Raw genomic sequence first — 111,549 nt, 5'->3', positions numbered from 1 at the left:
AAACCGACGGCATGGCCGGTGGTGCGCATCGCCACCCGCGCGCCATAGCGGGCGCCGGGGCCATGGGCCACTCCATAGACGCCGGCCGGGGCGGTGGAGGCGGCGCGCAGGGCGGCGCCGATGGCGTTCTGGCGGGCACGGTGAACCCTGATCTGCGCCTCCATCTCCCGCATGCGGGCGGCCAGCGTCGGCAGCACCTGGTCGGCGGCGGCCTTGGCGGCGCCGCGCACGGCGGGGGCGACGCGCTTGCTGCGCGTCTGCGCCAGCGCATCGGCAAGCCGGTCCCTCCAGGTCCGCAGCAGCGTCTGCATGTCGCCCGCCGCCAGCAGCGCATCGCGCGGCCGCCCTTCGCGCACTGCCGCCTCGGCGCGGGCGGCGGCTCGGTCCAGTTCGGCGACGAAGGCCTCCAGCACGTCCACTGCATCGACGCGGAGGAAGATGGTGGCGGAGGCCGGCTGTGCCGTCTGGGCGGCGGGCTCCGCCTTGGTCAGAACGGGCTTCGGCGGGGCCGGCTTGAGCAGGGTCTGCTTGAGCGCCATGGAGTTGGCTCCGGGGGTTGGATATCTGGTTCCACGGCGGTTCGCGGGAAAGCTGGCGGGATTTTTGCGGCGCCGCCGGCTTTGTTCGCCGCCGTCCGTCCACCCGACAAATCACCGCCGCGTCGCCATTGCACGCCCATAGGCGCTGACCGCGACGTTGGCGGCTCGCCCGCGGTGGATCCTCGCCCCCAGCGCGCGCTTCTCCACGCCCAGCCCGTCGATCAGCGAGATCAGCTCGTCGACCATCGCCAGCCGTTCCGTCTGGGTGGTGCTCCTCGCCAGCAGGGCCCGCGCCTGCACCATCAGCCGCCGGTGTTCCAGCAGCAGGGCTTCGGCGCGCGCGAACCCTTCGTTCGGCGCGGCGGTCATGGCGTCACCGCTTCATCGAGATCAGGGTGTCCAGCATGTCCTGCGCCGTCGTCATCACCTTGGATGCGGCGGAATAGGCCTGCTGGGCGACGATCATGCGGCTGAACTCGTCGGTCAGCTCGACGGTCGAGCTTTCCAGCGAGCTGGCTTCGATCTCGCCGGCCTTGCCGTCGCCGGCGGTGCGCAGCTGGTAGCTGCCGGACTCGTAGGTCTGGGTGAAGGTGGTGCCGCTTTCGCTCTCCAGCCCGTCGGCATTGGCGAAGGTCGCGATCGGGATCTGGTAGATCGCCCGCGTCTCGCCGTTGTCGAACTTGGCGCGCACGACACCGCTGCTGTCGATGGTGGTGCCGGTCAGGGTGCCGGGTTCATAGCCGTTGCCGGTCGCCGTCCAGTCGCCGATCGCGGCGGTGCTCTCGCCGGATGCATATTGCGTCAGCCCGGTGGTGCTGTCGGCACTGCCGAGATTCAGCGAGATCGTGCTGTCGGAGGCGCCGGTGGTCCAGCCGGCGACGGAGATGCTGATGGCGGACGGGTCGACGCTGGTGGTGGTGCCGCTGCTGTCGGTCTGGGTGGCGCTGGCCAACGATCCGTCGCTGTTGAAGGTGATGGAGATCGGAAAACCGGAGATCGTGCCGGTGGTCGTCGTGCTGTCGGCCGAACTCGTCGGGTTCGATGCGTTGAGCGACCAGGTGTTGTCGGCGGTCTTGCTCCAGGTCATTGTCACCGAATGGCTGTTGCCCAACGCGTCGAACAGTTCGATGTCGGTGGTGAAGCTGTCGCCCGTCGCGGCGTCTGAGGGCAGGTTCGCCTCGATGTCCTCGGTCGATGTCGCCTTCGGCGTGCCCTTGATGCTGGTCAGATTGATCGCCTCCAGGCTGTCGGTGGAGGTCTTGTTGCTGGCCGTGATGGTCCCATCGCTGCCCACCGCCCAGCCATAGAGGTAATAGCCCTCGGAATTGGTCAGGTAGCCGTTGGAATCGGCGGAGAAGGAACCGTTGCGGGTGTAGTAGGTGCTGCCGTCCGCCGTCTTGTTCGACACGACGAAGAAGCCTTCACCGTTCACTGCCATGTTGGTGGTGGTCGCCGACGACTGGATTTCGCCTTGGCGGCTGACGTTGCGGGTGTTCGACGCGATGACGCCGCCGACCTGCTCGTCCACTGTGGTGGTCTTGTTGATGTAGGAGGTGAAGTCGGTCTGCGTGCCCTTGAAGCCGGTGGTGCTGGAATTCGCGATGTTGCTGGATATGCTGGCGAGCGCCTTGCTCTGGGCGGTCAGCCCGGACGTGGCGCTGTACATTGCGCTGGTGAGGCTCATGGCGGCACCTGTCTTTCAAAATGTCCGGGGAGGGGTCAGGAAACAGTCAGCACCTTGTCGGCCGACAGGCTGACGCCGCCGACATTCAGCACCGACGTACCGGACGAGCTGTCGACCGAAGTCACGGTGCCCTTGAAGCGGGTGGTGGTGTCGATGGCCTTGCCGCTGGAGTCGAGCGCGGTCACCGACAGGGTGTAGGTGCCGCTGCTGTAGCTCTTGCCGTTGGTGCCGACGCCGTCCCAGGTCACTTCGTGCGTACCGGCGGCGGTGGAGGAGCTGACGTCGCTGTAGACGGTGTTCCCGCTGGAATCCGTGATGGTCAGCTTGACCGAGGACGCAGCGGAATCTAGGTCGTATTCCCAGGTCGCCTCGCCGTCCTGCAAAGGGGTGGTGGAGCCTTCGGCCTCGACCGTCTTGCCATAGTAGCTCACGGCGCCGCTGGTGGTGCCGAGCGACGAACTGACCGTACTGGACAGTTCCGTCACCGAGCTGTTCAGCGTGTCGAGCTTGTCGTTGGTCGACATCTGCTGTTCCAGCGCCGACATCTGGACGAGCTGGGTGGTGAAGCTGGTGGTATCCACCGGATCGGTCGGATCCTGGTTCTCCAGCTGCTTCGTCAGCAAGGTCAGGAAGGTTTGGTAAGTGTCGCTCGTGGACGTGGTTGACGATGTGCTCGACGAGGATGTGGATTTCGTCGAGGTCGTTGACGCCGTTGAGCTGACAGAATCGACCAGCATCGCCTTCTCCACCCAATCGCGGCCCGTTCGCGAAATCCGGGCGGGATTTCGCGGCGGTTCGGGCCGATGGCTTTTCGGGAGGAGCGGCGGGCTGGCGCCGCCCCGTTCGTTCTGTGGTTACTCACGGAACGGCCGGCGAAAGCTGGCGCAGATTTTTCGGAAAAATTCGGGTGGACATAAAAAGCCCCGGCGGGACTGGGTCCGGCCGGGGCGAATAGGCAGTTGAGACGACGACGACTGCGGAAAGAAAGCGGTTACGGCACGACGATCAAGACATGGTGGTCATGAGGCGTGGCGCAGGTCGGCGGAACCGGGGGAGGTCGGCCGCCTCTGCGCCAAGCTTGCGGGGAAGACCACAACCGACGGGCGGCGGTCGGACACCAGAAGGGCGTCCGCAGGCTCCCGCCCGTTCAGCAGCCACTGGTAGGCGGCGGCGATGGCGACCCGGTCGCGTCCGTCCGCGGACAGAACGCGCAGGCCGGCCGCCGTTTCCCCGTTCACACCGTCGCGGCGAACCGCTTCGCACAGCGCATGGCCGAGCCGGAGGTCCGACACCAGAACCGCACTGAAGCCGGCCTTGGCGACGACCGAGGCCAGGGCTCCCAGATGGGACGGCGGCAGGGGGGAATTGCCGACCTCCCGCAGATCCAGGAACAGGCTGCGGCCACTGCCGGCACCGGTCAGCGCGTTGCGCAACGTCCCGAGCCAGGCGGAAGGAGGAGCGTCACGAAGGCCGCTGCAGGCGACGGCGTGGAGACCCCAGTCGGTGACTGCGACGGTGATGTCCTTCATGCTCTTCCCCTTTCATGAAGCCCGGGTTCCTCGGTCAGGTCGACTCCGTCGGTCCTGTCGGCTGGGGGGCCGGTCGGGTGCGGTGGAGCGTCCCTGTGGGAAGAGTATATGGTAGATTCCTAACAATCAGTAACGGAAACAAGTTTCCGCTTTGTAATTCGCATTCCGGATTCAGCATCCGATCGGCCGGCCCTCCGCCGCGCATTTCAGAAGCAAAGCGGAGGGGCGCCATTGCGGGCCGCCGATGTCGCGGTCGTAACGTTGAACGGTCTCGGCGATTCTGCCCAGCCCCTCCTGGTTGGCCCAGAACAGCAGGCCGCCGCGCCAGGACGGGAAGCCGTAACCGTGCAGCCAGATGGCGTCGATGTCCACCGGCCGGGCCGCGATGCCCTCCTCCAGGATCTTGGCCGCCTCGTTCACCATAACATAGAGGCAGCGCTCGCGGACCTCCTCGTCGCTGACCGGACGCGGGGTGATGCCACGGCGCCGACGGTCCTCCTCAATCACTGCGGCCACCTCCGGATCAGGGATTGGAGTGCGGCTGCCGGGTTCGTAGCGGTAGACGCCGGCTGACGTCTTCTGGCCGTAGCGGCCGCGCTCCGCCAGGGTGTCGAGCCAGCTGGGAGCCTGCGCCTCCGGATCGCCCGCCTTGCGCCGCTCCTCGCGGATGCGCCAGCCGACATCGATGCCGGCAAGGTCAGTCATCGAGAAATGGCCGAGCGGGAAGCCGAATTCGGTCAGCACGCGGTCGACCTGTTCGGGGCTGGCGCCCTCCTCGACCAGGGCCATCGACTCCCGGCCGCGCTGGTGCAGGATGCGGTTGCCGACGAAGCCGTAGCAGACGCCGACCGCCACCCCGACCTTGCCGATCCGGCGCGCCAGTGCCATCACCGTCGCCAGCACGGTGTCTGAGGTCTTGGCGCCGCGCACCACCTCCAGCAGGCGCATGACATTGGCCGGGCTGAAGAAATGCATGCCCAGCACATCCTGCGGCCGGCCGGTCGCCGCGGCGATGGCGTCGACATCCAGCGTCGAGGTATTGGTGGCGAGGATTGCCCCCGGCTTGCAGGTCTCGCCCAGCCTCCGGAAGATGGTCTGCTTGACCTCCATGCTCTCGAACGCCGCCTCCACCACCAGATCGGCATCGCCAAGCTCGGTATAGGACAGGGTGGGGTGGATCAGCGCCATCCGCTCATCCACCTGGGCCGCGGTCAGCCGGCCCTTGCGGGCGGTGGCTTCGTAGTTGCGGCGGATGGCGGCGGTGCCGCGCTCCAGCCCCTCCTGCGCGCTGTCGACCAGCACCACCGGAATGCCGGCATTGGCGAAGCACATGGCGATGCCGCCGCCCATGGTGCCGGCACCGATCACCCCGACCTTGCGGATGTCGCGCGTCGGTGTGCCGGCCGGCAGGCCGGGGACCTTCGCGACCTCACGCTCCGCGAAGAAAGCATGGATCAGGCCGGCGCGCTGGGGCGAGTCCATGCAGGCCAGGAACAGTTCCCGCTCGCGCGCCGTCCCTTCGGCGAAGGGCAGGGTGACGGCGGCCTCGACCGCGTCGACGATGCGGTGGGGAGAGAACAGGTGCGGCTGACGTTTGGCAAGATCGGCTCGCTTCGCCGTGAACAGGCCGGGATCGGTGCAGGCGATCCGGCCGGTGCGGGTGCTGACCGGCTGCGGGCTGCTTCCGTTTGCCAGCAGCCGTTCGGCGGCGCGCAGACCGGCCTCCAGAGCGGAGCCGCCATCCTCCACCGCATCGACGAGGCCGAGCGCCAGCGCCTCCTCCGCACCGACCGGATCGCCGGACAGGATCATGTCCAGCGCCTCGGTGGCGCCGATTAGACGCGGCAGCCGTTGCGTGCCGCCGGCACCGGGCAGCAGGCCCAGCTTCACCTCCGGCAGGCCGAGCTTGGCCGTTTTCACCGCGACGCGGACATGGCAGGCCAGCGCCACCTCCAGCCCGCCGCCCAGCGCCGTGCCGTGGATGGAGGCGATCACCGGCTTGGTCGCGGAGTCGAGGTGCGCCACCACCTCCGGCAGGGTCGGCGGGGCGGAGGGCTTGCCGAACTCCCGGATATCAGCGCCGGCCATGAAGGTGCGGCCGGCGCAGACGATCAGCAGCGCGTCCGCCCCGTCGTCGGCCAACCCGGCATCCAGCGCCGCGACCAGCCCGCTGCGCACGCCATGGCCGACGGCATTCACCGGCGGGTAATCGACGGTGATGACGCCGACTTGGCCCCGGCGCGCATACTGGACAGGATTGAACGGAACCGCTTCAGTCTGGGCCGGTGATGGCATCGGCACTCTCCGGAAAGCCATGGGTCCGGGCTCAACCGATAACAAATGATGTCGGAGATGGAAGGCCCGTGGACGGTCAGTCTAGCAGACGATCCAACAGAATCAAGTTTTCGGAATAAAATTCCATTATACGAAATTATTCGGCAACCACTTCCCGTTCAGGGAACCGATCCGTGCGGGCGAAGGTTGGCACTCGCGTCGAAGGTCACTGGTTCGGAGTTGGGTTATGGATTTGACGGGGAAGGTCGCGCTGGTCACCGGTGCGGGATCGGGCATCGGCAAGGCGTCGGCGGTGCGATTTGCCCAGGCCGGCGCAAGCGTCGGCGTGCTGAGCCACACTGCGGACGAGATCGCGAAGACCGCCGGCGAGATCAAGGCCGCCGGCGGCAAGGCCCTGGCACTGACCGCCGATGTCGGCGACGACGCGGCGATGCGCGACGCCATCGAGCGGCTGGCCGGGGAGTGCGGGCGGCTCGACATCGTCTTCGCCAATGCCGGCATCAACGGCGTCTGGGCGCCGATCGACGATCTGACGCCGGAGGAATGGGACCGCACCATCAACACCAACCTGCGCGGCACCTACCTGACGCTGCACCATTCGGTGCCTCACCTGAAGAAGGCGGGCGGCGGCTCGGTGATCGTCACCGCCTCGATCAACGGCACGCGGGTGTTCAGCAACACCGGCGCCACCGCCTATTCCTGCACCAAGGCGGCCCAGCTCGCCATGGTGAAGATGCTGGCGCTGGAACTGGCACCGAGCCGCATCCGCGTCAATGCCATCTGCCCCGGCATCATCGAGACGGATATTCCCGACAACACCAGGATGCGGAATATTGAATCGGTGAAAGTCCCGATCGAGTATCCGCAGGGTAAGGTGCCCCTGACCGGCGGCAAGTCCGGTGACAGCTTCGACGTGGCGGAGCTTGCGCTGTTCCTGGTGTCCGACCGGGCGAAGCACATCACCGGCACGCCGGTCTGGATCGACGGGGCGGAGTCCCTGATGGTCGGCTGACGATCCCAACTACCGAAGGCGAAAGACACCATGAGCTTGCATGAAAAGGTGCGGAACAATGAAGAAGTCGGCCGCTACGAGCTGACCGTGGCCGGTTCCACCGCGCTGGTGACCTACGACATGCGCGGCGGCAAGATCGCCCTGACCCACACCGAGGTGCCGGGCGCCCTGACCGGTCAGGGCGTGGGATCGGAACTGGCGAAGGGCACGCTGGACGACATCCGGGCCAGGGGGCTGAAGGTTCTGCCGCTGTGCAGCTTCATCGAGGCCTACATCAAGCGCCACCCGGAATATCAGGACCTCGTCGGCTGAAGCGGCTTTCCGTCCTCGTCGAGGAAGATCAACTCACCGTCCAGCAGGAAGAGGCAGATGCAGTCTTCCTCGCTGGCGCCGAAGGCGTGATGGTCAGTGTCGGCGACATACTGGGCGACGTCGCCCAGGGCGTAGCTGCCATATTCGTCGCGGAAGGCGCCGCGTAAAACCAGCAGCAGTTCGTCGGCGGTGTGGCGGTGGGCCGGGACCGGGGCGCCAGAGGCCATGCGAAGCAGGCAGATCGTCGTGCCGGACAGGGTGCGGTCCCAGCCCGACAGCCACACTCCTTTGGAAATCTCCCGCCAGGTCCCGTCATCGGTCGGCGTGTCGATCGCCTTCGGCAGCCAGCTGCGCAGCGGTTCCGGCACCGGCCATGCACGGATAGAGCCGGCATCGAGTGGCTTGAGGGAGGCGGTCTCCGCCGTCGGCAGGGCCGCAGCCAGCAGACCGTCCATGTGGTCCAGCAGGGCGTCCAAAGCGCCATGATCGGGGCAGGGCAGATCCTCGAACCATTCCCCGCACAACGCCTCGTAGGAGGCGACACGCTGGCGGCAGTCCGGACAATAGGCGAGGTGGGTCGCCACCAGCAGAGACTTGCCGGCCCGCTCCTGCCCGCTGGCATAGCCGATCAGAAGCTGGTCGTCCGGATGGTGGAGCGGCAACGTCACGCCTCGTCCCTCAAGCTGCTTTTCAAATGCTGAAGCGCCAGCCGCAGCCGGGTCTTCACCGTTCCCAAGGGCACCGCGGTGTCCTTGGCGATCTCCTCGTGCGTCTGTTCAAGGAAATACGAACGACGCAGCACCTCGGATTGGTTTGCCGCCAGCGATCCGATCGCGTCATGAAGTTGGCGGCTGCTCTGGACCAGTTGGGCGGACTCCTCCGGGGTGGCGTGGGAGGCAGGGGTCATCGCCGGATCGTCGGGATCGGGGGCCGGTCGCATCTCCTTGCGCAGATGGTCAATGCGCCGGTTGCGGGCGATGGTGAATACCCAGGTGCCGACGGTCGCCTGGGCCGGATCGAAGCTGCCGGCCTTCAGCCAGACCGTCAGCATCACGTCTTGGACCAGTTCCTCCGCCGTGCCACGGTCGGCTCCGAGCTTCAGGCAGTATTGCAGGATCTTCGGGGCGAAATGACGGAACAGCGCGGCAAAAGCCATGCGGTCGCGGTCCCGCGCCACGGCATGGACCAGCGTTCCAAACCGATCGGTGTCAGGCCGGTCGAAGTCCGGGCTATGCGACCCGTCCTTGGCCGACGGCCCCGGCACAAGGGGCTCCCGCGAAAACGGCATGCAACCACCAGACAGCCTTCCATTGCGCGGCAGCTTACCCCGAACTCCTTAACGGAGCATTCCCGAAAAACGTCAGTGTGCGATCGGTGTCTTCAGCGCACTCATGGGATCCAAGGGAGAGACAGTGGGTGTGGTCTGGGGCAGGGGGCGGAAGGCGGCCTGTGCCTCGGCGGGCAGCGGGGGGCGCACACGGGTCCGCCACAGGCCATAGAGGGTGGCGCACGCCGCACCGCCGGTAACGAAGCTGAACAGCCCGGCCGGTCCGGTCGTGGTCATCAGTGCCGACGCCACCGGCGGGCCGATGATGGCGCCGACGGAATTGGCCAGGATCAGGCCACCGCTGGCCGACACCATGTCCTCCCGCCGGACGTAATCGTTGGTGTGGGCAAGGCACACCGGATAGAGGGTGAAGGCCAAGCCGCCGAACAGCGGCGCCACCAGCATCAGCGCCAGCGATTGATCCAGCCCGGCGGCGGCGATCATGCCCAGGCTGGTCAGCGACAGAGCGGCCGACAGGGCGATGATGACGCTGCGCCGGTCGAACCGGTCCGACAGGCGGCCGAGCGGCCATTGCAGTGCCATGCCGCCGAGGATCAGCACCGACATGAACAGTGCCGTCCCCGACACCCCGAAGCTGGAGGAGGCACCGAACACCGGGGCAAGGCCGTAGATCGAGCCGGTGATCGACCCGCTGATGAAGACCCCCGCCACCCCCAGCGGCGAACTCTGATAGAGCCGCCAGATGCCGAAGGAGGAGACGTTCGGCAGCTGCGGCGGCGTGGTCCGCGTCAACGCCACCGGCACCAGGGCCAGCGTCAGCAGGATCGACACGATCATGAACAACCGCACGCCCGCTTCGTCGTCCAGGCGCAGCAATTGCTGGCCGACGCCCGACGCGCCGTACAGCGTCACCATGTATGCCGACAGAAGCTGCCCGCGGCTCTCGTTGGTGGCGGTGCCGTTCAGCCAGCTCTCGATGCACATGTAAAGCCCGGCCATGCAGAAACCCTGGGTCAGCCTCAGCACGGCCCAGAGCGGCGCGTCGACGAACAGCGCGTGCGACAGCGCCGCGACCGAGACGACCGAGGCAAAGGCGGCGAAGGCCCGGATATGGCCGACGCGGGTGATGATCCGATGCGCATAGAGCGAACCCAGGGTCAGCCCGGCATAGTACGCCGCGGTAATCATCCCGACCGCGGTGGCGGCGGATTCCGTCGCGGACAACCGAAGCCCGATCAGCGTCGACAGGGCACCGTTCGCCAGCATCAGAAAGGCGACACCCAGCAGAAGCGAGGCGACCGAACGCACAACTGGTGGCATGCCGTCCTCCGCCTTCCGTCAGCGTGTCACGGTTTGTAAGCCGGTCAGGGGCCGATGATGCATGGGGGAACTCCGGGGGGGTGTGGGCGGGGGCGTGTCCTGTCCCACGTCCAACAGCCAAGCCATGGATTTGGTCCGTCGCCGGGGACGGCATGGGGACGTGCTTGACCATTGGGTCAACCTAACCGTTGACAGTTCGTACCGATCGGTAACATACCTCCCATCAGGTAAAGCTTCGGGAGACGCCACGATGTCCGACACCGCCTCACCGGTCCTGCTCGTCCGCGAGGGGGCTGTGTCCTGGATCCGGCTGAACCGCCCCGGCGTGCTGAACGCGCTGGACGAACCGACCGCCGCCTTTTTCCTTGAAGCCTGCCGCAGCGTGGCGGACGAAGGCGGGGCGGGGCCGACGCGGGTGCTGGTGATCGCCGGCAACGGCCGCGGCTTCATGGCCGGCGGCGATGTCGGCCGTTTCAACGATGAACCCGCCGCCGCTCCTGCCGTAGCCGGCGCCATCATCGCCCATCTACACGAGGCGCTGCGCGTTCTCGACCAGTTGGATGTGCCGGTTCTGGCCTCCGTCCATGGACCTGTAGCGGGGGCGGGAATGAGCCTCGCCAGTGCCGCCGATCTCTGCATTGCCGCCGATGACGCCAAATTCACCATGGCCTATGCCCGCATCGGCGCCACACCGGACGGGTCCGGCAGTTTCCACCTGCCGCGTCTGGTCGGGCTGCGCCGCGCCATGGAACTGGCGATGCTGTCGGACGTGATCGACGCGGCGGAGGCCCTGCGGATCGGGCTGATCAACCGGGTGGTGCCGGCGGCATCCCTGACGGACGAGACGGCGAATCTGGCAGAGCGGCTCGCCGCCGGGCCGACCGTCGCCTATGCCGGCATCCGCCACCTGATGCGCCAGTCCTTCGACCGGACGCTGGACCAGCAGCTGGATTCCGAGCGTGACCGCTTCCTCGCCACCGCCGCCACCAGCGATTTTGTCGAGGGCGTCGGCGCCTTCATCGCCAAGCGCAGGCCGGACTTCACCGGCCGCTGACCGTCTCCGGGAAATGGATTCAATCATGCAGAACGACATCGTCATCGTCGGCGTCGCCCGCACCGCCATCGGCGGCTTCGGTGGCAGCCTGAAGGATGTGCCGCTGACAAAGCTTGCCACTGTGGCGGTCAAGGCGGCGCTGGAGCGCTCCGGCGCCGCCGCCGACAGCATCGGCCACGTGGTGATGGGCAACGTCATCCCGACCGAGACCAACGATGCTTATCTCAGCCGCGTCGCCGCCATCGATGCCGGGATTCCGATTGGTGTGCCGGCTTTCAACGTCAACCGGCTCTGCGGCTCCGGCCTTCAGGCCATCGTCTCGGCGGCACAGTCCATCGCGCTTGGCGATTGCGACATCGCCATCGGCGCCGGTGCGGAGGCGATGAGCCGCGGACCCTATTTCGTACCGGGCGCCCGCTGGGGCACCCGGCTGGGCGACGGGGCGCTGGTCGACTACATGAACGGCATCCTGCACGACCCCTGGCAGAAGATTCACATGGGCGTGACGGCGGAGAATGTCGCTGCGCGCTATGGCATCGACCGCGAGGCGCAGGACGCCTTGGCGCTGGAAAGCCAGCGCCGCGCCGCCCGCGCCATCGCCGAGGGCCGCTTCAAGGACCAGATCGTGCCGGTGGAGATCGCGTCGCGCAAGGGTACGATCGTCTTCGACACCGACGAGCATGTGCGCGGCGATGTCACCCCGGAAGGGCTGGCGAAGATGAAACCGGTCTTCAAGAAGGACGGGTCGGTGACCGCCGGCAACGCCTCCGGCCTTAACGATGGCGCCGCCGCGGTGGTGCTGGCCGACGCCCGTCGGGCCGCGGCGCTGGGGCTGAAGCCGCTGGCCCGCCTCGTCGGCTACGCCCATGCCGGAGTCGAGCCCGACTACATGGGCATCGGCCCGATCCCGGCGACCCGCAAGGTGCTGGAGCGGACCGGCCTGTCGGTGGCTGATCTGGACGTGATCGAATCCAACGAGGCTTTCGCCGCCCAGGCCTGCGCGGTCATCCGCGAACTGGACTTCGATCCGGCCAGGGTGAACCCCAACGGCTCCGGCATCTCGCTCGGCCATCCGGTTGGAGCGACCGGCGCCATCATCACGGTGAAGGCGATTCACGAACTGCACCGCACCGGCGGCCGCTATGCCCTGGTGACGATGTGCATCGGCGGCGGCCAGGGCATCGCCGCCATCTTCGAGCGGGTATGAAATTTCAAACCGGTACAGGCGGGTGATCCCGCCCGTACCGAAAATCGTTCTGCGGTTTTTCATTGAACGATCAATCAAAATAAATCCTACTTCCAGGTGCGGCCAATCGCGCGGCAGCACCGGCAAAATGCAGGTTTCGTGAACGCAGCTATCGACCGCGCCCCTCATCTCGGGGCAATCTACGGCCCGATTGCCTTCACCCTGGTCTGTTGTGTTCCGGAAGCCTTGCCCATGACGACGATTCTGCCCACGCCCACCGGTTGGTCTTCGACGGAGATTGGACAGGTCCGTCTGGCGGTGCGTGGCCTGCGCAAGGTCTTCGCCGACGATCCGCGCCCTGCGCTGGAAATGCTGCGCCGCGGGGCAAGCAAGGCGGAGGTTCTGCAACGGCTGAACGTCAATGTCGGCGTGGCCGAGGCCAGTTTCGACATCCGGGCCGGCGAGATCTTCGTCATCATGGGCCTGTCGGGCTCGGGCAAATCGACCATCATCCGGCTGCTGAACCGCCTGATCGAACCGTCGGAGGGGGAAATCCGGCTGGACGGCCACGACCTGACCGCCCTTCCATACGGCGACCTCGTCGAGGTGCTGCGGCGGGACATGAGCATGGTCTTCCAGTCCTTCGCCCTGCTGCCCAACCGCACCGCGCTGGAGAACGCCGCCTTCGGGCTGGAGGTCGCCGGGGTGAAGCGGGCGGAGCGCCGCAGGGCGGCGCTGGCAGCGCTGGAGCGGGTGGGGCTGGCGACCTATGCCGACCGCTATCCGGACGAACTGTCGGGCGGCATGCAGCAGCGGGTCGGGCTCGCCCGCGCGCTGGCCAAGAATCCGACGATCATGCTGATGGACGAGGCCTTCTCGGCGCTCGACCCGCTGATCCGTAGCGACATGCAGGACGAGCTTCTGCGGCTCCAGCGCGAGGATGCCCGCACCATCGTCTTCATCTCCCACGATGCCGAGGAGGCGATGCGGATCGCCGACCGCATCGCGGTGATGGAAGATGGCCGCATCGCCCAGATCGGCACCCCGGCGGACATCCTGCGTGCGCCGGCCGACGACTATGTCCGCGCCTTCTTCCGCGGCGTCGATGCCTCGCGTGTGCTGCGCGCCCGCGACCTTGCCCGGCCGCCTGATGACGGAAATCCGGGCGAGCCTGGACGCTTCCGCTATCGCACCGACGCGGCCGGCTGTTTCCGCGGTGTGCTGGCCGGCGACGGCGCATCGGCCCTGTTCGGGCTGGAGCCGGTGGCGGCGGACACGCCGATCCACGCTCTGCTCGGCCGGGTCGCCGCGGCTCCCTGTCCGCTGCCGGTGGTGGAGGCGGAAGGCCGTTTTCTCGGCGTGATTTCCCGTGCGGTGCTGCTGGCGGCGCTCGACCGCGGCGAGAGCGCCGGACGCGAGGTGCGGCATGGCTGACATCGCGTTGCCAGATATCGAGTGGCTGAACGAGACCATCGGCGGCGGCATCGCCCGCGGGGCCGAATGGCTGGTGACGACGATCCTCGACCATGGGCAGCCGGCGCTGACGCTGATCGCCGCGACGGTCGACGGGCTGGGCGAAGCGCTGGACGGGCTATTGCTTGGGGTGCCGCCCTGGCTGCTGGCGCTGCTGCTGTCGGCGGTCGCGCTGTGGCGGGTCGGGCGCGCCTTCGCACTGTTCACCCTGCTGTCGCTGGGCGGCATCTATGTGATGGGGCTGTGGGAGCCGACCGTGTCCACCCTCGGCCTCGTGCTTGCCTCCACCGTGCTCAGCCTGATCGGCGGGGTGCCGCTCGGCATCTGGATGGCGCGCAGCAAGATCGCCGACGGGGTGGGCAAGACCCTGCTCGACCTGATGCAGACGATGCCGGCCTTCGTCTATCTGATCCCGGCGGTGCTGTTCTTCGGGCTGGGCCGGGTGCCGGGCATCATCGCCACCGTGATCTTCGCAATGCCGCCGGCGGTGCGCCTGACGGCGCTGGGCATCCGGCAGGTGCCTACGGAGCTGGTGGAGGCCGGCCGCGCCTTCGGCTGCCGCGACCACCAGCTTCTGTTCAAGATTCAGCTTCCCAACGCCCTGCCGTCGATCATGGCCGGGGTGAACCAGACCATGATGATGGCGCTGTCGATGATCGTCGTCGCTTCGATGATCGGTGCCGGTGGCCTGGGCAATGTGGTGCTGCAAGGCATCCAGCGCCTGGACATCGGGCTTGGCGTGCAGAGCGGCCTGTCCGTCGTGCTGCTGGCCGTCGTTCTCGACCGTATCACCCAGAGTTTCGGCCGTGGCATACGCCGCCGGGCCGCCGCCGGAACGGCAAAGCGGCGCGGGTGGTGGCGGTGAGGTCAGGCGTTCAGTTCGGAATCGAGATAGCCCAGCGCCACCGCCCGCGCGGCGCTGCCGTCGATCGCGCCGGTCAGGGCGAAGCGCAGCCACAGCCCGTCGATCATCGCCGCCAGCCCGACGGCCACCCGCTCCGCCCGTTCCGGCGGCAGCAGCGGGCGCAGGGCGTGCAGAAGGTTGGAGTGCAGCCGGCGGGCGTTGATCCGTTGCAGCCGCGACAGCGCCGGGTTGTGCGGCGCCTGCGCCCAGAAGCCCAGCCATGCGGCGACCACCCGCGGCTCGAACTGGCCGGGGGCGAAGTTGCAATCGACGATCGCCTCCAGACGGGCACGCGGCGAATCGGCGGTCGCCAGCCGCTGGGTCGCGTCGTCGCGCAATTGTTGCAGCATGCTGCGCATGGTGGCGGCCAGCAGCTCGTCCTTGCCGCCGAAATAGTGATGGATGATGCCCGGCGATACGCCGGCCCCGCGGCTGATCGTCTGGACCGTGGTGTCGGCCAACCCATGCTGGCCCATCGAGGTGATGGTGGCGTCGATCAACTGGCGGCGGCGGATCGGTTCCATTCCGACTTTGGGCATGGGGCGGGCGGTCTCCTGTCCTTTTCCGCCAAGGCGGTTCCAACCGGGACCTTGGCCTGCGTCGCAACAAATGCGCCATTTTCGCCGCCCCGTCGATGGTGAAAACGGCAGTCCATGCATACCGGAACAACAAGAATGAGGAGTTGAGGATATGAACGGATGGAAGGCTCTGGCCAACGGGATCGCGGGTGCCGGCATCGCCGTGGTCATGGCACTGGGAGCCGGCGGGGCGCTGGCCGCCGAGCCTGCCGCCTGCAAGACGGTGCGCTTCGGTGATGTCGGCTGGACCGACATCGCGGCGACGACGGCACTCGCCTCCGTCACGCTGGATGCACTGGGCTACAAGCCGACCACCACCATGTCGTCGGTGCCGCTGGTCTACACGGGGCTGAAGACCAAGTCGCTGGACGTCTTCCTCGGCAACTGGATGCCGACAATGGAACCCTTCATCAAGCCGGTGCTGGAAGACGGTTCGGTCGAGGTGACGCGGGTCAATCTGGAAGGCGCCAAATACACTTTGGCCGTGCCGAAATACGCCGCCGACGCCGGGCTGAAGACCTTCGCCGACATCGCCAAGTTCAAGGACAAGCTGAGCGGCAAGATCTACGGCATCGAGGCCGGCAACGACGGCAACCTGATCATCGACAAGATGCTGAAAGCCGACGCCTTCGGTCTGAAGGACTTCAAGCTGGTGGAATCCAGCGAGGCCGGCATGCTGGCAGAGGTCAAGCGGGCAACCCGCAACAAGGGCTGGGTGGTCTTCCTGGGCTGGGAACCGCACCCGATGAACAAGAGCTTCGAGCTGACCTACCTTGAAGGCGGCGACGACTGGTTCGGCCCCAACCTGGGTGGCGCCACCGTCGCCACCAACGTGCGCAAGGGCTACGCCGCGGAATGCCCGAACGTGGGCAAGCTGCTGTCCAACCTGTCCTTCACGCTGGCGATGGAAAACGCCGTGATGGACGACATCATGAACGGCAACAAGAAGCCCGATGCCGCCGCCAAGGCCTGGTTGAAGAAGAACCCGGACGTGCTGAAGAGCTGGCTGTCGGGCGTCACTACCATTGATGGCAAGGACGGTTTGGCAGCGGTGCAGGCCAAGCTCGGTGTCGCGGCAAAGTCGTGATCGGCCGACGGGATAGGCTGTATGGGGCGGCCTTGCGCCCCATACAGCCTATCCCTTATTTGCCGGAAGTTTTATCCCTTTGCCGTAGTCCATTGCTCTGCTAAGGCCAATAAGGTCCAGAGTGCGGAGCGTTCGTGGCGGATCGCCCTTCATCCTTTTCCCAATGCCTGTCCGTCTCCCGGCAATCTTTCCGGGCAGCCGGCGCATGTGACGACGCGGCGAAACGCGCATGAGGATTCGTTCGCGCATCGCCGTCGTCGGGGGCGTGCCCGTCGTAGTCGCGGCGGTTATCGCGGTGGCGGGCGGGCTGCTGCTGGCCCGCAGCGAGCGGGTGTACGAATCGGCGGTGCTCGCCGGTTCGGTCTATCGCGATGTGCTGGCCGCGACCGCCGCCCGCATCGACTATCTTCAGGTGGCGCCAGCCGACCGCGCCAGCCGTGCCAACCGCTTCGAGACGATGTCGGACTCGGCGGCGGCCGAGTTGCGTCAGCTGGGCAAGACCGGATCGGCCGACCCTCACCGGGCGGAGGTGGAGCGGGCGACCGCGGTGCTGGCACGCTATGTCGACCAGATGCGCAGCTTCATCCAGGTGACGGCCGCGAACGACTCCGCCGTAGCCGACATGGGGCGCCACGCCGCCACCCTGATGACGCTGACCGACCGGGCCCGTGAACGGCAGCATGCCGCCAACGTCGACTCCCTGGGATCGCTGACCGAAGCCGACCGGCGCTTGCGCGACAGCCGCGACGTGGTCGATGGTGCCCATGAACTCCGCGAGGCGATGCTGGATTTGCAGCGTGCGGAGGCCCAGCACGTCGCCGCCCTCGGGTTCGGGATGGGCCTGTTCGGCAACGGACGTCCGCTGACCCGGGCGGATTTCCGCATTGCCATCGACAGGTTGACGGCAACCGCCGACCGGCTGCAGGCGGCGTTGGGGCGGACCGACCCGCTGGTCGACCGCTATCCGGCGAAGCAGGCCGCCGCCCGCTATGCCGCCACGGTCGCCGATTTGCAGGCTGCCGTCGCCGAACTGCGCGGGGCCCAGGCGGAACGTGACGTGGCATTGAGTCGCTTCGAGGCGACGGCACAGGCAGTGGCGGGACTGGGGTCCAGCAATGCCGAAGGCCGGACGACTTCCGTTCCCTTGGGCGAGCAGATGCTTGCGGAGCAGGTCGTCCGCACGCTGCCGGTGGTGCGGGCGCTGGTGCTGACCGGAACGCTGAATCACCAGCCCGATGTGACCTTCCTGTCTTCCCTGCTGCCGTCCCTGCGGTTGCCGCTGGAAGGGCTTTACAGCGTCCAGGCCCGCGCCGCCGCGGCTCAGCAGGCGCTCGAAGCGGCGCAGCGCGCCGGGGCGGAGGCGGCGTCGGCCATCGAGGCGTTGACCGCCCGCATCCTGATGGTGAAGGCCACCGGATACACCGCGATCCAGGACGAGGTGGTGCAGCTGATCGCCTACGCCATCCAGGCCAACGACACCGAACAGGAGACGCAGAACGTCGCCGTCGTCGCGTTGCGCCTGGGCCGGCGGGCGGGTGACGCGGTGGCGGTGCGCGACGCTGAGGAGGCCGACCGCATCGTGGCCGATGCCAGCACCCTGCTGGAGACGGTGCGCGGCCTGCCCATGTCGCCGCTGTTGCAGGACGATGTGCTGTCGGCCATCCGCAACTGGCGTGAAAGCCTGCGCCGCACGGCTGAAGGGCTGCGCCGGCTGAACGAACTGCTGATTGCCATGGACCGGGACGCCGGCGCCCTGGTCGAGACCGCCCGGCAGCTGGACGAGACCTTCCGTAACGAGGCCGCGCGCATCGGCGAGCTGCTGACCCGCATCCTGATCATCGGCGCGACCATCGGCCTGCTGTTGGCCGGTGGTGCCGCGGTGGTGGTGGCGCGGTCGATCAGCAGGCCGGTGTTGCGCTTGCAACGGCAGATGACCAGTCTGGCTGAGGACCCGCTGGCCGGGCCTATCGACGGCACGCGCCGCCAGGATGAGTTCGGCGCGATGGCGCGTGCCGCTGCCTTCTTCATCCGCGAGATCGGCCTGCGTGAACAGGCGGCCCGCCAGGCGAAGGACCGTGCCGACCGTGCCCTGGAAGACCTGCGGCGCACCCAGGCCGACCTGATCCAGGCGGAGAAGATGGCCTCGCTGGGTGGTCTGGTCGCCGGCGTTGCGCACGAGATCAACACACCGTTGGGTAACGCCCTGATGGGAGCCACCCATTTGCAGGACCGGCTGACGGTCCTGGCACGGCAGGCGGGCGGGGGCAACCTGCGCCGCAGCGATTTCGCCGAGTTCCAGGAGACGGCGGATGAAATCGCCCGGCTGCTGGTGCTGAACCTGCAGCAGGCCTGCGAGCTGGTACAGAGCTTCAAGCAGGTCGCCGCCGACCAGACCAGCGGCGAGGAGCGGCTCTTCCTGCTGAAGCCCTATCTGGAGGATCTGGCGACCAGTCTCAGCCCATCCTGGCGACGGGCAGGCCATAGCCTGCGGGTGGAGTGCCCCGAAACCATCGAGATCGATGGCTATCCCGGTGTTCTGGCGCAGATCCTGACCAATCTGGTGATGAACTCCATCACCCATGCCTACCGCGAGGGACAGCAGGGCCGTCTGCTGATCACCGCCACCGCGCAAGGCCCGGACATGGTGACGCTGGTCTATTCCGACGACGGCCGCGGGATCGCTCCCGCCGATCTGGGGCGGGTGTTCGATCCTTTTTTCACCACCCGGCGTGGTGCTGGAAGCACCGGGCTCGGCCTGCACATTGTTTATAATCTCGTGGTGAACCGGCTGGGTGGAAAGGTTGCGGTGGACAGCTTCCCCGACAGCGGTGTTCGGTTCACCATTCGCTTTCCACGACGATTTGCCACTGATAACATGGCATCGGTTGCCGCAGTGCCATCCCCGCAGGAGCCGTGAATGCCGTTGCCGCTGAAGACGTTGCCGCGGAGTCTTGTGACGGGGGCAGCTGTTCTTGCCGGGCTTGCCGGAATGTCCGGTACGGCCTTTGCCGACAAGTCTCTCGTTTACTGCACCGAGGGAAATCCGCAGAGTTTCAATGCACAGGTCTCCACGTCCGGCACCACTGTGAATGCGGTGACTCCGCTGTTCAGCAAACTGGTCGAGATGGAACCGGATGGGCAGATCATGAACAGCGGTCTGGCTGAATCCTACACGATCTCGGCTGATGGACTGGTCTATGATTTCTATCTGCGCCGGAATGTGAATTTCCATTCCAACGATCTGTTCACCCCGAGCCGGCCGCTGAATGCCGATGACGTTCTGTTTACCTTCGAGCGTCAATGGAAGACTGATCATCCCTATCACAAGATAGGGCCTGCAACCTACGATTACTTCAAGGATATGGGGCTGCCCACCCTGCTGAAATCGGTGGAGAAGCTGGGCGATCACACCATCCGTATCACCTTGGACCACCCGGAAGCTCCCTTCCTGGCCGATCTGGCGATGCCGTTCCTTTCGATCCAGTCAGCCGAATATGCCGACACCCTGATGAAAGCCGGCCGTCCCGACCTGTTCGACGAAAAGCCGATCGGGACGGGACCATTTCATTTGGTGTCCTACCAGAAGGATGTGGCCATCCGCTACAAGGCCTTCGACGGCTATTGGCGCGGGCGCCAGCCGCTGGACAATCTGATCTACTCGATCACGCCGAACATCGCGGTGCGCCTGAACAAGCTGCGGTCAGGTGAATGCCACGTGATGATCTTCCCCAACCCGGCCGAACTGGGGAACATCGAGAAAGATCCCAATCTGGTGCTGGAGCAGCAGGATGGGCGGAACGTCGCCTACATGGCGTTCAACACCCAGAAGCCGCCGTTGGACGATGTGCGGGTAAGGCGGGCGATCACGCTGGCGATCGACAAGCGCACCCTGGTCGACGCGGTCTATCAGAATGGCGGGTTGCCGGCCAAGAACCCGATTCCGCCCGGCATGTGGTCCTATAATGACGGTATCGAGGATTATCCGTTCGATCCGGTCGAGGCCCGCCGCCTGCTGGTCGAGGCGGGCTATCCCGAAGGCTTCGCCCTCGACCTGTGGTACACGCCGGTGACGCGCCCGTACCTGCCCAGCGGCAAGCGCGCCGCCGAGATAATTCGGGAGAATCTGGAACGTGTCGGGATCAAGCTCACCCTGAAGACCGAAAGCTGGGGCAACTATCGCCGCAATGTGACGAAGGGCGATCAGGACATGGTGCTCTATGGCTGGACCGGCGACAATGGCGACCCTGACAATTTTCTGTATTTCCTGCTGAGCTGTGGCGCGGTGCGTCCTGGCGGCGCCAACATCGCCAGATGGTGCAATTCCGATTTCGAAGAGCAGATCACCAGAGCCAAGGTCACCAGCGATGTCGCCCGGCGGACCGCCCATTACCGGGAAGCCCAGCAGATCTTCCATCGGGAAACCCCGTGGTTTCCCATTGCGAACTCCATCATCGTCGTCGCCCACCGCCAGGAGGTGAAAAACTACACGAACAACATTTTCAATCAGGATTTTTCAGGTGTCGACATCGAAGTCCAGTGAGTACAGTCTTATGCAACCCTCAACTGGGCAAAGCTCGGCAGGAACCATGGCGCCAGACGACCTGATGTTCCAGGATGACGATGCTGGAACGGCGCCGACCCGGCTTTCGTCGGCTGCCATTCCTTGGCCGGTTCTGGTGGTTGACGACGACGAGCAGGTGCACGCGATGACGCGGGTGCTGCTGAACGATTTCGAATTCGAAGGCCGCCGCTTCGCTGTCGTCAGCGCCTTTTCCGCTGCGGAGGCGCGGGTGATTCTGGCCGAGCGGACGGACCTGCCCGTTGTCCTCCTCGACGTGGTGATGGAGACCCAGGATGCGGGCCTGCGTCTGGTTCATCACATCCGGCGCGATCTGGGCAACCGGCATATCCGCATCATCCTGCGCACCGGCCAGCCCGGACAGGCACCGGAGCGCGACGCCATCGTCGCCTACGACATCAACGACTACAAAAGCAAGGCGGAACTGACCGCCCAGAAGCTGTTCACCAGTCTGGTGAGCGCCGTGCGCGGTTGGTGCGATCTGGTCACCATCGAAACGCTGAACCAATCGCTGGAACGGCGCGTTGCCGAACGCACGGCGGAGCTGGAACGGCAGACCGCGCTGGCCGACGAGCAGCGTCGCTTCATCGAGAATCTGGTGGAACTGATGCCGAGTCCTGTCTGGTACAGGGACGCTGCCGGCCGCTACGCCCTGTGCAACCGCGCTTTCCGCGAACTGTTTCCGAACGCCGCCGAGGGGATCGAATGGTCCGTCGGGACCCAGGATGTTTCGGAGCAGGCGCCGGCCGGGACGGACTCCTTCTCCTTCGAGACCAGCGTGTCGGGAGCGGATGGGGACTCGCGTGAATTGCTGGTGGTGAAGCGTCCGCTGTCCTCGCCCGATGGTGCGGCGGCTGGGGTGATCGGCATCGCCACCGACATCACCGAGCGCCGACGGATGGAACGCGAACTGCAGCGTCTCGCCACCACCGATCCGTTGAGCGGCGCTCACAACCGCCGGCATATCCTGGACCTGCTGGAACGGCTGCTGACCGGGCAGGAGGCCGTTGCGGACAGTCGCCAGACCGGCGGCGCGGCCTGCCTCGTCATGCTCGACATCGACCATTTCAAGCGTATCAACGACGAGATGGGCCACGGCGCCGGTGACATCGCGATTCGCAGGGTGGTCGAGGAAATCCGCAGTCAGATGCGCGCCACCGACCAGATCGGCCGTATCGGCGGAGAGGAATTCGCCATCCTGCTGCCGGACAGCTCGCGCGCCGACGGTGTGGCGATCGCGGAGCGGCTGCGCAACGGCTTGGCCGCGCTGGCGATCGAGTTGCCCGATGGCCGGTGCTTCCAACTGACCGGAAGCTTCGGCCTGACCGAGGTGCGGCCGCTGGGCGATACGGTGGAAAGCGTGCTGGGCCGGGCCGATCAGGCGCTCTACCGGGCCAAGGCGCTTGGGCGGAACCGGGTCGAGGTGACGTGAAGCGCGGTGTTGGCGTTACGACATTTTGAACGATGACGGCTTGACCGCCGCCGCGGCAACGGGTATGCAGATCCCATGAAGACCAGCGACACCATGCGAATGCGAATTACCGGCCCGGCGCTCTGAAGCGTCGGAGAGTTGCCGTTTTCGTGTTCAATGGTCGTGTGGAGTGTGTGGCGTGTCGCTGCACCTTGTGGTTTCCGGGACCCTCAATCCGGTTCATGGCAAGTCGAATGTTCTGACCGCTGCTGCGGCGTCGGTTCTCGATGTCCGTTTCGGCGAGCGAATGTGTGGCTCGGCGCGAATTAATCACCCGGTCCGCTGAGGCGGTCCGGGCACGCCCGTCCTACCCCAAAAATTCGTTCGCCGAGGAGCTTCGCGATGTTCACCGCGCATACCGATGCCGCGTGCACCCTTTCCGTCTGCGCTTCCGTCCACAGCCCCGATTTCGAAGACCGTCTGCCGGCGTGGTTGCCGCTGTCCGCGGTGACCGATGCCGCCCGGCGGCTGTCCGGCCAGATCGTCCGCACGCCGCTGCTGCATGCGCCGACGCTGGAACGGGACCTGTGGTTGAAGGCGGAGGTGTTCCAGGCCACCGGCGCCTTCAAGGAGCGTGGTGCGCTGAACCGCCTGCTGCGGCTGACGGCGCCGGAACGGGCCGGCGGCGTGGTAGCGATGTCGGCCGGCAACCATGCGCAGGGGGTGGCGCTGCACGCCGCCCGGCTGGGGGTGAAGGCCACCATCGTGATGCCGGAGACGGCCCCCCGCTGCAAGGTGGAGCGCACCACAGAACTGGGTGCCGAGGTGGTCCTGCACGGCGCCACGGTGGGCGAGGCGAAGGGGAAGGCGCTGGAGCTGGCGGCGGAGCGGCGGTTGACATTCCTCCACCCCTATGACGATCCCGACGTGATCGCCGGCCAGGGGACCGTCGGGCTGGAGATCCTGGCCGACCGTCCCGATGTCGACACGGTGGTGGTGCCGGTCGGCGGCGGCGGCCTGCTGGCCGGGGTGGCCGCCGCGGTGAAGGCGCAGAACCCGTGGGTGCGGGTGATCGGCGTGCGGCTGGCCCGGCGCGGCGGTCCGACGCTGGCCGACGGGATCAACGTCCATGCGCTCGGCAAATTGCCCCAGGCCATCGTCGACACTCTGGTCGACCGGGTGGTCGAGGTGGAGGAGGGGGAAATCGCTGCGGCGATGCGCGCCCTGCACCGCTCCTTCGGCGTGGTGGTGGAAGGGGCCGGGGCAGCGGGAGTCGCGGCAGTGCTTGGTGGTCGGCTGGGACGGACGGGGCGGACGGTGGCGGTGCTGTCCGGCCGCAATGTAGACGGCGACACGCTGGCGCGGACGTTGGCGGCGTGAGTTTCCATCCGTCCATTGTTCTGTAGGCTCCTTTGCCACCTCCCCGTCCTGTGGAAAAAGGGGTGGGGAGGGGAATGGCAGCTGGCACCAAAGGACCGCCTCCTCGTCCATGCCCCGCAAAACGCATAGCTCACCACTTCGCCAAAGCGAAGTATGGATAGGTCAGTAGAAATGACCTATATTGGTCGTCGCACGTAAACACACAGGCGATACCAAGGGGTGGCTGGCATGGCAAACAATTCTGCCTCGACTATTTCGTCGTCCCCTGCATCGGTCACTTACGAGCGCCCGCTCGCAGCGCACAGTTTCTTTGACAATTTGCAAGGTCAACTGTTCGGCATCGTCATGACATCGTTCGGAATTGCCATTCTTCATGCCGCAGGGCTGGTCACCGGGCAGGCGGCGGGGCTGACCTTTGTAATTTCTTACGCGACGGGCATCGATTTCGGAATTCTGTTCTTCCTGGTCAATCTGCCTTTCTATTTTCTTGCGCTGGCCCGCATCGGCGTCGGCTTTACGGTCAAATCGCTGATTGCGGTGACCGGCATCGCCGTGCTGTCCAGCCTGCTGCCGTCGATGATGAGCTTCAGCGCCATCAACCCCTATGTCGCGGCGGTGCTGGCCGGCTTCTGCGTCGGGATCGGGGTGATCGGGCTGTTCCGTCACGGCGCCAGCGGTGGCGGTGTCGGCATCCTTGCCTATTACCTGCAAGAGAAGACCGGGTTCCGGGCGGGCTGGTTGCAGTCGCTGTTCGATCTGGCCGTGTTCTCAGCTGCCGCCTTCGTGCTGGACTGGCCGGCGCTGCTGGCGTCGATCCTGGGCGCAGCAGTGCTGAACGCTTTCGTCGCCTTCAACCACCGCGCCGACTGGTACGTCGCCCGCTGACGAAAGCGGGTCGCGCCATCATTCGCGGCCCAACACCCGGTCGACCACCGCGTCCGCCCATTCCCGCGACCGGAAACTCGCCTTGGCTTCCACAGGGTCATAGACGCGCTCCACCCAATCCCAGAAGGCGGTCGGGCGCTTCTGGTTGTAGGCGGCGTACAACTCGAAGAAATAATCGAGGATACCGGTCTTCGCCTGCTTGAAGTGGCCGTATTTCCAGGACAGCTGCTTCATCGCCTGGTCGAGCGGCTGGCCTTCATGGGCGAACAGGTACAGCGTCGCCATGAAGCCGGCGCGGTCCGCCCCCGACTTGCAGTGCATCAGGGCCGGATAGGTCATGGTCTTGAACAGCTCCCGCGCCTTCAGAAGGGTGTCCTTCTTCGGCATGTCGCGGGAGTTCACCGGGAAATCGACCAGCTCCAACCCGTGCGCGCGGCAGGCCTCCGCCTCCAGGATGTAGGAGGCGCAGTCGCGCGAGCCGCGCAGATTCAGGACCGTCTTCACCCCGTTGCGCGCCGCCGCCGCGATGTGCGAGGGCGAAGGCTGGCTCGCCCGGTACATGTAGGGGGAGATGCGGTAGGTGTTGGAATAGATCAGCCGGAAACAGGCATGGTCGATGAACACGCTTTCCAGATGGCCGAGTGCCCGCTGCCACGGGGTCGCCATGCGGCTGCGGTTGCGCTTGATCGCATCGGCCAGCGCGGTGGTTGTGACCGCCCGCAGGGTGCTTTTCTTCGCCAACTCAAACCTTCCGATTCTGACGGAACGCCAACATAGGCATGGTCGGCGTTCCGTCAAGAACCCCGATCAGGCCACCCTGTCCTGCAGCCGCACATACATGCCGTACTGGGCCGCCAGCGTCAGCACGATTTCCATGTACAGGTTGATCAATCCGTTGGCGTAGAAGGCCGGGCAACCGGTGTAGTGACGTTCCCCCGCCATTGCGGTCGGTTCGATCAGGTCGGTGTTCAGGACGATGAGGTCCTTGTCCGGATCGTAGAGGAAGGCCGACTGGTCGGTGCGCAACGGGTGGATGGCCTGATGGTCGTCGGCCTCGATCTTTCCCGCCGCCATGAACTGGCACAGCATGCCCAGGCTGCCCATCGCCAGCGGCAGAACCTGCTTCAGGCTGCGGCGGGCGAGGTCGTCATAGGCAGCGGCCTCCAGTCCCGGACGCAGAAGCGGCGCCGCCTCCACCAGATTCCAGCAGACATGCAGGGCGGTATGGCTGCCGGTCTTGGTGATCGACAGCATGTCGTAGCCGGACGGGCCGTGAAGCACCGACTTCTGCAACTCGCGGCCCAGCACATAGCCGGCGGCGGCTATGTCGGTGATCGTCCCCTCAGTCCGGCAGCGGTCTTCCTCCACCATCACCTTGATCGCCCAATCCTTGATGATGGCGTCCAGCAGGTGGCAGACTGAATCGCGCAGGAAGCCGACCATGCGGTCGGGATCGGCAGCGGCCAGCCCGTCCGGGTCGGCGAAGTCCAGCCCGTGCGGCGACTCCGGCGGGGTCGGCAGCAGCAGATGCCCGGACTCGTCCAGCGGCATGCGGGCGATGATGTGCTCCCGCAGGTCGACATAGAGGAAGCCGAGCAGGGTGTTGATCGCGACCTTCTCGAAATCCTCCTTGCGGGTGTCGGCATGGGCCGGGCAGTGGCCGGCCAGCGTCAGCAATTCCTCGCTGAGGAGATAGTTTGGGTCCTCGGCGATGCGGTGCAGGATGGGCGCGAGGTTGATCCGGGTCATCCCGGCTTCCTCATGCGCGCCGGCATAGGTCAGCGCGAAGTCGTTGGTGCGGGCCATCGGGCTCAGCCCTCCTGCAGGCGGTCGTAAACGGAATAGTCGAGCGCCAGCCCGGCGACGATGTCGAGATACAGCTTGATCAAATTGGTGGTGTAGAAGGCCGGGCAGCCGGTGTAGTAGCGCTCGCCCGGCTTGGCGAAGGTGACGATGGGATCGGCGTTCAGCCGGATCAGCCCGTTGGGGTCCAGGACGAAAGCCGTCTGGTTCTTTGGCAGCCGGTGCACGGCCAGCCCGTCGGGCGGCTCTATCCCGCTTTCCTCCATGTAATGGACCAGCATGCCCAGGCTGGCCATCGACAGCGGCACGATCTGCTTCAGGCTGCGGTGGACGAGGTCGTCATAGAAGGCGGCATCGCGTCCCGGCACCAGAAGCGGGGCCGCTTCCACCATCGCCCAGCAGATGTGGATGGCGGTGTGGCTTCCGGTCTTGGTGATCGACAGCATGTCGTAGCCGGCGCGCTGGTAGAGCGGCGAGTGTTCCAGAACCGTGCGCAGGACGAAGGTCGCCGCCGCATCGAGCGAGATGGCACCGGAACCCTGGGAGCGGAAATGCTCCTCCTCACGCACCAGATCGACGGCCCAGCCGGTGATGAGGCCGTCCAGCAGGTGGCAGGTGGCGTCACGCAGGACAGAGCAGAAGACGTCCGGCGCCACCGCAGCCATGGCGGCGCGATCGGCCGGGTCCAGCCCGTGCGGCGATCGTGGCGGGATTGGCAGCATCGGCCGGCCGTCCGCATCGAAGGGCAGCTTGCCCGCGATGTGGTCGCGCAGACGGTTGAACAACAGGGCCAGCAGGCTGTTGACCGCCACCTTGTCGGCATCATCCTGCGGAATCGGGGCCATCCCCTCTGCCGCGCCCTCAGCCTTGTTGGCATGGAACGGGCATTGCCCGGCACCCTGGCGGAAGTCCTCGCTGAACAGGAAGTTCGGATCGGACTGGATACGTTGCAGGATGTGGGCGATCGACACCCGGCCCAGACCCGCCTCGCCATGGGCGGTGTTGAAGGTCTGGGCGAAGTCGTTGGAACGGGCGGTCAGGGTGTCGGACATGCGGCGGCCTTCGACGCGGATGTATAGCGGACAGGTTACCCTAAAGGGAAAAGCCGGCCCCGCGCAACGGAGTGTCGCCTCCGGGCTCTATAATGTCCCGGCCGCTGCGTTATTTTGCCACGATCCGCCCTTCCACCGCGGGCGCCACGGTTTTCTTGGCTTCGACGTAGTTCATCACGATGGTCGCCAGCAACACCGCACCCGACGCATCGACGATGACTTTGGACCGCGGGAAGGCGGCGTAGCCGTCGCCGCCCTTCAGCATGTAATCGTTGGTGGCGATGCGATAGGTCGCCTGCGGGTCGACCGGCTTGCCGCCGACCATGATCGAGGTCACCCGGCGACCGGCGGGCGCCTTCGGGTCGTAGGTCATCGTCAGGCCGGAGACCTGCGGGAAGCGGCCGGCCTTCTCCTCCACCTTGCTGACGCCATGTTCGAGGGTGGAGATCAGATCCTGCCCCGACATTTCCACCAGCACGCCGACATTGCCGAAGGGCAGTTCGGCGAAGATGTCCTTGCGGGTCAGCGTGGACCCGGCGGGATGCAGCGCATCGGCACGGATGCCGCCGCCATTGGTGATGGCGACATCAGCTTTCAGCGTGTCGCGCAGGGCGTCGGCGATCAGGTTGCCCATGCTGGCTTCGCGGCTGCGCACCACGTCCTTGCGGCTGTCGAGGTCGGTCGTCGTGGTGCCGATCACCGCGGCCAGATCGCTGTCCAAGCGTTTGGTGTAGCCCTCCACCACTGTCTCGACCTCCGGATCGGGAGCCACACCGGCGGTGGTGACGAAACGCCATTCGGTCGGCACGGTGGCGGTCACCGGCCCCTTGCCGGCGTCCTTGGTTTCCACGGCGAGCTTCACGACGCCGAGATACTGCGCGTCATGCCCGGCCTTCAGGATCAGGGTGGAGCCTTCATAGAAGCTGATCGGATCATGGTCGTGGCCGCCCAGGATCAGGTCGATGCTCTTGACCTTGGACGCCAGTTCGCGATCCTCCTCGATGGTCAGGTGGGTCAGCGCCACCACGACCGACGCTCCCTTCGCCCGCAACTCCTTCACCGCCGCCGCCGCCGTCTCCAGCACGGGTGGGAAGCTGAGGCTCGGCCCTGCGCTCGAAAGGCGGGCGGTATCGGGAGTGATCAGGCCGATGAAGCCGACGGTGATGCCGTCGATCGTCCTGGTCCAGCTCGGCACCGTATTAGCGAAGGCGGAGCCGTCGGCGGACCACACATTGGTGCCGATCCACGGAAACTTCGATTCGGCCATGCGCTGCTTCAGCAGGTCGGGACCGAAGTCGAATTCATGGTTGCCGAAGGTCACCGCGTCGACGCCGATGGCGTTGAACAGCGTGATCATCTGCTCGCCCCGCGTCGTCCCCGACAGCAGCGACGGCGACAGGAAATCGCCGCCGACCGTGGTGATCGCATCGGGCGCCGCGGCGCGCTCCCGCTTCAGCAGGGTCATCAGCGGCCCGAACCCGCCCTGCCCCTTCACCGGAGCGATCTCGTACACGTCGTTGACGTGCAGGAAGGTCAGCGTGCCGTTCTGTGCCCAGGCTGGCAGGGCCATGCCGACGATGGCGGCGAGCAGCGGAGCGGCGAGGAGACTGCGGCGGGACAGCATGCGAAACGGACCTCCGGCAGGAAACTTCGTACACTCTAGACCAGCTTTCCGCCGCCGCGCATAGCGGCTTTGCACATCGGCGCATGCGGTTGGGAAAGGCTGTGGCTTGAACTCCGCCCGCGACGGTCTCACAACTTGATGACAGCCTTACCAACGACGCGAGCCGAGCAGACCCATGCGCATCCTGGTCGTTCAGAACAGCCGTACCGCCCCCATCGGTTTGGTGGGCGATGCACTGACCGACAACGGCGCCACCCTCGTCACCATCGCCGCAAACGAGGGGGAGGCAATCCCCGATAAGGACGGTTATGCCGGTCTGGTGGTGCTGGGTGGCCCGCAGGACGCCTGGGACGACAAGAAGGGACCGCATTTCGGCCGGGTGATGGAGACGATCCGCGACTTCACCGACGCAGACCGGCCAGTGATGGGAATCTGCCTCGGAGCGCAGCTGGCGGCCCGCGCCTATGGCGCCAAGGTCTATCGCCACACCACGCCGGAACTGGGCATCCATCGTGTCAGCCTGACCGACGGCGCGCAGGACGACCCGCTGCTGGGCGGCTTCGGGCCGGACCTGAACCTCGCCCAGTGGCACTACGACACCTTCGAGTTTCCCGACGACGCCGTGCCGCTGGCCTACAGCGAAGCCTGCGACCGTCAGGCCTTCCGCCTTGGCCGTGCCACCTACGCCTTCCAGTTCCACCCGGAGGCCACCGGCGACATCCTGCGCGGCTGGGCGTCGCGCATTCGGGAAGAGGCGCGGGAGAGCAATGCGGAGATGCTGCACGGTCTGGAGGATTCGATTGCTACCCACCTGCCGGTGGCGGAGCGATTCACCCGGGCGATGACCCGGCGCTGGCTGGATCTGGCGCGCTGACGGTTTCGGTGAAGCGGGCCAGCAGGTCGGGGGTGTCGACGTCATAGAGGATGCCGGCGTCGTCGACCGGCACCTCGCACAGCCGGTCGGCATGCTGACCGATCAGGCGCTTCGCCCCGGCATCGCCGGTCAGCGCCGCCATTTCCGTGAAGAAGGCGCGGTCCCACAGCACCGGGTTGCCCTGCTTGCCATGGGTGGTGGGGATGCAGATGGCGCGGCCTTCCAGCGGACTGTAGGCGGCGATCAGCCGGTCGATCACAGCGGACGCCACCCGCGGCATGTCGCCCAGGCACACCACCACCGCATCCGATTCGCTCGGCACCGCCGCCAGACCGGCACGAAGCGAGCTGCTGAGCCCATCGGCGAAGGCGGGATTGTGGACGAAGGTGACGGGGCGGTCGGCCAGCGCCCGCGCCACGCTTTCCCCCTGATGGCCGGTGACGACGATGACGTTGGCGGCTTGCGAGGCCAGCGCCGCGTCGACGGCGCGGGCGACCAGCGGCGCACCGTTCACCTCCGCCAGCAGCTTGTTGGTCGGCCCCATGCGGCTGGAGCGGCCAGCGGCCAGCACCAGGGCGGTGACGCGCGGCGCACGGGGAGATTCTATTGCAACGCCGGCGCGCGGCAGCGGACGGGTCGGGATTTCGGCCAGCAGCCCGCCGACCCCCATCCGCATCACCTCGGCCCGGCTGGGAGGAACGCCGGCGGCAATGCGTTGCAAGACCCAGTCGAAGCCGTTCAGCTTGGGCGAGCGCGCACAGCCGGGGAGGCCCAGCACAGGTTGGCCGTCGCGCCGGGCCAGCAGCAGCAGGTTGCCGGGATCGACCGGCATGCCGAAATGCTCCACCACGCCGCCAGCCCGCTCGATGGCGGCGGGCAGCACGTCACGCCGATCGGTGATGGCCGAAGCACCGGCGATCAGCAGAAGGTCGGCCGCCGGTGCCTCCGCAATCTGAGCGGCGAGCGCCGCCTCGTCATGGGTGCAGCGCGAGTCGTGGATCAAGGTGCCGCCGAGTGCCTCCACCCGCTCCCGTGTCACGGCGACGGTCTTGTCGAGCACGCTGTCCTTGACCCCCGGGAGGCGCGTCTGGATCAGCGCCACCGACAGCGGACGATAAGGGAGGACGGCCAACGGCGGCGGTCCGTCGATGGCGATCCGCTCCGCCTGCTCCACCGCGGCGGCGGGGGCGGCAAAGGGGATGATCTTGACGGTGGCCAGCATCTGACCGGGCTCGACCGATGCGAAGTCAGGCAGGGTGGCGATGGTGACGCTCTCGTCGATGGCATTGATCGCGTCGACGCGGGCAGGGTCGAGGCGCAGCAGGCCATGAGATTCGGCGAACAGGTTGACCCGGCCGGTGAAGGCGGCGGCGACCTGGACGGCACCACCCGCCACGGCGGTGGCGATACGGGTGGCAGCGGCATCCTCGCCGATGTCGCTGTTGGATAGCTTGGCGGCGATCACCTCGGAGATGCCCGCCTTGCGCAGGGCATCCACGTCATCGGCTGACAGACGGCGGCCCTTCTTGAAGGCGATGCCGTCCAGGCGCAGGGAGTGGGCGAGGATTGCGCCCTCGGCTTCAGAGAGGGAAAGCGGACCGAAGAACATGGGGGCTCCGGGTGGGCACGGACGACGCATCCCCCCGGATATGGCTGCCGGGCCGGAGCCGGGCAATGGGCGAAAGGTATGGGGTGGGGGAGGCCAACTATGGCCTCCCGCTCTGGTCCTCGACCCTCAGCAGGGATGGTTTTCGCCCCGCCGCACGCAGGTGATCTGCCCCATGATCGAAATCGCGATCTCCGCCGGGGTGACGGCGCCGATCGACAGGCCGACGGGGCCGCGGATGCGCTTCACCTCAGCTTCGCTCAGCCCTTCGTCGCGCAGGCGGTCCAGGCGCAGGGCGTGGGTGCGCTTGCTGCCAAGCGCGCCGACATAGAAGGCGGGGGAGCGCAGGGCGGCGATCAACGCCGGGTCGTCCAGCTTCGGGTCGTGCGTCAGCGTGACCACGGCGGTGCGGACGTCGGGCTTCAGTTCGGCCAGCGCCTCGTCCGGCCACAGGTGGTTCAGCTTCACGCCGGGGAAGCGGGCCTCCGTGGCGAAGGCGCCGCGCGGGTCGATCACCGTCACGTCATAGCCGGTCAGCGCCGCCACTGGGGCCAGCGCCTGGGCGATGTGCACGGCGCCGACGATCAGCAGACGCATGGCCGGGTTGTGGACATGCACGAACAGGCGGAAGCCGTCCTCGTCCTGCGGATCGACCAGCAGGCCGGAACGGTCCTGGCGGATGCGCCGGCGCACCTCGTCCAACAGGTCGGGCTCCAGCCCGAAGCCGCCATGGACGGCGTCTTCATAGACGAGGGTCTGGAGACCACTGTTCAGATCGGTCACCAAGGCGGCTGGGATCGCGGCAGCCTTCGCGGCGAGCAGACGGTCCAGAATATCGCGTTTCATTCCACGGCCTCGACATAGACCTGTACCTGCCCGCCGCAGGCCAGCCCGACTTCCCAGGCCATTTCGTTGGTGATACCGAAGGACAGCAGGCGCGATTCGCCGTCCTCCATCGTCTTGGTGGCTTCGTGCGCCACGGCGCCTTCGATGCAGCCGCCGGAAACGGAGCCTGCCATCGACCCACGGTCGTCGACCGCCATCTGGCTGCCGACCGGCCGCGGCGAGGAGCCCCAGGTCGCCACGACGGTCGCCAGGGCCACCCTGCGGCCGGCGGCCCGCCATGCGGCCGCCTGCTCCACGATGTTGTCCGCCATCAGGGTGTCGTTCATCCCGCCGCCTCCTTCAACCAGCGGCGCAAGCCCGGATTACGACGCGGACCGTCGGCCGACAGGGCACCGGCCAAATCCGCGAGGCTGTTCAGGCTGTGGGCCGCAAGAAAATCGTCCACATGCGGCAGCAACGCCCGGATGCCCGAGGATTTCGGCGCGAAGCCTTCCCAGCGCAGCAATGGATTCAGCCAGACGAGCCGCCGACAGCTTTTGTGCAACCGTTCGGCCTCTGCCGCAAGCCCTTCCCCTGCATCCCTGTCAAGCCCGTCGGTAATGAGAAGAACCACCGCGCCCTGGCCCAGCACCCGGCGCGCCCAGGTCCGGTTGAAGGCATGCAGCGCGGTGCCGATCCGCGTGCCGCCCGACCAGTCGGCGACGGCCCCCGACACGGCATCCAGCGCCACATCGACATCCTTGTGGCGCAGGTGACGGGTGATGTTGGTCAGGCGCGTGCCGAAGACGAAGCTGTAGACCCGGTCGCGGTCGTTGGTGACCGCATGCATGAAGTGCAGCAGCATCCGCGAATAGCGGGTCATCGATCCGGAGATGTCGCACAGCACCACCAGCGGCGGCGGGCGGGTGCGGCGGCGCTTGCGGGCGAGGTCCGACAGGTCGCCGCCGCTGCACAGCATCCGCCGCAGCGTGGCGCGCGGATCGACGCGCGGCCCCGCCGGATCGGGGCGGTAGCGGCGTGTGGTGACCTCCGCCAGGGGCAGGGCGAGACGGGTCAGCAGGCGTTTGGCCTGCGCCATCTCCTCCCCGGTCATCTTCTCGAAATCCTTGTCCTGAAGCCGTTCGGCGGCGGACACGGTGAAGGAGGCGTCGAGTTCGATTTCGGTCTTTTCCGGTTCCTCCTGTTCGGTGCCGCTGCCGTGCAGTGCCTCGGCGAGGCGCTGAGCCATCTCCGGCTGGTCGGGCGGGGCCTCCGTCCGCACCTTCGGCAGCATCAGCGACATCATCTTTTTCAGGATGTCCGGATTGCGCCAGAAGACGTGGAAGGCTTGGTCGAACAGCTCGCTCTGGTCGTGGCGGTTCACGAAGATGGCGTGCAGCGCCCAGTAGAAATCGGTGCGGTTGGACAAGCCGACCGCCTCCACCGCTTCCACGGCCTGCAAGACCTTGCCCGGTCCGACCGGCAGGCCGGCGGCACGCAGCGCTCGGGCGAAATGCATCAGGTTGAGGGTGAGGCGGCCGGCCGGAACGGTGTCCGTCATGATGCACTCACCTTGCGGTGGTGGCGGCCAGCTCGGTCTTGACCTGGGTCAGGATGCGCGCCGCCTCGCTGCCCTGGATGCGGGCAATGTCGTCCTGGTACTTCAGCAGCGTGCCCAGCGTGTCGTTGATGACGGAGGGCTCCAGTTCCAACTGGTTCAACTCCACCAGCGCTTGCGCCCAGTCCAATGTCTCCGCCACTCCCGGAGCCTTGTAGAGGTCCAGGCCGCGCAGGGTCTGGACGAAGCCCACCACCTGGGCTGCCAGCCGCGCATCGGCCTGCGGCGCCTTGACCGCGACGATCTCCCGTTCCCGCGTGGCGTTGGGGTAATCGACCCAATGGTAGAAGCAGCGCCGCTTCAGCGCGTCATGGATCTCGCGCGTGCGGTTGGAGGTCAGGATGACGATGGGTGGCTCCGGCGCATGGACGGTGCCGAACTCCGGGATCGAGACCTGATAGTCGGACAGGATCTCCAGCAGATAGGCCTCGAACGGCTCGTCGGTACGGTCTAACTCGTCGATCAGCAGCACTGGCGGCCCGGCGAGGTCGGGCTCCAGTGCCTGGAGCAGCGGACGTTTGACCAGGAAGCGCTCGGAGAACAGATCGGAGGCCAGCGATTCACGGTCCTGCCCGCCAGACGCCTCGGCCAGCCTGATTTCCATCATCTGGCGGGCATAGTTCCACTCATAGACGGCCGACGAGGCGTCCAGCCCCTCGTAGCATTGCAGCCGCAGCAGCTTGCGGCCCAGCGTCGCCGACAGAACCTTGGCGATCTCCGTCTTGCCGACGCCGGCCTCGCCCTCCAGGAACAGCGGGCGCTTCAGCTTCAACGCCAGGAACAGCGCGGTCGCCAGCGAGCGGTCCGCGACGTAGGAGCCGCGGGTGAGAAGCGCCAGCGTATCATCGACGGAGGCGGGAAGGGTTGTGGTCATCGAGGGCCTTGGAAATGGACGATAAAATCCCTCTCCCGTCCCGGGAGAGGGAGGGGACCCACCGAAGGTGGGGAGGGTGAGGGGTAAGGCAAGGAACTGGAAGCGCATGGTTCCTTGCACTGCCCCTCACCCTTCCCACCGCTTCGCGGCGGATCCCTTCCCTCTCCCGGGGCGGGAGAGGGAGTTAAATCACCCCGCCGCTTCCACCGCGCGCTTCGCCATCACGGTGACGAGGTGGGCGCGGTAGTCGGCGCTGGCGTGGATGTCGGCGTTCAGGCCGTCGGCCTCCACCGACAGGCCGTTCAGGGCGTCGGCGCGGAAGTCGGCGGCGAGCGCCGTCTCGAACGCCTCGGCGCGGAAGACGGAACCGGCGGCGCCGGTCACCGCGACCCGGACTTCCCCGCCGAACCTGGCGACGAAGACACCGACGATGGCGTAGCGGCTGGCCGGGTTGCGGAACTTGGCGTAGGCCGCCTTGTCCGGTCGGGAGAAACGTACCGATTTGACGATTTCGCCCGGCTCCAGCGCGGTTTCGAACATGCCGGTGAAGAAATCGTCGCCGGCGATGGTTCGGCGGTCGGTGGTCACCGTGGCCTTCAGCGCCACCACGGCCGACGGGTAGTCGGCCGACGGATCGGCGTTGGCGATGGAGCCGCCCATTGTGCCCATGTTGCGGACCTGCCGGTCGCCGATGCCCTCGGCAAGGCTGGCCAGCGCCGGGATCACCCGCTTGACGAGGTCGGAATGGGCGACCTCGGCATGGCGGGTGAAGGCGCCGATCTCCAGCCCGCCATCAGCTTCACGGATGCCCTTCAACTCCGCAATGGCGCCGAGGTCGATCAGGTCGGTCGGGCGGGCGAGGCGCTGTTTCAGCGTCGGCAGCAGGGTCTGCCCGCCGCCCAGCAGCTTGGCCTCTTCCGCCTGAATGGCAGTCGCCGCGTCGGCAAGCGATGTCGGCCGTTGGTACGTGAACGCGTACATTCTCTAGCCTCCTTCTTCTTCGGCCGTCTTATTCCGCCGCCATGGCAGGAGCAGCGTCGCGGATGGTCCGCCAGACCTTCTCCGGCGTCGCCGGCATGTCCATGTGGGTGACGCCATAGTCCGACAGCGCATCCACCACCGCGTTCATCACGGCGGCGGCGGCGCCGATGGTCCCGGCCTCGCCGCAGCCCTTCACGCCCAGCGGATTGTGGGTGCAGGGCTGGTCCTCGTGATAGCGCACGGTGAAGGATGGGACATCGTCGGCCCGCGGCATGCAATAGTCCATGTAGGAGCCGGTCACGAGCTGGCCCGACTCCTCGTCATAGACGCAGTTCTCGTACAGCGCCTGCCCGATGCCCTGGACCAGGCCGCCATGCACCTGCCCCTCGACGATCAGCGGGTTGATGACGTTGCCGAAATCGTCCACCGCGGCGAAGCTGACGATGGTGGTTACGCCGGTGTCCGGATCGATCTCCACCTCGCAGACATGGCAGCCGTTGGGGTAGGTGAAGTTCTTCGGGTCGTAGAAGGCCTGCTCGTCCAGACCTGGCTCCAGCTCGTCGAGCGGGAAGTTGTGCGGGACATAGGCTTGCAGGGCGATGTCGCCGATGCCCAGGCTCTTGTCGGTGCCGGCGACGGTGAAACGGCCGTCCTTCACCTCGATGTCGGTCTCGGCAGCCTCCAGCATGTGGGCGGCGATCTTCTTCGCCTTGCGCTCCACCTTGTCCATCGCCTTCACCAGGGCCGACCCGCCGACCGCGAGCGAGCGCGAGCCGTAGGTGCCCATGCCGAAGGGGATCTTGTTGGTGTCGCCGTGGACGATCTCGACATTCTCGATCGGGATGCCGAAGCGGTCGGCCACGATCTGGGCGAAGGTGGTCTCATGGCCCTGGCCATGGCTGTGAGCACCGGTGAAGACCGTCACCGAACCCGTTGGATGGAAACGGACTTCTGCGCATTCATAAAGTCCTGCGCGAGCGCCGAGCGCACCGGCGACATTGCTTGGCGCGATGCCGCAGGCTTCGATGTAGGTCGCGAAGCCGATGCCGCGCAGCTTGCCGCGAGCCTTCGATTCGGCCCGGCGCTGCTGGAAGCCGGGGTAGTCGACCAGCGGCAGGGCGATGTCGAGATTCTTGGCGAAGTCGCCGGTGTCGTATTGCAGGGCCACCGGCGTCTGGTAGGGCATCGCCTCTTTGGGCACGAAATTGCGGCGGCGCATCTCCGTCTTGTCCATGCCCATCACGCCCGCTGCGACATCGACCAGCCGTTCGATCAGGTAGCAGGCCTCCGGCCGGCCGGCGCCGCGATAGGCGTCGACGGGGGCGGTGTTGGTGAAGACCGCTTTCACCTCGGCATAGATCGCCGGGGTCTTGTATTGTCCGGCCAGCAGGGTGGCGTAGAGGTAGGTCGGGATCGACGGCGCGAAGGTCGACAGATAGGCGCCGAGATTGGCCAGCGTCGAGACGCGCAGAGCCAGGAAATTGCCGTCGGCGTCCATCGCCAGCTCGGCATGGCTGACATGGTCGCGGCCATGGGCGTCGGTCAGGAAGCTCTCCGAGCGATCGGCGGTCCACTTCACCGGCCGGCCGACCTTGCGTGCCGCCCAGGTGACGACGGCCTCCTCGCCGTAATGGAAGATCTTCGATCCGAAGCCGCCGCCGACGTCGGGCGCCACCACCCGCAGCTTGTGCTCCGGGATGCCCAGCACGAAGGCGCCCATCAGCAGACGGGTGACGTGCGGGTTCTGGCTGGTGGTGGTCAGCGTGTATTCGCCGCTGGACTGGTCGTATTCGCCCATCGCCGCCCGCGGCTCCATGGCGTTCGGCACCAGCCGCTGGTTGACCAGATCGATTTTCGCGACATGGGCGGCATTGGCGAAGGCCGCGTCCACCGCCGCCTTGTCGCCCAGATGCCAGTCGTAGCAGACATTGTCCGGCGCATCGTCATGGACCAGTGGAGCGCCGCCGGCGATCGCGCGGGTGGAGGAGCCGACCGCCGGCAATTCCTCGTAATCGACCACCACCATCTCGGCGGCGTCGCGCGCCTGTTCGCGGGTTTCGGCGATCACCACCGCCACGGCGTCGCCGACATAGCGTACGCGGTCGCGCGCCAGCGGGTAGTGCGGCGGCTCCTTCATCGGCGAGCCGTCCTTGGAGTGGATCTGCCAGCCGCAGGGCAGGCTGCCGACCTTGTCGGCCTCCATGTCGGCCCCGGTCAGCACGGCGACCACGCCGGGCATCGCTGCTGCATCGGCGAAGTCGATGCCCAGGATGCGGGCATGGGCGTAGGGGGAGCGCACATGGACCGCATGGGTCATGTTCAGGCGCTTGAAATCGTCGGTGTAGTTGCCGCGGCCGGTCAGAAAACGCTGGTCTTCGCGCCGGCGCACCGAGGCGCCGATGCCATTGGGGTTCGCCATCTCGTGTTTCCTCCCACAGGAACGCTGAAGATGCGGAAATGCCTGCTTTGCTCTGGACGTTTCGCCCTTATTCGGCGGCCACCGGCGCTGCCTGCGCACCTGCCATCGCCTCGGCTCCCGCCTTCACCGCCCTGACGATGTTGTGATAGCCGGTGCAGCGGCAGATGTTGCCCTCCAGCCCTTCACGGATCTCGGCTTCGGTCGGATTCGGATTCTCGCGAACCAGATCGACCGCGCTCATTACCATGCCCGGCGTGCAGAAGCCGCATTGCAGGCCATGATGCTCGCGGAAGGCGGCCTGCATCGGGTGCAGCGTGCCGTCGGCCGCCGCCAGCCCCTCGATCGTTGTCACCGCCGCCCCGTCGGCCTGGACGGCCAGCGTGGTGCAGGACTTCACCGACCGGCCGTCGACATGGACGACGCAGGCGCCGCACTGGCTGGTGTCGCAGCCGACATGGGTGCCCGTCAGGCCAAGATGCTCGCGCAGGAAGGTGACGAGCAGCGTGCGCTCCTCCACCTCGCGCGAGACCGTCTTGCCGTTGACGGTCATCGAAACGGTACAGGACATCGGTTTTCCTCCCGCTGGCTGAAGTCTGGCTTGCAGTCGTTTGGCGTGCAGTTGGGACTTATCACTTTCGTGTGACGCGCCGTGTGCCGGGGCCATGGGGATGTCCGCTTCGGCCGGCGGTCTTGCGCCACAAGGATAGGGGGTGTCTCCCCGTGAAGGTCAAGGAGCCTGTGCATGCCTTGGCCGAAAGAATGGCATTGCAACCATCGTTATGTCGGATTGTACGTACTGGCGCGCAATTTTGTGGCGCGTTACAGTGGGTTGGGGCTGCCCGCGCTCTGTGGGCCTACGAATAAATCCGCCCGGCAACGATCCGGGTGCAGCAAGGATAAGGGGGAGAGCCACCATGAATCGCCCATCTGTGACGCGTCGCGTCCTGGCCCTGTGCACGGCCGCCGGTCTCGGCATCGGCCTTGGACTCGCCGCACTTCCGGCCAAGGCCGAGACCTTCATTACCGTGCTGACCGGCGGCACCAGCGGCGTCTATTACCCGCTGGGCGTGGCGCTGTCGAACGTGTACGGCAAGGCGCTGCCGGGGGCGAAGGTGACGGCGCAGGCGACCAAGGCGTCGGTGGAGAACCTGAACCTTCTCCAGGCCGGCCGCGGCGAGATCGGCTTCACGCTGGGCGATTCGCTGAGCGATGCCTGGAAGGGCAACGAGGAGGTCGGCTTCAAGCAGAAGCTGGACAAGCTGCGCACCATTGCCGCCATCTACCCTAACTACATCCAGATCGTCGCCGCCAAGGAATCGGGGATCAAGACGCTGGCCGACCTGAAGGGCAAGCGGGTGTCGGTCGGCGCGCCGAAATCGGGGACGGAGCTGAACGCGCGCGCCATCTTCGGCGCCGCCGGCCTGACCTACAAGGATTTCGCCAAGACCGAGTATCTGCCCTTCGGCGAATCGGTCGACCTGATCAAGAACCGCCAGCTGGATGCGACTCTCATCTCCGCCGGACTCGGCGTGGCGGCGATCAAGGATCTGTCTTCCTCGCAGGAGATCACCGTCGTCAGCATCCCGGCGGACATCGTGCAGAAGGTCGGCGATGCCGCCTACATCACCGAAACGATCCCGGCCGGCACCTATCCCGGACAGACTGAGGCCGTTCCGACCGCCGCGGTGCGCAACCTGCTGGTCAGCCATTCCGGCGTGTCCGACGATGCCGCCTACGCGATGACCAGGACGCTGTTCGAGAATCTCGACGCGCTGGCCGCCGCCCATGTCGCCGCCAAGCAGATCAAGCTGGACCAGACCGCCACCCAGTCGCCGGTGCCGCTGCATCCGGGCGCCATCAAGTATTTCAAGGAAAAGGGCCTGATGTAAGAACGGACGGGTGGAGAAGCCGTAGTGAGTGCACAAAAGAATCAGGCGGACTCCGAGATCCGCCAGGCGATCGACCGGGAAAATCCGGCGACGGTCGCAGCATTCGAAGGGTTCGACGGGCGGGCGGTCTTCGCCATCGCCGTCGCCTTCTCCGCCTTCCAGATCTGGACCGCCGCCTTCAACCCAGTGTCCACCATGGTGGTGCGGGCGGTCCATGTCGGTTTCCTGCTGCTGATGACCTTCACCCTGTTCGGCTTCCGCCAGACGGCGGAGCGCAAGCGGGTTCCCTGGTACGACTGGTTGCTGGGGCTGACCGCTTTCGGCGTCGGTCTGTACCATTACGTGTTCGAGGTCGAGCTAATCCAGCGGGCAGGCGACCCCAACACCACCGACCTGATCGTCGGCACTATTGCCGTGGCTCTGGTGTTCGAGGCCGCGCGGCGCATCATGGGGCTTGCGCTGCCGATCATGTGCGGCGTGTTCATTCCCTATGCCCTGTTCGGCCGGCATCTGCCCTTCGGGCTCGCCCACCGCGGCTATGACATCGACCAGGTGATCGACAATCTGTATCTGTCGACGGAGGGGCTTTACGGCACACCGACCTTCGTGTCGGCCAGTTACATCTTCCTGTTCATCCTGTTCGGCGCCTTCCTGGAACGCGCCGGCATGATCAAGCTGTTCAATGACGTGTCGCTCGGCCTCGTTGGCCATGCCAAGGGCGGACCGGCCAAGGTGGCGGTGATCTCGTCCGGTCTGATGGGCACCATCAACGGGTCGGGTGTGGCCAATGTGCTGACCACCGGGCAGTTCACCATTCCGCTGATGATGCGCTTCGGCTACCGCCCGGCCTTCGCCGGTGCTGTGGAGGCCACGGCCAGCATGGGCGGGCAGCTGATGCCGCCCGTGATGGGCGCCGCTGCCTTCATCATGGCCGAGACCATCGGCGTGCCCTACAGCGAGGTCGCCATCGCCGCCGCGATCCCAGCAATCCTCTATTTCGGCAGCGCCTTCTGGATGGTCCATCTGGAAGCGGGGATGCGCAACCTCGTCGGCCTGCCCAAGGACCAGTGCCCCAGTGCGTTGCGAGCGGTGGTGGAGGGCTGGTACCTGATCCTGCCGCTGGCGGCGCTGATCTATCTGCTGTTCTCCGGCTTCACGCCACTGTTCGCCGGCGTCATCGGCATCGCGGCGACGGCGGCGCTGATCCTCGGCACCACCATCGTTGGCACCATCGGGCCGATGGCCTTGCGCGTCGCCTTCTGGGTGGTGGTCGGTCTGGTTGCGGCGGGCCTGTGGAAGCTTGGGTTCCGGACCGAGCATCTGGCCTTCACCATGGTCACCCTGCTGATCATCCCCTGCCTGTTGTTCAAGGGCGGCCGGCAGACGCTGGCGCTGGTGGTCAACAGCATTGCCGACGGCGCCAAGAACGCGGTCGGCGTCGGCGTCGCCTGCGCGCTGGTCGGCGTGCTGATCGGCATGATGACGCTGACCGGGCTGGCGTCGAGCTTCGCCTCCACCATCGTCGACTGGTCGGGCGGGAATCTGCTGGCGGCGCTGGTGCTGACCATGATCGCCTGCATCGTGCTGGGCACCGGCCTGCCGACGACGGCGAACTACATCATCACCGCGTCGATCGCCGCACCCGCCCTGCTGACCATGGGCGTGCCGCTGATCGTCAGCCACATGTTCGTCTTCTATTTCGGCATCATGGCCGACCTGACCCCGCCGGTCGCCCTGGCGGCGCTGGCGGCCTCGTCGATCTGCAAGGCCGACCATATGGAGATCGGCTGGATCGCGACGCGGGTGGCGATGGCGGGCTATGTCGTTCCCTTCATGGCGGTGTACGACCCGGCGCTGGTGCTGCAAGGCGGGAGCTGGCTGGCGGTGGCCTATGTGTTCGTCAAGGCCTGCGTCGCCATCGCCTTGTGGGGGGCGGCAACCATCGGCTTTTTCTGGACGCCGCTGTCGCCGGTCGCCCGGATTTACGCCGCTGCGGCCTCCTTCCTGTTCATCGTCGCCCTGCCGCTGACCGACGAGGTCGCCTTCGTCATGACCGCCCTCTTCCTGCTGTGGCAGTACCGGCGCCGGAGCGTGCCGACCGCCGCCGCGGCCTGAAGTGGGTGGTCTCTGCCTGTTCGCCCTCGGCGGCGCGCTGCTGGTGTCGCTGCCGGGGACGGAGTTCACCCTGTCCTGGACCCACTCCATCGAAAAGACGGAGTGGCAGGAACGCTGGACGGTCGATGCGGGACGGTTGCACTTGGCAGAGGCCCGTATCCGCGGCACCGGTGCGGGAATGGAGCCCGGTCCCGATGCCCGCCTGACCGTTGATGGCTGGATGGCCTGGAGGCCGGAGCTGCCGCCGCGTGACGAGGTCACGCTGGCCGCATCCGGTTTCACAGGCGAGCACCGGCTGTGCGCGGGGGCGGAGTGCCGGCCGCTGTCGGGCTGGACGGGCGTGACCGACCGGGCTGTGATGATGCGGGCATGCTTTTAGGTCGCCGCTCACCCCCCGCATACGAAAGTTCGTGTCGCCAATGCCCCTTCCGGCTTGGCTTACGCTGCGTCGGTCCGCATACTCCCGTTCCTTTCGTCAGCCTACCTTCCGGACCGATGAACACTTCCCCCACGCACCATCGCCGCCCGTCCATCTTCCCGACCGCTCTCGGCGCGGCGCTCACCTTCGGCGGCGTGCTGTTGGGCGCGCATGGGGTGCAAGCTGCGGAGGTGGCGGCGGAGGTTGCTCATGCCGGTTTGCCGCATCTGGACGGACGGCTGCTGGGGGCGGTGTGGGTGGTTCCCTTCGCGGGGATCCTGCTGTCGATCGCACTGTTCCCGCTGCTGGCGCCGATGGTCTGGCACCATCATTTCGGCAAGATCTCGGCCGCCTGGGCGCTGGCTTTTCTGGTGCCCTTCGCTGCGACCTTCGGGGTCGACCTCGCCACCTATGAACTGCTGCACACGGTCCTGCTGGAATATATCCCCTTCATCGTGCTGCTGACCGCGCTGTTCACGGTGGCGGGCGGCGTGCGGCTTGCCGGGTCGCTGGTGGGGACGCCGCTGGCCAACACCGTCGGGCTGGCGCTGGGCACGGTGCTGGCCAGCCTGATGGGCACCACCGGCGCCTCGATGCTGCTGATCCGCCCGCTGCTGCGCGCCAACGAGCACCGGCGCCACAAGGTCCACACGGTGGTCTTCTTCATCTTCCTGGTGTCGAACGTCGGCGGCTCGCTGACGCCGCTGGGCGACCCGCCGCTGTTTCTGGGCTTTCTGAAGGGGGTCGATTTCTTCTGGCCGACGGTGCATCTGCTGGCGCCAATGGCCTTCCTGTCCGCCCTGCTGCTGGTGATCTATTTCGGGCTGGACCTCGTCCTGCACACCCGCGATCCCGGCAGGCACCCGCTGATCGAGGGTGTGCATGAACGCGAGCCGATCCGCATCGAGGGCAGCGTCAACCTGCTGCTGCTGATCGCCATCGTCGGCGCCGTGCTGCTGAGTGGCGTCTGGCATCCCGGTACCGGTGTCATGCTGTACCATGTGACGGTGCCGCTGGAGACCATCGTGTCGAATCTCCTGCTGCTGGGCATCACTGGCCTGTCTCTGGCGCTGACCAGCAAGCAGAGCCGCCGCCTGAACGGCTTCAGCTGGGGGCCGATCCTGGAGGTGGCGAAGCTGTTCGCCGCCATCTTCCTGACCATCATCCCCGCCATCGCCATCCTGCGGGCCGGCACCGACGGTGCGCTGGGTGCCATCATCTCGGCGGTGAACGAGGGCGGGAAACCGAACCCTGCCGCCTATTTCTGGGCGGCCGGCATCCTGTCCAGCTTCCTGGATAATGCGCCGACCTATCTGATCTTCTTCAACACGGCCGGCGGCGACGCGAAACTGCTGATGACCGACCTGTCGCTGACGCTGACCGCGATCTCCGCTGGTGCGGTGTTCATGGGAGCCAACAGCTATATCGGCAATGCTCCCAACTTCATGGTCAAGGCGATCGCGGAGGAACGTGGCGTCGCCATGCCCAGCTTCTTCGGCTATATGGCTTGGTCCTGCGGCATCCTGGTGCCGCTGTTGGGGCTGACCACGCTGGTCTTCTTCCTGTGACGGTCCCTATTCTGTAACAGCCGCCTCACGAAACCAATCGTCACCGCCACCGTTAACCCGCGATAGGGCTGCCTTTCCGTCCGCAGCCGGACGGGTGCTGCGCGGCGTAACGGCTGGAGGGTGACGTGGTTTCGATGGGTCTCGGCTGGAACATGGGTGCGGGCTTCAAGGCGGGGCGGCCGATGGCTGCGCCCAGGCAATCTCGCTCTGATCAGGTCCCATCGGCGGGGCAGGTGCCATCGGTCTGAGCGGCCGGAGCCTGCGCCATGAATACGCAGACCAACCCCCGCCACCTCCACTCCCTGACCCCGCTGCGCGGCATCGCGGCCTTGTGGGTGGTGGTGTACCATTACAGCTTCCAGTATTTCCCCAACCTGCATCCTGACAGCTACACGCATCTGGTGCAGAAGGGCTATCTGGCCGTCGACCTGTTCTTCATGCTCAGCGGCTTCGTGCTGACGCATGTCTATCACGGAATCTTCACGGACTCGGTCGGCGACAAATACTGGGCGTTCCTGCGGGCGCGCATTGCCCGGCTCTATCCGCTGCATCTGGCGGTCCTGCTGTTGTTCGTGGCGACTGCGTTGGCCGTCCGCGCGGTGGAGTATGCCGCCACCGGCAGCTTCCCGGCGATTCCGCTGAAGGGAGCCGAGTCAGTATGGGCGCTGGTCGCCAATTTGTTCATGCTTCAGGGCCTTTATGCCAGCATGCTGAGCTGGAACTACCCGGCTTGGTCGATCAGCCTGGAGTTCATGGCGTATCTGGTCTTCCCCTTTGCGCTGCCCTGGGTCTGGCGATCGAGCGGGCGGATGCAGGCCGTCCTGGCGGCCGGTGCCCTGGCGACGCTCTGTATGCTGGCCTGGGCGACGCAGGACAATCTGAACCAGTGGGACGGACCCCAGACCCTGCTGCGCTGCCTGCCGGAATTCCTGCTGGGAACACTACTGTACAGCGCATATCGCAGCGGGCTTGCCGCGCCGGTGCTGTCCAGCGACCTGACGATGGCCGGGGGGGTGTTTGCGATCCTGTTTCTTCTGCACACCGGCGGGCCGGATCTGCTCGCCGTTCCGCTGTTCGCCCTGCTGATCCTGGCGGCGGTCGCCAACCGCGGACGGGCAGCGGGTGCCCTGAATGTCCGGCCGTTGGTGTGGCTGGGTGACGTATCCTATTCGCTCTACCTGATCCACGGCTTCGTCGAGTATGCCACCACGCGGCTGCTGGGCTTGGGGCTGGGCATCTACGACCGCAAGGCTTTGCCGGGCGGCTGGTCGATGGCGCTGTTGGTGGCGATGGTCACGGCTTGCCTGTTGATGGCCGGCCCGGCTTATCGGCGGATCGAGGTGGGCGGACGGCGTCTTCTGCGGGAGGGGCCGGGCTTCGGCCGCCTGACGCTGGCAACGGCCGGCCGGCGGGGCGACTGAGGCAAAAAAATGCGCCCGGAGGCTGAAGCCGCCGGGCGCAAAGGCACAGTACGAAAGAGGATCATCAGCAGTGATGATGCAATCGGGAGATCGATTGTGGGGCCACCCTGTCACGGGTCGTGCGTGTGCCCCTTGACCGCGGTCAAGCTTGAGCGAAAGAGTGGGTCATCAATCTCCCAGCGCCGGCTTCGGCAGCGCGCCACCCAACCCGTCGTCCTCCACCTCTTCGGTCTGCGGCCGCGGCACGCGGAACCATGCGGCGTAGAGCGCCGGCAGGAAGAAGATCGTCAGCACGGTGGCACCCGCCAGGCCGCCCATGATGGCCACCGCCATTGGTCCCCAGAACACGCTCTGCGTCAGCGGAATCATGGCGAGGATCGCCGCGGCGGCGGTCAGCGCGATGGGGCGGGCACGGCGGACCGTCGCCTCGACGATGCTGTCCCAGCGCGACCGGCCGCTGCGGATGTCCTGTTCGATCTGGTCGACCAGGATGACCGAGTTGCGCATGATGATGCCGGCCAGCGCGATGACGCCCAGCATGGCGACGAAGCCGAAGGGCAGGTTGAACAGCAGAAGCGAGGCGGTGACGCCGATCAGCCCCAGCGGTGCGGTCAGCAGGACCATGAACACCCGCGAGAAGCTCTGCAATTGCAGCATCAGCGTGGTGACCATGATCAGCAGCATCACAGGCATCATGGCGTTGATCGAGTCCTGGCCCTTGGCACTCTCCTCGATGGCGCCGCCCATGGTGATGGCATAGCCGTCCGGCAGGGTGGCGCGGAGTGCGTTCAATTGAGCGTTCAGCTGGGTGCTGACCACGGGGGCCTGAAGGCCGCCGGTGACGTCGCCCTTGACCGTCATCGTCGTCTCGCGCGCCCGGCGCCACAGCACCGGTTCCTCCAGTTCATAACGCACGGCGGCGACCTGGCTGAGGGGCACCGTGGTGCCGCGGCTGGTGCGGATGTTCAGTTCGCCCAGACGCGACAGGTCCATCCGCTCTTCCGGAGTGGTGCGCAGCAGGACGCCGATCAGTTCCGTTCCCTCGCGGTATTGGGTGACGGACATGCCGTTCAGCAGCAGTTGCAGGGCATCGGACAGATCCTGCTTGGACACGCCGAGCGCGCGGGCCTTGGCGGTGTCCACCTCCAGCCGGATGCGCTTGGACAGCTCATCCCAGTCCAGATGGACATTTGCGGTGTTGGGGTGGGCGCGCATGGTGTCGCGCACCTGATAGGCGACCTTGCGGATGGTCGCCGGATCCTCGCCGGTGACGCGGAACTGTACCGGGTAGCCGACCGGTGGGCCGTTCTCCAACCGGCCGATGCGGACGCGGGCGGCGGGGAAGTCGGCTTCCAGCGTCGGTTCCAGCCGCTGCATGAAATGCTCGCGCTCCTCCAGCCCCTTGGTCATCACCATGAACTGGGCGAAGTTGGCGGTTTGCAATTGCTGGTCCAGCGGCAGGTAGAAGCGCGGCGAGCCGCCGCCGGTGTAGGCGACCCAGTAATCGACGTCCGGGTCCTTCGCCAGCACCGCTTCCATCCGCTTCACCTCGGTCGCCGTCGCCTCGAAGGAGGAACCTTCGGCGAGCCGGATATCGATCAGCAGCTCCGGCCGGCTGGCCGACGGAAAGAACTGCTGCTGGACGTGGCCGAAGCCGACCAGTGCGGTGACGAAGGCCGCCACCGTGACGCCGATGGTGACCCAGCGCGCCCGCACGCAGGCCTCGATCATGCCGCGCAGGATGCGGTATGCGCGCGTGTCGTAGATGTCCAGCTCATGGCCGTCGGGAACCACATGCTTGGGTTTGGGCAGCAGCAGCCAGCCGAGATAGGGAGTGAAGATCACCGCCACCACCCAGGACAGCAGCAGCGACAGCGCCACCACCCAGAAGATCGAGTTGGTGTATTCGCCGGCCGCCGACGCCGCGAAACCGACCGGCACGAAGCCGGCGGCGGTAACGATGGTGCCGCTCAGCATCGGGAAGGCGGTGGAGGTGTAGGCGAAGGCGCCGGCCTTCAACCGGTCCCACCCCTGTTCCATCTTCACCACCATCATCTCCACCGCGATGATGGCGTCGTCCACCAGCAGGCCCAGCGCGATGATGAGGGCGCCCAGCGAGATGCGCTGGAGATCGATGTGCAGGATCTGCATCGCCACCAGCGTCATCGCCAATACCAGCGGCACCGCCAGCGCCACGACGATGCCGGTGCGCCAGCCCAGGCTGACGAGGCTGACCAGGATGACGATGCCCAGCGCCTCGGCCAGCGATTCCATGAACTCGCCGACCGAATGCTCGACCACCTTCGGCTGGTCGGCGACCTGCGCCATCTCCAGCCCGACCGGCAGTTCGGCCCGGATCTTCTCCATCGCGGTGTCGAGCTGCTCGCCCAGCTTCAGGACGTTGCCGCCCTTCGCCATCACAATGCCGATCCCGATGGCGTCGTGGCCGTTGTAGCGTAGGGTATAGCGGCGCGGCTCGACGTAGCCGCGCTTGACCTCGGCCACGTCGCCGATGGTCAGCAGCCGGCCGCCGCTCTCCACCGGAATCGCTCGCACCGCCGCCGCGGTGTCGAGGCCGAGGTCGAGACGGACATAGACCCGCTGCGATCCGGTATCGACGTCGCCCGATGCGGCGATGGCATTCTCGCGCTGGAGCGCCTGGATCACCGACTCCACCGGCAGGCCGAAGCTGGCGAGCCGCTGGCTGGAGATCTCCACATAAACGCGCTCCTCCTGCGGAGCGATCAGATCGATCTTCTCGACGCCCGGCAATTTCAGCAGGCGGGCGCGGGCCTGTTCGGCCACCTTCTTCAGCTGGGCTGGGGTGAAATCCTCGCCCATGAAGGCGTAGATGCCGGAATAGACGTCGCCGAATTCGTCATTGAAGAAGGGGCCGATCACGCCGTCCGGCAACGTCTGGCGAATGTCGCCGATCTTCTTGCGCACCTGATACCACAGGTCCGCCACCAGCTTCGGCGGGGTGGAATCCTTCAACTGGACGAAGATCACCGATTCACCCGGCTTGGAATAGCTGCGGGCGACGTCGTAGTAGGGTACCTCCTCCAGCTTCTTCTCGATGCGGTCGGTGACGAACTGTTCGACCTCGCGCGCTGTGGCGCCCGGCCATTGGGTGCTCACCACCATCACCTTGAAGGTGAAGGACGGATCCTCCGCCCGGCCCAGGGTCTTGTAGGCGAGCGCACCGGCCAGCACGCTGGCGAGCATCATGAACAGCACCAGCGTGCGGTGGGCCAGCGCCCAGGCCGAGAGGTTCATGCGGGAGTGGTTCATCGCGCCGGCTCCGTCCAGACGCGGACTTTCTGGCCGGCATCGAGCTTGTGCACGCCGGCGGTGACGACTCGCTCGCCGTTCTTCAGGCCGCTACCGATCAGGGCGAGATCGCCGGCGTAAGCCGCGACGGTGACGGGACGCAGTTCCAGCCGGTCATCCGGCGCGGACAGCACCCACACCGCCGGCTTCTGCTCCCGCTGCGCCAGTGCGCTCAGCGGCAGGCGGGCGACGGGGGCGCCATGGTCGGCGGCGGCGACCACGGTCGCGGTCATGCCGAGCTGGACCGTCGGCGGCGGATCGGTCAGGGAGATCTTCGCCTGGAAGGTGCGAGTGTTGGCATCGGCACTTGGCGACAGCTCGCGCAGGCTGCCGGCGATGCTCTGGCCCGGCAGGGACCACAGTTCCACCGCCAGCTTCTGGCGGGGCAGGGTGGCGACGCTCTGCTCGGGAATGTTCGCCACCGCCTCCAGGCTGCCCAGCCGGGCGACGCGCAGGGCGGTCTGGCCGGCCGCCACCACCTGTCCCGGCTCGATCAGCGTCGCGGTGACAATGCCGGCTTCGTCCGCCACCAGCGTGGCATATTGGGCGGAGTTGTCGAGGACGCGCAACTGCGCCTCCACCTCCCGCACCTTGGACTCGGCCTTGTCCAGCGTCGTCTTGCGACGGTCGTATTCCTGGCGGGTCGTCCATTCGCCCTGACGCAGGCTGGCATAGCGCTGGAAGTCGCTGCGCGCGTTGGCGGCGTCGGCCTGGGCGGAGGCGAGCTGTGCCTGGGAGGCGCGGATCTGCAATTGTAGATCGGTGGGGTCGAGGCGGGCCAGCGGCATGCCGGGTTCGACGCGGGTGCCGACCTCCACCAGCCGGGCGGTCACCTTGCCGCCGACGCGGAAACCGACATCGGCCTCCACCCGCGGGCGGATCACCGCAGGGTAGTGCACGCTGTCCATCAGCGGTTCCAGCGCGACCGTGGCAACGCGGACCGGCCGCACCTCTCCCTCCGGCGGGGTGGAGGCGGAGTGGGTTTCGTTGCAGCCTGCAAGCAGGCCCGCCACCGTCAGAAGCGCCGTTGTCGCCATGACGGCGGGCACAAGCCGCCTTTCGTGGAATCGGGCCATACCACGTCTCCCCACTGGACTGGACTGTATCGTACTGCTACCGTCCTACTCCGGGACCCAGCCAACGTCAAGAGTGAACGGTACAGTTCAGTGCAGTCATTGGAGCAGAATACGTCGCAACCGACCGTGTCCTATGATGCGAAGGCGGAACAGATTGTCGCCGCCGCGCGGGAGGTGTTCCTGGAACTCGGCTATGCCGCCACCTCAATGGATCAGGTGGCGCAGCAGGCAAGGGTTTCCAAAACCACGCTCTACACCCGCTTCCCGTCGAAGGAGGAGCTGTACACCGCGGTGATTTCGGCCGAATGCGAACGGCGTGGCCTGCGCTTCCAGCCGGAGATGTTCGACGGGCTGCCCCTGCGCGACATCCTGGTGCAGGTCGGCCGCCGTTTCGTCGATCTGCTGTGGTCGGATGCGGCGATCCGCGTCCATCAGGCCGTGGTGGGGGAGGCGACGCGGATGCCGGTTGCCGCACAGCTCTATTTCCAGGCGGGGCCGGAACAGGGAATCGCCAATTTCATCGCCCTGTTCACCCGGCTGAACGACCGTGGCCTGATCGCCACCGATGATCCGGCCTTCGTCGCCCGGCAGTTCCTGGCCACGATGCAAGGTGGCGCCTATTGCCAGCTGATGCTGGGCCTCTGTGCGGAGCCGACGGAGGAGGAGCGATATGCCTTCGTCGAAAAGGCGGTTGACCTGTTCCTGCGCGGCGTGGCGCCTGCTACACCGTGACAGGATCTGCTTTCTTCGAGATGGATGTGTCGCCTATGTCCGCCTGCCCCTGCGGTTCCGGCCGCGTTTTCGACGATTGCTGCGGCCCGATTCTGGCGGGGCAGCCCGCGCCGAGCGCTGAAGCATTGATGCGGTCGCGCTACACCGCCTTTGTCCGTCACGATATCAACCATATCGAGCGGAGCTGCGTTCCGGAAACCCGCGCCACCTTCAGCCGCGCCGATGTGGAGCGGGTGGCGCAGGAGTGCGAGTGGGGGCCGCTGACGGTGATGAAGGCGGAGGAGAGCGGCGACGACGGAATGGTCGAGTTCTTCCTGACCTTCCAGCGCGACGGCGAGGACTGGCCGCTGCACGAGCGGTCGCGGTTCCGGCGGGTGGACGGCCGCTGGCTCTATGTCGACAGCGTCCTGAATCCGAAGGACCCGCCGCGCCGTGTGGTGAAGGTCGGCCGCAACGATCCCTGCCCCTGCGGTTCGGGGAAAAAGCACAAGGCCTGCTGCGGGCGTTGACCCAACGCCCGCAGCCGTCGTGCCTCAGCTGATGCCGAGATAGCGGCCCGGCTTGTGGTTGATCGCCAGCGTGAGATTGACGATGCCCGCCCCCAGCACCGACAGCAGCAGCCGGTCCGGAGCCAGCACGGAGAAGGCGCCGGCCAGGATGGCGAGGTCGACGCCGAGCTGGAAATAGCCGGCGCGGATGCCGTAGCGTTCCTGTAGGTAGATCGCCAGGATGTTGACGCCGCCCAGCCCGGTGCGGTGGCGGAACAGCATCAAGAGGCCGGTGCCGCACAGGCCGCTGCCCACCACCGTTGCATAGACCGGATCCAGATGGGTGAAGCCCACCCACTGGTCGGTCAGGCGCGAGAACAGCGTCACCAGCGCCACGGCGATGAAGGTGCGCGCCGTGAACTTCCAGCCCAGCCGCTTCCAGGCCAGCCAGTAGAAGGGCAGGTTGATCGCGAAGAAGATGATGCCGAACTGAACCTTGGTGACGTAGCTCAGAAGCAGCGCCAGCCCGGCGGTGCTGCCGGTCAGCAGCATCGTCTTGGAGTAGATCAGCATGCCCAGCGCGATGAACAGCGTGCCCATCAGCATGGCGAGCGCGTCTTCATAGAGCTGGTGACGCTCCACTGCGGCGGGTGGAGCCTGGAGGGTCGCGGCCATCGTCGTCCCCAGCCTCAACGGAGGGCGGCGAACTTCGCCACCACATCGTCCACCTCGGCCGACTTCAGGCCGGCGATGTTGATGCGGCCGGAAGTCGGCATGTAGATGGCGTGGTCGGCGCGCAGGCGCAGCACCTCCGCCTCGGTCAGCGGCAGCAGGGAGAACATGCCTTCCTGCTCCGCCACTGCAGTCAGGGCGGGGAAGGCGCCGGCCAGACCGGCGGCCAGCTTGCGGCGGATGCCGGCGATGCGGGCACGCATGCCGTCCAGTTCCGCCCTCCAGTCGGCGGTCAAAGCCGAGTTGCTCAGGATGGTGCGGACCACCGCGGCGCCATGGTCGGGCGGCATCGAATAGCTGGTGCGGGCCAGCCCCATCAGGTTGGACTTGGCAAGCTCGGCGGCGGCCGGCGCGGCGGCGACGGCGAAGATGGCGCCGGTGCGCTCGCGGTAGAGGCCGAAGGACTTGGACGACGACACGGCGACCAGCGTTTCCGGCACGGCGCCGATCAGGTGGCGCAGCCCCTCCGCATCCTCGTCCAGCCCGCGGCCGAAACCCTGGTAGGCGATGTCGACCAGCGGCAGCACGCCGCGCTTTTCCAGCAGTGCTGCCAGTTCCTTCCATTGGTCGAGCGACAGCGGCGCGCCGGTCGGGTTGTGGCAGCTGCCGTGCAGCAGGGCGACGTCGCCGGGCTGAGCCGCCTCGAACGCCGCGACCATGCGGTCGAACAGGACGGTCTGGCCGGCGGTGTCGAAGAAGGGATGGCTCACCACTTCGAGGCCGGCGGCGGCGAAGATGCCGATATGGTTGGGCCAGGTCGGCTGGCCGACCAGCACGCGCTTCGATCCGCCGCGTAGGACGAGGTCGGCGGCCAGGCGCAGGGCGCCCGACCCGCCGGGGGTCTGCACGCCGGCGGCGGTGACCCTGGTTCCGGCGGCACCGCCGACCAGCGACCACAGCCGCTCCAGATACAGCGCATCGCCTTCCAGCCCCAGATAGGACTTGCTGTCCTGCCCATCCAGCAGCAGCCGTTCCGCCGCCTTCACCGCGTGGAAGACCGGGGTGCGTCCCTCCTCGTCGCGGTAGACCCCGACGCCGAGATCGACCTTGCCCGGCCGCGGATCCTGCCTGTACAGCCCGATCAGGGCAAGCAGGGCGTCGTCGGGCTGGCGGGAGAGCGCGTTGAACATGGCGGTTCGTCCGGTCCTTGGTGGCGGAGATGATGAATTCGGCCGGGTGGTCCGACCGGTGCGATCCTCCACTTTCGCGGCCTCCCGGACAATGCCGAACTTCTCAACGGCGTATTGCCTTACAGGAAAGGGTCGGCGTCGGCGGCGGTGCGGCGAAGGGGGACGGGAGATCGTCAGCTGATGCCGAAGCGGCGGCGCGCTGCGATCAGGGAGGCGAAGCTCAGCGTCGCCAAAACCATCAGGTAATAGCTGGGCGACAGCTTGCTGCCGGTGGCGCCGGTCAGCCAGGTCATGGCGAAGGGACCGAGGCCGCCGAACAGCGTGACGCCCAGATTGTAGCTGAAGGACAGGCCGGTGGCGCGGGTGGAGCGGGGGAACAGGTCCGACATCAGGGCGGGCAGGGCGCCGAAATAGACGGACTTCAGCGTCGCCAGCCACATCACCACCGCGATGATGATCGTTGCCGTCGGGCTGGCGGTCAGCAGAAGGAAGCAGGGGAAGAAGGATGCGAACATCAGCACTGTCGCGATCAGCATGGCGCGGGTGCGGCCCAGCCGGTCGGACAGATGGCCGACATAGGGCGTCAGCACCGTCAGGATGATGGCGCCGGCGAAGGTGCTGGCATAGCCGACGGTCGGCGTCAGGCCCAACTGCTTCACCGCATAGGTCGGCATGTAGACCAGCAGGTAGTTCACCGCCGTCGAGATGATCAGGCAGCCGATGGCAATCGTGAGCCGCAGCTTCTGCGAAGCGAAGACGGTGGCCACTGCCGCACGCTCGCCGTCCTGCGGGCGGTCCTCCTCGGAAGGCTCCGGTTCGTCCAGATGGCGGCGGATGTAGAGACCGACCGGACCGACCAGCAGGCCGAAGGCGAAGGGAAGGCGCCAGCCCCAGTCCTGCAGCTGCTCTGCCGGCATCCAGGCGGTCAGCAGCACGCCGAACAGGGCGGCCAGCGCACTGCTGATCCCCTGGCTTGCGAACTGCCAGCTGGCGATATAGCCGCGGCGGTCGGGCGCATGCTCCACCAGGAAGGCGGTGGCGCTGCCGAACTCGCCACCGGCGGAAAAGCCCTGGATCAGGCGGGCGGCCAGGATGCCGATGGGGGCGAGGATGCCGATGCTGGCATAGCCCGGCATGAAGGTGATCATGGCAGTGCCCAGCACCATCAGCAGAATGCAGGCCAGCATGGCCGCCTTGCGCCCGACCCGGTCGGCATAGTTGCCGAGCACCAGCGCACCGAGCGGACGGGCGAGGTAGGAAATGGCGAAGGTGCCGAAGGCGAGCATCAGCCCGACCGTCTCGTCGGCAGCGGGGAAGAAGGCCTTGGTGATGTAGAGCGCGAAGAAACCGTAGACCGCGATGTCATACCATTCCAGCGCATTGCCGATCGAGGTGGCGATCAGCATGCGGGTCAGGTTGAAGTCCTTTGCCGGAGCCTTCGCTCCTGCTGTGCCCATCGCCTGGGCAGATGCCCCGGTTGCCGTCCCTGTCGTCATTCGTGAAGTCTCCCAGAATGTCGTCGTCTGTTTTCGCGGCAGCGGTTCGGCCATCCCTTTGTCGGGTTCGCTCGTCACCGCGGTCGCCTGTCGCTGGTGGTCCTCGGATAGTGCCTGGTTGCTGTTAGCGGGCGGCCCGTTCACCCAGATCCCAGAACAGGCCGGCCATGATCCGCAGCGCCTCGTCGGCGACCGGGAGCAGCAGATGCTCGTCGGGGGCGTGCTGGTTGCAGCCGGGATAGGAGTGCGGCACCCACAGGGTGGGCAGGCCCAGGTCCTCGACGAAGAACTCGTTGGGCAGCGAGCCGCCGAAGTTTGGCAGAAGCGCCACCGGCTTGGCCGTGGTCCGTTCCATCGATCCGACAGCCCAGCGCACCCAGTCGTCGTCGAGGTCGAGGCGGGTCGCGTTTGACATCACGGCGGCGGAAACCTCCATGTCGCCGAAGCCGTTGGCCGCCAGATGGGCCTTCACCGCCTCACCCGCGCCGACGGCATCGGTGCCGACGACGAAGCGGAGTTGCAGCACCGCCTCCGCCTTGCCGGGGATGGCATTCACCGGGCGCTGGGTGTTGCCGGCCGACATCGCCAGCACCTCAAGCGTGTTCCAGCCATAGACGCGTTCGGCCGGCGACAGGCCGGGTTCGCCCCAATCGGCGTCGATCTCCGGCTCGCCCGGACCGGACACCACCGGAATGCCGGACAGCGCTCGGCGCACCGCATCGGACAAGGGCGGTGGACGCAGCCCGTCGACCAGGATGCGGCCCTGGCCGTCGACCAGACAGGCGATGGCGGCGGACAGTCGCGTCGCCGGGTTCACCAGCAGGCCGCCCCAATTGCCGGAATGATGTCCGCCCGGCCGCAGGTCCAGCGTCAGCCGGATGTTCAGTCCCCCGCGGGCACCGAGGAACAGCGTCGGCCGGTCGGCGGCGATGCGCGGCCCATCGGAGCTGATCATCACGTCGGCCTTCAACCGGTCGCGCCGGCTGCGGCAGATCGCCTGAAGCTCCGGCGAGCCGATCTCCTCGCCCATCTCCAGCAGCAGTTTCAGGTTGAAGCCGACGCGGCCCTGGCGGGCCTTCAGCACGGCCGCGAAGGCGGCCAGATTGATGCTGTGCTGGCCCTTGTTGTCGGCGCTGCCCCGGCCGTACAACCGGTCGCCGCGTACCGTCGCCCGCCAGGGCGACAGCCCGTCCGACCAGCGGTCCTCCATGCCGGCCACCACGTCGCCGTGGCCGTACATCAGTACGGTGGGCAGGCTGGAGTCCTCGTGCCGCTCGGCGATCAGGAACAGGTTGCGCCCGTCCTCCGCCGCCCGGCAGATCTCCGTCGTGAAGCCCATCGCGAGCAGGGTCGGCGCGATCTCGTCCGCCAGATAGGCGTGCAGGACGCCCGGATCCCCGGCAGTGCTGTCCGTCCGGTGGGCCATCCGGCGGTCGAGGTCGGCGACGAAAGCACCGGACTGGAGATGGTCGGCCGTCTCCGCCAGAACGTTGCCGCGGCCGTCATCGTCGATCCCGGCCGTCTGGCTTCCGGCCGCAAAGCGCTCCATTGACAATCTCCGAAAGGGGGGAGTATCGAGCGGCGCCAAGACGGTCCCGCCGTTGCCCGCCGGTCTCGGGCAACGTCGCGGCCTTCGGCGCAGCGCGTTTTCTGAACGATGCCGATCATCGACGACTTTCGGTTTTGATGACAATTTCAATATTCTCAAACTCGCTTTGACTTTCAGGAAAGCGGGGGGACCGTGCCATGCTCAGTACCGCCTTGCGCTATTTCCTGGAGGTCGCCCGCACCGGTTCCCTCAGCGAGGCGTCGCAGCGCCTGCATGTCACCGTTTCCGCAGTCAGCCGCCAGATTGCCAAGCTGGAGGACCAGCTGGGCGCCCCGCTGTTCGACCGGCATCCACGCGGCATGGTGCTGACCGTATCGGGCGAGTTGCTGGCCGATTACGCCCGGCGCAGTGCCCTGGAAGCCGAACGGGTGGCGGTGGAGGTGCGCGAGGGCGTGGGCCTGAGCAAGGGAGCGGTGCGCATTGCCGTGTCCGATGGCGTCGCCCTGATCGCGTCGCGCGCCGTCCGCGCCTTTCAGGCGGAGCATCCCGACGCCGCCGTCGATCTGACCGTCGCGGCCTCCGAGGTGATCGTGAAGCAGCTTCGCCAGGGGGAGGTCGATCTGGGGCTGGTTTTCACGCTTTTGCCGGAAGCCGATTTGCGGATCGAGAAAAGCTGGTCGACCTACACCTGCGTCTTCGTCCGGCGTGACCATCCGCTGGCCGCACTGCCCAGCGTGACCATCGACGATCTGCGCGGCGTCAAGCTGGCACTGCCCACCCACAACACCATCGCCCGCGTCGTCGCTCTGCTGCGAGTGGACGAGCGGACGATGCAGGCCAGCACCTTCACCTCCAACTCCTTCGCGATCATCTGCGATTACGTGCGAGGCGAACGGGCGGTCGGCATCGCCAGCGACATCGCCATCCGCAGCCTGGGCGACGGCAGGTCGGGAGAAGGCAGGGATGGCGACGACGGCTTCGTCGTCATCCCTTTCGCCCAGCCCGACCTGTACAAGCGGACGGTCCAGCTCTATGGCAGCGGAGGACGGATTCTGTCGGGAAGCGGCATGCTGCTGCGCAATATCCTGATCGGCGCCGTGGATGCGGCGGCGTCGGCCTGAACCGAAGCCGGACTGGCGGCGTTCGATTTTTTGCTGGACAGCCTGTCATGGCGCGGATACTTCAGAAAGACAGGTGGTTTCGCAAACCAATGGTCGTCGGCCGGTCTCCGACACCTTCGGGTTCCACCGCTTCATCCTCTCGTTTGCCAGATGGTTGCCAATCGGCAAACAGCGGTGTGGTGTCCACACGCCCCGCCGCCTTCCGGCCTGAAGGAGCAGGCAGACCGATGACAGAATTCCGGAAAACCGATTTTCAAAAGACCCGCGCCCGCTTCCGCATTCCCGACGGGGTGATCTACCTCGACGGCAATTCGCTGGGGCCGCTGCCCATCGCGGTGGAGGAGCGGGTTGCCCGCACCCTGGCCGACGAGTGGGGTGGGCAGCTGATCCGTGGTTGGAACAGCGCCGGCTGGATGGTGCAGCCGCGTAAACTCGGCGACCGCATCGCCCGGCTGATCGGCGCGCCGGCCGGCAGCGTCGTGGTCGGCGACACCCTGTCGATCAAGGTCTATCAGGCGCTGGCCGCCGCCCTGGCGATGCGGCCGGAGCGCCGGGTGATCCTGTCCGACAGCGGCAATTTCCCCACCGACCTCTATATGGCCGAAGGGCTGATCGAGACGCTGGGCCAGGGCCATGTCCTGAAGGTGGTGGCGCCGGAGGAGGTCGAGGCCGCCATCGGCGAGGATGTCGCAGTGCTGATGCTGACCCAGGTCGATTACCGGACCGGCCGCCTGCACGACATGGTGGCGCTGACCGCCAAGGCCCATGCGGCGGGGGTGGTGACGGTGTGGGACCTCGCGCATTCCGCCGGTGCGCTGCCGGTCGATCTGGCGGGCGCCGGGGCGGACTTCGCCGTCGGCTGCACTTACAAGTATCTGAATGGCGGGCCGGGGGCGCCGGCCTTCATCTATGTTGCGCCAAGCCATGCGGAGACCGCGCGGCCGGCCCTGTCCGGCTGGATGGGGCATGAGGCGCCATTCGCCTTCGATCCCTCCTATCGTCCCGGCGCAGGGGTGGAGCGGATGCGCGTCGGCACCCCGCCGGTGATCGCGCTGGCCGCACTGGATGCGGCGCTGGCCGTGTGGGACGAGGTCGACATGGCCGACGTCCGACGGACCTCCATTGCGCTGTGCGACCTGTTCATCGAACTGGTCGAGGCGCAGTGCCCTATGCTTGAGCTTGCCTCTCCGCGCGACGGCAGCCGGCGCGGAAGCCAGGTGTCGTTCCGCCACCCGCAGGGCTACGCCATCATGCAGGCACTGATCGACCGCGGCGTGATCGGCGATTTCCGGGCGCCCGACGTGCTGCGCTTCGGCTTCACCCCGCTCTACATCGGCGAGGCGGAGGTGTGCGGCGCCGTCACCATCCTTCGCCAAGTGATGGATGGCGGGCTTTGGGACCGGCCCGAATACCACAAGAAGGCGATCGTGACATGAGCGGGCAGGATATGAAGAAGCCCTACGATCCTGCGGCCGAGGGCGCCCAGATGGCCTTCGACGGGCGGATGTCCTATGGCGACTATCTGCAGCTGGACCGCATCCTGGGCGCGCAGATCCCGCGCTCCACCGCCCATGACGAGATGCTGTTCATCATCCAGCATCAGACGTCGGAGCTGTGGATGCGGCTGGCCGTCTACGAGATCCGCGCCGCCCGCGAGGCGATTCGCGAGGACCGGCTGTCGCCTGCCTTCAAGATGCTTGCCCGCGTCGCCCGCATCTTCGAACAGCTGAACTCCGCCTGGGACGTGCTGCGCACGATGACGCCCAGCGAATACACCCGCTTCCGCGACGATCTGGGCCAGTCTTCCGGCTTCCAGTCCTACCAGTACCGGGAGATCGAGTTCCTGCTGGGCAACCGCAACCCGGCGATGCTGCGGCCCCACGCCCACCGTCCGGAAATCCATGCCCTGCTGGAACAGGAGCTGTCGCGTCCCAGCCTGTATGACGAGGCGCTGCGTCTGCTTGCCCGCAACGGCATTCCTGTCCCGGCGGAGGTGCTGGAGCGCGACGTGTCGCAGACCCACCAGCCCGATGATGGCGTGACCGAGGCGTGGCGGGTGATCTACCAGTCCCCGGAAACCCATTGGCCGCTCTATGAGCTTGCGGAGAAACTGGTGGATTTCGAAGATTACTTCCGTCGCTGGCGCTTCAACCATGTCACGACAGTGGAGCGGGTGATCGGCTTCAAGCGAGGCACCGGCGGGACCGGTGGCGTCTCCTACCTGCGCAACATGCTGGCGGTGGAGCTTTTCCCAGAACTCTGGCGGGTGAGGACAGTGCTGTGACGGACTTGCGCAGGATCATGGATTGGGACGACGCCTACAGCAACGGCGCCTACATCCCCGGCGGCGACGCCTATCCCGCCCGTTGGGCGGAGCAGGCTGCCGCCTTCCGGGCGGAGCTTGCCGCTGCCGGGCGGGCGGAACTGGATCTGCCCTATGGTGAAGGGGGGAGAGAGCGCTACGACCTGTTCCGGCCGGAGGATACGGCCAAGGGGACCGTGGTGTTCGTCCATGGCGGCTACTGGATGGCTTTCGACAAGGGGCGCTGGTCGCATCTGGCCGCCGGGCCTCTCTCGCGTGGCTGGGCGGTTGCCATGCCGAGCTACACGCTGTGTCCGGACAACCGCATCGCCGGCATCACCCGGCAGATGGCGCAGGCGGTGGAGGCCGTCGCGCGGGCGGAGGCCGGGCCGCTGCGCCTGACCGGCCATTCCGCCGGTGGTCATCTCGTCAGCCGGCTTGTCTGTGCCGACGCTCCGCTGTCCGGGGAGGTTCGGGCGCGGGTGGAGCATGTCGTCTCCATCAGTGGCCTGCATGACCTGCGTCCGCTGCTGAACACCCGCATGAACGCCACGCTCCGCCTGGACGAGGCGGAGGCCATGGCGGAAAGCCCGGCGCTGCTCCGCCCCCAACCCGGCATCGCTATCACCTGCTGGGTCGGTGCCGATGAACGACCGGAGTTCGTCCGCCAGACGGAACTGCTCGCCAACGTCTGGCTTGGGCTGGGGGCGGCGACCGGGCTGCGGCTGGCGGAGGGGCGGCATCACTTCGACGTCATCGACGATCTGGCCGATCCGGACGCCGAACTGGTCAACACCTTGCTTGGTTCATGATGCAGGTCGTGCAGGGTTTGGAGATGTACGCAAACTATCTCTCCAAACCCCACTGCCGGTAGCAGTCCTTGATCGCACGGACGGATGACAGGCGTATTTTCGGCAGGTCGGCCTGATCGAACCGGGCAGCGTTGCGGCTTCGGTTCCGGGGAGTAACCACGGCAATGTGATGGATCATTCCCCATTTGATGCTGTCGCGTCCGCCTTCCAGTCCGCCGAGCCTTTCCCGCTCGAACCAAGTCCGGCGGAAATATCGCAGAAGGCTGACCAGCATCGAAATGTCCAACAGGATCAGCCCCGTCGCCCGCGCAAAGCGCTGAGGCATACAGATCGAGTAATTTCCGTCCATCACCCAGCGGTCGCCGGTGATGGCGGTATCATGCAAGCGGACGAACTCGTCCGCCGGGCGTGGCACCCAATCGGTGCCGGGCCGATGGTAAAGCTGATCGAGGTGAACGACCTTCAGGTCATGTTTGCGTCCGACCGCTGACGCAAGTGTGGATTTGCCGCTGTTGGACGGTCCCAGGATGCAGATTCGCTGACCAAGTTCCTCAATCTGCATGGTTTCCGTCCCGTCCGCCTGCCGCCGCCGATCTTACCCGTTCAGACGGTCTGGTCCAGCGCAGCCGATGAGGAGCCCAGTCATTGGGTGAAGAACATCGCGGCGAACACGGCGGCGGTGGAGGCGATCACCGTCACCAGTCCGTTGCGTCCCAGCGCACGTTGGCGGTAGAGCGCCACCGCCACCACGATGACCGCGACGCTGGTCAGGATCAGGCCGAGCTTGGCTTCGGTCATGGCGGGTTCTCCTTGATGATGGGGTCAGTGCGGGCTGATCCAGCCCAGGGCGCCGGCGGCGGTGACCAGCAAAATGGCCCCACACAGCAGGACCAGCCAGCCGGTCATCAGAAGCCGCCAGCCTGGCCCGGCATGGTTCAGTTCCAGGTAATGCAGGAGGATTTCCCGCCCCTTCGTCACTGCCAGCGCCAGCAGCAGCGCTGCTCCGGCGATGCCGACGCTGCCGCCCGCATCGCCATGGCGGGCGAACAGCAGCGTGACGGCGGTCAGTCCCATCAGGAGCAGCCAGGACAGCGTCAGCCGATCAAGCTTCTTGAGAAAAATCATGGCCGGTCCCCTCAGCGGATCAGATAGACGAGCGGATAGAGGATCACCCAGACCAGATCGACCATGTGCCAGAAGGCTGCCCCAGTCTCCAGATTCTCCATCAGCGTTTCGGGGCTGGAGCGGCTGACCAGCAGCAGGATGACGATCCCCAGCACCACATGCAGGGCGTGGAAGCCGGTCAGCAGGAAATAGAGGGTGAAGAAGCTGTCGGTGTCGATGGTCATCCCGGCGCCCAGCGTCGCCGAATATTCCACCGCCTTCACCGCCAGGAAGACCGATCCCACCGCCGCCGCCATCAGCATCGCCCGGCGGGCTTGTGATGCGGCACCGCGCCGGCCGGCGGCGACCCCTTTGGCGGCCAGATAACCGCTCGTCACCAGGACCATGGTGTTCAGCGCCCCCGCCGTGCCGTTCAGATGGGCCTGACCGGCGGAGAAGGTGGTGGGATCCAGCACGCGGGCGACGGCGAAGCCCAGGAAGGCGACGCCGAACACGGCCAGTTCGCTGAAGATCAGGATCCACATCATCAGGTTGCCGGGCAGGGCGGCGAGGCCGCTCCCCCGACCCGCCGGATCCACAGCCTCCAGGCCGGTTATCTCAAGGCCCGTCATCTCAACGTCGGCCATGTCCAATGTCCAAAGCTTGTCATCACGTATGCGAATGATAAGCCGCCTATCCGGCGATCGGCTTGACCGTGGTCAAGGAATGCCCTTCCGCCACGGTCAATTATTCGCCCGACCCGTGGCGGATGACGCTGCGACGCCCGGCTTCCCGCCCCCGGCTTCGCGCAAACAACGCCTCCCAAACCGACCCCCTCTCGACCGACAGATCGAGATTTCCAGGGATCCCGAGCGATGACCGAACGCTTCACAAAGGCGGCCGCGCGAAACATCTTCTACGGCGGATCGCTGTTCTTCTTCGCGACATTCATCGCGTTGACCGCGCTCAGCCACAATTACGTCGTCAATACCAGCACCGATAAGAAGACGCTGTCGGAAGCGGTCGTGCGCGGCAAGCATGTGTGGGAAAAGAACTCCTGCATCAACTGCCACACGCTGCTGGGCGAGGGCGCCTATTTCGCCCCCGAGCTGGGCAATGTCTGGCTGCGCTACGGCGGCGACAAGGACCCCGAAGGCGCCGTGATGGCGCTGAAGAGCTGGATGGCGGCGCAGCCGTCCGGGATCGAAGGCCGGCGCCAGATGCCGCAGTTCCACCTGACCGAGGGCGAGGTCGAAGATCTGGCCGCGTTCCTGGAATGGACCAGCCGGATCAACACCCAGAACTGGCCGCCCAAGCTGTCGGGCTGAGGAGAATTCCGTCATGAAGTACGAATCGCAAAAAGTCGCCCTCTATTACTTCGCCGCGGCCATGGGGCTGTTCGGTGTGCAGATCCTGGTGGGTCTCCTGGCCGGTACCGTCTATGTGCTGCCCAACACGTTGTCGGAGTTGCTGCCCTTCAACATCATCCGGATGATCCACACCAACGCGTTGATCGTCTGGCTGCTGATCGGCTTCTTCGGCGCCGCCTACTACCTCGTTCCCGAGGAGGCGGAGACGGAACTGCACAGTCCGAAACTGGCGCTGATCCAGCTTGGCCTGTTCGTCTTCGGCGCGCTGGCAGCCGTCGTCGGCTATGTCTTCCGCATCCATGAAGGACGTGAGTTCCTGGAACAGCCGCTATGGATAAAGGCCGCCATTGTCGTCGTGGCGCTGATGTTCCTCTACAACATCACGCTGACGGTGCTGAAGGGCCGCCGCACGGTCATCACCAACATCCTGCTGGTGGGCATGTGGGGTATTGCGGTCTTCTTCCTGTTCTCCTTCTACAACCCTGGGAACCTGTCGCTGGACAAGATGTACTGGTGGTACGTCGTCCATCTGTGGGTCGAGGGCGTGTGGGAACTGGTCCTGGCCTCCATCCTGGCCTTCCTGATGATCAAGATGACCGGCGTCGACCGTGAAGTCGTCGAGAAGTGGCTGTACGCCATGGTCGGCCTCGCCCTGTTCAGCGGCATCCTCGGCACCGGCCACCATTATTACTGGATCGGCACGCCCGGCTACTGGCAGTGGATCGGTTCGCTGTTCTCCACGCTGGAAGTCGCGCCCTTCTTCACCATGGTCGTCTTCGCTTTCATGATGGTGTGGAAGAGCGGCCGTCGTCATCCGAACAAGGCGGCGATGCTGTGGTCGCTGGGCTGCGCGGTCTTCGCCTTCTTCGGCGCCGGGCTGTGGGGCTTCCTGCACACGCTGGCCCCGATCAACTACTACACCCACGGCACCCAGGTCACCGCGGCGCACGGGCACCTCGCCTTCTACGGCGCCTATGCGATGATCAACCTCGCCATCATCACCTACGCCATGCCCTACCTGCGCGGTCGGGCGCCCTACAACCAGACCCTCAACATCTGGAGCTTCTGGCTGATGAGTGGCGGCATGGCCTTCATGACCTTCGCCCTGACCGCCGCCGGCATCGTGCAGACCCACCTGCAGCGCGTGATGGGGTTGGGCTACATGGAGGTCCAGGAACAGATCGCCATGTTCTACTGGCTGCGTCTGGGTGGCGGTGTCGCCGTCGGGATCGGCATGCTGGTCTACCTCTACGCCATCTTCGGCCCGGCCCGTGAAGACCGTCCGGTTGCCATCGCCGGTGGCATGCAGGCGGCCGAGTAAGCCTCGACCCTCCGGCCCCCGTCCGTATCCGCGGCGGGGGCCGTCCGTTTTCCAGGAGACCTTCCCATGATCCGCAGCGCCGCCACCCTCGCCGCCGTAACCGACGCCGCCAACAGCGCCGATCTGCCCTACTATCAGCCGACGGGCGACGAGTGCGCGCTGTTCGAGCATGCCTACAATCACCGCCTGCCGCTTCTGCTGAAGGGGCCGACCGGCTGCGGCAAGACCCGCTTCGTCGCCCATATGGCGGCCAGGCTCGGCCGGCCGCTCTACACCGTGTCCTGCCACGACGACTTGACCGCCGCCGACCTGACCGGCCGTTACCTGCTGAAGGGCGGCGACACCGTCTGGGCGGACGGGCCGCTGACCCGTGCCGTGCGCGAGGGCGCCATCTGCTATCTGGACGAGGTGGTGGAGGCGCGCAAGGATGTTACGGTCGTGCTGCACCCGTTGACCGACGACCGCCGCATCCTGCCGCTGGAACGCACTGGCGAGACGCTGGAAGCACCGTCGGGCTTCATGCTGGTGGTGTCCTACAACCCCGGCTACCAGAATGTGCTGAAGGCGCTGAAGCCCAGCACCCGCCAGCGCTTCCTGGCCGTCGAATTCGATTTCCCGCCGCCCGAGCGCGAAATCCCGATTGTCGCGACCGAAAGCGGACTGCCCGAAAACCGTGTCGTTCCGCTGGTCCGCCTCGCCAACGCGTTGCGCGCCCTGAAGGGCCAGGATCTGGAAGAGGGTGTGTCGACCCGCCTGCTGATCTACTGCGCCACGCTGATCCGCTCCGGCATGAAGCCCGAACGCGCCATCCGCGCTGCGCTGATCGAGCCGTTGACCGACGACCCGGACATCCGCGCCGCCCTGCTGCGCGTCGCAGAGGTCACGTTGGGTTGACCGGAAAGGGCGTGGGTATCGTCATGCTGGAGTTCTTCGAACCGGAAGAGACCGTCGGCCGTTTGTGGCACCGCCTGATCGGCGGACGGTCGAGCTATCCGCACCACCCGGACGCCGCTGTGACGCTGGAGACGATGCGCCCGCGGCTGTCGGTGTTTTTCCGGGCGCTGGGTGGCGACCGCGGCGTGCGGCTCGCCGCCGGGAGCGCCGCGGTGTCCGGACACCGGCTGTCGCTGCTCGGTCGCATCGGGCTGGGGGAGGAGCGGGTGGAGCGGGCAGCGCTGGATGGCAATGTGCTGCAACTGCCGACGGCGATCGACCTGTTCCCCGATCCGGCACTGAACGAACGCCTGTATGAATGGCTGACCGCCTTCTTCGCCCATGCCGTGGCCGAGCCGATCCCTGCCGACCCGTTGCAGGCCGATGTGCAGGCGCTGCGCAGCGCCGCCGCCGCCACGACGCGGGTGCTGACCTGCTGGCCCGGCCTGTCCCGCATGCATGAGGAACTGACCCGCGCCGCTGCCGCCGGCCGGCCGGCCCGCCGCTTGCCGCCGGTTGAGGCCGATGTCGAGCGCGCCGCCATGGCGCTGCTCGGCGCCGGGGCCGTCACCAGCGATGGCGCACGCATGCTCGCCCCCACCATCCCGGTGTCGGACTTCACCGCTCCCTATGGCTATGCCCGGATGCTGCCGGTGCCGTTGTGGGGGCTGGTGGCACCCTCTGCCGAGCATGGCGCCGCCGCTGCGGTCGACAGCCCCGGCGAAGGCGGACAGGCGGCCGAGGCCGACCAGCGCCGCCGGGCCGCGACCCGCCGGCAGACCGATCAGATCCAGCGCAACGATCCGCTGATCCTCAACCGCTTCGAAAAGATGCTGAGCCTTGCCGAGGCGCTGAACATCCCGCGCGCGGTCGACGATGACGATGCGGAAAACGCCCGCAAGGCCGCCGACGACCTGGACGAGATCGCGGTCGGCGCGCACCAGCGCAAGGCTTCGACCACGTTGAAGCTCGACCTCGATCTCGGTGCGCCGGTGGTCGACGACACGCCGCTGGTGGCGACCTTGAGCTATCCGGAATGGGACCATGGCCGGCAGGCCCATCTGTCCAACCACTGCCGGGTGATTGCCGAAACCGCACCGGCGGACGGCGAGTCCTGGCAGCCCGACGCCGCCGCACAGCGCCGCATCCGGCAGGTCCGCCGCCAGTTCGAGGCCTTGCGTCCGCGTCGCATGCTGTTCACCGGCCAGCCCGACGGCGACGAGCTGGATTTGGCCGCGCTGGTGCGCAGCCGGGCCGATCTCCAGGCCGGCGGCTGCGGCAGCGATCGGGTGCACCAGCAGGTGCGCAGCGCCGCCCGCGATCTGGCGGTGGCGGTGCTGGTCGACGGATCGCTCTCCACCGACGGCTGGATCGACGGCCGCCGCGTGCTGGATGTGGAGAAGGAGGCGCTGCTGGCGCTGACCCATGGCCTGACCGCCTGCGGCGACGACCATGCGCTCTATTCCTTCACCTCGCGCCGGCGCGACTGGGTACGGGTGCAGACGCTGAAGGGCTTCGAGGAGCCGCTGGGCCCCACCGTTACCCGCAGGATCGGCGCGCTGAAGCCCGGCTATTACACCCGCATGGGTGCGGCGATCCGCCATGTCACCGCTCAGCTTGCCGAGCGGCCGAACCACCACCGGCTGCTGGTCCTGCTGACCGACGGCAAGCCGAATGACGTGGACCATTACGAAGGCCGCTACGGCATCGAAGACACACGGCAGGCGGTCCGCGAGGCGCGCCGTGACGGGCTGGCGGTCTTCGCCATCACCGTCGATGCGCAGGCCCGCGACTACATCCCCTATCTGTTCGGCCGCGGCGCCTATGCCATATTCCCGCAGGTCTCCCACCTGACCAAGGCGTTGCCGGCGCTCTACCGGCAGGTCGCCTGCGCCGCCTGAGCGAAAGAGGACCACTGAGCATGACTGCAAAGGTGAAGATCGGGCCCGTAAGGATCGGAATCGTTACCATCTCCGACCGCGCCAGCCGTGGCGTCTACGAGGACAAGGGCGGTCCGGCGATCAATGAGGAACTGTCGCGCATCATCGCTTCCCCCTGGGTGGCGGAGGCGCGGGTGATTCCGGACGAACTGGACCTGATTGCCGGCACCCTGGTGGAACTGTGCGATGTCGCCGGCTGCGATCTGGTGGTGACCACCGGCGGCACCGGCCCGGCTCCACGCGACGTGACGCCGGAGGCGACGGAGCGGGTCTGCGACAAGATGATGCCGGGCTTCGGCGAACTGATGCGGTCGGTCAGCCTGCGGGTGGTGCCGACCGCCATCCTGTCGCGCCAGACCGCTGGCATCCGGGGACGCAGCCTGATCATCAATCTGCCGGGCAAGCCATCGGCCATCCACGATTGCCTGATGGCGGTGTTTCCCGCGATTCCCTATTGCCTGGACCTGATCGGTGCCGGCCGGATTGAAACCGATCCCGAAATCTGCATCGCATTTCGCCCAAAATCGTGATGCCCAAAGTCATCACAGTTTGTAAGGAAATAAAGAGGAGCTGCGACAAAATAGCGTTCAGATGAAACACTTGACGACGGTCAAGCAGAGACCTCGGGGATGGGAGGAATATTCCTTCACAAGAAACAAACCACCGAGACGACGTCATGAAGACCAAGCTCTCCCTCGTCACCGTCAGCGCCGCCGCCCTGATGATCCTGTCCGGTATCGGCGCCGCCTCGGCCGCTGACACGCTTTATGCCGACCCCAAGGTCAAGCAACCCACGGTCAGTGTCGTCCAGGACCCTGCCGCCGTTCCGGCCCCGGAAAAGGCCGGCAAACGGGCGCCGAAGACCCACAAGGTTGCGCTGACGACGACGGAAGTCGAATCGAAGCTCGATGACGGCACCACCTACACCTATTGGACCTTCAACAATACGGTTCCGGGTCCGATGGTGCGGGTGCGGGTCGGTGACACGGTGGATGTTTCGATCTCCAACGCGCCGGAATCGACGATGAACCACTCCGTCGACTTCCATGCCGCGACCGGTTTCCTCGGCGGCGGCCAGATCACCCAGGTGGAGCCCGGCCAGACCAAGGCCTTCAGCTTCAAGGCACTGACCCCCGGCGTCTATGTCTACCACTGCGCCACGCCGATGGTTGCCCACCACATCTCCAAGGGCATGTACGGCTTGATCGTGGTGGAACCGGAAGCCGGCTTGGCCCCCGTCGATCACGAATTCTATGTGATGCAGCAGGAAATCTACGCCACCAAGGCCAAGAACCTGGCGAATGCCGAGGATGATTATGATGGCCTCGTCAACGAGCGCCCCAGCTATCTGGTGTTCAACGGCACCGTCGGCGCCCTGACCAAGGACAAGCCGCTGAAGGCAAAGGTCGGCGAAACCGTCCGCCTGTTCTTCGGCGTCGGCGGCCCGAACCTGACCTCGTCCTTCCATGTCATCGGCGAGATCTTCGATAAGGTCTACAACCTTGGCGGGCTCGAAAGCGAGCCGGCCAAGGGCATCCAGACCGTCACCGTCGCCCCCGGCGGCGCCACGATGGTGGAGTTCAGGGTCGACTATCCCGGCAAATATGCCCTGGTCGACCACGCGCTGAGCCGCGCCACCAAGGGGCTGATCGGCATCCTGGAAGTCGAAGGCAAGCCCGACGACAGCATCATCCTGGACAAGAGCGGCGACAGTCGGAAGCAGATGGGGGAGATGCAGCACTGAGCTTGCAGGCGCGCAGAAAATCCCCTCTCCAGTGATGGAGAGGGGATTTTTCTATTCAGAAACAAAGAAGGGCCGCCGTTTCCGGCAGCCCTTCCATTGTCAATCCGTGTGTCGTCGACACCACGGCGCAGTCCTTAGCGGACCAAAATCCCTTCCACGAAGAAAGAGACCTCGGCCTTGGCGCTCGACGACGAGTGAGACGGACAATGAGACACGAGATCACCTCCTTTCTGTTGTTGACGTACGACACCCTATATAGGCAGCTTGGCGGAGGCTGCAAGGAGAAATCCTGACTGTCCCGCTGTGACATTTACCGGTGCGCCATCCGGCTCATCATGAAGCCCAGTCCGCTCGCCAGGAGCAGACCGGCCGCCATCGCGACGCCGCGGGCGGCACCGCTGGGCGCCGTCAGGCGCAGGCTGTCGTGCGGCAGTCCGAAACGCCCGCGGGTGCGGTGCAGGCCGTCGACGGGATGATACAGATTGTCGGGCCGGCCGGGCGTCTCGCGCGCTTCCGTCAATTGACCGTCCACCGCAGTGTTGGCGAGGTAGCGGTCGGCGAAGCCCGGTGCCAGGAAGGTGCCGAGGATCGCCTGCATCGTCGACCCGCCCAGCCAATATTCGCGGCGGGGATTTTCGGCGGCGTGCAGGATGGCGCGGGCGATGTCCTCCGGCTGGAAGATGGTGCCCATCGGCCGGGCCCGGCGCGGCATATGGCTGCGCGCCCAGTCGAATTGCGGCGTGTTGACCGCCGGCAGATGCACGGTGGTGAGCCTGATCCGGCTGTTCTCGTGGATCAGTTCGGAATGCAGGCTGTCGATGAAGCCGGTGATCGCATGCTTGGCGCCGCAATAAGCCGATTGCAGCGGGATCGACCGGTAGGCCAGCGCCGATCCCACTTGAAGGATCGTGCCGCTGTCGTGCACCCGCATGCGCCGCAGCGCCGTCTGGATGCCGTAGGCGGAGCCGAGATAGGTCACCTCGGTCACCCGCTTCAACTCCTCCGGCGTCACGGCATGGACGGGGCCGAAGACGGTCACCATTGCCACGTTGATCCAGACGTCGATCGGGCCGAAGGTGTCTTCCAGCCGATCTGCGGCGGCCTCCAGCGCGTCCGGATCGGCGACGTCCAGTGGCAGGACCACCGCCCGTCCGCCCAGCCGTTCGATCTCCGACTTTACTTCCTCCAGGGCATCGGCCGAGCGGGCGATCAGGCCGATGGAGGCTTGGCGGTAGGCGGCGAAGGCCAGTGCGGTGGCGCGGCCGACCCCGGCGGAGGCGCCGGTGATGCAGATGACGGGAGAGCTTGGAAGACCGTTGGTCGGTTGCATGGGGGGCCTGCTTCAGGGATATGCCATCAGGCTGCCGGTGGGCTGCGCCGGCTGCTCCACCCTGTCCAACCTCCGGCACCGCTTCCGGTTCCGTCGCGCCCGCTCAACGCCAGCTCTTCCACCCGGATGCGGTGCAGGGTCAGCGGGATGTTCAGCAAAGTGGCGAAGACGGCGATCCATATCTCGCCGAACACCAGCGGCAGCACGGCAAGCTCCCCTGCCACCACGAGGTAATTGGGATGCCGGACCCAGCGGAAGGGGCCGCGGTGGACCAGCGGCGCGCTGTCCAGCGTGATGATCCGCGTCGTCCAGAAGCGGCCAAGCGTCGCGATCACCCACACCCGCCCGGCCTGGAGCAGCAGGAAGAGCGTCAACAACCAGCCATTCACCGGCGCGTCAGTCGGCACCTTCAGGGACAGGGCGAGCAGCCATCCGACATGCAGCACCACGAACAACCGGTAATGCCCGGCGCCGACCTCGCGCGCGCCGTCGGCCAGCAGGCGGGCGGTGTTGCGGTGGGCGATCACCAGTTCCAGCAGACGCTGCGCCGCGACCGCGGCCAGGATGGTCTGCGGCCAGCCGAACGCGTCCATCGTCACAGGTCCAGCAGGGTGAGGCCGGCGGTGAAACCGGGACCGAGCGCCAGCATCAGGTGCGGTCCGGTCGCCCCGCTCCGCATCCGTCGCTCCAGCACGAACATCACGCTGGCGGCCGACATGTTGCCGCAGTCGCTTAGCACCGCCCAGGACTCGTCCATGCCCGCGGTGGCGGGCGCCAGCACCTCCGTCAGTGCCTGCAACACTTTGGCGCCGCCGGTGTGGCAGATTACGCCAGCCAGATCGGCGCGGGTCATGCCGCGGCCGGTCAGGAAGCCGTCCACCACCGGGGCCAGCCGTTCACGGATCAGGCGGGGGATGTCCTGGCTGAAGACGACGCCGAACCCCTCATCCTCGATCCGCCAACCCATGATCCGCCGAGTGCCCGGCCAAGTGTGTTCGGCGCTGTCGACGAGACGCGGACCGGGGGCGCTGTTGTCCGTAGCGGGAGTCCGCAGCAGGGCGGCCGCCGCACCATCGGCGAACAGCGCGCTTGCCACCACATTGGTGGGGGAGGCCTCTTCCGGCCGGTGCGACAGGGTGCACAGTTCCACCACCAGGAACAGCACGGTACGGCCGGGCATGGCACGCGCCATCATGCCCGCCCGGGCCAGACCCAGCGCTCCACCGGCGCAGCCCAGTCCGAAGACCGGCAGCCTCACCGTGTCCGGCCGGAACCCCATGCGGTCGAGCAACAATGCTTCCAGGCTCGGCGTCGCGATGCCGGTGGTGGTGGCGCAGACGATAGCGTCGACATCGGTGGGGCGCAGTCCCGCGGCGGCCAGCGTCTTGTCCGCCGCCTCTTCCAGCAAGTCCAAAGCCACCCGTTCGAAGACGGCGGCGCGTTCCGCCCAGCCATGGGGCGCCAGATACCAGGACAGCGGGCAGGCGGCGTGGCGGATGCGGATGCCGGTATTGGCGAAGACGGGGGCCAGCCGGTCGAAATCATGCAGGCGGTGCGCGAACACCGTGCGGGCGACGGTCAGCGTCTCCGCCTGTTCGAAGCGGTGGGGCGGTAACGCCGTGGCAACCGCCAACAGCCGCGGATCGGGTGACATCCTGCCTCCTGCCTGCTGCCGTCGGTTGGAGTTTTAAGGGCGGGACGGCAATCCCGTTCTCCAAAGCCAACAGGTAGAGCGCGTCCCGGTTGCGCCAAGCGGCATCCCTTCAGAAGGGTATCGCCTTTCGGTACCCGCCTGTTGCCAATGAAAAAGGCGGCGTCCTTTGGGGCGCCGCCCCTTCGTCTTGAAGAAAGCCCATCAGGCCTGACGGGGACGCAGCGGCGGACCGTCGCGGAAGGGTTTGTCGACCCCGCCCTTGTCGTTGGTCTGGTTTTCCACATCGCCTTCGAAGGTGGTTTCGCCCTGGGCCAGATCAAGGTCGTCCGGCGTCATGCCGGCGGCGCGGGCACCCTTCGATCCGCCGATCTGCGGGTTGTTCTTCAGGTCGGCATCGGTCGGCTTGTCGGTCTTCTCGTGCTTGCTTGTGCTCATGACGGCGTCTCCGTTCCGGTTCCGCATGTCCCCCTGTCAACCGACGCGGTGCCGGATCGTTGCAAAATCGCTTCTTCCTTCCGGGGAGACGGTTAGGATGAGCGGGGTCGGCGCAGCCGAAGGTCATCCAACGGGTTTTCATGTCCAACAACGACGAACGGCTGCGGATCCGTGTGCGCGGACGGGTGCAGGGGGTGGGATTCCGCCCGCATGTCCATGCCCTCGCCCGGCGATCTGGCCTGACCGGTTGGGTGCTGAACGATCCTCAGGGTGTGCTGATCGAGGTGCAGGGTACCGCAACCGCGGACTTCCGTGCCGCGCTGACAGCGGAGGCGCCTCCGCTCGCCCGCCTCGATGCTGTCGAGTATGAAGCCATTACCCCCGTCATCGGCGAGGAGTGCTTCGCCATCCGCCACAGCGAGGTGTCCGGCGCGATCGCTACCGGCATCGGCCCGGACGCCGCGGTCTGCCCGGCCTGCCTTGTCGAACTGTTCGACCCGGTCGACCGCCGCTATCGCTATGCCTTCCTGAACTGCACCCATTGCGGCCCGCGCTATACCATCACCCGGCGGCTTCCCTATGACCGGCCACAGACGGCGATGGCCGGCTTTCCGCTCTGCCCGGATTGCCTGGCCGAATACCGGAACCCGGCCGACCGCCGTTTCCATGCCCAGCCGACGGCCTGCCCGGCCTGTGGCCCCCGCCTGTCGCACCCGCCGGAGGAAATTCTGGCTGCACTCCGCGCCGGCAGCATCGTTGCCATCAAGGGGCTGGGCGGTTTCCATCTCGCCTGCGATGCGACCCAGGCGGATGCGGTGGCGCGGCTGCGTCGGGTCAAGCAGCGCAACGGCAAACCCTTCGCCCTGATGGTCGCCAATGCGGAGTCCGCCATCCGATATGTCGGCATGGATGACGACGAGCGCCGGTTGCTGGAGGGCGTGGCCCGTCCCATCGTCCTGCTGCGGCGGCGGGCGGATGCCCCGGATCTGGCGTCCGACATCGCGCCCGGTCTGGCTTGGCTGGGGGTCATGTTGCCCTACACGCCGCTGCACTACCTGCTGTTCCACGAAGCGGCAGGGCGGCCCGACGGCACCGGCTGGCTGGCCCGGCCGCAGGACCTGACCCTGGTGATGACCTCCGCCAATCCCGGTGGGGAGCCGCTGGCCATCGGCAACGGGGAGGCCCGGGACAGGCTGGCCGGGATCGCCGACCTGATCGTCGACCATGACCGCGACATCGTCATCCGCGCCGACGACAGCGTGGTGCGCAAGCTGGCCGGCTCGCCCGCCTTCCTGCGCCGCGGCCGCGGCCATGTGCCGGAGCAGATCCGGCTGGCCCGTCCAGTGCCGCCGATCCTGGCGGTGGGCGGCCATCTGAAGACGACGGTCTGCGTCACCCGCGGCGACGAGGCCTTCCTGTCCCAGCATATCGGCGACCTCGACAACGCCGCGACGCTGGGCTTCCTGGAAGAGACAGTCGATCATCTGCTGCACATCCTGGGCGTCGAGCCGGTGGCGGTCGCCCATGACAGGCATCCCGATTTCCAGTCGACCCGCTTCGCTGAACGGACCGGCCTGCCGGCCGTCGCGGTCCAGCACCACCATGCCCATGTCGCCGCCGTGATGGCCGAACACCGGATCGAGGGGCCGGCATTGGGACTGGCGCTCGACGGGTTCGGGCTGGGGGAAGGCGGAGGGTCCTGGGGTGGGGAGATGCTGCTGGTCGACGGCCTGCGATCCGAGCGCCTGGGTAGCCTCGCCCCGCTCGCCCAGCCCGGTGGCGACGTCGCCGCCCGCCAGCCCTGGCGGATGGCGGCATCAGCCCTGGTTCGGATGGGTCGTGCCGACGAGATCGTTTCCCGCTTCTCCGGACACGGCCCGACCGAGGGCGTGCGGCGGATGATCGAGCGCGGCATAAACGCGCCCCCTACCAGTTCCTGCGGGCGCTGGTTCGACGCCGCCTGCGGTCTGCTGGGCGTCCGCGCGGTGGCGGGGTTCGAGGGGGAGGCGCCGATGACGCTGGAGTCGCTCGTGCGTCATCCTTGCGTGGCAGAGGGGGCCTGGAGGATCGAGAAGGGCGAACTGGACCTGACGCCGCTGCTGGAGCGCCTGCTGACTGTTGCCGGTGCGGTGGAGGGGGCGGAACTGTTTCACGGCACGCTGGCGGCAGCGCTGGTGGATTGGACGCTGCCGGTGTTGCGCGTCCACGGCCTGAGCCGGGTGGTGCTGTCCGGCGGCTGTCTGATGAATGCGGTGCTGGCGGAGGAACTGGTCGCCGGCTTTCGCGCCGCCGGGGTGGAAGCGCTGCTGCCGAGGCTGGCACCCGCCAACGACGGCGGGTTGAGCCTTGGTCAGGCGTGGACGGCATCCTTCGCCTTGTAGCCGAACAGCGGCATCTGGACCGGCGCCCGGACCTTCTCACGGCGGTGCGGGGCTTCGGCGGTGCGGTTGGCCTTGTCGAATTCATACAGGCCGCGATACTTGCCGATGTAGCCCTTGCGGCAGGCGCGGTGGAACCGTTGCGATGCGGTTTCCCAGTCGTCGCCGGGCCGCAGCCAGCTGACATAGGTGGTGCCGGTGCGCGGGTCGGTGCGCAGGAACCGCCCGCGTCCCTTTTCGCCGCGCACCCACTGACCGGGGTTCAGGGTCAGCGCCCCGCGCGCCAGCAGCAACTTCACCTGCGGGGTCAGGTCAATGGTCGGAAAATAGGGCATGACGTCCTCCGGCCGCACCCGCATGGGGCGGCGCCGATCTGGGAGACTCCGTTGTTTTCGGAACCTCCCGGATATGGGAACGCATGCGGAACAAATCAAGCTTTTCAAGGGGGTATATGGTGAGTTTCCCTGGAGGGATCACCCTTTGACGATCGCATCGACCTTGGCTGCGGACTCTTCATCGAAGCATGCAATCAGCAGGTCCGGACCGCGTTGTTCCAGAAGATCCGCCATACCACCCAGCGCCTGGACTTCCGCTCCCTCGACGTTGATCTTGACGAGATCAGCGGTGGTTTCGCCCGCACGCCTGGGCAGGTCGTCTCCGGTGACCCCGGGAACGGCTTCGCAGGCGCTCATTTCTTCCGGTACGGGCCGGACGATGGAGGCGCCGGGGGCCAGATATCGCGGGAGGTGTCCCACACGACACCGTCACCTCGCCCCCTTGATCCAGAACCGCGGCATGCACCGCCAATACCCGATCGTTGCGGCAGTTCGCTTCCAGGTTCCTTCTCAGTCGTGCCAGATTGGCCGACACCGGCTCCACCGCAATGAGGCGCACCGCAGGGGCGACCCGAACCGTTGTCGTCGAACAAGACGATCGGTTCGCCGATGGTCGGCTCGATCTCCAGGAAACCGCGATAGGAAACTGGCGGCTCAGGGAATAGAGGCTGCCCGGCTCGGGCGTACCGTATCCCCGTTGCCGGATTCGGGTGTCCATGGTGGCCGCATTGCGGACCTCCGTCGCTGCGGCTGCATCGCCATCACCGTCGCCATTGAGGCCATGCGCCTACCGCGCCCTCTCCAGGACCACGCCTAGAGTTCTTTTGCGAAACCCATGTCCGGTCTCCCCGGCGGCGTTATCGATCCATCCATCGATATGCGCTGCCGGGGTACCGACGCAATGGGTCCTCAAACCCTCCAGCCCAGGTGGCCGACACCCCGCCTCATCCCGCGCGCGCCGCCTTCTTGACCGGCCGCTCATGCTCCTCGTCAGCCGGGGCTTCGGCGTCCTTGAAGGTGCGCACGCCGCTGATCATGGTGGAGATGATCGATTGGCGGGACATGATGTCCTCGCGCACCGCGGCATAGACATGGACGATCACGAACAGCAGGATCGCCCACATGCCGAGATGGTGCCAGGTGTGGACATCCATGCTTTGGCCGAACAGCGGGATGACCCAGCCGAACAGCTTGTCCTGCCAACTGCCCTGGCCCGTACCCTCGCTGTAAAGTGCGAAACCGGTGACGATCATGAAGACACTGCCGACCGCGATCGCCCAGAACATGGCGAACTGGGCCAGCGGGTTGTGGCCGACATACAGCTTCGGCTTGCGCTCCAGGAACAGATACCAGCGCGCCTCCAGGAACAGCTCTCCCCACCAATGGCGATCCCAGAAGGGGAAGCGGAACAGCTGTCTGGCATGGTGATTGCCGGCGAAGGCCCAATAGAGCCGGCCGATGAAGCCGATGGCGAAGATGTAGGCCGCGGTGAAATGGACGAAGCGGATGTAGCCCATCAGGAAATTGGCGCTCGCCTCGCCCGGCATCGCCGGCAGCGGGTTGGCAATCAGGTAGCCGGTGACCGACAGCACCGTGATCGCCAGTGCGTTGACCCAGTGCCAGACCCGCACCGGCACTTCGTAGACATAGATCGCCTTCAGGAAGCGGCCGGCCGCCGGAGCGGCCGTCCCGTCTTCCTCCGGTGTCGCGGCCGGCTTCGCGTTGTCGAGAGGAGCCATGACGTAATCCTCCTCGGTTGCCGGTCAGCGCACGGTGACGCGGGCCAGTTCGGCGCCGTCCGGCGCCATGACGTGGGTGGAGCAGGCGAGGCACGGGTCGAAGCTGTGCAGGGTGCGCAGGATCTCCACCGGCTCGTCCGGGCGAGCCATCGGCGTGTTCAGCAGCGAGGCCTCGAAGGCGCCGATGTTGCCCTTGGGATCGCGCGGGCTGCCGTTCCAGGTCGTTGGCACGACGCACTGGTAGTTGTCGATCTTGCCGTCCTTGATCTTGATCCAGTGGCCGAGCCCGCCGCGTGGTGCCGCGACGGTGTCGACACCCTTGGCTTCCTTCGGCCAGGTCTTCGGGTCCCACTTCTCGACATTGGCGGTGGCGGTGTCGCCGGCCTTGATGTTGGCGATCAGGGCGTTCCAGTCGTCCATCATCATGGTGCAGCAGTACTGGCATTCCAGCGCGCGGGCCAGCGTGCGGCCGATTGTGGTCGGCAGCGCCTGCTGCGGCGTGAAGCTGGTGCCGGCCAGCTTGTTGAAGGCGCCCAGCGATTCGGTGATCTGGTCCTTCACGTAACCGACGCCCTGGGCATAGGCCAGGATGTAGCGGGGCAGGGGGCCGACCTCCACCGCATGGCCGCGCCAGCGCGGGGCCTTGATCCAAGAGTACTTTGCAGCCTCGTCCAGTTCCTTGATATCGGTGCGGGTGCCCTTGGTGTTGGCACCCAGCTCGAACTTGGCCTGGGTCACGCCGTCCCACGGGTGCAGGCCCTTGCTCTCGTCCTCGTAGTGATACCAGCTGTGGGCGACGAACTCCTGAACCTGGGCCGGGTCGCGCGGGTCGATGGGATGGACCTCGTTCCAGTTGCCGTTCAGGATGACGCCGCCCGGCAGTTGGCAGGTCGAATGGTCGTACGGCACCTTCTCGTAATCGCCGTAGTCCATGACGTTGGTCGCCGACAGCCCGCCGCCATAGAGCCAGTCCTTGTAGAAGCTGGCGATGGCGAGCACGTCCGGCAGATAGACGTTCTCGACGAAGGCCGTCGCTTCCTGGATGCGGGCACGAATGAAGTTCAGCCGCTCCATGTTCAGCGGCGCGCCCGACGATCCGGTGCCGTCCATGTTGATGGCGCAGGGAACGCCGCCGACCATGTAGTTCGGGTGCGGGTTCTTGCCGCCGAGGATGGTGTGGATCTTGACGATGTCCTTCTGAAGGTCCAGCGCCTCCAGGTAGTGGGTCACCGCCATCAGGTCGGCTTCCGGCGACAGCTTGTAGGCCGGGTTGTCCCAATAGCCGTTCTTGAAGATGCCGAGCTGGCCGCTCTCCACGAATTTCTTCAGGCGGGTCTGGACGTCGCGGAAATAGCCGGGGCTGGACTTGGCATGGCGCGGCGACACCGCCTGCTGGAGCGCCGAGGTCGCCTGCGGATCGGCCTTCAGCGCGTTGACCGGATTGACCCAGTCCAGCGCATGCAGGTGATAGAAATGGACGATGTGATCGTGGATCTGCAGCGTCTTCGCCATGATCTCGCGGATCAGGTGGGCGTTCTTCGGGATGCGGATCTGCAGCGCGTCCTCCACCGCGCGGACCGAGGTCAGCGCATGGCAGCCGGTGCACACGCCGCAGATGCGCTCGACGAAGGCCCAGGCGTCGCGGGGGTCGCGGCCCTTCAGGATCACTTCGAGCCCGCGCCACATCGTCCCGGTTGAGACGGCGTTGCGAATGACGTTGTTGCTGTCGACGTTCACCTCGCAGCGCATGTGGCCTTCGATGCGGGTGACCGGATCGACGACGATGCGCTTGCCGCCAGTATCGAGCGAGAACCCGTTCGGGGTCTGGACGATGCCCATGGTCAGACGTCTCCCTTGTGCTGTGCGCGCTTCAGGGCGCTGACCGCCGCGTGGGCGGCGATGATGCTGCCGACGCCAATGGCGGCGGTGGTGCCGATCTGGTCGGCGTTGGCCTCGATCCCGAACTGGAGGATGTCGGACTGGCGGGCGTACCAGGACCCCTTGTCCCAGAAGCCGTCCTCCGAGCAGCCGATGCAGCCGTGGCCGGACTGGATCGGGAAGCTGGTGCCCTCGTTCCAGCGGACAGTGGAGCAGGCGTTGTAGGTGGTCGGCCCCTTGCAGCCGACCTTGTAGAGGCAATAGCCCTTGCGAGCACCCTCGTCGTCGAAGGACTCCACGAACTGGCCGGCATCGAAATGCGGCCGGCGATAGCATTTGTCGTGGATGCGCTGGCTGTAGAACATCTTGGGCCGGCCCTGGCGGTCCAGTTCCGGGATGCGGTCGAAGGTCAGCATGTAGGTGATGACGCCGGTCATCACCTCGGCGATCGGCGGGCAGCCGGGCACCTTGATGATCGGCTTGTCGGTGATGACCTCATGCACCGGGGTGGCGCGGGTCGGGTTCGGACGGGCCGCCTGGACGCAGCCGAAGGAGGCGCAGGACCCCCAGGAGATGATCGCCTTGGCATCCTTGGCGACCTTGCGCAGCTGGTCGGTGAATGGCTTGCCACCGATGATGCAGGACATGCCATCCTGGTTCAGCGGCGGATTGCCTTCCACCGCCAGGATATAGTTGCCCTTGTACTTCTCCATCACCTCGTCGAGGATCGCCTCGGCATGGTGGCCGGCCGACGCCATCAGCGTGTCGTCATAGTCCAGCGAGATCATCGACAGCACCACGTCCTTCACCAGCGGGTGCGCCGAGCGGATGAAGGATTCGGAGCAGCAGGTGCATTCCAGCCCGTGCAGCCACAGCACCGGCGTGCGCGGCTTGGTCTCCATGGCGTGGACGATCTGCGGAACCAACTCCGGCCCCAGCCCCAGGGCCGCGGCGGTCAGCGAGCAGTATTTCAGGAACGAACGGCGTGTGATTCCCTGCCGCCGCATCACCTCGTAGAAGGTTTCCAGCGTTGCCATCGGTTTGTTTTCTCCCGTCGGGCGGCACCGGCGTGCGAGGGGCCGGTGCGCTTCTCCGCGGGTCATAGGCAACAACCGTGCCGTAGTACGAACATTTGACAAAGCAACGATTCTGAAACCTGATTGCCGCTGAAGCTGGCAAGTCCCCGGCCGAAACGACGGCCGGGGTGTAAGGAGAGTTGCCGGTCCCGTCAGGCGGTCCGGCCATCTTCTTCCGCCCGGCCGATCAGGCGATGGATCGCGTAACCGAGCACCACGCCGACGGCATGCAGGCCGGCGGTGCTGGTGAGGAAGCCAGCGGCATAACCCAGCGTCGCGGCGTCGGCCGGCATCTCCGCCCCATGGGCGAAGCCGTGGAAAAGGCCGAAGCCGGCGGCGAAAACGGTACCGATCAGCGCATTGCGCGACATCGGCATGATGCACAGCAGCGCCAGCACGAGGGTGGAGGCGTAGATGGTCGGCTCGACCAGCGGCAGCGCGCCGCCCGTCAGCGCGAACAGCCCGCCGGCCAGCATGGCGGCCAGGAACGCTCCCGGCACCGCCAGCACGGCGCGTCCGCCGATGGTGGCGCCATAGACGCCGACGGTGACCATGGCGATCAGATGGTCGAGTCCGCCCAGCGGATGCGCGGCACCGTCGAGAAAACCGGCTCCGGCGAGATGCCCGGGATGGGCAAAGGCTGGGGTGGCGGCAAGTGCGATGGCCGCCGAGACGGCGGCAAGGCGGGTGATCTTCGACATATCGAACGGCTCCTCGGGGTTCTTGTGGTTTGGCAATTTCTCCCTCCCATTTTCCCCTCTCCCCCAGGGGGAGAGGGGAAAATGGGAGGGAGAGGGTGACTAATGCCGCTGCGCAGGCCCACGCTCGATGCCGTAGCGTTCCAGCTTGGCGCGCAGGCCCATGCGGGACAGGCCAAGCTCGTCGGCGGCCTTGCTCTTGTTCCAGCGGCAGCGGACCAGCGTTTCCATCAGGATGCCGGCCTCGACCCGCTCGATCCGCGACTTCAGCGGCCCGCCCTGGCCGATCAGGTCGAGCGGCGGCAGCGGCCCGTCCTCCGGCGAGGCCGGGCGGGCGTTCAGCGCCGCGCCGCGCAACACAGGATCGGACAGCAGATCGGCCCCTAGCACCTCGCCCTCGCACAGCACCAGCATCCGCATGATTTCGTTCTGCATCTCGCGCACGTTGCCGGGCCAGCCATAGGCCTCCAGGCAGGCCAGCGTGTCCGGGGCAAAGCCGGCAACAGGCTTGCCATGGGCGGCAGACAGCCGATCGAGAATGTGGCGGGCCAACACCGGGATGTCATCCGGCCGGTCGCGCAGGGGTGGCATGGTCAGCGTCATGGTGCTGAGCCGGTAATAGAGATCCTCGCGGAAGCGGCCGGCCTTCACCTCGGCGGTCAGGTCGCGGTGGGTGGCGGCGACGACGCGGACATCGACCCGCCGCGTCTCGTTGGACCCCACCGGCCGAATCTCGCCCTCCTGCAGGAAGCGCAGCAGCCGGACCTGGAAGGCCGGGCTGATGTCGCCAATCTCGTCGAGGAAGATGGTGCCGCCATCCGCCTGCTCCAGCAGACCGATGCGGTTGCTGTGCGCGCCGGTGAAGGCGCCCTTCTTGTGGCCGAACAGCTCGCTTTCCAGCAGCTCGTCCGGGATGGCGCCGCAATTCTCGCAGTAGAAGGGCTGGTCGGAGCGCGGGCTGCCGTAATGGATGGCGCGGGCCAGCAGCTCCTTGCCGGTGCCGGTCTCGCCCAGCACCAGGACCGGAACGTTGAAGCCGGCGACCCGCTCCGCCTGACGGCAGACCTCCTCGACCGGGCTGCCGTCGGCGCGGATCAGCCCGTCGAAGCGGTAGGACTGCCGCACCCGCTCGCGTTTGGTGGCCACGCGGGTTTCAGCCAGCGGCGGCAGCAGCTTCAGTTCGTTGGTCAACCGGTCGTGCTCGCGCTGAAGCTGGTACAGCCTCGCCGCGTTGCGGGCGGTCAGCAGCAGATGGTCGGGGTGCCAGGGCTTGGTGATGAACTGGTGGATGCCGGCGGTGTTGATGGCGCCGATGATGTCCTCGGGGTCGATGTAGCCGGTGATGACGATGCGCATCACGTCGGGCCAGCGTTCGCGCACCTGGGTCAGGAACTCGACGCCGCTGACCTCCGGCATCCGCTGGTCGGAGAAGACCACCTGAATCCACTCGGTCTCCAGCAGGCGCAGGGCCTCTTCCGCCGACAGGGCGGTGAAAATCTCGAACTCCTCGTCCAGCAGGCGGGCGATGACCTCGACGGAGCGCGGCTCGTCATCCACCACCAGGATGCCGGGGCGGTTTGGATCGGTCATCGCGCGGGGGCCTTTCTCATGCGACCTCGCCTCATTCGACTTCTAGATCCTTGATCGTCATTTCGGTGCCGCCGCTGGGGTGCAGCCGGCTGCCGCCACAGTGTGGGCAGGGCGACAGCCGGTCGTCCAGGTCCACCGTGTCGTTGCAGTCGAAGCACCAGCCGCGGCCCGGAACTTCCAGCACCACCAACTCCGCCCCGTCGGCCAGCGATCCCCGCGTCACCACGTCGAAGCCGAAGCGTAGCGCCTCCACCTCTACCCCGGCGAAGCGGCCGATCTCCAGCCGGACCCTGCTCACGCGGCTGAAGCCGTTCGCCCTCCCTGCCTCCTCCATCGCCTGGAGCAGGCTTTCGCAGAGCGCCATCTCATGCATCCGCAGAGTCTCCGGTCCCCATCCCCAGCAACGTGCGGCGCGACGGGCGCATCGGCTCGGTCTGGGGCTGGGTCGGTGCCGGAGCGGGTTCGGGCGGAGGCGCCAGTTCTTCCTCCCGCCGACGGCGGATCTCGGCGGTCTGGGCCCCATCTTCGCGGATGGAGGGGTCGAAAAGGGAGACCAGAGCCGCCGAGGCCGTTTCCGTCGCCTGGAGCATGGAGGCGAATTCGAACATCGGCGAGAACAGCGAACAGGCCTTGTAGGCGCCGACGCCCTTGCGGTTGGCATGGACGAACTCATACCAGCCTGACGGAAACTCGATCAGTTCCTTCGCTCCCGGCACCAGTCCCGACCACTCATCACCCTCACCCGGCAGCAGGACAAGGTTCAGGAACCAGGGCGTGACCAGGGCGCCGAGCCAGCGCTCGCCATGGCGGCGGAACCCGACCGCCTTCACCGCCAGCGCGTCGTTGACGATCGGCATGCCGCGCATCTGCGCGGTGTGGATTTCGCGGAAGGCCGCTTCCAACCGGGTGATCACCTCGCTCGGCAGGGCGGGGCCGGTCGCCTGCGCGACGGGAGCGGGCAGGGTGGGCGCTTCGGCGCTCACCGGCTCGCCATCCAGTGCCATGAACTGGTCGCGGGCGCCATCACAGACCGGGCAGCGCCAATGGTCGGGCAGGGCGGCGAAGGCTGTGCCGGGCGGCACCTGCCAATGGTCGCACCCCTCCGTAGGATCGTAGACATGCCAGCAGATCTTGCATTCCATCCGCGTTGCCGCGCCGATGCGCGTGGCGTCGCCGAGATAGGAGCCTTCGAAACGGGAAGCGGCGGCGCTCATCGCATCCGCTCCAGATCGGTCGCCAATGCGTCGAGAATCTCGGCCAGCCGTTCGGTGCTATCGGCGATGTCCTCCGCCGCGGCGCAGACCACCGACGGTACGTCGACGATCTCCACCGTGTCGAGGATCAGCGTATCGACAGAATTATAGTAGCGGACCCACCAGACATTCGGCGTCGCGGTGGCGGTGACGCGGCAGTTGCCGTAGCCGCGCGACAGGATGGTGGTTGCGCCGACACCCAGCCGCTGCTCGATGAAGGCCAGATCCTCAGGGGTGTGGGGCAGCAGGCTGAAATTCACCGCGTGGGGCGCATCGCCGCGGCGCCAGGCGGCACTGCGGTCCAGCAGCTCGTTCAGGATGGGCTGGCCGTTCATCAGACCGGCCGGTGTCAACCCGGCTATCACCGGTGCGGCGGCAGTGAAGGCGCGGTTCAGCGCCACCCGCGGGAAACTGCCGACCAGCAGGCTTTCACGCGTGCTTCCGTCACCAATGGCCCGGACGCGCCAGACGCCGGCCAGCGACGCCTCCTGAATCTCCAGCCGGTCGCCGGTCCGTTCCACCTTGACCGCGACCTCGCCTTCGCCCAGCGCCTCGTCGACCAGGGCCAGGACAGGGGCGTCGAGATCGTCGACCGGAATGCGGATTTCCTCACCGACCGACCAGTGGGCCAGGGCCTCGTGGATGCTGGCCAGCACCTTGCGGGCCGCCGCGGCGCGGGCGGGATCGGCGACCTCCGGCAGATGCGGTTCGTAAACGCGCATGCCCGACGGCATCGGCAGATAGTCCAGCCCTTCCTCGGTCGCGTCGGGCTGGCTGCCGGGGCCGAAGCCGACCGGCGGATGGGTCATGCCGAACGGGGAACTCATGCCGCACCGCCTTCCAAAGTGCCTTCCAGGATCTCGCCGATCCGCTGCAGGTAATCGTCCCAGTCGCGCACACGCGGGATGCTGCCCAGCAGCCGGTCGCCGCGCAGGAAGACCAGGGCCGGCAGGCTCATCATCCCGGTCAGCGCCAGGGTCGCGCGTTCCGCCGCCTCGCCGGCCACCGCCGGGGTCAGGCGCGGGTGAAGCGCGCGGACCAGTTCCGGCAGGATGACGGCAACGTCGGCGGTCTCCGCATTGCCCTTGCCATGGCCGGGCAGGAAGACCACCCAGTTCTTCCCCGGATCATCCAGCCATGGCCGGTCGTGGGCATGGTCCAGCCGCAGATATCCATGCACGTCGGTCAGCAGATCGACCAGCGGCGGCAAGGGCAGGCGCGGTTTGGCGGGCGGAATGACAAGGTCGGTCATGGCGTCAGGCCTCCGTCAGGCCGGCCGCGCGGGCCGCCTCCAGGTGGGGGGGAAGGGTCGGTTCGCGGTCGGTCAGGTCGGCGAAGGCGCCGTCCAGCCGTTCCCCGTCCAGTGCCGCAGCCATAGCTGCCAGTGCGTCAAGGATCTGGGCAGCCTCTTCCGGGTCCAGCATGCGGCGTGCAGCCCCCAGGAAACCAAGAACCCAGTCGCCGGCAGCGGCTTCGGGAACCAGCGACAGGTCGATGACCGACCCGTCTTCCACCCGGCCGGCTACGCCGTCAACGCCGGTCAGGCGCAGGGGAATACCGATGCACATTGTCGAGCGCTCCCCTTTCAGGGCCGGCCGGCGGATAGAGCCGCCAGGATGCGGGGATCGCCGATACGGCAGGCGTCTTCGGCACTTGGGCGCCCGCCCTCATAGGCGCGGCGGGCAATGGCCGGGGCGGCGATGTCGGCCGCGGCCTCGCGGGGTGTACCCTCTACGTCGAACTCGTCGCGCAGAAGGCCCAGAATGACGTCGATGGTGGGGGCGACCTGGGCGGCAACGGTGCCGGTCAGGCCGCCGCCGTAATCCTCCAGGCACTCCGGCTGGACGCCGACCAGGATCAGCCTTTGCGGGCAGCGACCGAGGAACATGGCGCTCGCCAGCACCTCCTGGAAACCGGTCTGGTGCAGGCTCATCTTCTTGGCGCCCAGAAAGGCGGGCACGTCGTTGCCCTGGAAGACCCGGCGGGTGCCGGGCGGCAGGCCATAGTCGATGGCGTCGACCACGATCAGCGCGTCGGCGCTTTCCAGATGCGGCAGCAGATACAAGCCCTGGGTCCCGCCATCCATCAGGGTGACGGTATCGGGAAAGCGCCAGTCAGCCGCCAGCCGCTCCACCGTACGGACACCGAATCCCTCGTCGGCCCACAGGATGTTGCCGATGCCCAACACAAGGATTCGCGCCGTGCCGCGACCGCTCTCGTCCTCCGTCAAATCCATTCCCGTGCCCCAGCATCCGTCACATGGTGCGGCGTTCCGCCGTCGAACCATCGTTCGTACAAGTTCCATGCCAGGATCGGCGGCGCGGTCAAATCATTGATCAGACTGCATATTTCCACATCCATCGCTCGATATGGCAGCGATTGTGGACATCAACGTTACAGCATGCATGGCAAGTGGCAAGTTTGTTGCCAATTTGGCTGGAAGGTTGCCGCAGGACATGATGTCGATTGTTCGTGTCCATCGAACGGTGAAATCAGGATCCGGGCGTTTATCCCGCTCGTTCGCAGGCATAGATCTTCTCCAGCAGGGCGGAACGTCTCCCGCCCACATGGAGGTTCAGATGGCACGCATGGTTTCCCTGATGATGTTCGTCGGCGTCATGTCCTACGCGGCGTTCATCGCATCCTGAGCGTTGTTCTGCGACAGCGCTTCAGCACTTTCGTTCAAGACACCGTTCTAACTAGAATTTTTCAATGCACCGTACAGACCATACAGGGATCGAAAGATCGCACGATGTGCTGTACCGACAGGGGGGTGCGCTCTCCCTCCGACACGGGAGCGCCGACCAGGGCCTGTTCCAGCGGGCCGGGCACTCCATCCAGATCCCGCGGTGAGAAGTTCCAGGTAGTCGGCGCGATGATCTGGTAGCCTGCGATACGCCCCCGCTCCACCCGCAGCCAGTGTCCCAACGCTCCGCGCGCAGCCTCCGTCAGCCCAACGGCCTGGGCGCTATCCGGCATCTCCGCGGTGACGCACCAGGGGGCGGCCGGGTCCATGGCACGCAGCCAGCCTTCCATCGCGTCGGTGGTTCGGGCCAGTTCCAACAAGCGGGCGATGACCCGGCTGCGCACCGATCCGCCATCCTGCGCCACCAGAGCCCGGATCAGCGGGTGGCCGTCCACCAGTTGCCGGGCGATCGCACCGGTCTCAAAGGGTAGGCCGGCCAGTCGTGGTGCCTTGCACCAACTGTATCCGGTCTCGTCCATCCCGTCCGGCACGGTAGAGCCGACGAAGGGCGGATGTGGGCGGTCCTGCCCAGCCATACGGCTGAAACGGTGATGCTCCGCCACCTGATCCGGATCGAACGCCGCGTCCTGCCCGTCAGAGAAGGTGCCGCGCCGGTAGAGATGCCCGCCTTCCAGGCCGGCATAGGCGCCGTGGCTGAGGAACCGGCCATAGGCGCGGCCAAGATGCGCGAGGTCGAGATCCTGGGCGATTTCCAGGAACAAGCGGAAGTCGCCGGCCGGGCCGGAAACCCGCCAGCGATCCAAATCCTCCGGCAAGGCAAGCGCCAGCACACGCTCCAGCTTTGCCCCGAACAGGCTGTCCTCCAGAAAGCGGCGAAAGTTGCGGACGGTGGCGAGCAGACGGACCCGGTCGCGCGCATCCACCGCGCGGGTGACGCCGCCGGGCTGAAGGGTCAGCGTATGCGGCCACTTGCCGCCCAGAATGCCCAGCACATGGAAAAGCTCCGCCCGGGCCGCAGTCGCTCCCCGCACAGCACTGCCCTGGGCCGCCTTGAACCGTGCCTCCGTCTGCTCGAACCAGCGGCGCCCTTCATATGCGGGGCGGGCGAAATCTGGCATGAAGAACAGGTGGAAGTGGGTGAGGTGGTCGGCGGCATTCTCGGTTGCCGTCATCAGGTTGGTGGCGAGCAGGCCGTTGTGCGGCACCACCACCCCCATGGCCCCAGCCAGAGCCAGCGCCGCCGCATGGCTTTGCGAGACGGAGCAGATGCCACAGATGCGCGGCGCCACCACCAGCGCATCCATCGGATCGCGGCCCTCCAGGATGCGTTCGAACCCGCGAAACAAGGGCGAATTCACATAAGCAGCAGAGACACTTGAGCCAGATATCTCAAGCCGGACCTCAAGATCGCCCTCCACGCGGTTGAAAGGACCGACGATCAGGCGGCGTTTGGGCTCTTCGCTCACCGGGTCAGCCTTTCCGGGTCGGGCGAACCGTGGGAGCGACGACGATGCGGTCGGCGGCGGCGTTGCGGCGCACCCGCTCCGGCGTCGCCGCCTTGGCGAGGGAGGCCAAGGCGACGAACCATGCCTTTGGCATGTCCGTGGGCAGGCCGATGGGGATGCCGGCGAATTTCGGCGTCTGCTGGAACGGATGCCCGGGCTCCTCGAATCCTGGCGCTGTGCAGTTGATGCAGGCATAGCCGCCACGGGTGCAGGATCCCTCGCCGTTCCACAGGCGGGTGTTGCAATCCGCATGCGCCTGGGTGCCGAGGCAGCCCATATGCTCCATCAGGCAGCCGAGGTCGGACGGTTTCTCCGCACTGGCCTTGTATTCGTAATATTCGTTGCGCGGGCAGCCATGGTGGACCAGATGGTCGGCATAGAAGCGCGGGCGCTGGTAGGCGTCGAGGTCATCGGCGATCAGCGCATCCTCGGCCAGCAGCAGCAGCGTCTCGGTCACCCAGTTGGGATGGGTTGGGCAGCCGGCGATATTCACCACCGGCAGGCCGCCGCGTGCGCGGAACTCCGCACCCAGGGCGCCGCCACGCTGCGTGCCTTCATATTGCAGGCCGCGGGCGTCGGCGATGTTCTCGCCGCCTGTGGTGATGCCGCCATAGGCCGCACAGGTGCCGACCGCGACAACGGTGCCGGCGACGGCGGCCAGATCGCGTGCCCAGTCGATGGTCGCCCGGCCGGTTCCTGCCAGCACATGGAAGCGCCCGGTGCCGTTCGGCCCACGCAGAAGCGATCCTTCCACGCACAGCACGTCCAGCGGCTCCGCCCCCGACAGGATGCGCTCGAACAGTTCCACCGCCTCCGCCCCCGTTTCCTCCGACAGGCTGGGATGCCACAGCAGGCGGATGCCGGCGGTCTCCAGCAGCGTCATCAGATCGGGGGATTCGGCGCATAGCAGCGACATGGTGCAGCCGCCGCAGCCGCCGGATTGCAGCCACAGCACCGACAGGGAGCGCTCTCTCATCGTACGGCTCCTTCGCGCTGTTCAGCAGCCGGCAGGGTCAGGGTGAACAGCGCGCCCCTCTCGGGATGGTTGGCCGCCGTCAGCGAACCACCATGGTCACGCACCAGCTGGTAGCTGATCGACAGCCCCAGCCCGGTGCCCTTGCCGACCGGCTTGGTGGTGAAGAAGGGATCGAAGACACGGGGGACGATCGCGTCGGGAATGCCGTGGCCGGTGTCGCGGATGGTGACGACGACCTTGCCCGCCTCCTCCCGCCCGTGCAACTCCAGCCGCCTGACCGCGGCGCCGGCCATGGCGTCGATGGCGTTCTGGACGAGGTTCATGGCGACCTGATGCAGATGGCCGGGATGGCCGGCAATGTCCAAAGTGTCCGGCAGGTCGAAAACCACAGTCAGGTCCGGCATCTGCGCCTTGGCGACCCAGGTGACGGCCGACCGCAGAAGTGCCGTCAGATCAAAGCGTTCCGAGGCGTTCTTCTGTTCCGACGAGAAGCGGCGAAGCTCCGCTACGATGTCGCGGACCCGCTCCGTCCCCTCCAGCATGCCGTCCAGCGTCGCGGCGGCGTCGGCACGGGCGCGGTCGATGCGTAGTTCCTTGCGCAGAGCCGCCAGCTCCGGCGGCGCCGCACCCTCGTGCACACGGTCGAGATAGGCGGTCATCCTGTCAACGTAGCGGCGCATGGCATGGGCATTGCCGTAGACGAAGGAGATCGGGTTGTTCAGCTCATGCGCCACACCGGCGACCAGCCGGCCAAGCGACGCCATCTTTTCGGAATGGACGAGCTGTTGCTGGGTCTGCTTCAGGCCTTCATGGGCGGCAGCAAGGTCGCGGTAGGCGCGGCGAAGCTCCCCCACCGGCCGGCCGACCAGAACCAGCCCGATCGCATGGCCGCGCTGGTCGTAGCGCACTGTGCTGTTGACCGCGACCGGGAAGGGGCCGGTAGGGCCGCGCAGGGACAGTTCCACATCGCTGACCTCCTCCCGCTGAAGAGCGGCACTGCACAGCCGGGTGAAGGCGGGGTGGAAGGCTGGGTCCAGGAAATCGCGCAACGGCCGCCCGGCCAGCTCGCGGCCCGAACAGCCGAGCGCCCGTTCGGCCGCCGGGTTGGTCTGCTCGATCCGGCCATCGCGATCGCAGGCGATCAAAACGTCGGTCATCGAACCGAGAACGCTGGCGATGAAGGCCTGCGCCTCCTCCAGCTCGGCGTTCTTGCGCTCCAGCTCCACCTGCTGTGTCACGAGGTTGGCATAGGTCTCATCCATCTTCCGGATCACCTCGATCCAGGCGCTCTCGGCGTCGGCATCGGGCGTCATGCCGGGCATGGAGAATGGTTGAGACAGCGGGGCGATCATGGCGGACAGACTATCACGCCGGGTTATCCACAGTGTGAAGGATTTCAGGCGGAGCGTTGTCAGACGGGCCAGACCGACCACAGACCGGCAAGGCCGCTCAACACCAGCACATAGAGCGCGAAGTCGAACAGTGGCGCATGCCACACCCAGCCATAGGCACCGATGGCGCGCAACCCCCGGCGCAGCAGCGCCGACACCGCCCAGGCGATCACGGCCAGGATCAGCAGCGGCGGCAGGAACAGGCCGTAAACATCGATTTCGCCGATCATGCGCGCGCCCTTTCCTGATGCATCGTCTCGTAATCCACCGGCAGCACTTCCAGTGCGGCACCCGGGAACAGGCTGCGCCGCAGAGAGGCGAGCGCAACCACGGCGCGGTCACGCTCGGGGCAGGGCGGGGCGGCGCCGATGGCCGAAAGAAGATCGTCCATGCTGTTCAGCAAGTCGGCCGGCGCCGGATCCGGCCGCTTGGCCGACAAGGCGTGGAAATGGCCGGCAACGCCGCGCAGCAACCGGTCCAGGGCCGCCCCGCCGGCACGATGCAGAACGGTGTGCGCCCGCTGGAGTTCTACGATGTTCAGCCCGACGCGCAGGTCGCGCACCGCGTCGATGGCATCGACATCCACCGACCCGCCGGCCTGCGCCAGCCGGGCGGACAGCAGCCCGACGCGGTCCAGCATGCGGCTTTCGAAGCCGTCATTCGCCGGAACCCCGCGCATCCGCGCCAGATCGGCGATCTCGCGCCAGCCGATGTGCAGCAGGCGCCGCGCGCTCCACGCCGCCCCTACCGACCGGCACATGCGGGTGACCAGCATGGCGGTGACGATGCCGACGATCTGTCCGACGCTGCTGTTCAGGAAGGAGGCGAAATCGCCGTTGCCGGTGTCCAGCAGGCTGAGCGAACCGCCGACGCCGAAGATCAGCGCCATCGCCTTGCCCATCGTCGCCGGCCGCGCGACGAAGACACCCAGCGTCACCAGCGTCGGCGCCAGGCACAGGACCAGCATCGGGAAGCTGTCGAAGGACGGCAGGACCACCAGCAGATAGAAGGCCGACAGCGGCAGCGAGGCCAGCGTATAGACCAGGAACAGTCGGATGCCCGGCACCGGATCGTCGAAAGAGGCGAAGAAGCAGGTGAAGACCGCAACCATCATCGCCGCCGCCGACCCGGACGACCAGCCGGTCAGGATCCAGAAGGCGCAGACGACGGTGATACCCAGCAGGGCTGCCGCCGCCGACCAGGCCGCCATGCCGTGATCGAGATGGAAAACCCCACGCGACCGCTTGCGGGCCAGTGGGTCGAGATGATCGGGCAGGGCGTGGTCGCCTGTCGCGATGTGCGCCCGCAACTCCCGGCAGTCGCGGTGGATCTCCACCAGGGAGCGCAGGCGGCGGATGAAGCTGAAGCGGGTCGCGACCTCCCAGCCGTCCGTCGCCTGTGCGGACTCCGCCGCCGCAAAGCGGTCGAGCCGGTCGATCAGCCCGGCGGCTTCCACCGGATCGGCGGCGGCACCGGCGGCGATCCAGTTCCGCACCGCGACCACCACCGGCTCCACGTCCGGCGGAATCGCGCCATCCGGGCGGCGCAAGGCGCCCAGCCGGTCATGCACGGCGGTCAGTACCGGCAGCAGATAGACCATGCGGTCCTGCAAGGCCCGCATCGGCCGGGTCATCCAGCGCAGGTCGGAGGTATCGTAGGGCAGGTGGGTGGTCATCACCCGCAGTTCGGTCAGGTCGGTCGCCATCTTGTGGCGGTCGCGCAGGCGCGTGTCGGTGGTCACCTGTTCCAGCGCGTCCAGCGTCCAGCGCTCCGCGTCGCGCAGCGACGCGTCGAGCTTGCCAAGCAGGACCGGACCCATGCCGCGCGGCAGGATCACGCTGTGGATGACGGTGGCGCAGACGATGCCCAGGATGATCTCCTCGACCCGCGCCAGTCCGGTGTCGAAGATCGCCTCGGGATTGGCGACGCCGGGGAAGACGATCAGGCCGGCGGTGTAACCCGCCAACATGAAGGCATAGCTGCGCGGTGTGCGGTCCAGCAGCGAGATGAACAGGCAGCCGCCGACCCACAGTCCAACCGCCAGCGACAGCAGTTCCGGTGCATTGACCAGTTCGACCGTCAGGACGATGGCGGCGATGCTGCCGGCGACGGTGCCGGCGACGCGGTACACCGCCTTCGACCGCACGGTGCCCGACAGCGGACTGGACACCACATAGGCGGTCAGCATCGCCCAGAAGGGCCGCGGCAACCCCATGCCGAACGCGATGTAGAGCGCCAGCATGGAAGCCGCGAAGGACTTCAACGAGAAGACCAGTTCGTCGAGGGAGGGGGCTTTGGGCATGGGCCGCGCACTCACTGCCCGGCCGGCGCCGGCAACTGGGCGACCTTCGGCGTGCCGTTGTAAGTGCCGTCGGGGGGGCCGATCACCGACACCGTCGCGGTACGGCCGGCGACCAGTTGCAACGATTGCGGCACCTCGTCGAGCGCGATGCGTACAGGGATGCGCTGGGCCAGCCGGACCCAGTTGAAAGTCGGGTTGACGTTAGCAACCAGCCCTGTTCCCTCGGCCCGGTCACGGTCGACGATGGCGCGGGTGATGCTGTCGACCCGGCCGCGCAGATCGGCACCGCCCCCCATGATCCGGACGGACACGGGCGCGCCGACATGGATCCGCGGCAGCTTGGTTTCCTCGAAATAGCCCATGACATAGAAGGAGTGGCTGTCGATCAGTGCCACCACCGCCTGACCGGCAGCGACATAGTTGCCGGTCTTCATCTGCAGATTGGTGACATAGCCGTCGACGGTCGCCTTGACCTCCGTCCGGTCCAGGTTGAAGCGGGCGAGATCCAGCGCCGCCTCGGCCTGCTTGGAGGCGGCGGCGGCCTTGGCCATCGCCGACATCACCTCCTGCTTCTGAGCGGTGGAGACGACGTTGGTGCCCAACTGCTCGTAGCGGTGCGCCTCGGCGGTCCGGTAGGCGAGGTCGGCCTTGGCACTGTCCAGATTGGCTTGCGCCTGCTCGACCGCCAGCCGGTAGCGGCCGGGATCGACGGCGAACAGGACATCGCCTTTGCGGACCAGCTGGTTGTCTGCCACGCGCACATCGGTCACCAGACCGGCGACGTCGGAGGATATCTGGACGATGTCGGCACGGACGCGGCCGTCACGGGTCCAGGGTTCGTTCATGTAGTAATCCCACAGCCACAACCCGGCGCCGACCGCCGCCACGGTCACCAGCAGGGTCACGGCGATCCGGGCCAACGCCCGGAAGGAAGGGAGAAGTGTCACGGTCTTGGTTCCTCAATCACCGCCCCAATGCGGCCGGAGGTGCCGCGCGGCCGGTGCCGGCCATGGCGTATCCACCGGAAAACAAGGGGGCGGTCAGCTCTGTTCACGCTTGGCGTTGGTTTCGATGATGGAGAGCACGCGATAGCAGGCCTCGACGTCGGTCTCCGTCGCCTCTGCCATCAGCCGCTGGCGGACGTCGTTCAATGCCTCGTTCACCTGTCCCAACAGATGACGGCCGGCGTCGGTCATGTGCAGGGTCTTCGCCCGACGGTCGCAGACATCCTCGCGTCGCTTCAACAATCCGGCCGCTTCCAGCCCATCGAGAAGACGGACGAGGGACGGTCCCTCGACGCCCATTTCTTCCGCCAGTTCGCGCTGTCGCAACCCGTCGCCGAGTTCGGCCAGCAGCATCAGCGGCGTAATGGCCGAGGTGGAAAATCCACTGTCCGCCAGCACCTTGTTCGCCGCCCGCCGCCACAGATGGGAAGCGCGGAACAGGTGCAGGCCGAAATTGGGAGGAAGGCGCAGAGCCTTATCTTGTAGCATTCCTATTTAATAGGTTAGCTATCTAAATTCGACAAGAGGACAGGATACGCCTGAACCTCCGCTTGCCGCATGGCTGGCTTGTTGCGGCGCGGAAAAATTAGTTAAATTTCCATAATGCTTATTATGTGTTTTACGCTCTGTAAGCGCAAAGCTAAACTGTCAGTCCATCATACCGAAGGGATGTCAACGATCGGTCGGAATTTCGACGGCATGGCCGGGTTGCATGAAGCGGAAGCATATTTCGCAAGAAAAACTGGAATTTCCGGAATCCCGCAGGCATACGGTCCCTTCAAGGGATTGTGTGAACGATTCCGGCTCATCAATTCGAACGATGGGCGTTATAGTGCAACTGTAACTCCAGTTGTTTTTGCCGAATGAATACCTGAAGTATTCTCAACCTAAATCTTCGAAATGTTCCGGCTGTTCTGGAAATGACATGCTCATTGGGTCTGTAAGAAAATCCATAATGAATGTCTGGAGCGGTATGGGGCTGCGTACCCGCCTCGAAATTTTCATCATAATCGCATTCTTGCCTTTGGTCGGTCTTGTCCTGTCGCTCTATCTGCAGCAATGGAACGCTGATATCGAGCATGCCCGTCAGCGGGTTCTGATGCTTGCCGAGCAAGGCGCATCCCAGCAGGCCGATGCCATCGCGCGGGTGCGCGAGACGTTGCAGACGCTGGCCTTGATCCCCGAAGTCAGCCGGCACAGGTCCGAGGATTGCGGCCCGCCCCTGCGGCGGGTCATGTCGTTCCACCTCTGGAGCACCGGCTTTGCCGTGTCTTCGCCCGACGGCCGAATCCTCTGTCGGACGGGACTAGGTGGCAGCCCGGTGACGACGGTGGCGGACCAGGAATATTTCCAGCGGGCGCTTGCCACCAAGTCCTTCAGCACCAGCGATTTCCGTGTCGGACGTGCTTCCGGCAAGCCTCTTCTGGCCGCCGCCCTACCCCTTCTCGGCGACGACGGAGCCGTGGAGTCGGTTCTGCTGACGGGATTGGATCTGAAATGGCTTGGCGACCTGACGAGCGAGGCCGTGGAGGCTCCAGGGACCACGGTGACCCTGTTCGACGCCCAGGGAACGATCCTGGCGCGCGAGCCGGGGCCGAGCACCTTGGTGGGCAAGCGCATGGCCGACCATCCGGTCACCCGCGCGATCTTTCAAACCGATCGCGGCATCGTCGAGCGCACCGGCTTCGAAGATCACCCGCGGATCATCGGCTTCGCGAAGCTGGAGGACACCGGCGGGCGGATCGCTGTCGGGATTCCGCGCGATTTCGTGCTCGACGAAGTGAACGGCAAGATCATGTGGGGCATTGCAATCCTGGCCGGCGTCGTCGCGACGATCGTTGCCGGCGTCTGGTTCCTGCTCGATATCCTTGTCCTGCGCGGGCTGCGGGATCTCCAGCAATCCGCCACCGACCTGTCGGCGGGACGGATCGATCCCGTCGCCAGAAGCGCTGCGGCCGGATTCCGCACTCGGGAGATCGGCAGTGCCGCGCAGGCAATTCACGACATGGGCGCCACCCTGCATAGCTTCGCCTACAAGGATCAACTCACCGCCTTGGGAAATCGACGTTACCTGGAAGCCAAGGTTCGGGAGTTGGCCGCCCTGCCGCCCGGCGGACGCATGACGGTGGCGGCCCTCTGCATCGACCTGGATGGCTTCAAGCCGGTGAACGATCGCCATGGCCATCATGTCGGCGATGCCGTGCTGGCGGAGGTCGGCCGCCGGTTGCTCCACTGCGTGCGTGACGGCGACGAGGTTATCCGGCTCGGCGGCGACGAGTTCCTGGTCTGTCTCGCGCTCCCGCAGGCCGACTGGCTGACGCCGCAGGAGGTCGCGGCCCGGATCATCGCCTCGCTGTCGGCTCCGATGAGGCTGGAAGGGGTGGAGATCGGAATCGGATGCAGCATCGGTATGGCGCTTTGGCCGGTCGACGATACGGATTTCGACACGGTCCTGCGCTATGCCGATCAAGCCTTGTATGCCGCCAAGCGCAACGGACGTGGGCAGGTCGGCCTGCATGGCCGGGCGGTCGCGGCCGACGATGGCTCCGCATAGGCTGCCCAGTCCGCCCTCGCCGCTTCCACCGCCCGCTCCGCTCGGTTATCGTCGCGGACTTTCCCCTCCCGGCAATCGGAGACGGCACGACATGACCCGCAACATCGACCGGCTGCTCGACGTGATGGCGCGGCTGCGGAATCCCGACGGCGGCTGCCCCTGGGATTTGGAGCAGACCTATCGTTCCATCGCGCCGCACACGATCGAAGAGGCCTATGAGGTCGCAGATGCCATCGAGAAGGACGACAAGGTCGCCCTGCGCGAGGAGTTGGGCGATCTGCTGTTCCAGGTCGTCTATTACAGCCAGATGGCGCGCGAAGAGGGACTGTTCGATTTCGACGAGGTGGCCGGCGTCATCACCGACAAGATGATCCGTCGCCACCCCCATGTCTTCGGGCCGGAAGAGGTGAAGTCGTCGGACCAACAGACCTCGCGCTGGGAAGACCACAAGGCGGCCGAACGGGCGGCCAAGGCCGCCGGGGAAGGCCGGGCTCCGTCGGCATTGGAAGGAGTGATCGCCGGGCTGCCGGCGCTGACGCGGGCGCTGAAACTTCAGAATCGTGCGGCGCGGGTCGGCTTCGATTGGACCGACGCCCGCGACATCCTCGACAAGATCGAGGAGGAGGTGCGGGAACTCCGGGCGGAGATGGATGCCGGCTCGGCACAGGAGCGGGTGGCGGACGAGTTGGGCGACCTGCTGTTCGCCCTGGTCAACCTCGCCCGCCGGCTGAAGGTGGAGCCGGAAGCCGCCCTGCGCGGCACCAACGCCAAGTTCGAGCGGCGCTTTCACCGTATCGAAGCCCTGCTGGCCGCCGAGGGACGGAAGCCGCAGGACGCCACGTTGGATGAGATGGAAGCCCTGTGGCAGCAGGCCAAGCGTGAGGAGCGCGGCGAAGCCTGACGATTCAATAGCCCCAGCGGTCGAAGGCGAAGGCCCACTGGCGGCGCACGGCGGTGCGGGCCGGGGCCTCCAGATCGTGCCGGGAACGGCGGTAACCGCGCACGCCCGCCAGAGATGTTTCCATTTTTTCGGCTGCACCGGCGCGAATGGGCCGAGCCCGAGATCTTCATAGGTTTCGGCCAGATTCTCCAGCGGATCGGTGACGAAGCGGTCGTAGCGGATTTTCCAGCCGAACCCGAGGGTCGCGAACGACAATGGCAAGGACGATCTCCGCCTTGCGGTCGGTGGAATGGTCGTCCAGCACCACCACTTCCAACTCGACACCGCGGCTGAGCAGCGCGGCATCGACCGCGGCGGCAATGCCGGCCTCCTCGTTGCGGGCGGGGATCAGGATGCTGACGGCGGTACCAAGCGGCGGGGTGGCGGTCGGACGGCGGTAGAGGAACAGGTTCACGATGCCCCTGCCCCAGAGGCTGCAGCGCCAGGATCAGCGACAGCCCGGCGATCAGGTCGACGAGGATCATGGCCGCTTCACCTTCCGCCGCCCCACCCGTCCCTGTCTCGTGCCGTGCGCCGCCGAGAAGCTCTGCCCGCCGGCCCAGGCGCGCGCAGGGCGCCACAGGTCATAGACCCCGCCGATCCCCACCGTTCCCTCGATCAATGTCAGGAAACGCGCCGGGTCGCGGCTTTGCGCGTCGAGTGCCAACTGGTCCATCACCGCCTCCAGCCGTCCTTCCAACTCCACCGCAATCTCCGGTACGGTCAAGTCGGCAAAGGACGCGGCCTCCATCGGTTCCCCAAAGCGGATCAGGGCTTCCGGCGTGCGCTCGTCCCAGAACGGGTATTCGATGGCCAATGGCACCAACGGGGCCGACGGCATGCGGCGGACGAGATGGGCGATGCCCGGCCGCAGCGTCATCGGGCGGCGGCGCGGGTCGGTGAAGGCGCCCTCCGCGGTGATCCACAACATGGCGCGCGGGTCGGCCAGGATGTGCTCGGCATTGCGCAGGAAGGCGACGGTACCGGTACGGCCGGGCTCCAGCCCGAACAGGCCGATGTGGCGCATGAACCGGTAGCGGCGCAGCATCTCCGCATCGATCGGCCCGGAGCCCGGCCGGCCGCGGAAGCGGGTGGTCCCCATGACGATCAGCAGGGCGGGGTTCCACCAGGACGGATGGATGCGGTGGCACTGGTCGCCGCGGTGCTGATCGTTGCAGCGGCGCGATGAGGCAATTCCTTGAGGCCATCCAGCCGCTCGGGCTGGCTCATGCCACAGTCCCGGCATAGGCGCGGCGAAGCTCCCGCTTCAGCGAGAACCGCTGACCGAAGAAAGCCGTCGTACCCTGCGCAACCTGAAGCGCGGCATCGATCCGAAATTCCGCAGCCTGATCGAACGCGGAATCGCAGAGGGCAGCATTGCCCTCTGCGATCCGAAAATTGCCGCCTTCACCCTGTCGGGCGCGCTCAGCTGGGTCGCCCGGTGGTACCGTCCGGACGGCGGCCTGGATCCGGCGGAGATCTCCCGCCAGTCCATCGCCCTGCTGCTGAACGGTCTGCGTCCACGCCCGGATCTGGTGTAAGCGGCCTCCGTCAGCCCGGCTTGCCGGACTTGGTTTCCGGCTGCGTCTTCACCGGATTGGTCGGATTGTGAGCGCCTTCGGCGTCCTGCTGGACATTGTATTTGCTGTGGCTACCGCCTTTGGGCTTGTCGCCGTTGTGGTCGGTAGGTGGCCCCTGGTCACCGTGCGGCTGGCTGGTGTCGCCACCGGTGCGGCGGGTGGTCTCGTCGGCCATTACGTCCTCCTTCCAGATGATGAATGACCGCTCAACCGGAATGGGAGATGGAACGTTCCATGCTGGCCTTTGCACTACTGAAAGTTGGTCACTGCATCCGGGAGAATAGGCGTGTCGGACATTAACCTTATTCTATGCCCAACCGCTGATCTACTTACTACGCATATCCGAGTACGAACAAAGTCCGTACATAAAATCTGTCCGCGGCAAATCCGGATGGTCTTCCATTGCGTAGAACGATCCCAGAGAGTTATCGGAACCGAGGATCATCCCAAACATGACCGTCGAGCTGACTGACGCGCAGGCGAAGCGACTTGCCACCTTCTCCATCACCGATGAGGATCTGGCCCGCCTGCGGGGTAACCGTGAGTTCGTGGAGCGTCGGCTTCCCGCACTGCTGGAAGACTGGCATCGGTATTTCGATGCGTGGCCGGAGATCCAGTCGGCGCTGAGGCATCCCGAGGTGCATGCCGCCCGACTGGACCATTGGATGCGGGCCGCCTCGGGACGGATCGATGCCGGTTTCGCAGACTCCGCAAAGCGGCTTGCGATCCAGTTTTATAAGAACGGCGTTCCGGCTTATGCGGTTTCGATCTGCCACCATATCGTCAGTACCAACATCGCCCGCGAACTGGGCCTGACCGGAGGCGACGAGGGTTTGGCATTCAGCCTGTTCGGTGCCAACGCCCGTCGAAACCGCACCGCCCAGTTGGAAACGCTGACCAAGATCGCGTGGTTCGACATGGAACTGCTGCTGGAGACCTATCAGGCGGCGGAGGAGGAGAGCAAGCGCGCCACCCTCGACCGGCTCGCCGGCAGTTTCGAGGACAGCGTCAAGAGCATCGTGGAGGGTACGGTCGCCGCCTCCAACCAGATGCAGGCCCATGCCCAGCGCATGTCGGAAATCGCCACCAGCACCAGCCGCCGTTCCGCCGACGTCGCGTCGGAGACGGAGGTCGCGTCGTCCAGCATGCAGACGGTGGCCGCGGCGACCGAGCAGCTCGCCAGCTCCATCTCCGACATCAGCCGGCACGTCAACGAATCCTCCCGCATCTCCTCCTCCGCCGTCGACGAGGCGGAGCGGACGAAGGGAACCGTCAGCGGGCTGGTGGACGCGGCCCAGCGCATCGGCGACGTCGTCAACCTGATCAACAACATCGCCAGCCAGACCAACCTGCTGGCCTTGAACGCCACCATCGAGGCGGCCCGGGCCGGGGAAGCCGGCAAGGGCTTCGCCGTGGTGGCCAGCGAGGTGAAGAGCCTCGCCAACCAGACTGCCAAGGCGACGGAGGACATCTCCAGTCAGATCACGGGCATGCAGAACGCCGCCACCCAGGCCGCCGAAGCGATCCACGCGGTGGGCCGCACCATCACCCATATCAACGAGATCGTCACCACCGTCGCCGCCACGGTGGAGGAGCAGACCGCCGCGACGCAGGAGATCACCCGCAACGTGCAGGAGGTCGCCGTCGGCTCCCGCCGGGTCACCGACTCCATCGGCGAGGTGACGCAATCCTCCTCGGAGACCGGCGGCATCGCGCAGGAGGTGCTGACTGCCGCCGGCCTGCTGCACCGGCAGGCGGACGAGCTGAACCGGGGGGTCGGCGATTTCCTGACCCGGATCCGTACGGCGCGCTGATCCGTGGAACCGCTGTGCATGGCTGCCGCGCCCCCTCGCCTGCTGGACGGACAGGGGTGGCGGCAGGCAGCATGAGGCGGTCGCAAATCATTCGTACAGGTCTGGGTTCGTGGCGGGTTCAAAGGACGGATCGGAGGGTGGCAGGCTGAAGTTCGGCGCGCGGGCGGTCGTGCAATGGGTAAGCCTGCTTGCCCTGTCGGCGGTGGTGACGCTGGGGCTGGATACGGCCGGGCTGCCGGCGGCGTGGCTGATCGGGCCGATGATCGGGGCCATCGCGCTCGGCGTCGGCGGAGCGTCCATCCGGGTTCCGCCGTCCGGCTTCACCATGGCGCAGGCGATCATCGGCTGCCTCGTCGCCCATGCCGTCACTTCGTCGATCCTGCTTTCGATCGCCCGCAACTGGCCGCTGATGCTGGGAACCGTCGGGCTGACGGTGCTGGTCAGCGGCATCGTCGGCTGGCTGTTCGTTCGCTACGGCAGCCTGCCCGGCACCACTGCGGCCTGGGGTGTGTCGCCGGGGGCGGCCTCCGCCATGGTCGCCATGGCCGGGGATTATGGAGCGGACGTGCGGTTGGTCGCGGTGATGCAGTATCTGCGCGTGGTCCTGGTGGTGCTCAGCGCCTCTCTCGTAACGCACGCGCTCACCGCCGGATCGGAGGGCGTCGGCGTCCCGGCGGCACCGGTGGAGACGCTGGACCTGCGCGGGCTGGCGGCGACGCTGCTGGTCGCCGCGTTGGGCGGCTGGATCGGCCACCGCTTCCGCATTCCGTCAGGCGCCCTTCTGGTGCCGATGGTGCTGGGAGCATTGGTCCAGGCCGGCGCCGGTGTGACCCTGCAACTGCCGCATGCGCTGCTGACCGTCACCTACACGATCATCGGCTGGAGCATCGGCCTGCGCTTCACCCGCGAGGTGCTGAGCCACGCGTTGCGCGCGGTGCCGCAGATGCTGTTGTCGACCGGACTGATGATCGCGCTGTGCAGCCTGTCTGCCTGGGTTCTGGTCACGCTGCTGCCGACCGATCCGCTGACCGCCTTCCTCGCCACCAGCCCGGGCGGGCTCGACTCCGTGGTGGTGATCGCCCTTGGCAGCGGGGTGGACCTGCCGCTCGTCCTGGCTCTGCAAACCCTGCGGCTGTTCGTGGTGGTGCTGTCGGGGCCGCCGCTGGCCCGTCTGATCGCACGCTATGCCTGACGTTTTTGGGATGAGGGGCGGATTGCCGGGACGGGACGTTGCGCCAGCGCCGGTCCGGGGCGTATCTTCAATCCCCCCTCACGTCCGATCCCGGAGTGCCTCGGCAATGACCGACCGTCCCCACCGTCCCGAAACCATCGCCGCCGGCGCCCTGGGCTTTGAGGACGCGGCAAGCGGCGCGGTTATCCCGCCGATCCATCCGTCCACCACCTATGTCCGGGATCCCGACAACGGCTATGGCCGCGGCCGGGTCTATGCCCGCGCTGACAACCCGACCTTCGACATTCCGGCCAGGACCATCACCGAACTGGAGAAGGGAGCCGACACGCTGCTGTTCGCCTCCGGCATGGCGGCGGCGACCGCAGTGTTCCAGGCGCTCGACCCCGGCGACCATGTGCTGGTGCCCGACGTAATGTACTGGGCCTTCCGCAATTGGGTGCATGGGCCCGCCACCCGCTGGGGCCTGAAGGTCGAAGGGGTGGACATCAGCGACACCGACGCGGTGCGCGCCGCACTCCGCCCCGGCCAGACGCGGCTGGTCTGGGTGGAGACCCCGGCCAATCCGCTGTGGACCGTCACCGACATCGCCGCCGTCGCCGAACTGGCGCACGAGGCCGGGGCGTGGCTGGCGGTGGATAGCACGGTGGCGACCCCGGTGCTGACCCGGCCGCTGGAACTGGGCGCCGACATCGTCATGCATTCGGCAACCAAATACCTGAACGGCCATTCCGACGTCGTCGCCGGTACCCTGACCGCCGCCCGCAAGGACGAGTTCTGGGGCCGCATCAAGGCGGTGCAGACCCAGCAGGGCGGTATCCTCGGCAGCTTCGAGGCGTGGCTGCTGCAACGCGGCCTGCGTACTCTGTTCGCCCGCGTCCGCTGGCAGAGTGCCGCCGCCATGACCTTGGCGGAGCGGTTGTCCGCCCATCCGCAGGTAGCCGACGTGCTTTATCCCGGCCTGCCCGGCTTCCCCGGCCACGGCATCGCATCGCGGCAGATGAGTGGCGGCTATGGCGGCATGCTGTCCATCCGGGTGAAGGGCGGCACCCAGGCCGCCATCGACACCGCTGCCCGCGTCGGCATCTGGCGCCGCGCCACCTCGCTTGGCGGGGTGGAAAGCCTGATCGAGCATCGCGCCAGCATCGAAGGCCCGAGTTCCCCCGTGCCGGGCGACCTGCTGCGCCTGTCGGTCGGGCTGGAGTCGCCCGACGACCTCTATGACGATCTGGCCGGGGCGTTGGGCCAAGGCTGAGGAACTGCTGCGATCCCGCCGTCCGCGGAACGGTCGGGCGGGACATATCGACGCGGCACGGCCGAAACGCGCTTTCCCGAGTATCCCCAACCCGGATAGGGCTTGACAGTGAGAATGATTCGCGCCGTTATTCGCTGAGAATAAGTCGCACTTGCTGTCATTACCGACCACCGACGTTCGAGGAGACCTCCATGTCGAAGCGCGCTGCCGGCTTTGCCGCCGTAGCCGTCGTTGCCCTGCTGCCGTACGGTGCCCAGGCCGCCGGTCCGGCCTACAAGGACGTGGCGAAGAACTACGCCGACATCGCCCATGCCGCCTATGAGGACGCCACCAACGGCGCCAAGGCGCTGAAGAAGGCGGTGGACGCCCTGGTCGCCAAGCCGACCGAGGAAAATCTGGCGAAGGCTCGCGACGCCTGGAAGGCCGCCCGTGTTCCGTACATGCAGACGGAAGCCTTCCGCTTCGGCAACCCGATCGTCGACGAATGGGAAGGCAAGGTGAATGCCTGGCCGCTGGACGAGGGCCTGATCGACTATGTCGATGAGGGCTATGCCGGCGGCGAGAGCAACCCCTATGCCAAGGCGAACGTCATCGCCAACCCGAAGATCACGGCCGGCGGCAAGACGATCAACGCCAGCAAGATCACCAAGGAACTGCTGACCGACAAGCTCCATGGCGCCGGCAAGGTGGAGGCGAACGTCGCCACCGGCTACCACGCCATCGAATTCCTGCTGTGGGGCCAGGACCTGCATGGCACTGGTCCGGGTGCCGGCGAGCGCAAGGCCACCGACTATGCCAAGGGCAAGGACTGCACCAACGGTCATTGTGACCGCCGCATCCAGTATCTGAAGGTCGCCACCCAGATGCTGGTCGACGATCTGGCCGAGATGACCGCCGACTGGGCCGCCAAGGGCAAGGCCCGCGTCTCCATCGCCAAGGCGCCGGAGAGCGAGGGCGTCGCCCGCATGCTGACCGGTCTGGGGTCGCTGAGCTATGGCGAGCTGGCGGGTGAGCGTATGAAGCTCGGCCTCATGCTGCACGATCCGGAGGAGGAGCATGACTGCTTCTCCGACAACACCCACAACTCGCACTATTACGACGAAGTCGGCATGGTGAACGTCTACAACGGCAGCTACAAGCGCACCGACGGCAAGACCGTCTCGGGTGCGTCGCTGTCCCAGCTGGTCGCCGCCAAGTCCACCGACGCCGACGCCACGGTGAAGGCCGCCATGGCCAACACCATGAAGGCGATGCAGGCGATCAAGGACACCGCCGACAGCGGCAAGATGGCCTACGACCAGATGATCGCCGCCGACAACGACGAGGGCAACAAGCTGGTCTCCAACGGTATCGACGGTCTGGTCGCCCAGAAGAAGGCGCTGGAAGGCGCCGTCGCCGCCCTCGGCGTTTCGGTCGAGGTCAAGGGCTCCGACAGCCTCGACGACCCGTCGAAGGTCGCCAAGTAACCGGTTCCCCCGGCTCCGGTCCCGTGCCCTCCCGCGCAGGACCGTCCTCCCAGAGCTTCCCTTCCGGGCCGATCAGGTCGTGATGGGAGCGGGACCGGAGCCGGTTCTTTTCCTGCCTGTAGTTTTCGGACCACCGTCATGCCGCATCACCCCGCCTCCGCCTTGTCCCGCCGCACTCTCCTGCGCGCCGGGGGCGCCGCCATCGCGGCGACGGCACTCGGCGGAACCGGTCTTGCGGCCCCCGATGCCGGTGCGCTGAAGCCCGGCCTCACCGGATCGACGCCGATCACCGCTGCCGGCGATCTGGTCGAGGTCGAACTGGTCGCCAAACAGCGGATGCTGCGCATCCTGCCGGAACCGGCGGACCCGTCGCCGCTGATCACCTATGCCGACCGCTTCCCCGGCCCGGTCATCCGCATGCGCAAGGGTCAGCGGCTGCGCGCCACCCTGGTGAACGGGCTGGACGAGCACACCTCGATCCACTGGCACGGCATTCGCCTGCCGAACCTGGAAGACGGCGTGCCCTACCTGACCCAGCCGCCGACCAAGCCCGGCGAGCGCCACGTCTATGAATTCACTCCGCCCGACGCCGGGTCCTTCTTCTTCCATCCCCACTGCAACACGGTGGAGCTGCTGGGCCGCGGCCTTGCCGGCGTGCTGATCGTCGAGGAGCCGGACGCACCGAAATTCGATGCCGACATCGTCTGTCTGGTCAAGGACTGGCAACTGGACAAGTCCGGCAAGTTCGGCGCCTTCACCACCGACCGCGGCGCCTCGCGCGCCGGCACCTTCGGCAGTGTGTCGACCGTCAACGGCGCCATCGAACCGGTGATCGAGGTCCCCGCCAATGGCGACATCCGCGCCCGCCTCTACAACATCGACAGCACCCGCGTCGTCGATCTGCGGGTGGAGGGGGCCGACGCCTGGATCATCGCGGTCGACGGCAACCCGCTGCCGCCCCGCCCGCTGGACGGGTGGCCGATGGGGCCGGCGATGCGCATCGACGTGCTGTTCCGCGCCCCCGCCAAGGCCGGCCAGACCCTGCGGCTGACCAACGTCTATTCGGCGGAGCCCCGGCCGCTCGCCACCTTCCGCGCCGTCGGCCCCGGGCTGCCCAACAAGCGCTTCAAGCCGCGCGCCCTGCCCGCCTCCGCCATTCCGGAGCCGGATCTGAAGGACGCGCCGATCATCCCAATTGCCTTTTCCGCCACCGCGGTAGCGCAGAGCTTCGACGCCGCGGTGCTGCCCGGCCTGCCCTATGCCGACGCGTTGTGCCTGTCGGCGAAGACCTTCTGGGCGATCAACCAACAGAGCTGGCCGGAGGGCGGGCATGAGCGTTTGCCGCCGCCGCTGGTCACGCTGGAGAAGGGCCGCAGCTATATCTTCGAGTTGGCCAACCTGACCCCGCACCTGCACCCGATCCACATCCACGGCTACACCTTCAAGGTGCTGTCCTCCGACGCCCGCAAGGTGGTGCCACACCACGCCGACACCGTGTTGCTGGAACCGAAGGAACGGCTGCGCGTCGCCATCAAGGCCGACAATCCCGGCGACTGGATGTTCCACTGCCACATCATCGAACATCAGGACACCGGCATGATGGGATACATCCGCGTTGCTTGATTCCACGCCTTTCCGCTTCGCCGGCCAATACAATCCGCAACCAAATTCCCCTCTTCCCCCCGGGGAGAGGGTCAGGGTGAGGGGGCAGCACGGGCGTCAGCCCGTGCCAGGGGATTGCCAAGGGGCAGAATGCCCCTTGGCGGCGCGCGACAGCGCGCCGGCCCCCTCACCCTCCCCACGCCTGCGGCGCGGGTCCCCCCCCTCTCCCCGGGGGGGAGAGGGTCTATCGCTCCTAGCCGCACTGACCGCCCTTTTCCTTCTCGCCGCCCCCGCTGCCCTGGCCGCCGACAGTCTCGACAACCGCATCGGCGAGGCACTGTTCCGCCGCATGTGGGTGGCTGCGCCCACCGCGACGCAGGCGGCGGACGGTCTCGGCCCGCTCTATAATGCGCGCTCCTGCGCCACCTGCCATCCGCGCGGTGCCGGCGGACGCCCCCCCGACCCGGCGGTGAAGGGGGACCAGGGCGTCGGCTATGCGATCAAGCTGAACGCTGACCCGGTGTATGGCCGGCAGATCCAATCCAACGGCATCCTTGGTCAGGTGATCGAAGGCCGCCCGCGCGTCACCTACCGCGAAGAGACGGTCCGCTTCCCCGACGGCGAGACCGTCCGCCTGCGCCACCCGACGCCGGTGGTCGAGGATCTCGGTTACGGCCCGCTGGCCGAGGCGACGGTGATGTCAGCCCGCGTGCCGCCGCGCGTTCACGGCATGGGTCTGCTCGACCGCATCCCGGCCGATGCGATCGAGGCCGAGGCCGCCAGACAGGCAGCTTCCGGTGGTCCCATCGCTGGCCGGGTGAACCATGTGACGGTGGACGGCAGGCGTCAGGTCGGCCGCTTCGGCTGGAAGGCGATGCACCCCACCCTGGACCACCAGGATTCGGAGGCCTTCAGCCTCGACATCGGCATGTCGACCCCGAGCTATCCGGAGCCCTGGGGCGACTGCACCCCGGCGCAGACCGCCTGCCGCAACGCGCCGCACGGCGATTCCAAGCAGTTCGAAGGGCTGGAGATACCCAGCACGATCATTGGTCTGATCGACGGCTACCTGCGCGACCTGCCTCCCGACGGCAGCCAGGAGGCGCCAAAGGACAAGGTTGGCACGGCGCTGTTCGCCGATACCGGCTGCGCCGCCTGCCACCGCCCGTCCTGGCGCACGGGGGAGGATGCCGGGCATCCCGCCCTGTCCAGCCGCGACATCTTCCCGCACAGCGACATGCTTCTCCACGACCTCGGCCCCGGACTGGGCGACCGGCTGCCGATGGGCGAGGCGAAGGGATCGGACTGGCGCACCACCCCGCTGTGGGGTCTGAACCGGCTGGCGGCCAAGGACGGTCAGCTGTCCCTGCTGCATGACGGCCGCGCCCGCAGCGTCACCGAAGCGATCCTGTGGCACGGCGGCGAGGCGGAAGCGGCGAAGGACCGCTTCATGTCGATGCCGGGAGCGGAGCGGAAACGGCTGGTGCGTTACGTGCTGGGTTTGTAAAGGAGGGGCGGGGGCTTCGATCCACGTCAAAGGCAGAAGGGATTTGATCGTATGCGACGCCGCATAGTGCTGGGACTGATGTCGGCCGCTGCCGCCGTGGCGGCTCTGCTGCCGCGGACGCCGGCCTTCGCCGCCCGCCAGCCGGACAAGGACGCCGTCTTCCTCGGCGGGATGGTCCGCACCCACGCCCTGCCGCGCTTCGAGGCGCTGGTGGCAGCATCCACCGCCTATGTGGAGACGCTGGACCGCTTCGCCGCCGGCCCCACGGCCGCCGGGCTTGACGCGGCACGCGCCGCCCACACCAAGGTTACCGATGGCTGGGCCGCCGTACAGCATCTGCGCCCCGGCCCGCTGACCATGAGTCTGCGGGCCGACCGCATGTCCTTCTGGCCGGAGCGGCCGGGCGTCGTCCAGCGTCAGATCGGCCAGATCCTGCGCGACCATGACCCGAAGCTGCTGGAGCCCGGTGCGCTGGCCCGCCAGAGCGCAGCGGTGCAGGGGCTGACCGTGCTGGAGCGGCTGCTGTTCGACGAAGGCGTCACCGCCGACGGCTTCACCGGCAGCGACGCCAAGCAGTATCGCGCCAAGCTCGCCGCCGCCGCCGCCCGCAACATCCTGACCATTGCCACCGAAGCGCGTGACGGCTGGAAGGATCTGGAGGCACCGCTCGCAGGCGGACAGGCGACCGTCCTCGGCCCCAATGCCTTGGAGGCGGTGAACACCCTCTATTCCTCGGCCATCACCGCGATGCAGGTGGTGATCGACCAAAAGATGATGGCGCCGCTTGGCACAAGCATCGAAGACGCCAAGCCGATGGTGGTGGAGGCGCTGCGCAGCGGCCGGTCGCTCCGCAACATCGTGCTGAACCTGGAAGGGTTGCGCGCTTTGCTGATGGGTGAGCATGGCGGGCCGGGCTTCGTCTCGCTGCTGCCGGCCAACGACGACGGCGCCACCGCCAAGCAGGCGATCGATGAGAGCTTCGCCGCCGCGATCAGCGCGGTGGAGGCGATCCCCGGTCCGCTGAACAAGGCGGTGACCGACCCCGCCGCCCGCAAGAAGACCGAAAGCGCGCTGCGGCTGGCCAAGGCGGCACGGGTGGAGATGCTGGGCACGCTGGCCCCGCTGCTGGACATCACACTGGGCTTCAACGAACTGGACGGGGACTGACGATGGCGGTCGACCGCAGGAACATCCTGGGCGTGCTGGCCGGACGCGTTTTTGGTGGGCGGCTGGTCGCCAGCTTGTCAGGCGGTGGGCTGCTGGCCGTGCTGACCGGCAAAGCCCAGGCGGCGGATGCCGACACACTCTACCTCAATGCCTATGCCACCGCCGGGGCGGAACCGAGCTTCGGCGTCGCCGCCCTGGACCGGACCGGCAAGGTGCTGTTCACCACCGCCACCCCCGGCCGTGCCCACGGCATCGTTTCCCGGCCAGGCATGGCGGAGGCCGCCGTCTTCGCCCGCCGCCCCGGCCGCTGGTTCCAGACCTTGTCGCTGGCCGACGGCACTCCCGGCCCGGTGGTGCGGGCGCCGGACGACCGCCGCTTCACCGGCCATGGCGACTATTCCGCCGACGGTCGCACCCTCTATGTCGCCGAGGACGATGTCCTGCGCGAAGAGGGCGCCATCGGCGTCTATGACGCCACCGACAATTACCGCCGCATCGGCGCCATCCCCACCCATGGGCTGGGACCGCACGAGCTGATCCTGATGCGCGACGGCACGACACTGGCCGTCGCCAACGGCGGGGTCATCACCCACCCCGACACCGGTCGGGCCAAGCTGAATCTCGACAGCATGGACAGCTCGCTGACCTATGTCGAGGCGGCGACCGGCAAGCTGCTCGACAAGGTCCGCCTGCCGGAGGAGCACGCGAATCTCGGCATGCGCCACATCGCCCTGCTGGACGATGGCGGAATCGCCTTCGGCGTGCAGGACGAGCGGCCGATCGGCATGCTCCAGCCCCTGGCCGGTGCCCACCGCCCCGGCAGCGGCGCCGTCCGCCTGTTCGATACGCCGGAGGATGTCCTGTCGCGCATGCAAGGCTATGTCGGCAGCGTGGCGTCGGACGGCAAAACCGTCGCCGCCAGTTCGCCGATGGGTGGGATCATCGGGCTGTGGAGCGCGACGGATGGGGCATGGCTGGGTTCCACTGCGCTGGCAGACGGCTGCGGTCTGGCGCCGAGCGGCGAAGGCTATCTGGCGACCAGCGGGCTCGGCGTGATCGAGCCGGTGTCGGTCAGCGCCGAGGCAGGGCCGGAGCGCAAGGCACCGGCCTTCCGGTGGGACAACCACCTGACGCGGCGGGTGGCGTAAGGCGAGAGGTCTTTGGAGAGGGGCAGTTCGGCCCCCTCCCCGTTCAGCGCCTCACCCCACCAACGCCGCCGCATGGTGGCGCAGATGGTCCTCGATGAAGGTGCTGATGAAGAAATAGCTGTGGTCGTAGCCCGGCTGCATCCGCAGCGTCACCGGGTGCCCGACCTCCTCAGCCGCCGTGACCAATGCCTGCGGCTTCAACTGCGCTTCCAGGAAGCCGTCACGGTCGCCCTGGTCGATCAGGATCGGCAGCCGCTCGGGAGCATTCCGGATCAGCGCGCAGGCGTCCCACTCCAGCCAGCGGCTGCGGTCTGGCCCCAGATAGCGGCCGAAGGCCTTCTCACCCCAGGGCACCGCCGCCGGGTTGACGATGGGGGCGAAGGCCGACACCGCCTTGTAGAAGCCGGGATGCTTCAACGCACAGACCAGCGCGCCGTGTCCGCCCATCGAATGGCCGGCGATGGAGCGGGTGTCGGTCACCGGGAAGTTCGCCTCGACCAGCGCCGGCAGTTCCCGCGTCACATAATCGTGCATGCGGTAGTGGCGGGCCCAGGGCTGTTCCGTCGCATCGACATAGAAGCCGGCGCCGAGCCCGAAATCCCAGGCGCCGTCGGGATCGCCCGGCACCGCCTCCCCGCGCGGGCTGGTGTCGGGAGCGACGACGGCGAGGCCAAGCTCCGCCGCAACGCGGAAGGCACCGGCCTTCTGGGTGAAGTTTTCGTCGGTGCAGGTCAGGCCCGACAGCCAGTAGAAGACGGGCACCTTGGCGCCGGAGTCCGCCTGCGGCGGCAGGAAGACCGCGAAGGTCATCTCGCAATTCACCGCCGCGGACTGGTGCCGCACCCGCTTCAGCCGCCCGCCGAAGACGCGGGTTTCCGACAGGGTGGTCAGGGGATCGGTCATGGAAACGCCCTTTGAAGATCGATGGCCGGATCGCCCCCTCCCCCGCAGGTGGAGGAGGGAGCCCTCCTCATCTCACTGATTGTAGAGGATGACCGAGCGGATGCTCTTGCCCTCATGCATCAAGTCGAAGGCGTGGTTGATGTCCTCCAACCCCATGGTGTGAGTGATGAAAGTGTCCAGCTCGAACTCGCCGCGCAGGTAGCGCTCCACATACTCCGGCAGCTCCGAGCGGCCCTTGACGCCGCCGAAAGCGGAACCGCGCCAGACGCGGCCGGTGACCAGCTGGAACGGGCGGGTGGAGATCTCCTCGCCGGCACCGGCGACGCCGATGATCACCGACTCGCCCCAGCCCTTGTGGCAGCATTCCAGGGCGGCGCGCATGATCTTCACATTGCCGATGCACTCGAAGCTGTAATCGACGCCGCCGTCGGTCAGCTCGACCAGGACTTCCTGGATCGGGCGGTCGTAGTCCATCGGGTTGATGACGTCGGTGGCGCCCAGCTGCTTGGCGATCTCGAACTTCGACGGGTTGATGTCGACGCCGATGATGCGGCTGGCCTTCGCCATGGTGGCGCCGATGATGGCCGACAGGCCGATGCCGCCCAGGCCGAAGATGGCGACGGTCGAACCCGGCTCCACCTTCGCGGTGTTCATCACCGCGCCCATGCCCGTGGTGACGCCGCAGCCCAGCAGGCAAACCTTCTCAAGTGGCGCCGCCTTGTTGATCTTGGCAAGCGCGATCTCCGGCAGGACCGTGTATTCGGAGAAGGTCGAGGTGCCCATATAGTGGGCGATCTGCTTGCCCTTCAACGAGAAGCGGCTGGTGCCGTCCGGCATCAGGCCCTTGCCCTGGGTGGCGCGGATCGCCTGGCACAGGTTGGTCTTGCCGGACAGGCAGAATTTGCACTTGCCGCATTCCGGCGTGTAGAGCGGGATAACGTGATCGCCGACCGCCACGGAGGTGACGCCAGGGCCGACCTCCACCACCACGCCGCCGCCCTCATGGCCGAGGATGCAGGGGAACACGCCTTCGGAATCCTTGCCGGACAGCGTGTAGGCGTCGGTGTGGCAGACACCGGTGGCGACGATGCGGACCATCACCTCGCCGGCCTTGGGCGCCGCGACCTCGACCTCTTCGATCTCCAGCGGACGGTTGGCTTCCCAGGCGACGGCGGCGCGCGACAGAACCATGTGGGTTTCCTTCCCCTTGAACGGATTGGCCTCAAGTCGGGTTGGCCAATGCGAATTGGCATTTGATTCCCGCAGTGTAGACCGCGACCGGTCATTGCCAGAACGGCGATTTCGGGAATAGATTTTTGCCATATGGGGATAATGGCCGGACGGCCCTGGAAAAATTGCCCCCAGGAGAAAGTCTTGGGAGAAAGATCAT

Annotated in this window: 106 protein-coding genes (2 of these 106 cut by a window edge); 45 read left to right on the top strand and 61 right to left on the bottom strand. The window is 66.7% G+C overall.

Annotation, left to right across the window (positions count from 1 at the left end; genetic code table 11):
- The 4 genes from J2848_RS24630 to J2848_RS24615 all read right to left on the bottom strand — a co-directional run.
- Window positions 1-539, bottom strand: the 5' portion of a protein-coding gene (locus J2848_RS24630; protein ID WP_149232990.1) for a hypothetical protein. It extends 10 nt beyond the left edge of the window; 539 of the gene's 549 nt are visible here — the first part of the coding sequence; the start codon lies at window positions 537-539; its stop codon lies beyond the left edge, outside the window.
- 111 nt (window positions 540-650) lie between these two features.
- Window positions 651-908, bottom strand: coding sequence for a hypothetical protein (locus tag J2848_RS24625; RefSeq protein WP_149232989.1), 258 nt, complete (start codon window positions 906-908; stop codon window positions 651-653).
- Window positions 909-912: 4 nt separating this feature from the next.
- Window positions 913-2,223, bottom strand: coding sequence for a flagellar hook protein FlgE (gene flgE / locus J2848_RS24620; RefSeq protein WP_149232988.1), 1,311 nt, complete (start codon window positions 2,221-2,223; stop codon window positions 913-915).
- Window positions 2,224-2,258: 35 nt separating this feature from the next.
- The gene (locus J2848_RS24615; RefSeq protein WP_246194019.1) at window positions 2,259-2,960 is read right to left on the bottom strand and encodes a flagellar hook assembly protein FlgD; all 702 of its coding nucleotides are present in this window, start codon (window positions 2,958-2,960) and stop codon (window positions 2,259-2,261) included.
- On the opposite strand from J2848_RS24615, the gene J2848_RS24610 reads away from it, so the two are divergent.
- Window positions 2,866-3,186, top strand: coding sequence for a hypothetical protein (locus tag J2848_RS24610; protein ID WP_211103236.1), 321 nt, complete (start codon window positions 2,866-2,868; stop codon window positions 3,184-3,186). The genes J2848_RS24615 and J2848_RS24610 overlap by 95 nt on opposite strands.
- Window positions 3,187-3,242: 56 nt before the next feature.
- Here J2848_RS24610 and J2848_RS24605 read toward each other — a convergent pair whose 3' ends face one another.
- Together J2848_RS24605 and J2848_RS24600 are read right to left on the bottom strand one after the other, a co-directional pair.
- Window positions 3,243-3,752: a hypothetical protein gene (locus tag J2848_RS24605; protein ID WP_149232986.1), complete on the bottom strand. Its 510-nt coding sequence runs from the start codon at window positions 3,750-3,752 to the stop codon at window positions 3,243-3,245.
- Window positions 3,753-3,923: 171 nt separating this feature from the next.
- Window positions 3,924-6,047, bottom strand: a complete 2,124-nt coding sequence (locus tag J2848_RS24600) for a 3-hydroxyacyl-CoA dehydrogenase NAD-binding domain-containing protein (RefSeq protein ID WP_149232985.1) — start codon at window positions 6,045-6,047, stop codon at window positions 3,924-3,926.
- Between the two features lie 226 nt (window positions 6,048-6,273).
- On the opposite strand from J2848_RS24600, the gene J2848_RS24595 reads away from it, so the two are divergent.
- Together J2848_RS24595 and J2848_RS24590 are read left to right on the top strand one after the other, a co-directional pair.
- Entirely contained in the window at window positions 6,274-7,059 is a 786-nt protein-coding gene (locus J2848_RS24595) for an SDR family oxidoreductase (protein WP_149232984.1), read from the top strand.
- 30 nt (window positions 7,060-7,089) lie between these two features.
- Window positions 7,090-7,371 (top strand): GNAT family N-acetyltransferase, encoded by a 282-nt coding sequence (locus tag J2848_RS24590; RefSeq protein ID WP_149232983.1) that lies wholly within the window; start codon window positions 7,090-7,092, stop codon window positions 7,369-7,371.
- Here J2848_RS24590 and J2848_RS24585 read toward each other — a convergent pair.
- From J2848_RS24585 to J2848_RS24575, 3 genes are all read right to left on the bottom strand, one after another.
- Window positions 7,353-8,039, bottom strand: a complete 687-nt coding sequence (locus J2848_RS24585) for a ChrR family anti-sigma-E factor (RefSeq protein WP_149232982.1) — start codon at window positions 8,037-8,039, stop codon at window positions 7,353-7,355. The genes J2848_RS24590 and J2848_RS24585 overlap by 19 nt on opposite strands.
- Window positions 8,036-8,635: a sigma-70 family RNA polymerase sigma factor gene (locus J2848_RS24580; protein ID WP_246194018.1), complete on the bottom strand. Its 600-nt coding sequence runs from the start codon at window positions 8,633-8,635 to the stop codon at window positions 8,036-8,038. The genes J2848_RS24585 and J2848_RS24580 overlap by 4 nt, the downstream gene beginning before the upstream one ends.
- 96 nt (window positions 8,636-8,731) lie before the next feature.
- Window positions 8,732-9,979: an MFS transporter gene (locus J2848_RS24575; protein WP_149232980.1), complete on the bottom strand. Its 1,248-nt coding sequence runs from the start codon at window positions 9,977-9,979 to the stop codon at window positions 8,732-8,734.
- 250 nt (window positions 9,980-10,229) lie between these two features.
- Here J2848_RS24575 and J2848_RS24570 point away from each other — a divergent pair, with 250 nt between their 5' ends.
- From J2848_RS24570 to J2848_RS24555, 4 genes are all read left to right on the top strand, one after another.
- Entirely contained in the window at window positions 10,230-11,033 is an 804-nt protein-coding gene (locus tag J2848_RS24570) for an enoyl-CoA hydratase/isomerase family protein (protein ID WP_149232979.1), read from the top strand.
- A gap of 25 nt (window positions 11,034-11,058) precedes the next feature.
- Window positions 11,059-12,240 carry an acetyl-CoA C-acyltransferase family protein gene (locus J2848_RS24565; RefSeq protein ID WP_211103230.1) on the top strand — a complete coding sequence of 394 codons (1,182 nt, stop codon included), beginning with the start codon at window positions 11,059-11,061 and terminating at the stop codon, window positions 12,238-12,240.
- A 231-nt stretch (window positions 12,241-12,471) separates the two neighbouring features.
- Window positions 12,472-13,653: a quaternary amine ABC transporter ATP-binding protein gene (locus J2848_RS24560; RefSeq protein ID WP_149232978.1), complete on the top strand. Its 1,182-nt coding sequence runs from the start codon at window positions 12,472-12,474 to the stop codon at window positions 13,651-13,653.
- Window positions 13,646-14,557 carry an ABC transporter permease gene (locus tag J2848_RS24555; RefSeq protein WP_149232977.1) on the top strand — a complete coding sequence of 304 codons (912 nt, stop codon included), beginning with the start codon at window positions 13,646-13,648 and terminating at the stop codon, window positions 14,555-14,557. The genes J2848_RS24560 and J2848_RS24555 overlap by 8 nt, the downstream gene beginning before the upstream one ends.
- 2 nt (window positions 14,558-14,559) lie before the next feature.
- Here the strand turns inward: J2848_RS24555 and betI are convergent, their stop codons facing one another.
- A complete protein-coding gene (betI, locus tag J2848_RS24550) occupies window positions 14,560-15,135 on the bottom strand; it encodes a transcriptional regulator BetI (RefSeq protein ID WP_149232976.1) in 576 nt (191 codons plus the stop codon).
- Window positions 15,136-15,286: 151 nt separating this feature from the next.
- On the opposite strand from betI, the gene J2848_RS24545 reads away from it, so the two are divergent.
- The 6 genes from J2848_RS24545 to J2848_RS24520 all read left to right on the top strand — a co-directional run bounded on the left by J2848_RS24545 (window position 15,287) and on the right by J2848_RS24520 (window position 24,516).
- The gene (locus J2848_RS24545; RefSeq protein ID WP_149232975.1) at window positions 15,287-16,261 is read left to right on the top strand and encodes a choline ABC transporter substrate-binding protein; all 975 of its coding nucleotides are present in this window, start codon (window positions 15,287-15,289) and stop codon (window positions 16,259-16,261) included.
- A 229-nt stretch (window positions 16,262-16,490) separates the two neighbouring features.
- Entirely contained in the window at window positions 16,491-19,178 is a 2,688-nt protein-coding gene (locus J2848_RS24540; RefSeq protein WP_149232974.1) for a sensor histidine kinase, read from the top strand.
- Window positions 19,179-20,801 (top strand): ABC transporter substrate-binding protein, encoded by a 1,623-nt coding sequence (locus J2848_RS24535; RefSeq protein ID WP_149232973.1) that lies wholly within the window; start codon window positions 19,179-19,181, stop codon window positions 20,799-20,801.
- Between the two features lie 46 nt (window positions 20,802-20,847).
- Window positions 20,848-22,272 (top strand): GGDEF domain-containing response regulator, encoded by a 1,425-nt coding sequence (locus J2848_RS24530; RefSeq protein WP_149232972.1) that lies wholly within the window; start codon window positions 20,848-20,850, stop codon window positions 22,270-22,272.
- Window positions 22,273-22,653: 381 nt separating this feature from the next.
- Window positions 22,654-23,631 carry a pyridoxal-phosphate dependent enzyme gene (locus J2848_RS24525; protein WP_149232971.1) on the top strand — a complete coding sequence of 326 codons (978 nt, stop codon included), beginning with the start codon at window positions 22,654-22,656 and terminating at the stop codon, window positions 23,629-23,631.
- A gap of 228 nt (window positions 23,632-23,859) precedes the next feature.
- Window positions 23,860-24,516: a YitT family protein gene (locus tag J2848_RS24520; RefSeq protein WP_170307126.1), complete on the top strand. Its 657-nt coding sequence runs from the start codon at window positions 23,860-23,862 to the stop codon at window positions 24,514-24,516.
- A gap of 18 nt (window positions 24,517-24,534) precedes the next feature.
- Here the strand turns inward: J2848_RS24520 and J2848_RS24515 are convergent, their stop codons facing one another.
- The 4 genes from J2848_RS24515 to J2848_RS24500 all read right to left on the bottom strand — a co-directional run bounded on the left by J2848_RS24515 (window position 24,535) and on the right by J2848_RS24500 (window position 28,995).
- On the bottom strand, window positions 24,535-25,257 hold the full coding sequence (locus tag J2848_RS24515) for a fused DSP-PTPase phosphatase/NAD kinase-like protein (protein WP_149232969.1): 723 nt from the start codon (window positions 25,255-25,257) through the stop codon (window positions 24,535-24,537).
- Between the two features lie 66 nt (window positions 25,258-25,323).
- Window positions 25,324-26,322, bottom strand: coding sequence for a hypothetical protein (locus tag J2848_RS24510; RefSeq protein WP_149232968.1), 999 nt, complete (start codon window positions 26,320-26,322; stop codon window positions 25,324-25,326).
- Between the two features lie 5 nt (window positions 26,323-26,327).
- Window positions 26,328-27,371 carry a hypothetical protein gene (locus J2848_RS24505; RefSeq protein WP_149232967.1) on the bottom strand — a complete coding sequence of 348 codons (1,044 nt, stop codon included), beginning with the start codon at window positions 27,369-27,371 and terminating at the stop codon, window positions 26,328-26,330.
- Between the two features lie 109 nt (window positions 27,372-27,480).
- On the bottom strand, window positions 27,481-28,995 hold the full coding sequence (locus tag J2848_RS24500) for a bifunctional metallophosphatase/5'-nucleotidase (protein ID WP_149232966.1): 1,515 nt from the start codon (window positions 28,993-28,995) through the stop codon (window positions 27,481-27,483).
- A gap of 175 nt (window positions 28,996-29,170) precedes the next feature.
- Between J2848_RS24500 and J2848_RS24495 the strand changes: the two genes are divergently transcribed.
- Entirely contained in the window at window positions 29,171-29,869 is a 699-nt protein-coding gene (locus J2848_RS24495) for a type 1 glutamine amidotransferase (protein WP_149232965.1), read from the top strand.
- On the opposite strand, the gene J2848_RS24490 is transcribed toward J2848_RS24495, so the two are convergent.
- From J2848_RS24490 to J2848_RS24455, 8 genes are all read right to left on the bottom strand, one after another.
- Window positions 29,826-31,478: an NTP transferase domain-containing protein gene (locus J2848_RS24490; protein ID WP_149232964.1), complete on the bottom strand. Its 1,653-nt coding sequence runs from the start codon at window positions 31,476-31,478 to the stop codon at window positions 29,826-29,828. The two genes, J2848_RS24495 and J2848_RS24490, sit on opposite strands and share 44 nt — an antisense overlap.
- A 126-nt stretch (window positions 31,479-31,604) precedes the next feature.
- Window positions 31,605-32,321, bottom strand: a complete 717-nt coding sequence (locus J2848_RS24485) for an XdhC family protein (protein WP_149232963.1) — start codon at window positions 32,319-32,321, stop codon at window positions 31,605-31,607.
- Entirely contained in the window at window positions 32,318-32,647 is a 330-nt protein-coding gene (locus J2848_RS24480) for an XdhC family protein (RefSeq protein ID WP_170307125.1), read from the bottom strand. Before J2848_RS24480 ends, J2848_RS24485 begins: the two co-directional genes overlap by 4 nt.
- On the bottom strand, window positions 32,644-33,861 hold the full coding sequence (locus J2848_RS24475; RefSeq protein WP_149232962.1) for a vWA domain-containing protein: 1,218 nt from the start codon (window positions 33,859-33,861) through the stop codon (window positions 32,644-32,646). Before J2848_RS24475 ends, J2848_RS24480 begins: the two co-directional genes overlap by 4 nt.
- A gap of 7 nt (window positions 33,862-33,868) precedes the next feature.
- On the bottom strand, window positions 33,869-34,792 hold the full coding sequence (locus J2848_RS24470; protein ID WP_149232961.1) for an AAA family ATPase: 924 nt from the start codon (window positions 34,790-34,792) through the stop codon (window positions 33,869-33,871).
- Window positions 34,793-34,981: 189 nt separating this feature from the next.
- Window positions 34,982-35,773 (bottom strand): FAD binding domain-containing protein, encoded by a 792-nt coding sequence (locus J2848_RS24465; RefSeq protein ID WP_149232960.1) that lies wholly within the window; start codon window positions 35,771-35,773, stop codon window positions 34,982-34,984.
- A 28-nt stretch (window positions 35,774-35,801) separates the two neighbouring features.
- Window positions 35,802-38,192: a xanthine dehydrogenase family protein molybdopterin-binding subunit gene (locus J2848_RS24460; RefSeq protein WP_149232959.1), complete on the bottom strand. Its 2,391-nt coding sequence runs from the start codon at window positions 38,190-38,192 to the stop codon at window positions 35,802-35,804.
- A gap of 67 nt (window positions 38,193-38,259) precedes the next feature.
- Complete coding sequence (locus J2848_RS24455) at window positions 38,260-38,760, bottom strand: (2Fe-2S)-binding protein (RefSeq protein WP_149232958.1); 501 nt, start codon at window positions 38,758-38,760, stop codon at window positions 38,260-38,262.
- Between the two features lie 346 nt (window positions 38,761-39,106).
- On the opposite strand from J2848_RS24455, the gene J2848_RS24450 reads away from it, so the two are divergent.
- The 5 genes from J2848_RS24450 (at window position 39,107) to J2848_RS24430 (ending at window position 45,603) form a co-directional block, all read left to right on the top strand.
- The gene (locus J2848_RS24450; protein WP_211103229.1) at window positions 39,107-40,081 is read left to right on the top strand and encodes a TAXI family TRAP transporter solute-binding subunit; all 975 of its coding nucleotides are present in this window, start codon (window positions 39,107-39,109) and stop codon (window positions 40,079-40,081) included.
- A gap of 24 nt (window positions 40,082-40,105) precedes the next feature.
- Window positions 40,106-42,196, top strand: coding sequence for a TRAP transporter permease (locus J2848_RS24445; RefSeq protein ID WP_149232957.1), 2,091 nt, complete (start codon window positions 40,106-40,108; stop codon window positions 42,194-42,196).
- Window position 42,197: 1 nt separating this feature from the next.
- Window positions 42,198-42,575 carry a DUF1850 domain-containing protein gene (locus tag J2848_RS24440; RefSeq protein ID WP_149232956.1) on the top strand — a complete coding sequence of 126 codons (378 nt, stop codon included), beginning with the start codon at window positions 42,198-42,200 and terminating at the stop codon, window positions 42,573-42,575.
- A 116-nt stretch (window positions 42,576-42,691) separates the two neighbouring features.
- Entirely contained in the window at window positions 42,692-44,182 is a 1,491-nt protein-coding gene (locus J2848_RS24435; RefSeq protein ID WP_149232955.1) for a sodium:proton antiporter, read from the top strand.
- Window positions 44,183-44,448: 266 nt separating this feature from the next.
- Entirely contained in the window at window positions 44,449-45,603 is a 1,155-nt protein-coding gene (locus J2848_RS24430) for an acyltransferase family protein (RefSeq protein ID WP_149232954.1), read from the top strand.
- A gap of 168 nt (window positions 45,604-45,771) precedes the next feature.
- Here J2848_RS24430 and J2848_RS24425 read toward each other — a convergent pair whose 3' ends face one another.
- Entirely contained in the window at window positions 45,772-48,894 is a 3,123-nt protein-coding gene (locus tag J2848_RS24425) for an efflux RND transporter permease subunit (protein WP_149232953.1), read from the bottom strand.
- Entirely contained in the window at window positions 48,891-50,009 is a 1,119-nt protein-coding gene (locus tag J2848_RS24420; RefSeq protein ID WP_149232952.1) for an efflux RND transporter periplasmic adaptor subunit, read from the bottom strand. Before J2848_RS24420 ends, J2848_RS24425 begins: the two co-directional genes overlap by 4 nt.
- 126 nt (window positions 50,010-50,135) lie before the next feature.
- Between J2848_RS24420 and J2848_RS24415 the strand changes: the two genes are divergently transcribed.
- Together J2848_RS24415 and J2848_RS24410 are read left to right on the top strand one after the other, a co-directional pair.
- Window positions 50,136-50,741, top strand: a complete 606-nt coding sequence (locus tag J2848_RS24415; protein WP_246194017.1) for a TetR/AcrR family transcriptional regulator — start codon at window positions 50,136-50,138, stop codon at window positions 50,739-50,741.
- 20 nt (window positions 50,742-50,761) lie between these two features.
- Window positions 50,762-51,250, top strand: coding sequence for a YchJ family protein (locus J2848_RS24410; RefSeq protein ID WP_318604366.1), 489 nt, complete (start codon window positions 50,762-50,764; stop codon window positions 51,248-51,250).
- A gap of 24 nt (window positions 51,251-51,274) precedes the next feature.
- Here J2848_RS24410 and J2848_RS24405 read toward each other — a convergent pair whose 3' ends face one another.
- The 4 genes from J2848_RS24405 to J2848_RS24390 all read right to left on the bottom strand — a co-directional run bounded on the left by J2848_RS24405 (window position 51,275) and on the right by J2848_RS24390 (window position 56,136).
- Window positions 51,275-51,904: a YitT family protein gene (locus J2848_RS24405; protein WP_149232949.1), complete on the bottom strand. Its 630-nt coding sequence runs from the start codon at window positions 51,902-51,904 to the stop codon at window positions 51,275-51,277.
- Between the two features lie 14 nt (window positions 51,905-51,918).
- Window positions 51,919-53,091, bottom strand: a complete 1,173-nt coding sequence (locus tag J2848_RS24400) for an amino acid aminotransferase (RefSeq protein ID WP_149232948.1) — start codon at window positions 53,089-53,091, stop codon at window positions 51,919-51,921.
- 173 nt (window positions 53,092-53,264) lie between these two features.
- The gene (locus J2848_RS24395; RefSeq protein WP_211103228.1) at window positions 53,265-54,587 is read right to left on the bottom strand and encodes an MFS transporter; all 1,323 of its coding nucleotides are present in this window, start codon (window positions 54,585-54,587) and stop codon (window positions 53,265-53,267) included.
- A gap of 124 nt (window positions 54,588-54,711) precedes the next feature.
- Window positions 54,712-56,136 (bottom strand): M20 family metallopeptidase, encoded by a 1,425-nt coding sequence (locus J2848_RS24390; protein WP_149232947.1) that lies wholly within the window; start codon window positions 56,134-56,136, stop codon window positions 54,712-54,714.
- Window positions 56,137-56,333: 197 nt separating this feature from the next.
- On the opposite strand from J2848_RS24390, the gene J2848_RS24385 reads away from it, so the two are divergent.
- The 4 genes from J2848_RS24385 to J2848_RS24370 all read left to right on the top strand — a co-directional run bounded on the left by J2848_RS24385 (window position 56,334) and on the right by J2848_RS24370 (window position 60,371).
- Window positions 56,334-57,257 carry a LysR family transcriptional regulator gene (locus J2848_RS24385; RefSeq protein WP_149232946.1) on the top strand — a complete coding sequence of 308 codons (924 nt, stop codon included), beginning with the start codon at window positions 56,334-56,336 and terminating at the stop codon, window positions 57,255-57,257.
- 227 nt (window positions 57,258-57,484) lie between these two features.
- Window positions 57,485-58,693, top strand: a complete 1,209-nt coding sequence (gene kynU / locus J2848_RS24380) for a kynureninase (protein ID WP_149232945.1) — start codon at window positions 57,485-57,487, stop codon at window positions 58,691-58,693.
- Window positions 58,690-59,541, top strand: a complete 852-nt coding sequence (gene kynA / locus J2848_RS24375) for a tryptophan 2,3-dioxygenase (protein WP_211103227.1) — start codon at window positions 58,690-58,692, stop codon at window positions 59,539-59,541. Before kynU ends, kynA begins: the two co-directional genes overlap by 4 nt.
- Window positions 59,542-59,558: 17 nt before the next feature.
- A complete protein-coding gene (locus tag J2848_RS24370; protein ID WP_170307124.1) occupies window positions 59,559-60,371 on the top strand; it encodes a hormone-sensitive lipase in 813 nt (270 codons plus the stop codon).
- 34 nt (window positions 60,372-60,405) lie between these two features.
- Here J2848_RS24370 and J2848_RS24365 read toward each other — a convergent pair whose 3' ends face one another.
- The 4 genes from J2848_RS24365 to J2848_RS24350 form a co-directional block, all read right to left on the bottom strand.
- Window positions 60,406-60,933 (bottom strand): P-loop NTPase family protein, encoded by a 528-nt coding sequence (locus J2848_RS24365; protein ID WP_149232943.1) that lies wholly within the window; start codon window positions 60,931-60,933, stop codon window positions 60,406-60,408.
- An 80-nt stretch (window positions 60,934-61,013) separates the two neighbouring features.
- A complete protein-coding gene (locus J2848_RS24360; protein ID WP_170307123.1) occupies window positions 61,014-61,169 on the bottom strand; it encodes a hypothetical protein in 156 nt (51 codons plus the stop codon).
- A 24-nt stretch (window positions 61,170-61,193) separates the two neighbouring features.
- Window positions 61,194-61,496: a cytochrome C oxidase subunit IV family protein gene (locus J2848_RS24355; RefSeq protein ID WP_149232942.1), complete on the bottom strand. Its 303-nt coding sequence runs from the start codon at window positions 61,494-61,496 to the stop codon at window positions 61,194-61,196.
- A gap of 11 nt (window positions 61,497-61,507) precedes the next feature.
- Window positions 61,508-62,122, bottom strand: a complete 615-nt coding sequence (locus J2848_RS24350; protein WP_149232941.1) for a cytochrome c oxidase subunit 3 — start codon at window positions 62,120-62,122, stop codon at window positions 61,508-61,510.
- 228 nt (window positions 62,123-62,350) lie between these two features.
- Between J2848_RS24350 and J2848_RS24345 the strand changes: the two genes are divergently transcribed.
- From J2848_RS24345 to nirK, 6 genes are all read left to right on the top strand, one after another.
- A complete protein-coding gene (locus J2848_RS24345; protein WP_149232940.1) occupies window positions 62,351-62,803 on the top strand; it encodes a c-type cytochrome in 453 nt (150 codons plus the stop codon).
- Window positions 62,804-62,816: 13 nt separating this feature from the next.
- Window positions 62,817-64,166, top strand: coding sequence for a cbb3-type cytochrome c oxidase subunit I (locus tag J2848_RS24340; protein ID WP_149232939.1), 1,350 nt, complete (start codon window positions 62,817-62,819; stop codon window positions 64,164-64,166).
- Between the two features lie 66 nt (window positions 64,167-64,232).
- Window positions 64,233-65,060, top strand: a complete 828-nt coding sequence (locus J2848_RS24335; RefSeq protein WP_149232938.1) for a CbbQ/NirQ/NorQ/GpvN family protein — start codon at window positions 64,233-64,235, stop codon at window positions 65,058-65,060.
- Between the two features lie 23 nt (window positions 65,061-65,083).
- Complete coding sequence (locus J2848_RS24330; protein ID WP_149233061.1) at window positions 65,084-67,000, top strand: nitric oxide reductase activation protein NorD; 1,917 nt, start codon at window positions 65,084-65,086, stop codon at window positions 66,998-67,000.
- 20 nt (window positions 67,001-67,020) lie between these two features.
- A complete protein-coding gene (gene mog / locus J2848_RS24325; protein ID WP_149232937.1) occupies window positions 67,021-67,569 on the top strand; it encodes a molybdopterin adenylyltransferase in 549 nt (182 codons plus the stop codon).
- 146 nt (window positions 67,570-67,715) lie between these two features.
- Window positions 67,716-68,783 carry a copper-containing nitrite reductase gene (nirK, locus tag J2848_RS24320; RefSeq protein ID WP_149232936.1) on the top strand — a complete coding sequence of 356 codons (1,068 nt, stop codon included), beginning with the start codon at window positions 67,716-67,718 and terminating at the stop codon, window positions 68,781-68,783.
- 310 nt (window positions 68,784-69,093) lie between these two features.
- Here nirK and J2848_RS24315 read toward each other — a convergent pair whose 3' ends face one another.
- From J2848_RS24315 to J2848_RS24300, 4 genes are all read right to left on the bottom strand, one after another.
- A complete protein-coding gene (locus tag J2848_RS24315; RefSeq protein ID WP_149232935.1) occupies window positions 69,094-70,113 on the bottom strand; it encodes an SDR family oxidoreductase in 1,020 nt (339 codons plus the stop codon).
- Between the two features lie 26 nt (window positions 70,114-70,139).
- Window positions 70,140-70,706, bottom strand: a complete 567-nt coding sequence (locus J2848_RS24310; RefSeq protein ID WP_149232934.1) for an isoprenylcysteine carboxyl methyltransferase family protein — start codon at window positions 70,704-70,706, stop codon at window positions 70,140-70,142.
- Between the two features lie 2 nt (window positions 70,707-70,708).
- Window positions 70,709-71,767, bottom strand: coding sequence for a type III polyketide synthase (locus J2848_RS24305; RefSeq protein WP_149232933.1), 1,059 nt, complete (start codon window positions 71,765-71,767; stop codon window positions 70,709-70,711).
- A 201-nt stretch (window positions 71,768-71,968) separates the two neighbouring features.
- On the bottom strand, window positions 71,969-72,202 hold the full coding sequence (locus tag J2848_RS24300; protein ID WP_149232932.1) for a hypothetical protein: 234 nt from the start codon (window positions 72,200-72,202) through the stop codon (window positions 71,969-71,971).
- A gap of 140 nt (window positions 72,203-72,342) precedes the next feature.
- Between J2848_RS24300 and hypF the strand changes: the two genes are divergently transcribed.
- Window positions 72,343-74,583 carry a carbamoyltransferase HypF gene (gene hypF / locus J2848_RS24295; protein WP_149232931.1) on the top strand — a complete coding sequence of 747 codons (2,241 nt, stop codon included), beginning with the start codon at window positions 72,343-72,345 and terminating at the stop codon, window positions 74,581-74,583.
- Here hypF and J2848_RS24290 read toward each other — a convergent pair.
- From J2848_RS24290 to J2848_RS24230, 13 genes are all read right to left on the bottom strand, one after another.
- Complete coding sequence (locus J2848_RS24290; RefSeq protein ID WP_149232930.1) at window positions 74,553-74,915, bottom strand: hypothetical protein; 363 nt, start codon at window positions 74,913-74,915, stop codon at window positions 74,553-74,555. The genes hypF and J2848_RS24290 overlap by 31 nt on opposite strands.
- Before the next feature lie 138 nt (window positions 74,916-75,053).
- Window positions 75,054-75,272, bottom strand: a complete 219-nt coding sequence (locus tag J2848_RS24285) for an FkbM family methyltransferase (RefSeq protein WP_149232929.1) — start codon at window positions 75,270-75,272, stop codon at window positions 75,054-75,056.
- A gap of 587 nt (window positions 75,273-75,859) precedes the next feature.
- A complete protein-coding gene (cybH, locus tag J2848_RS24280; protein WP_149232928.1) occupies window positions 75,860-76,654 on the bottom strand; it encodes a Ni/Fe-hydrogenase, b-type cytochrome subunit in 795 nt (264 codons plus the stop codon).
- 24 nt (window positions 76,655-76,678) lie between these two features.
- Window positions 76,679-78,493, bottom strand: coding sequence for a nickel-dependent hydrogenase large subunit (locus tag J2848_RS24275; protein WP_149232927.1), 1,815 nt, complete (start codon window positions 78,491-78,493; stop codon window positions 76,679-76,681).
- A gap of 2 nt (window positions 78,494-78,495) precedes the next feature.
- Window positions 78,496-79,569, bottom strand: a complete 1,074-nt coding sequence (locus J2848_RS24270) for a hydrogenase small subunit (protein WP_174469319.1) — start codon at window positions 79,567-79,569, stop codon at window positions 78,496-78,498.
- A gap of 191 nt (window positions 79,570-79,760) precedes the next feature.
- Window positions 79,761-80,309, bottom strand: a complete 549-nt coding sequence (locus tag J2848_RS24265) for a HupE/UreJ family protein (RefSeq protein ID WP_149232926.1) — start codon at window positions 80,307-80,309, stop codon at window positions 79,761-79,763.
- Window positions 80,310-80,408: 99 nt separating this feature from the next.
- Window positions 80,409-81,896: a sigma-54-dependent transcriptional regulator gene (locus J2848_RS24260; protein WP_149232925.1), complete on the bottom strand. Its 1,488-nt coding sequence runs from the start codon at window positions 81,894-81,896 to the stop codon at window positions 80,409-80,411.
- 31 nt (window positions 81,897-81,927) lie between these two features.
- Window positions 81,928-82,260 carry a hydrogenase maturation nickel metallochaperone HypA gene (gene hypA / locus J2848_RS24255; RefSeq protein WP_376993042.1) on the bottom strand — a complete coding sequence of 111 codons (333 nt, stop codon included), beginning with the start codon at window positions 82,258-82,260 and terminating at the stop codon, window positions 81,928-81,930.
- A 1-nt stretch (window position 82,261) separates the two neighbouring features.
- Window positions 82,262-83,110, bottom strand: a complete 849-nt coding sequence (gene hybE, locus J2848_RS24250; protein WP_149232923.1) for a [NiFe]-hydrogenase assembly chaperone HybE — start codon at window positions 83,108-83,110, stop codon at window positions 82,262-82,264.
- Window positions 83,107-83,976, bottom strand: a complete 870-nt coding sequence (locus J2848_RS24245) for a hydrogenase expression/formation protein (protein WP_149232922.1) — start codon at window positions 83,974-83,976, stop codon at window positions 83,107-83,109. Before J2848_RS24245 ends, hybE begins: the two co-directional genes overlap by 4 nt.
- A complete protein-coding gene (locus J2848_RS24240; protein ID WP_149232921.1) occupies window positions 83,973-84,401 on the bottom strand; it encodes a thioredoxin domain-containing protein in 429 nt (142 codons plus the stop codon). Before J2848_RS24240 ends, J2848_RS24245 begins: the two co-directional genes overlap by 4 nt.
- Before the next feature lie 4 nt (window positions 84,402-84,405).
- Entirely contained in the window at window positions 84,406-84,717 is a 312-nt protein-coding gene (locus J2848_RS24235; RefSeq protein ID WP_149232920.1) for a HypC/HybG/HupF family hydrogenase formation chaperone, read from the bottom strand.
- Between the two features lie 17 nt (window positions 84,718-84,734).
- On the bottom strand, window positions 84,735-85,385 hold the full coding sequence (locus J2848_RS24230; RefSeq protein WP_149232919.1) for a HyaD/HybD family hydrogenase maturation endopeptidase: 651 nt from the start codon (window positions 85,383-85,385) through the stop codon (window positions 84,735-84,737).
- 169 nt (window positions 85,386-85,554) lie between these two features.
- On the opposite strand from J2848_RS24230, the gene J2848_RS24225 reads away from it, so the two are divergent.
- Window positions 85,555-85,797 (top strand): hypothetical protein, encoded by a 243-nt coding sequence (locus J2848_RS24225; RefSeq protein WP_149232918.1) that lies wholly within the window; start codon window positions 85,555-85,557, stop codon window positions 85,795-85,797.
- A gap of 61 nt (window positions 85,798-85,858) precedes the next feature.
- On the opposite strand, the gene J2848_RS24220 is transcribed toward J2848_RS24225, so the two are convergent.
- The 7 genes from J2848_RS24220 to J2848_RS24190 all read right to left on the bottom strand — a co-directional run bounded on the left by J2848_RS24220 (window position 85,859) and on the right by J2848_RS24190 (window position 93,523).
- Window positions 85,859-87,202, bottom strand: coding sequence for a nickel-dependent hydrogenase large subunit (locus J2848_RS24220; RefSeq protein WP_246194016.1), 1,344 nt, complete (start codon window positions 87,200-87,202; stop codon window positions 85,859-85,861).
- A 124-nt stretch (window positions 87,203-87,326) separates the two neighbouring features.
- Entirely contained in the window at window positions 87,327-88,337 is a 1,011-nt protein-coding gene (locus tag J2848_RS24215; RefSeq protein WP_149232916.1) for an NADH-quinone oxidoreductase subunit B family protein, read from the bottom strand.
- Window positions 88,334-89,689 carry a sensor histidine kinase gene (locus J2848_RS24210; protein ID WP_149232915.1) on the bottom strand — a complete coding sequence of 452 codons (1,356 nt, stop codon included), beginning with the start codon at window positions 89,687-89,689 and terminating at the stop codon, window positions 88,334-88,336. The genes J2848_RS24215 and J2848_RS24210 overlap by 4 nt, the downstream gene beginning before the upstream one ends.
- A gap of 59 nt (window positions 89,690-89,748) precedes the next feature.
- Complete coding sequence (locus J2848_RS24205; protein ID WP_149232914.1) at window positions 89,749-89,958, bottom strand: DUF1656 domain-containing protein; 210 nt, start codon at window positions 89,956-89,958, stop codon at window positions 89,749-89,751.
- A complete protein-coding gene (locus tag J2848_RS24200; RefSeq protein ID WP_149232913.1) occupies window positions 89,955-92,030 on the bottom strand; it encodes an FUSC family protein in 2,076 nt (691 codons plus the stop codon). The genes J2848_RS24205 and J2848_RS24200 overlap by 4 nt, the downstream gene beginning before the upstream one ends.
- Before the next feature lie 11 nt (window positions 92,031-92,041).
- Window positions 92,042-92,977, bottom strand: a complete 936-nt coding sequence (locus J2848_RS24195; RefSeq protein ID WP_149232912.1) for an efflux RND transporter periplasmic adaptor subunit — start codon at window positions 92,975-92,977, stop codon at window positions 92,042-92,044.
- A gap of 93 nt (window positions 92,978-93,070) precedes the next feature.
- Window positions 93,071-93,523, bottom strand: a complete 453-nt coding sequence (locus J2848_RS24190; RefSeq protein ID WP_149232911.1) for a MarR family winged helix-turn-helix transcriptional regulator — start codon at window positions 93,521-93,523, stop codon at window positions 93,071-93,073.
- 466 nt (window positions 93,524-93,989) lie between these two features.
- Between J2848_RS24190 and J2848_RS24185 the strand changes: the two genes are divergently transcribed.
- Both J2848_RS24185 and mazG read left to right on the top strand, forming a co-directional pair.
- Window positions 93,990-95,588: a sensor domain-containing diguanylate cyclase gene (locus tag J2848_RS24185; protein ID WP_246194015.1), complete on the top strand. Its 1,599-nt coding sequence runs from the start codon at window positions 93,990-93,992 to the stop codon at window positions 95,586-95,588.
- Window positions 95,589-95,679: 91 nt separating this feature from the next.
- A complete protein-coding gene (mazG, locus tag J2848_RS24180) occupies window positions 95,680-96,489 on the top strand; it encodes a nucleoside triphosphate pyrophosphohydrolase (protein WP_149232909.1) in 810 nt (269 codons plus the stop codon).
- Between the two features lie 166 nt (window positions 96,490-96,655).
- Here mazG and J2848_RS24175 read toward each other — a convergent pair whose 3' ends face one another.
- Together J2848_RS24175 and J2848_RS24170 are read right to left on the bottom strand one after the other, a co-directional pair.
- Window positions 96,656-96,943, bottom strand: coding sequence for a glycosyltransferase (locus J2848_RS24175; protein WP_246194014.1), 288 nt, complete (start codon window positions 96,941-96,943; stop codon window positions 96,656-96,658).
- A gap of 66 nt (window positions 96,944-97,009) precedes the next feature.
- A complete protein-coding gene (locus J2848_RS24170; RefSeq protein WP_246194013.1) occupies window positions 97,010-97,774 on the bottom strand; it encodes a lysophospholipid acyltransferase family protein in 765 nt (254 codons plus the stop codon).
- Between J2848_RS24170 and J2848_RS24165 the strand changes: the two genes are divergently transcribed.
- Window positions 97,773-98,069, top strand: coding sequence for a TetR-type transcription factor C-terminal domain-containing protein (locus J2848_RS24165; protein ID WP_170307133.1), 297 nt, complete (start codon window positions 97,773-97,775; stop codon window positions 98,067-98,069). The two genes, J2848_RS24170 and J2848_RS24165, sit on opposite strands and share 2 nt — an antisense overlap.
- Before the next feature lie 10 nt (window positions 98,070-98,079).
- On the opposite strand, the gene J2848_RS24160 is transcribed toward J2848_RS24165, so the two are convergent.
- Window positions 98,080-98,283 carry a hypothetical protein gene (locus J2848_RS24160; protein WP_149232908.1) on the bottom strand — a complete coding sequence of 68 codons (204 nt, stop codon included), beginning with the start codon at window positions 98,281-98,283 and terminating at the stop codon, window positions 98,080-98,082.
- Window positions 98,284-98,560: 277 nt separating this feature from the next.
- Here J2848_RS24160 and J2848_RS24155 point away from each other — a divergent pair, with 277 nt between their 5' ends.
- The 8 genes from J2848_RS24155 (at window position 98,561) to J2848_RS24120 (ending at window position 109,256) form a co-directional block, all read left to right on the top strand.
- Window positions 98,561-99,922, top strand: coding sequence for a globin-coupled sensor protein (locus tag J2848_RS24155; RefSeq protein ID WP_149232907.1), 1,362 nt, complete (start codon window positions 98,561-98,563; stop codon window positions 99,920-99,922).
- Window positions 99,923-100,031: 109 nt separating this feature from the next.
- Window positions 100,032-101,114, top strand: a complete 1,083-nt coding sequence (locus J2848_RS24150; RefSeq protein WP_149232906.1) for an AbrB family transcriptional regulator — start codon at window positions 100,032-100,034, stop codon at window positions 101,112-101,114.
- A gap of 106 nt (window positions 101,115-101,220) precedes the next feature.
- On the top strand, window positions 101,221-102,366 hold the full coding sequence (locus J2848_RS24145; RefSeq protein ID WP_149232905.1) for a trans-sulfuration enzyme family protein: 1,146 nt from the start codon (window positions 101,221-101,223) through the stop codon (window positions 102,364-102,366).
- Between the two features lie 191 nt (window positions 102,367-102,557).
- Window positions 102,558-103,832, top strand: coding sequence for an imelysin family protein (locus J2848_RS24140; RefSeq protein ID WP_149232904.1), 1,275 nt, complete (start codon window positions 102,558-102,560; stop codon window positions 103,830-103,832).
- A gap of 138 nt (window positions 103,833-103,970) precedes the next feature.
- Window positions 103,971-105,455, top strand: a complete 1,485-nt coding sequence (locus J2848_RS24135) for a multicopper oxidase family protein (protein WP_149232903.1) — start codon at window positions 103,971-103,973, stop codon at window positions 105,453-105,455.
- A 136-nt stretch (window positions 105,456-105,591) separates the two neighbouring features.
- The gene (locus J2848_RS24130; protein WP_246194012.1) at window positions 105,592-106,941 is read left to right on the top strand and encodes a di-heme oxidoredictase family protein; all 1,350 of its coding nucleotides are present in this window, start codon (window positions 105,592-105,594) and stop codon (window positions 106,939-106,941) included.
- A 51-nt stretch (window positions 106,942-106,992) separates the two neighbouring features.
- Complete coding sequence (locus J2848_RS24125; protein ID WP_149232902.1) at window positions 106,993-108,108, top strand: imelysin family protein; 1,116 nt, start codon at window positions 106,993-106,995, stop codon at window positions 108,106-108,108.
- 2 nt (window positions 108,109-108,110) lie between these two features.
- Window positions 108,111-109,256 carry a DUF1513 domain-containing protein gene (locus J2848_RS24120; protein WP_149232901.1) on the top strand — a complete coding sequence of 382 codons (1,146 nt, stop codon included), beginning with the start codon at window positions 108,111-108,113 and terminating at the stop codon, window positions 109,254-109,256.
- A 51-nt stretch (window positions 109,257-109,307) separates the two neighbouring features.
- Here the strand turns inward: J2848_RS24120 and fghA are convergent, their stop codons facing one another.
- Window positions 109,308-110,159, bottom strand: coding sequence for an S-formylglutathione hydrolase (fghA, locus tag J2848_RS24115; RefSeq protein WP_149232900.1), 852 nt, complete (start codon window positions 110,157-110,159; stop codon window positions 109,308-109,310).
- Window positions 110,160-110,231: 72 nt separating this feature from the next.
- Window positions 110,232-111,350: an S-(hydroxymethyl)glutathione dehydrogenase/class III alcohol dehydrogenase gene (locus tag J2848_RS24110; protein WP_149232899.1), complete on the bottom strand. Its 1,119-nt coding sequence runs from the start codon at window positions 111,348-111,350 to the stop codon at window positions 110,232-110,234.
- 197 nt (window positions 111,351-111,547) lie between these two features.
- Between J2848_RS24110 and J2848_RS24105 the strand changes: the two genes are divergently transcribed.
- On the top strand, window positions 111,548-111,549 hold a 2-nt sliver of the coding sequence (locus J2848_RS24105; RefSeq protein ID WP_149232898.1) for a LysR family transcriptional regulator. Its footprint extends 898 nt past the window's final position; a 2-nt sliver of its 900-nt coding sequence is all that appears in the window; the start codon is cut by the window's right edge — 2 of its three bases fall inside, at window positions 111,548-111,549; its stop codon lies beyond the right edge, outside the window.

Origin of the sequence: Azospirillum lipoferum (genome assembly GCF_024170005.1) — a bacterium.
GTDB lineage: Bacteria > Pseudomonadota > Alphaproteobacteria > Azospirillales > Azospirillaceae > Azospirillum > Azospirillum lipoferum.
The sequence above is the reverse complement of the archived record's forward strand: the minus strand, read 5'-3'. Positions and strand labels throughout refer to the sequence as shown.

What these genes read in the sequence shown, in the direction of transcription:
- J2848_RS24490 (WP_149232964.1), bottom strand. Translation starts at nt 31,478, where the DNA reads ATGTTCTTCGGTCCGCTTTCCCTCTCTGAAGCCGAGGGCGCAATCCTC.
- cybH (WP_149232928.1), bottom strand. Translation starts at nt 76,654, where the DNA reads ATGGCTCCTCTCGACAACGCGAAGCCGGCCGCGACACCGGAGGAAGAC.
- J2848_RS24125 (WP_149232902.1), top strand. Translation starts at nt 106,993, where the DNA reads ATGCGACGCCGCATAGTGCTGGGACTGATGTCGGCCGCTGCCGCCGTG.
- J2848_RS24455 (WP_149232958.1), bottom strand. Translation starts at nt 38,760, where the DNA reads ATGTCCTGTACCGTTTCGATGACCGTCAACGGCAAGACGGTCTCGCGC.
- J2848_RS24290 (WP_149232930.1), bottom strand. Translation starts at nt 74,915, where the DNA reads ATGCCCTATTTTCCGACCATTGACCTGACCCCGCAGGTGAAGTTGCTG.
- J2848_RS24395 (WP_211103228.1), bottom strand. Translation starts at nt 54,587, where the DNA reads ATGACGACAGGGACGGCAACCGGGGCATCTGCCCAGGCGATGGGCACA.
- J2848_RS24120 (WP_149232901.1), top strand. Translation starts at nt 108,111, where the DNA reads ATGGCGGTCGACCGCAGGAACATCCTGGGCGTGCTGGCCGGACGCGTT.
- J2848_RS24155 (WP_149232907.1), top strand. Translation starts at nt 98,561, where the DNA reads ATGACCGTCGAGCTGACTGACGCGCAGGCGAAGCGACTTGCCACCTTC.
- hypF (WP_149232931.1), top strand. Translation starts at nt 72,343, where the DNA reads ATGTCCAACAACGACGAACGGCTGCGGATCCGTGTGCGCGGACGGGTG.
- J2848_RS24345 (WP_149232940.1), top strand. Translation starts at nt 62,351, where the DNA reads ATGACCGAACGCTTCACAAAGGCGGCCGCGCGAAACATCTTCTACGGC.
- J2848_RS24555 (WP_149232977.1), top strand. Translation starts at nt 13,646, where the DNA reads ATGGCTGACATCGCGTTGCCAGATATCGAGTGGCTGAACGAGACCATC.
- J2848_RS24360 (WP_170307123.1), bottom strand. Translation starts at nt 61,169, where the DNA reads ATGACCGAAGCCAAGCTCGGCCTGATCCTGACCAGCGTCGCGGTCATC.
- J2848_RS24390 (WP_149232947.1), bottom strand. Translation starts at nt 56,136, where the DNA reads ATGGAGCGCTTTGCGGCCGGAAGCCAGACGGCCGGGATCGACGATGAC.
- J2848_RS24600 (WP_149232985.1), bottom strand. Translation starts at nt 6,047, where the DNA reads ATGCCATCACCGGCCCAGACTGAAGCGGTTCCGTTCAATCCTGTCCAG.
- J2848_RS24205 (WP_149232914.1), bottom strand. Translation starts at nt 89,958, where the DNA reads ATGATCGGCGAAATCGATGTTTACGGCCTGTTCCTGCCGCCGCTGCTG.
- J2848_RS24450 (WP_211103229.1), top strand. Translation starts at nt 39,107, where the DNA reads ATGAATCGCCCATCTGTGACGCGTCGCGTCCTGGCCCTGTGCACGGCC.
- J2848_RS24350 (WP_149232941.1), bottom strand. Translation starts at nt 62,122, where the DNA reads ATGGCCGACGTTGAGATGACGGGCCTTGAGATAACCGGCCTGGAGGCT.
- J2848_RS24535 (WP_149232973.1), top strand. Translation starts at nt 19,179, where the DNA reads ATGCCGTTGCCGCTGAAGACGTTGCCGCGGAGTCTTGTGACGGGGGCA.
- J2848_RS24565 (WP_211103230.1), top strand. Translation starts at nt 11,059, where the DNA reads ATGCAGAACGACATCGTCATCGTCGGCGTCGCCCGCACCGCCATCGGC.
- J2848_RS24315 (WP_149232935.1), bottom strand. Translation starts at nt 70,113, where the DNA reads ATGCAACCGACCAACGGTCTTCCAAGCTCTCCCGTCATCTGCATCACC.
- J2848_RS24590 (WP_149232983.1), top strand. Translation starts at nt 7,090, where the DNA reads ATGAGCTTGCATGAAAAGGTGCGGAACAATGAAGAAGTCGGCCGCTAC.
- J2848_RS24405 (WP_149232949.1), bottom strand. Translation starts at nt 51,904, where the DNA reads ATGGCCGCGACCCTCCAGGCTCCACCCGCCGCAGTGGAGCGTCACCAG.
- J2848_RS24545 (WP_149232975.1), top strand. Translation starts at nt 15,287, where the DNA reads ATGAACGGATGGAAGGCTCTGGCCAACGGGATCGCGGGTGCCGGCATC.
- J2848_RS24240 (WP_149232921.1), bottom strand. Translation starts at nt 84,401, where the DNA reads ATGACCGACCTTGTCATTCCGCCCGCCAAACCGCGCCTGCCCTTGCCG.
- J2848_RS24230 (WP_149232919.1), bottom strand. Translation starts at nt 85,385, where the DNA reads ATGGATTTGACGGAGGACGAGAGCGGTCGCGGCACGGCGCGAATCCTT.
- J2848_RS24235 (WP_149232920.1), bottom strand. Translation starts at nt 84,717, where the DNA reads ATGTGCATCGGTATTCCCCTGCGCCTGACCGGCGTTGACGGCGTAGCC.
- mog (WP_149232937.1), top strand. Translation starts at nt 67,021, where the DNA reads ATGACTGCAAAGGTGAAGATCGGGCCCGTAAGGATCGGAATCGTTACC.
- hypA (WP_376993042.1), bottom strand. Translation starts at nt 82,260, where the DNA reads ATGGCGCTCTGCGAAAGCCTGCTCCAGGCGATGGAGGAGGCAGGGAGG.
- J2848_RS24595 (WP_149232984.1), top strand. Translation starts at nt 6,274, where the DNA reads ATGGATTTGACGGGGAAGGTCGCGCTGGTCACCGGTGCGGGATCGGGC.
- J2848_RS24470 (WP_149232961.1), bottom strand. Translation starts at nt 34,792, where the DNA reads ATGACCACAACCCTTCCCGCCTCCGTCGATGATACGCTGGCGCTTCTC.
- J2848_RS24410 (WP_318604366.1), top strand. Translation starts at nt 50,762, where the DNA reads ATGGATGTGTCGCCTATGTCCGCCTGCCCCTGCGGTTCCGGCCGCGTT.
- J2848_RS24475 (WP_149232962.1), bottom strand. Translation starts at nt 33,861, where the DNA reads ATGACGGACACCGTTCCGGCCGGCCGCCTCACCCTCAACCTGATGCAT.
- J2848_RS24185 (WP_246194015.1), top strand. Translation starts at nt 93,990, where the DNA reads ATGAATGTCTGGAGCGGTATGGGGCTGCGTACCCGCCTCGAAATTTTC.
- J2848_RS24500 (WP_149232966.1), bottom strand. Translation starts at nt 28,995, where the DNA reads ATGCTGTCCCGCCGCAGTCTCCTCGCCGCTCCGCTGCTCGCCGCCATC.
- J2848_RS24615 (WP_246194019.1), bottom strand. Translation starts at nt 2,960, where the DNA reads ATGCTGGTCGATTCTGTCAGCTCAACGGCGTCAACGACCTCGACGAAA.
- J2848_RS24110 (WP_149232899.1), bottom strand. Translation starts at nt 111,350, where the DNA reads ATGGTTCTGTCGCGCGCCGCCGTCGCCTGGGAAGCCAACCGTCCGCTG.
- kynA (WP_211103227.1), top strand. Translation starts at nt 58,690, where the DNA reads ATGAGCGGGCAGGATATGAAGAAGCCCTACGATCCTGCGGCCGAGGGC.
- J2848_RS24275 (WP_149232927.1), bottom strand. Translation starts at nt 78,493, where the DNA reads ATGGGCATCGTCCAGACCCCGAACGGGTTCTCGCTCGATACTGGCGGC.
- J2848_RS24190 (WP_149232911.1), bottom strand. Translation starts at nt 93,523, where the DNA reads ATGCTACAAGATAAGGCTCTGCGCCTTCCTCCCAATTTCGGCCTGCAC.
- J2848_RS24485 (WP_149232963.1), bottom strand. Translation starts at nt 32,321, where the DNA reads ATGAAACGCGATATTCTGGACCGTCTGCTCGCCGCGAAGGCTGCCGCG.
- J2848_RS24425 (WP_149232953.1), bottom strand. Translation starts at nt 48,894, where the DNA reads ATGAACCACTCCCGCATGAACCTCTCGGCCTGGGCGCTGGCCCACCGC.
- J2848_RS24140 (WP_149232904.1), top strand. Translation starts at nt 102,558, where the DNA reads ATGTCGAAGCGCGCTGCCGGCTTTGCCGCCGTAGCCGTCGTTGCCCTG.
- J2848_RS24540 (WP_149232974.1), top strand. Translation starts at nt 16,491, where the DNA reads ATGAGGATTCGTTCGCGCATCGCCGTCGTCGGGGGCGTGCCCGTCGTA.
- J2848_RS24355 (WP_149232942.1), bottom strand. Translation starts at nt 61,496, where the DNA reads ATGATTTTTCTCAAGAAGCTTGATCGGCTGACGCTGTCCTGGCTGCTC.
- J2848_RS24145 (WP_149232905.1), top strand. Translation starts at nt 101,221, where the DNA reads ATGACCGACCGTCCCCACCGTCCCGAAACCATCGCCGCCGGCGCCCTG.
- J2848_RS24215 (WP_149232916.1), bottom strand. Translation starts at nt 88,337, where the DNA reads ATGAGAGAGCGCTCCCTGTCGGTGCTGTGGCTGCAATCCGGCGGCTGC.
- J2848_RS24310 (WP_149232934.1), bottom strand. Translation starts at nt 70,706, where the DNA reads ATGGACGCGTTCGGCTGGCCGCAGACCATCCTGGCCGCGGTCGCGGCG.
- hybE (WP_149232923.1), bottom strand. Translation starts at nt 83,110, where the DNA reads ATGAGCGCCGCCGCTTCCCGTTTCGAAGGCTCCTATCTCGGCGACGCC.
- J2848_RS24200 (WP_149232913.1), bottom strand. Translation starts at nt 92,030, where the DNA reads ATGCCCAAAGCCCCCTCCCTCGACGAACTGGTCTTCTCGTTGAAGTCC.
- J2848_RS24530 (WP_149232972.1), top strand. Translation starts at nt 20,848, where the DNA reads ATGGCGCCAGACGACCTGATGTTCCAGGATGACGATGCTGGAACGGCG.
- J2848_RS24135 (WP_149232903.1), top strand. Translation starts at nt 103,971, where the DNA reads ATGCCGCATCACCCCGCCTCCGCCTTGTCCCGCCGCACTCTCCTGCGC.
- J2848_RS24625 (WP_149232989.1), bottom strand. Translation starts at nt 908, where the DNA reads ATGACCGCCGCGCCGAACGAAGGGTTCGCGCGCGCCGAAGCCCTGCTG.
- J2848_RS24285 (WP_149232929.1), bottom strand. Translation starts at nt 75,272, where the DNA reads ATGAGCGCCTGCGAAGCCGTTCCCGGGGTCACCGGAGACGACCTGCCC.
- J2848_RS24480 (WP_170307125.1), bottom strand. Translation starts at nt 32,647, where the DNA reads ATGAACGACACCCTGATGGCGGACAACATCGTGGAGCAGGCGGCCGCA.
- J2848_RS24400 (WP_149232948.1), bottom strand. Translation starts at nt 53,091, where the DNA reads ATGTTCAACGCGCTCTCCCGCCAGCCCGACGACGCCCTGCTTGCCCTG.
- J2848_RS24270 (WP_174469319.1), bottom strand. Translation starts at nt 79,569, where the DNA reads ATGGCAACGCTGGAAACCTTCTACGAGGTGATGCGGCGGCAGGGAATC.
- fghA (WP_149232900.1), bottom strand. Translation starts at nt 110,159, where the DNA reads ATGACCGATCCCCTGACCACCCTGTCGGAAACCCGCGTCTTCGGCGGG.
- kynU (WP_149232945.1), top strand. Translation starts at nt 57,485, where the DNA reads ATGACAGAATTCCGGAAAACCGATTTTCAAAAGACCCGCGCCCGCTTC.
- mazG (WP_149232909.1), top strand. Translation starts at nt 95,680, where the DNA reads ATGACCCGCAACATCGACCGGCTGCTCGACGTGATGGCGCGGCTGCGG.
- J2848_RS24245 (WP_149232922.1), bottom strand. Translation starts at nt 83,976, where the DNA reads ATGAGTTCCCCGTTCGGCATGACCCATCCGCCGGTCGGCTTCGGCCCC.
- flgE (WP_149232988.1), bottom strand. Translation starts at nt 2,223, where the DNA reads ATGAGCCTCACCAGCGCAATGTACAGCGCCACGTCCGGGCTGACCGCC.
- J2848_RS24495 (WP_149232965.1), top strand. Translation starts at nt 29,171, where the DNA reads ATGCGCATCCTGGTCGTTCAGAACAGCCGTACCGCCCCCATCGGTTTG.
- J2848_RS24520 (WP_170307126.1), top strand. Translation starts at nt 23,860, where the DNA reads ATGGCAAACAATTCTGCCTCGACTATTTCGTCGTCCCCTGCATCGGTC.
- betI (WP_149232976.1), bottom strand. Translation starts at nt 15,135, where the DNA reads ATGCCCAAAGTCGGAATGGAACCGATCCGCCGCCGCCAGTTGATCGAC.
- J2848_RS24225 (WP_149232918.1), top strand. Translation starts at nt 85,555, where the DNA reads ATGGCAAGTGGCAAGTTTGTTGCCAATTTGGCTGGAAGGTTGCCGCAG.
- J2848_RS24160 (WP_149232908.1), bottom strand. Translation starts at nt 98,283, where the DNA reads ATGGCCGACGAGACCACCCGCCGCACCGGTGGCGACACCAGCCAGCCG.
- J2848_RS24465 (WP_149232960.1), bottom strand. Translation starts at nt 35,773, where the DNA reads ATGTACGCGTTCACGTACCAACGGCCGACATCGCTTGCCGACGCGGCG.
- J2848_RS24505 (WP_149232967.1), bottom strand. Translation starts at nt 27,371, where the DNA reads ATGTCCGACACCCTGACCGCCCGTTCCAACGACTTCGCCCAGACCTTC.
- J2848_RS24575 (WP_149232980.1), bottom strand. Translation starts at nt 9,979, where the DNA reads ATGCCACCAGTTGTGCGTTCGGTCGCCTCGCTTCTGCTGGGTGTCGCC.
- J2848_RS24510 (WP_149232968.1), bottom strand. Translation starts at nt 26,322, where the DNA reads ATGGCCCGCACCAACGACTTCGCGCTGACCTATGCCGGCGCGCATGAG.
- J2848_RS24265 (WP_149232926.1), bottom strand. Translation starts at nt 80,309, where the DNA reads ATGTCGAAGATCACCCGCCTTGCCGCCGTCTCGGCGGCCATCGCACTT.
- J2848_RS24435 (WP_149232955.1), top strand. Translation starts at nt 42,692, where the DNA reads ATGAACACTTCCCCCACGCACCATCGCCGCCCGTCCATCTTCCCGACC.
- J2848_RS24365 (WP_149232943.1), bottom strand. Translation starts at nt 60,933, where the DNA reads ATGCAGATTGAGGAACTTGGTCAGCGAATCTGCATCCTGGGACCGTCC.
- J2848_RS24430 (WP_149232954.1), top strand. Translation starts at nt 44,449, where the DNA reads ATGAATACGCAGACCAACCCCCGCCACCTCCACTCCCTGACCCCGCTG.
- J2848_RS24335 (WP_149232938.1), top strand. Translation starts at nt 64,233, where the DNA reads ATGATCCGCAGCGCCGCCACCCTCGCCGCCGTAACCGACGCCGCCAAC.
- J2848_RS24210 (WP_149232915.1), bottom strand. Translation starts at nt 89,689, where the DNA reads ATGATCGCCCCGCTGTCTCAACCATTCTCCATGCCCGGCATGACGCCC.
- J2848_RS24385 (WP_149232946.1), top strand. Translation starts at nt 56,334, where the DNA reads ATGCTCAGTACCGCCTTGCGCTATTTCCTGGAGGTCGCCCGCACCGGT.
- J2848_RS24525 (WP_149232971.1), top strand. Translation starts at nt 22,654, where the DNA reads ATGTTCACCGCGCATACCGATGCCGCGTGCACCCTTTCCGTCTGCGCT.
- J2848_RS24460 (WP_149232959.1), bottom strand. Translation starts at nt 38,192, where the DNA reads ATGGCGAACCCCAATGGCATCGGCGCCTCGGTGCGCCGGCGCGAAGAC.
- J2848_RS24420 (WP_149232952.1), bottom strand. Translation starts at nt 50,009, where the DNA reads ATGGCCCGATTCCACGAAAGGCGGCTTGTGCCCGCCGTCATGGCGACA.
- J2848_RS24370 (WP_170307124.1), top strand. Translation starts at nt 59,559, where the DNA reads ATGGATTGGGACGACGCCTACAGCAACGGCGCCTACATCCCCGGCGGC.
- J2848_RS24170 (WP_246194013.1), bottom strand. Translation starts at nt 97,774, where the DNA reads ATGCCGGGACTGTGGCATGAGCCAGCCCGAGCGGCTGGATGGCCTCAA.
- J2848_RS24300 (WP_149232932.1), bottom strand. Translation starts at nt 72,202, where the DNA reads ATGAGCACAAGCAAGCACGAGAAGACCGACAAGCCGACCGATGCCGAC.
- J2848_RS24340 (WP_149232939.1), top strand. Translation starts at nt 62,817, where the DNA reads ATGAAGTACGAATCGCAAAAAGTCGCCCTCTATTACTTCGCCGCGGCC.
- J2848_RS24330 (WP_149233061.1), top strand. Translation starts at nt 65,084, where the DNA reads ATGCTGGAGTTCTTCGAACCGGAAGAGACCGTCGGCCGTTTGTGGCAC.
- J2848_RS24605 (WP_149232986.1), bottom strand. Translation starts at nt 3,752, where the DNA reads ATGAAGGACATCACCGTCGCAGTCACCGACTGGGGTCTCCACGCCGTC.
- nirK (WP_149232936.1), top strand. Translation starts at nt 67,716, where the DNA reads ATGAAGACCAAGCTCTCCCTCGTCACCGTCAGCGCCGCCGCCCTGATG.
- J2848_RS24570 (WP_149232979.1), top strand. Translation starts at nt 10,230, where the DNA reads ATGTCCGACACCGCCTCACCGGTCCTGCTCGTCCGCGAGGGGGCTGTG.
- J2848_RS24305 (WP_149232933.1), bottom strand. Translation starts at nt 71,767, where the DNA reads ATGTCACCCGATCCGCGGCTGTTGGCGGTTGCCACGGCGTTACCGCCC.
- J2848_RS24560 (WP_149232978.1), top strand. Translation starts at nt 12,472, where the DNA reads ATGACGACGATTCTGCCCACGCCCACCGGTTGGTCTTCGACGGAGATT.
- J2848_RS24260 (WP_149232925.1), bottom strand. Translation starts at nt 81,896, where the DNA reads ATGACCGATCCAAACCGCCCCGGCATCCTGGTGGTGGATGACGAGCCG.